This window comes from Streptomyces sp. ME02-8801-2C, from assembly GCF_033793965.1.
Lineage (GTDB): Bacteria > Actinomycetota > Actinomycetes > Streptomycetales > Streptomycetaceae > Streptomyces.
Map to the genome: position 1 here is coordinate 450284 of NZ_JARAXP010000007.1, position 115343 is coordinate 565626.

The window sequence follows — 115343 nt, forward strand, 5'->3', positions numbered from 1 at the left end:
TCCTTCGAGGCGACCGTCGACGTGAGGGGCATCGAGGGCGATCCTGTGGAGGGCGTCTTCATCCGTGCCCCCTGGGTCGAGTCCGTGGGCGCCGAGGCCGAGGTGCTCGCCGAGCACGCCGGCCACATCGTCGCCGTACGCCAGGGCAACGCGCTCGCCACGTCGTTCCACCCGGAACTGACCGGCGACCACCGCGTGCACTCGCTGTTCGTCGACATCGTGCGGGCGAACATCGCACGCACCACGCGCGCGGATCGTACAGCCGAGTCCTTGTAGGATCTCTGGGGTTCGTACAGAGATGGGTTACGCGAAGGAGACAGGCAGATGTCCGGCCACTCTAAATGGGCTACGACGAAGCACAAGAAGGCCGTGATCGACGCCAAGCGCGGCAAGCTCTTCGCGAAGATGATCAAGAATATCGAGGTTGCGGCGCGCACGGGCGGCGCCGACCCGGCCGGCAACCCGACGCTGTTCGACGCCATCCAGAAGGCCAAGAAGAGCTCGGTTCCGAACAAGAACATCGACTCGGCGGTCAAGCGCGGCGCCGGCCTCGAAGCCGGTGGCGCCGACTACGAGACGATCATGTACGAGGGTTACGGCCCCAACGGTGTCGCGGTGCTCATCGAGTGCCTCACCGACAACCGCAACCGCGCCGCCTCGGACGTCCGCGTCGCCATGACCCGCAACGGCGGCAGCATGGCCGACCCCGGCTCCGTCTCGTACCTCTTCAACCGCAAGGGCGTCATCGTCGTCCCCAAGGGTGAGCTGACCGAGGACGACGTCCTGGGTGCCGTGCTGGAAGCCGGCGCCGAGGAGGTCAACGACCTCGGTGAGTCCTTCGAGGTGATCTCCGAGGCGACCGACCTGGTCGCGGTGCGCACCGCGCTCCAGGAAGGCGGCATCGACTACGACTCCGCCGACGCCAACTTCGTCCCGACCATGCAGGTCGAGCTGGACGAGGACGGTGCCAGGAAGATCTTCAAGCTGATCGACGCGCTGGAGGACAGCGACGACGTGCAGAACGTCTTCGCCAACTTCGACGTCAGCGACGAGGTCATGGAGAAGGTCGACGCGTAGCGACCACCGCCGCGAGGCGAGCGGTTTCGGCGGGCCGGTGGGACACGTCCTACCGGCCCGCCGCTGTTGTCAGTGGCAGCGGATAGCCTGACGACAGTCAAAGATCACCGTCGACGGACCGCGACCGGACAAAGGGGTGGGGCGGGTGCGCGTACTCGGAGTTGACCCGGGACTGACCCGATGCGGGGTCGGTGTCGTCGAGGGCGTCCCCGGGCGGCCGTTGACGATGATCGACGTCGGCGTCGTACGCACGCACGCGGATGCCGAACTGGGCCTCCGCCTCGTCGCGATCGAGCAGGGCATCGAGCAGTGGCTCGACGAGCACCGGCCCGAATTCGTCGCCGTGGAGCGGGTGTTCAGCCAGCACAACGTCCGTACGGTGATGGGCACGGCCCAGGCAAGCGCCGTCGCGATGCTCTGCGCGGCGCGACGCGGCATCCCCGTCGCCCTGCACACCCCCAGCGAGGTCAAGGCCGCCGTCACCGGCAGCGGACGCGCGGACAAGGCCCAGGTCGGCGCGATGGTGACCCGGCTGCTACGGCTGGCCGCGCCCCCCAAACCGGCCGACGCCGCCGACGCCCTCGCGCTCGCCATCTGCCACATCTGGCGCGCACCCGCCCAGTCGCGCCTTCAGCAGGCCGTCGCGCAGAACCGGCTCCAGCAGGCGGTCGCTCTCCACGCAGCACGGACCGCAGCACCTGTATCGACCGCAGCACCCGCATCCACCACAGCACCCGCCCCGAAAGGCCGCCCCGCATGATCGCCTTCGTCAGCGGCCCGATCGCCGCCCTCGCCCCCGACTCCGCGGTGGTCGAGGTGGGCGGCATCGGCATCGCCGTCCAATGCGCACCCAACACCCTGTCCGGTCTGCGGATGGGACAGCAGGCCAGACTGGCCACGTCCCTGGTCGTCCGCGAGGACTCCCTCACCCTGTACGGCTTCGCGGACGACGACGAGCGACAGACCTTCGAACTGCTCCAGACCGCGAGCGGCGTCGGCCCCCGCCTCGCCCAGGCCATGCTGGCCGTCCACTCACCGGACGCCCTGCGTCGCGCGGTGTCCACGGCGGACGAGAAGGCACTGATCGCCGTACCCGGCATCGGCAAGAGGGGCGCGCAGAAACTCCTGCTGGAGCTGAAGGACCGACTCGGCGCACCCCTCGGCACCGGCCCCGCCATCGGCACCCCGGTCACCACCGGCTGGCGCGACCAGCTGCACGCGGCCCTGATCGGCCTCGGCTACGCGACCCGCGAGGCCGACGAGGCCGTGGCCGCCGTGACACCCCAGGCCGAGGCCGCCGAGGGCACGCCCCAGGTGGGCCAGTTGCTGAAGGCGGCCCTGCAGACCCTCAACAGAGCCCGCTGACCAGCACCACCCGACCGACCGCGACCGCGAGGCACACGCACGCTGTGCCGGCCCGGGGACGACCCCCGGGCCCCGGCCGACACCCGCGCCCGGCGCACCCAGCTAGGAGAACGCAGTGAACTGGGACGACACGACCGACGAGAGCACCGCCCCCGAGCGGCTCGTCGGTGCGTCCGCCGACGGTGAGGACCAGGCCGTCGAGGCCGCCCTGCGCCCCAAGGACCTGGACGAGTTCATCGGTCAGGAGAAGGTCCGCGAGCAGCTCGACCTCGTCCTGCGCGCCGCACGCGCGCGTGGCGCCACCGCCGACCACGTACTGCTCTCCGGCGCCCCCGGCCTCGGCAAGACCACGCTCTCGATGATCATCGCGGCCGAGATGGGCGCCCCCATCCGCATCACCAGCGGCCCCGCCATCCAGCACGCCGGTGACCTCGCGGCGATCCTCTCCTCCCTCCAGGAGGGCGAGGTCCTCTTCCTCGACGAGATCCACCGCATGTCCCGGCCCGCCGAGGAGATGCTCTACATGGCGATGGAGGACTTCCGCGTCGACGTGATCGTCGGCAAGGGCCCCGGCGCCACCGCCATCCCCCTCGAACTCCCCCCGTTCACGCTGGTCGGCGCCACCACGCGCGCGGGACTGCTGCCGCCCCCGCTGCGCGACCGCTTCGGCTTCACCGCGCACATGGAGTTCTACGAGCCCGCCGAGCTGCAACGCGTCATCCACCGCTCCGCGAACCTTCTCGACGTCGAGATCGGTGCCGAGGGCGCCGCCGAGATCGCCGGCCGCTCACGCGGCACCCCCCGCATCGCCAACCGTCTGCTGCGCCGCGTCCGGGACTACGCGCAGGTGAAGGCCGACGGCATCATCACACGCGACATCGCTGCAGCGGCCCTGAAGGTCTACGAGGTCGACGCCCGCGGTCTCGACCGCCTCGACAGGGGCGTCCTCGAAGCGCTGCTGAAGCTGTTCGGCGGCGGCCCGGTCGGGCTCTCCACGCTGGCCGTTGCGGTGGGCGAGGAGCGGGAGACCGTCGAGGAGGTCGCCGAGCCCTTCCTCGTACGGGAGGGACTGCTGGCCCGTACCCCGCGTGGACGAGTCGCGACGCCCGCGGCATGGGCGCATCTCGGCCTCACCCCACCGCGTTCCACAACGGGGGGAAGCGGACAACAGGACCTGTTCGGGGCGTGAGGGCGCGGCTGCTCGCGGGCTCAGGAACCGTGGTGCCATGCTGAGCGTTGTTCCTGGAGTGCGGACTCGCTTAGACTCCGCCGATGCCGCCCTTGTAGCTTTGTAGGTGGCGCCGCCCACACCCCCATCCACCAGGCCGCTCACCGACGCGGTAGTGCGAAGGAAATCCCGTCCCGTGAATATCGTGACCCTCCTCCCGTTCATCGTGCTCATCGGGGCCATGTTCCTGATGACCCGCTCCGCCAAGCGCAAGCAGCAGGCCGCCGCGCAGATGCGCGACGACATGCAGCCCGGCACCGGTGTCCGCACGATCGGCGGCATCTACGCGACGGTCAAGGAAGTCAACGAGGAGACGGTTCTCCTCGACGCGGGCCCGGGTGTGGAGCTTCTCTTCGCGAAGAACGCCATCGGCGCCGTCCTCGGCGACGACGAGTACAACCGCATCGTGCACGGCATCGAGCACGACCTGAAGACCGACGAATCCGTCGTCCCGGACGACGCCTCCTCTCTCACCGAGACCGACGAGCCCTCCGACGACGCTTCCGCCGCTTCCGACGACAAGCCCATCGACCTCGGCAAGAAGGACGCGGCCGACGAGCCGGCCGGCGAGACCGACGCCACCGAGGCGAAGACGGAAGAAGAGCCGAAGAAGACCGACGGCGAGTCCGACGCGAAGTAGCCGCGTTCCGGGGGAGGAGCGCGGCGCGATCCGCTCGCGTTACGTACCCCCGGCACGTTCGGTTCTCGCGGGGAGTCCCGACACCATGTCATGGCCGCCGGCCGCGCTGACCCGGCGCGAGGCGGCCCGAGAGGGAGTACGAGAAGGTGGCAGCACCTAAGAAGGGCCGGAGCGCAAGCTCCCAGAGCAAGCCAGGACGCTCGCTGGCCCTCATTCTGATCGCCATCGTGGCGCTCACCGGAGGCATGTTCCTCTCCGGGCACACGACTCCGCGTCTCGGCATCGACCTGGCCGGTGGCACGAGCATCACGCTCACGGCGAAGAACGAGCCGGGCCAGCCGAACGCGATCAACAAGACCAACATGGACACCGCGGTCGAGATCATGAACCGCCGTGTCAACGGTCTTGGTGTCTCCGAGGCAGAGGTGCAGACCCAGGGATCCGACAACATCATTGTCAACATCCCCAAGGGCACGAACTCCGAGCAGGCCCGGAAGCAGGTCGGCACCACCGCCAAGCTCTACTTCCGACCGGTCCTGGCCCTCGAGGCCCAGGGCGTCGCCGCGACGCCCACCCCCTCGCCCAGCGTGAGCACGTCCGGCAGCCCTTCGCCGTCGGCCTCCAAGACGGGCGACAAGGCGACCTCCTCGTCCTCCGCCTCGCCCACCCCGTCGGTCAGCGCCACCTCACAGGGCCGCCCGGTCACCGACGCCCTGAAGGCCGACGCGACCCCGACGCCGAGCGGCAAGCCTTCCGCGTCCGCCCCTGCGTCGCCCCCGGCGAGCGCTGCCCCGGACCCGGCGACCGCGGCCCTCCAGGCGAAGTACGCGGCGCTCGACTGCACCAAGAAGGCGGTCCGCGCCGTCACCGGTGACGACACCAAGCCCACCGAGCCCACCGTGGCCTGTGGCAAGGACTCCCAGGGCCAGTGGCAGAAGTTCATCCTCGGCCCGGCCGAGGTGGACGGCACCGAGGTCAAGAAGGCCCAGGCCGTCTTCGACACACAGGGTGCCGCCGGCTGGCAGGTCACCATGGACTTCACGTCCAAGGGCAGCAAGCAGTTCGGTGAGGTCACCGGTCGCCTCGCCCAGAACCAGCCGCCGCAGAACGAGTTCGGCATCGTCCTGGACGGCGAGGTCGTCTCCAACCCGTTCGTGAACACCGCGATCACCGGTGGCTCCGCGCAGATCTCCGGCAGCTTCGACCAGACCGAGGCGCAGGACCTGGCGAACATGCTGTCGTACGGCGCGCTCCCGCTCACCTTCCAGGAGTCGAGCGTCACCACGGTCACCGCCGCGCTCGGCGGCGAGCAGCTGCACGCCGGTCTGGTCGCCGGCGGCATCGGACTGGCCCTGGTCGTCATCTACCTGGTGGTCTACTACCGGGGTCTGTCGGTCATCGCCATCGCCTCCCTCCTCGTCTCCGCCGCCCTCACCTACGTGATCATGGCGCTGCTCGGTCCGGCGATCGGCTTCGCGCTGAACCTGCCGGCCGTCTGCGGTGCGATCGTCGCGATCGGTATCACCGCGGACTCGTTCATCGTGTTCTTCGAACGCATCCGGGACGAGATCCGCGAGGGCCGCTCGCTGCGACCCGCCGTCGAGCGGGCCTGGCCGCGTGCCCGGCGCACCATCCTGGTCTCCGACTTCGTGTCGTTCCTCGCCGCCGCAGTGCTCTTCATCGTCACCGTCGGCAAGGTCCAGGGCTTCGCGTTCACGCTCGGTCTGACCACCCTGCTCGACGTGGTCGTCGTCTTCTTCTTCACGAAGCCCCTGATGACGATCCTCGCCCGCAAGAAGTTCTTCGCGGAGGGCCACCGCTGGTCCGGCCTCGACCCGCAGCGCCTGGGCGCCCAACCGCCGCTCCGTCGCACCCGTCGCGCGTCCGCGCCCGTCGACATGAAGGAGGCGTGAGATGTCGAAACTCGGCACCCTCGGCGCCCGGCTCCACCGCGGCGAGATCGGCTACGACTTCGTCGGCAAGCGTTTCATCTGGTACGGCATCTCGATCCTGATCACCATCACGGCCATCCTCGGCCTGACGGTGCGCGGCCTGAACATGGGCATCGAGTTCGAGGGCGGCGCCGTCTTCACCACCGAGAAGACCAGTGTCTCGGTGAGCCAGGCGGAGAAGTACGCGGAAGACGCCTCCGGCCACGACGCGATCGTGCAGAAGCTCGGCAACGGCGGTCTGCGGATCCAGATCTCCGGCATCGACACCGGTAAATCGGACGAGATCAAGAAAGACCTCGCCCAGAACCTGAACGTCGACGCCGAGAAGATCAACGCCGACCTGGTCGGCCCCAGTTGGGGTGACCAGGTCGCGAACAAGGCCTGGCAGGGCCTGGTGATCTTCATGATCCTTGTCGTGATCTATCTGGCGATCGCCTTCGAATGGCGCATGGCCGTGGCCGCGCTGGTGGCGCTCATCCACGACATCACCATCACGGTCGGCATCTACGCCCTCGTCGGCTTCGAGGTGACGCCGGGCACGGTGATCGGTCTGCTGACCATCCTCGGTTACTCGCTCTACGACACCGTCGTCGTGTTCGACAGCCTCAAGGAGCAGACGAAGGACATCACCAAGCAGACCCGCTACACCTACAGCGAGATCGCCGACCGGTCGATCAACGGCACCCTGGTCCGCTCCATCAACACCACGGTGGTCGCACTCCTCCCGGTCGCCGGCCTGCTGTTCATCGGTGGCGGTGTGCTCGGCGCGGGCATGCTCAACGACATCTCGCTGTCGCTGTTCGTCGGCCTCGCGGCCGGTGCGTACTCCTCGATCTTCATCGCCACGCCGCTCGTCGCCGACCTCAAGGAGCGCGAGCCGCAGATGAAGGCCCTCAAGAAGCGGGTCCTGGCCAAGCGCGCCCAAGCCGCGACGCAGGGCGACGCCCCGGCGCCCCTGGCGGGCGACGAGCAGCCGTACGACGACGAGAACGACGACGCCGCTCCAGCGGTTGTCGGTCCGCGCAACCAGCCGGCCTCCCGCAACCGGGGTCGCGGCCGGCCCTCGGGCAAGCGCCGATGACCGCCGTCCAGGAGCTGCTGCTCAGCCGTATCCGTGATGTGGCGGACTACCCGGAGCCGGGGGTGATGTTCAAGGACATCACCCCGCTCCTGGCGGACCCGGAGGCGTTCACCGCGCTCACCGACGCGCTGGCGGACATCGCCGTCCGCAGTGGTGCCACGAAGATCGTCGGTCTGGAGGCGCGCGGCTTCATCCTGGGCGCCCCGGTCGCGGTCCGGGCGGGCCTCGGCTTCATCCCCGTACGCAAGGCGGGCAAGCTCCCCGGAGCCACCCTCAGCCAGGCGTACGACCTGGAGTACGGCTCCGCCGAGATCGAGGTGCACGCCGAGGACCTGAGCGCGGGCGACCGCGTCCTGGTGATCGACGACGTACTGGCCACCGGTGGCACTGCCGAGGCGTCCCTCCAGCTGATCCGGCGGGCCGGCGCTGAGGTCGCCGGCCTGGCGATACTCATGGAGCTCGGGTTCCTCGGGGGCCGGCAGCGGCTCGAGCCCGCTCTTTCGGGAGCGGTGCTGGAGGCACTGATCACCGTCTGAGGCACCCCACGAAGGCGGCCTCGGGCAGACAGCGCGACAGAGGCGGGTACTGGAGGAATCCGGCGCCCGCCTCTCGCGTTTCTCCAGTAGAGGGCCGTCTCAACGGCCTGGAGGCGATGCCGGAGCCCGGGATCGCTACCATGGGCACTCCGGAGCCTGACCGGGGGACCCGGATCGCGCACGAGGAGTCCTCTTGGCAGACGAGGCCCAGCACTTGACCGCCGCCAAGCCCGAGCCCGGCTCGGAGCCTGCGGCGACGCCCGCGCGGACCGCGAACAACGACGCGCACGGGCGGGTCGAGCACGCCCAGTCCGCCCCCGCCGACCGGGCGGCCGAGCCCTCGCGCCCCAAGCCGGTCACGCCCGAGCCCGCCCCCACTCCGGCACCCGCGCCCGCGCCGGCGGTACGCCCGGCCTCCGGCCAGCCCGCCCGCTCCGCCTCGCCGAACCGCGTACGCGCCCGGCTGGCCAGGCTCGGCGTCCAGCGCTCCAACCCGTACAACCCGGTCCTCGAGCCGCTGCTGCGGGCCGTACGCAGCAACGACCCGAAGATCGAGACGGCGACGCTCCGCCAGATCGAGAACGCCTACCAGGTCGCCGAGCGCTGGCACCGCGGCCAGAAGCGCAAGAGCGGCGACCCGTACATCACGCACCCGCTGGCCGTCACCACCATCCTCGCCGAACTCGGCATGGACCCGGCGACCCTGATGGCGGGCCTCCTGCACGACACGGTCGAGGACACCGAGTACGGACTCGACCAGCTCCGCCGCGACTTCGGCGACTCCGTCGCGCTGCTCGTGGACGGCGTCACCAAGCTCGACAAGGTCAAGTTCGGCGAGGCCGCGCAGGCCGAGACCGTACGCAAGATGGTCGTGGCCATGGCCAAGGACCCGCGCGTCCTGGTCATCAAGCTCGCCGACCGGCTGCACAACATGCGCACCATGCGCTATCTCAAGCGCGAGAAGCAGGAGAAGAAGGCGCGCGAGACGCTGGAGATCTACGCGCCGCTCGCCCATCGCCTGGGCATGAACACCATCAAGTGGGAACTGGAGGACCTCGCCTTCGCGATCCTCTACCCCAAGATGTACGACGAGATCGTCCGGCTGGTGGCCGAGAGGGCACCGAAGCGTGACGAGTACCTGGCCATAGTGACCGACGAGGTGCAGAGCGACCTGCGCGCGGCCCGTATCAAGGCCACCGTCACCGGGCGTCCGAAGCACTACTACAGCGTCTACCAGAAGATGATCGTACGAGGCCGCGACTTCGCGGAGATCTACGACCTGGTGGGCATCCGCGTCCTCGTCGACACCGTCCGGGACTGCTACGCCGCCCTCGGCACCGTGCACGCGCGCTGGAACCCGGTCCCCGGCCGGTTCAAGGACTACATCGCGATGCCCAAGTTCAACATGTACCAGTCGCTGCACACGACGGTCATCGGGCCCAACGGCAAGCCCGTCGAACTCCAGATCCGTACGTTCGACATGCACCGTCGCGCCGAGTACGGCATCGCCGCGCACTGGAAGTACAAGCAGGAGGCCGTCGCCGGCACCTCCAAGGTGCGATCCGACCAGCCGAGGACCACCGGCAAGGACGACCACCTCAACGACATGGCCTGGCTGCGGCAGCTGCTCGACTGGCAGAAGGAGACGGAGGACCCCAGCGAGTTCCTGGAGTCCCTGCGCTTCGACCTGTCCCGCAACGAGGTCTTCGTCTTCACGCCCAAGGGCGACGTGATAGCGCTTCCGGCAGGCGCGACCCCGGTCGACTTCTCGTACGCGGTGCACACCGAGGTCGGCCACCGGACGATAGGGGCACGGGTCAACGGCCGCCTCGTACCGCTCGAATCGACGCTCGACAACGGCGACCTCGTGGAGGTCTTCACCTCCAAGGCGGCCGGCGCCGGGCCCTCCCGCGACTGGCTCGGCTTCGTCAAGTCGCCGCGCGCCCGCAACAAGATCCGGGCCTGGTTCTCCAAGGAGCGCCGCGACGAGGCGATCGAACAGGGCAAGGACGCCATCGCGCGCGCGATGCGCAAGCAGAACCTGCCGATCCAGCGCATCCTCACCGGCGACTCCCTCGTCACCCTCGCCCACGAGATGCGCTACCCCGACATCTCGTCCCTGTACGCGGCGATCGGCGAGGGCCATGTGGCCGCGCAGAACGTCGTACAGAAGCTGGTGCAGGCGCTCGGCGGCGAGGAGGCGGCCACCGAGGAGATCGACGAGGCTGTCCCGCCCGCCAGCGGCCGGGGCCGCAAGCGGCGCAGCAACAACGACCCGGGTGTGGTGGTCAAGGGCGTCGACGACGTCTGGGTGAAGCTGGCCCGCTGCTGTACGCCCGTACCCGGCGACCCGATCATCGGTTTCGTCACGCGCGGTAGCGGCGTATCGGTTCACCGCAGCGACTGCGTGAACATCGAGTCACTGTCCCGGGAGCCCGAGCGCATCCTCGACGTCGAGTGGGCGCCCACCCAGTCCTCGGTCTTCCTGGTCGCCATCCAGGTCGAGGCGCTGGACCGCTCCCGTCTCCTCTCGGACGTGACCCGGGTCCTGTCCGACCAGCACGTCAACATCCTGTCGGCGGCCGTCCAGACGTCGCGGGACCGGGTGGCCACCTCCCGCTTCACCTTCGAGATGGGCGACCCCAAACACCTGGGACACGTCCTGAAGGCCGTGAGGGGCGTCGAAGGCGTGTACGACGTGTACCGGGTGACCTCGGCCCGCAGACCGTAACCACGAGCGTGACGCAGGAGGGGCTCCCGTACGAGATGTACGGGAGCCCCTCCTGCGTGACGGCCTGGGATTGAATCAGCCGCCGAACTCCTGCAGGCCCTTGAGGGCCTGGTCCAGCAGTGCCTGACGGCCGTCCAGCTCCTTCTGGAGCTTGTCGGCCCTGGCGTTGTTGCCCTGCGCCCGGGCGGTCTCGATCTGGCCGGCGAGCTTGTCCACGGCCGCCTGAAGCTGACCGGTCAGACCCTCGGCACGCGCGCGTGCCTCCGGGTTGGTCCGGCGCCACTCGGTCTCCTCGGACTCCTGAAGGGCCCGCTCGACCGTGTGCATCCGGCCCTCGACCTTCGGCCGCGCGTCGCGCGGGACGTGACCGATGGCCTCCCAGCGCTCGTTGATCGAACGGAAAGCGGCCCGCGCGGCCTTCAGATCCGTGATCGGCAGGAGCTTCTCGGCCTCACCAGCCAGCTCCTCCTTGAGCTTGAGGTTCTCGGTCTGCTCCGCGTCCCGCTCGGCGAAGACCGAGCTGCGCGCCGCGAAGAAGACGTCCTGGGCGCCGCGGAAACGGTTCCACAGGTCGTCCTCGTGCTCGCGCTGGGCACGGCCGGCGGCCTTCCAGTCCGTCATCAGCTCGCGGTAGCGAGCCGCCGTCGGACCCCAGTCGGTCGAGGACGACAGCGCCTCCGCCTCCGCGACCAGCTTCTCCTTGACCTTGCGGGCGTCCTCGCGCTGCGCGTCCAGGGACGCGAAGTGCGCCTTGCGACGCTTGGAGAACGCCGAACGGGCGTGCGAGAAGCGGTGCCACAGTTCGTCGTCGGACTTCCGGTCGAGCCGCGGCAGCCCCTTCCAGGTGTCCACCAGCGCGCGCAGCCGCTCACCTGCGGACCGCCACTGGTCGGACTGCGCCAGCTCCTCCGCCTCGACGACCAGCGCCTCCTTGGCGTGCCGCGCCTCGTCGGACTGCTTGGCCCGTTGCTGCTTCCGCTCCTCGCGGCGGGCCTCGACGGTCTCGACGAGCTTGTCGAGCCTGACCTTCAGCGCGGCCAGATCGCCGACCGCGTGGTGGGAGTCCACCTGCTCGCGGATGTGGTCGATCGCCACCTGCGCGTCCTTCGCGGACAGGTCGGTGGTCTTGACTCGCTTCTCGAGGAGGCCGATCTCGACAACCAGGCCCTCGTACTTGCGCTCGAAGTAGGCCAACGCCTCCTCGGGGGAGCCGGCCTGCCAGGAACCGACGACCTGCTCACCGTCGGCAGTACGCACGTACACGGTCCCCGTCTCGTCGACGCGGCCCCACGGGTCGCTGCTCACAGCGCCTCCTCCACATGATGCCTGCGGAGGGCTCTGCACCCCCGGGCATCGTCCACAGTTTCGTCACGGCCAACATAGGCGACCGGCAGGGATGCTGTCCGCATCCAGCGCGACCGAAGTTTCGCAGTTGACGGTCAGGATTTCGTTACGGTCGCCTTGTTGATCACGACGGTCGCATTCGGTGCGCCGTCGCCCTGGCCCGTGGCCTCACCGGCCGCGGCGATCTTCTTCAGGACCTTCATGCCCGACGCGGAGATCGTGCCGAACGGTGTGTAGCTGGGCGGAAGCTGACTGTCCTGGTAGACCAGGAAGAACTGGCTGCCGCCGGTGTGCGCCTGGCCGGTGTTGGCCATGGCGATCGTGCCCGCCGGGTAGGTGTTGTTCTTGAGGGATTTGTCCTTCAGGTTCTCGTCCGGGATGGTGTAGCCGGGGCCGCCCATACCGGTGCCCTTCGGGTCACCGCACTGCAGCACGTAGATGCCGTTCGTGGTGAGCCGGTGGCACTTGGTGTGATCGAAATAGCCCTTGCTCGCCAGGAAATCGAACGAGTTCACCGTGTGCGGGGCCGCGGACGTCTTCAGGGCGATGTCGATGTCGCCGCACGTCGTCGCGAGCTTCATGTCGTACTTCGCCGACGTGTCGATGGTCATCGCCGGCTCCTTCTTCCAGCTCAGCGTCTTCACCGCCCCCTCGGCCGGCTTCGCACAGGGGTCCGGGGCCTTGCTGGGCGAGGCGCTCGGAGTGACCTCGGCGCTCGCGTTCGTCTTCGACTTGCTGTCGTCGTTCTTGAAGACCCCGGTCGCATACGACACCACGCTGCCCACGACGATCACGCCGAGGATCGACGCGATCACCGAGTTGCGCACGTTCGCCTTGCGCCGCGCGGCCGTACGCCGCTGCTGCTGCCGCAAGAACTTCTCCCGGGCGAGCTGACGTCGCCGCTGTTCCTGGGTGACCACCGGGTTCTCTCCTCATGCGTCTCGTACGCCAACTGGGACGCGTGCGTCTTGTGTGCCGATCGCCTGCGTGTGCCCCGTACCGTATATGGGTTCGCTGAGGAAACGGCAGCGCCGGTAGGCTCTGCGGCACTGCCACCCACCCCGTACGACCACGTACGCCACAAATCGAAGGACGATCGTGCTCATTGCCGGGTTCCCGGCCGGCGCCTGGGGGACGAACTGTTATCTCGTCGCCCCCGCCGCCGGCGAGGAGTGCGTGATCATCGACCCGGGCCACCAGGCCGCCGAGGGAGTCGAGGAGACGCTCAGGAAGCATCGGCTCAAGCCCGTCGCCGTCGTCCTCACCCACGGCCACCTCGACCATGTCGCCTCGGTCGTCCCGGTCTGCGGCGCGCACGGCGTCCCGGCATGGATCCACCCCGACGACCGCTACATGATGAGCGACCCGGAGAAGGCGCTCGGCCGGTCCATCGGCATGCCGCTCATGGGCGAGCTGACCATCGGCGAACCGGACGACGTCAAGGAGCTGACCGACGGCGCGCGGCTGGAACTGGCGGGCCTGGAACTGGGCGTGGCGCACGCGCCGGGCCATACCAAGGGGTCGGTGACGTTCAGGATGCCCGAGAGCGCGGACATCCCGTCCGTGTTCTTCTCGGGCGACCTGCTCTTCGCCGGCTCCATCGGACGCACCGACCTGCCCGGCGGTGACATGGCCGAGATGCTCGACTCGCTGGCCCGCGTGTGCCTGCCGCTCGACGACTCGACCGTGGTGCTGTCCGGCCACGGCGCCCAGACGACCATCGGCCAGGAGCGCGCCACCAACCCGTATCTGCGGCAGGTGGCGGCAGGCCTTCAAGATCGCGGCGAGGGATCGAACCCCCCTCACCGACGAGGAATGTGACGAGAGACCTCCGTGAGCACCTTCAAGGCCCCCAAGGGCACGTACGACCTGATCCCGCCGGAGAGCGCGAAGTTCCTGGCGGTACGGGAAGCCATCGCGGCCCCGTTGCGCAACTCCGGCTACGGCTACATCGAGACGCCCGGCTTCGAGAACGTGGAGCTCTTCGCGCGCGGGGTCGGTGAGTCGACCGACATCGTCACCAAGGAGATGTACGCCTTCGAGACCAAGGGCGGCGACAGGCTGGCCCTGCGCCCCGAGGGCACCGCGTCCGTCCTGCGCGCGGCACTGGAGGCCAACCTCCACAAGCTCGGCAACCTCCCGGTCAAGCTCTGGTACTCGGGCTCATACTACCGATACGAGCGCCCCCAGAAGGGCCGCTACCGCCACTTCTCGCAGGTCGGCGCCGAGGCGATCGGCGCGGAGGATCCCGCGCTCGACGCCGAGCTGATCATCCTGGCGGACCAGGCGTACCGCACGCTGGGCCTCAGGAGCTTCCGCATCCTGCTGAACTCGCTGGGCGACAAGGAATGCCGTCCGGTCTACCGAGCGGCCCTCCAGGACTTCCTCCGGGGTCTCGACCTGGACGAGGAGACGCTGCGCAGGGCCGACATCAACCCGCTGCGGGTACTGGACGACAAGCGGGACGACGTCCAGAAGCAACTGGTGGGCGCGCCGCTGCTGCGCGACTACCTGTGTGACGCGTGCAAGGCGTACCACGAGGAGGTCCGCGACCTGATCAGCGCGGCGGACGTCGCCTTCGAGGACGACCCGAAGCTGGTCCGCGGCCTGGACTACTACACGCGTACGACGTTCGAGTTCGTCCACGACGGTCTGGGCTCCCAGTCCGCGGTGGGCGGCGGAGGGCGCTACGACGGCCTGTCCGAGATGCTCGGCGGTCCCGCGCTGCCGTCCGTCGGGTGGGCGCTCGGCGTCGACCGTACGGTGCTGGCGCTCGAGGCGGAGGGCGTCGAGCTCGAACTCCCGGCCGCGACGAGCGTGTTCGCGGTGCCGCTGGGGGAGGAGGCCCGCCGGGTGCTGTTCGCGAAGGTCACGGAGCTGCGCAAGGTGGGGATCGCGGCGGACTTCTCGTACGGGGCGAAGGGGTTGAAGGGGGCGATGAAGAACGCGAACCGGAGCGGGGCGCGGTTCACGATCGTCGCCGGTGAGCGGGATCTCGCGGAGGGTGTGGTTCAGCTGAAGGACATGGAGTCCGGGGAGCAGGCTGCGGTCGGTGTGAACGAGATCGTGGCGGAGCTGGAGTCGCGGCTGGGCTGAGGGGTTCTTCGCCCCCGCCGCCCCTACCCGTCCCTCCCCGGGGACCCCCACTGGGGGCTGTGCCCCCAGAGCCCCGCTTTCCGCCCTGAAGGGGCCTCGTCCTCAAACGCCGGACGGGCTGAAGATCAGCCCGTCCGTCAACCTGGCGGGGGTCGGTTCGTTCCGACGGGCGTTTCTCATTCTTGAACGCCCACTTATGTCCACCGAACGGTGGACACGCGCCCGCGTGCGGCACAATGTCCGTGCCCGCCAACCCCCCTCTCGAAGCAACGGAACGGCGTGATGACCAAGACGACAGTGATGAAGGACGGCGTCTCCATCGACCAGCCCGATCCCCCCGCCGAGGCCTCGCGTTCCGTGGGCGGCAGCCGTGCGTTCGCCGTGATGTTGTTGCTCACCGGCGCGGCAGGGCTGCTCGCGGCGTGGGTCATCACGATCGACAAGTTCAAGCTGCTGGAAGCCAAGGTCGCGGGCACGACGTTCACACCCGGCTGCAGCCTCAACCCCGTCGTTTCCTGCGGCAGCGTGATGGAGAGCAAGCAGGCGGCCGCCTTCGGGTTCCCGAACCCGATGCTCGGCCTCGTCGCCTACGGCATCGTCATCTGTGTCGGCATGAGCCTGCTCGGCCGGGCCCGCTTCCCGCGGTGGTACTGGCTCACCTTCAATGCGGGAACCCTCTTCGGGGTCGGATTCTGCACCTGGCTGCAGTTCCAGTCCCTGTACCGGATCAACGCGCTGTGCCTGTGGTGCTCCCTGGCCTGGGTCGCGACGATCATCATGTTCTGGTACGTGACCTCGTTCAACGTCAGGAACGGCTTCATTGCCGCGCCGAAGTGGCTCCGGAGCTTCTTCGGCGAGTTCACCTGGGTCGTGCCGGTCCTGCACATCGGCATCATCGGGATGCTGGTCCTGACCCGCTGGTGGGACTTCTGGACCAGCTGACAGGGCCCGAGGGCATTGTCAGTGCGGTGACATAGGGTTTTCAGCGTGGAGCCCGACCTGTTCACCGCCGCAGCAGAAGCACGCCAGGAGAAGGACCCGTCCAGCAGCCCCCTGGCCGTGCGGATGCGCCCCCGTGTCCTCGACGAGGTCGTGGGCCAGCAGCATCTGCTGAAGCCGGGCTCACCGCTGCGCAGACTCGTCGGCGAGAGCGCGGGCGGACCGGCCGGACCGTCCTCCGTGATCCTCTGGGGGCCGCCGGGCACCGGCAAGACCACACTGGCGTACGTCGTCTCCAAGGCCACCAACAAGCGCTTCGTCGAACTGTCGGCGATCACCGCGGGCGTCAAGGAGGTCCGCGCGGTCATCGACGGGGCCCGTCGCGCGACCGGCGGCTTCGGCAAGGAGACCGTCCTCTTCCTCGACGAGATCCACCGCTTCAGCAAGGCCCAGCAGGACTCCCTGCTCCCCGCCGTCGAGAACCGCTGGGTGACCCTCATCGCGGCGACCACCGAGAACCCGTACTTCTCGGTGATCTCCCCCCTCCTCTCCCGCTCCCTCCTCCTCACCCTCGAACCCCTCACGGACGACGACCTGCGCGGTCTGCTGCGCCGGGCGCTCACCGACGAGCGCGGCCTCAAGAACGCCGTCGCCCTGCCCGAGGACACCGAGGAACACCTGCTGCGGATCGCCGGCGGAGACGCCCGCCGGGCCCTGACCGCCCTGGAGGCCGCCGCCGGAGCCGCGCTCGACAAGGGCGACGCGGACATCACCCTCCAGACCCTGGAGGAGACCGTCGACCGGGCGGCCGTGAAGTACGACCGCGACGGCGACCAGCACTACGACGTTGCCAGCGCCCTCATCAAGTCCATCCGCGGGTCCGACGTCGACGCCGCCCTGCACTACCTCGCCCGCATGATCGAGGCCGGCGAGGACCCCCGTTTCATCGCCCGCCGTCTGATGATCTCCGCCAGCGAGGACATCGGCCTCGCCGATCCGAACGCCCTGCCGATAGCCGTCGCCGCCGCGCAGGCCGTCGCCATGATCGGCTTCCCGGAGGCCGCCCTCACCCTCAGCCACGCCACCATCGCGCTCGCCCTGGCCCCCAAGTCCAATGCCGCGACCATGGCCATCGGCGCCGCCATGGAGGACGTACGCAAGGGCCACGCGGGCCCCGTGCCGATGCATCTGCGCGACGGGCACTACAAGGGCGCCGCCAAACTCGGCCACGCGCAGGGGTACGTCTACCCGCACGACCTGCCCGAGGGAATCGCCGAGCAGCAGTACGCGCCGGAGGAGCTCAAGGACCGTACGTACTACGAACCGACCCGGCACGGAGCCGAGGCCCGGTACGCGGACGCGGTCGAGTGGACCAGGAAACACCTCGGTCGAAAGCGGTCCTGAGCAGCCTGTAGAATCCTGCCCAGTGCTGCGTCCCGTGTCCGACTCCGGTCGGCGCCTCAGGCGGGACATCCAGCCGGATCTTCTGATCCAGGAGCGTCGCGCACCTTCGTAGGTGTCGCGGGCAGCCCACCACCACCCCGGGTTCCGGGACCGGTCGGTGGGCCGTTCGTGTGCTGCACGTATGTGCCCAGCACAGGGGAACGGCTGCCTGGCGAGTCCCTCGTGGACCTGCCGGGAATCCCCGGCTGCGGATGCGACCTCCCGTAACCCTGAGGCAGCCGAAAAGGAAAAGGAAAAGAAGTGGCGAACCAGTCCCGCCCCAAGGTCAAGAAGTCGCGTGCCCTCGGCATCGCGCTGACCCCGAAGGCCGTCAAGTACTTCGAGGCCCGTCCCTACCCGCCGGGTGAGCACGGTCGTGGCCGCAAGCAGAACTCGGACTACAAGGTCCGTCTGCTGGAGAAGCAGCGTCTGCGCGCGCAGTACGACGTGTCCGAGCGCCAGCTCGTCCGCGCCTACGAGCGTGCCGCCAAGACGCAGGGCAAGACCGGTGAGGCCCTGGTCATCGAGCTGGAGCGCCGTCTCGACGCCCTGGTTCTGCGTTCGGGCATCGCCCGCACGATCTACCAGGCCCGCCAGATGGTCGTTCACGGCCACATCGAGGTCAACGGCGGCAAGGTCGACAAGCCGTCGTTCCGTGTCCGTCCCGACGACGTCGTGATGGTCCGCGAGCGCAGCCGCAACAAGACGCTGTTCGAGGTCGCCCGCGCCGGTGGCTTCGCCCCCGACGGTGAGACCCCGCGCTACCTGCAGGTGAACCTCGGCGCCCTGGCCTTCCGCCTGGACCGCGAGCCGAACCGCAAGGAGATCCCGGTGATCTGCGACGAGCAGCTCGTCGTCGAGTACTACGCCCGCTGATCCAGCGGTCGTCGTACCTGGTACCACCGGCTTCGCGCCTCGGCCCGTCGTCTTCCCCGCCCGCAACGGCGGGGGAGCGGCGGGTTTTCGCGTACGGCACCCCGCGTGCGACCACGGCCCCGGCAGGCTCCGTCCGGGTACGGAGAGCCGTCCCCGGCGCGATAGGGTCGGCAGCGACTGAAGTACCCCCAGAACTCAAGTGATCCACGAGCGCAGAGAGCGGTGCGGTGTGACCGGTGGAGAGGTTGCCGGGCTCCTGGTGGCCGTCTTCTGGGCGATCCTGGTCTCCTTCCTCGCCGTGGCGCTGGTGAGGCTGGCCCAGACGCTCAGGGCGACCACCAAGCTGGTCGCGGAGGTGACGGAACAGGCCGTGCCGCTGCTGGCCGACGCCTCCCAGGCCGTGCGTTCCGCACAGACCCAGATCAACCGGGTGGACGCCATCGCCACCGATGTCCAGGAAGTCACCTCCAACGCGTCGGCGCTCTCCACCACCGTCGCCTCGACCTTCGGCGGCCCGCTCGTCAAGGTCGCCGCGTTCGGATACGGCGTACGCCGGGCGATGAGCCGCACCAGGACCGACGACGCGCCCGCCCCCGAACGGGCCCGGCGCACGGTGGTCGTCGGCCGCACCGTACCGGCCCCGAAGGGGCAAAAGCGCCGCAGGCAGAAGGGCTGAACCCCGCCATGTTCCGCCGTACGTTCTGGTTCACCGCGGGTGCCGCGGCCGGTGTGTGGGCCACCACCAAGGTCAACCGCAAGATCAAGCAGCTGACCCCCGAGCACCTGGCCGCGCAGGCCGCCAACAAGGCGATCGAGGCCGGCCACCGCGTCAAGGACTTCGCCCTCGACGTACGGGCCGGGATGGCCCAGCGCGAGGCCGAGCTGGGTGAGGCCCTCGGGATCGCCGGGCCCCCCAGCCGCGCTCTGCCCCCGCAACGGCGGTTCGCCGCCCTCGACCGCGGGTCGGAAAACCTGAAGCACGATGAGAAGCACTACGGGATGCTGGACAACACCCACCCGTACAACCGGAATGAGGACCACTGATGGAGTCGGCTGAAATTCGTCGCCGCTGGCTGAGCTTCTACGAGGAGCGCGGTCACACCGTTGTCCCTTCGGCGTCGCTCATCGCGGACGACCCGACTCTCCTCCTGGTCCCCGCCGGCATGGTCCCCTTCAAGCCGTACTTCCTCGGCGAGGTCAAGCCACCGTGGTCGCGCGCCACCAGCGTGCAGAAGTGCGTCCGCACGCCCGACATCGAAGAGGTCGGCAAGACCACCCGGCACGGCACGTTCTTCCAGATGTGCGGCAACTTCTCCTTCGGCGACTACTTCAAGGAAGGCGCCATCACCTACGCCTGGGAGCTGCTCACCTCGCCCCAGGACAAGGGCGGTTACGGGCTCGACCCGGAGCGCCTGTGGATCACGGTCTACCTGGACGACGACGAGGCCGAGACGATCTGGCGCGACAAGATCGGTGTCCCCGCCGAGCGCATCCAGCGCCTCGGCAAGAAGGACAACTACTGGTCCATGGGCGTCCCCGGACCCTGCGGACCCTGCTCCGAGATCAACTACGACCGTGGCCCCGAGTTCGGCGTCGAGGGCGGCCCGGCCGTCAACGACGAGCGGTACGTGGAGATCTGGAACCTCGTCTTCATGCAGTACGAGCGGGGCGAGGGCACCTCGAAGGAGGACTTCGAGATCCTCGGCGACCTGCCGAGCAAGAACATCGACACGGGCCTGGGCCTCGAGCGCCTCGCCATGATTCTGCAGGGCGTGCAGAACATGTACGAGATCGACACCTCCATGGCCGTCATCAACAAGGCCACCGAGCTGACGGGCGTCCGCTACGGCGACGCCCACGCCTCGGACGTGTCCCTGCGCGTGGTCACCGACCACATGCGTACGTCCGTGATGCTCATCGGTGACGGCGTCTCGCCCGGCAACGAGGGCCGCGGCTACGTGTTGCGCCGCATCATGCGCCGCGCCATCCGCAACATGCGTCTGCTGGGCGCCACCGGCCTGGTGGTCCAGGACCTCATCGATGTCGTGATCGCGATGATGGGCCAGCAGTACCCGGAGCTGGTCACCGACCGCGAGCGCATCGAGAAGGTCGCCCTCGCCGAGGAGGCCGCCTTCCTCAAGACGCTGAAGGCCGGCACCAACATCCTCGACACCGCCGTCACCGAGACCAAGCAGTCCGGCGGCAGCGTTCTCGCCGGTGACAAGGCCTTCCTGCTCCACGACACCTGGGGCTTCCCGATCGACCTCACCCTCGAAATGGCCGCCGAACAGGGCCTTTCCGTGGACGAGGACGGCTTCCGGCGCCTGATGAAAGAGCAGCGGGAGCGCGCCAAGGCCGACGCCAAGGCCAAGAAGACCGGTCACGCCGACATGGGCGCCTACCGTGAGATCGCCGACGCCGCCGGTGAGACCGAGTTCGTCGGGTACGACCGTACCGAGGGCGAGTCCACGGTCGTCGGCATCCTTGTCGACGGCGTCTCCTCCCCGGCCGCCACCGAGGGCGACGAGGTCGAGATCGTCCTCGACCGCACCCCGTTCTACGCCGAGGGCGGCGGCCAGATCGGCGACACCGGCCGCATCAGGATCGACACCGGTGCCGTCATCGAGATCCGCGACTGCCAGAAGCCGGTTCCCGGTGTGTACGTCCACAAGGGCGTCGTCCAGGTCGGCGAGGTGACCGTCGGCGCCAAGGCCCAGGCCGCCATCGACGTGCGCCGACGCAAGGCCATCGCCCGCGCCCACTCGGCCACCCACCTCACCCACCAGGCCCTGCGTGACGCCCTCGGCCCGACGGCCGCCCAGGCCGGTTCCGAGAACCAGCCCGGCCGCTTCCGCTTCGACTTCGGTTCCCCGTCCGCCGTACCGACGGCCGTGATGACCGACGTCGAGCAGCAGATCAACGAGGTGCTCGCCCGCGACCTGGACGTGCACGCCGAGATCCTCAGCCTCGACGAGGCCAAGAAGCAGGGCGCCATCGCCGAGTTCGGCGAGAAGTACGGCGAGCGCGTGCGCGTCGTGACGATCGGCGACTTCTCCAAGGAGCTGTGCGGCGGTACCCACGTCCACAACACCGCCCAGCTCGGCCTGGTCAAGCTGCTCGGCGAATCGTCCATCGGTTCGGGTGTCCGGCGTATCGAGGCCCTGGTCGGTGTGGACGCCTACAACTTCCTGGCCCGGGAGCACACGGTCGTCGCCCAGCTCCAGGAGCTGGTCAAGGGCCGTCCCGAGGAGCTTCCGGAGAAGGTCTCCGCCATGCTCGGCAAGCTGAAGGACGCCGAGAAGGAGATCGAGAAGTTCCGCGCCGAGAAGGTTCTCCAGGCCGCCGCCGGTCTCGCCCAGGGCGCCAAGGACGTACGCGGTGTCGCTGTCGTCACCGGCCAGGTGCCGGACGGCACGACCCCGGACGACCTGCGCAGGCTGGTCCTTGACGTGCGGGGCCGTATCTCCGGTGACCGGGCCGCCGTCGTCGCCCTGTTCACCGTGGCGAACGGCAAGCCGCTGACGGTCATCGCCACCAACGAGGCCGCCCGCGAGCGCGGTCTCAAGGCGGGCGACCTGGTTCGTACGGCTGCCAAGACCCTCGGTGGTGGCGGTGGCGGCAAGCCGGACGTCGCCCAGGGCGGTGGCCAGAACCCGGCCGCCGTCGGCGAGGCCGTCGACGCCGTCGAGCGCCTTGTGGCGGAAACGGCCAAGTGAGCGGCGACGGAAACACCCTGCGCCGCGGCCGTCGACTCGCGATCGACGTCGGGGACGCCCGGATCGGGGTCGCCTCGTGCGACCCCGACGGGATCCTCGCCACCCCGGTGGAGACGGTCCCGGGCAGGGACGTTCCCGCAGCTCAGCGCCGGTTGAAGCAACTCGTCGACGAGTACGAACCCATCGAGGTCGTCGTCGGCCTCCCTCGCTCCCTCAAGGGGGGCGAGGGCCCCGCCGCCGTGAAGGTCCGCGGCTTCGCCCAGGAGCTGGCCCGCCTGATCGCACCCGTCCCGGTGCGCCTGGTGGACGAGCGCATGACGACGGTGACGGCCAGTCAGGGACTGCGCGCATCGGGCGTGAAATCGAAAAAGGGCAGATCGGTCATTGACCAGGTCGCAGCCGTGATCATCCTCCAACAGGCCCTGGAATCAGAACGAGTGTCAGGTAAAGCACCTGGCGAGGGCATCGAAGTGGTCATCTGATCGCGATACGGTAACGTTCCGCGCGATTGTGGCTCTGTTCGAACAGTAGCCGCACAGTAAGAGGCGGAACGGTAGCGGCGATGTGGGGGCCGCGTGATCGGCCGCCTCGCGGCTCTAGGGGATTGATGACTGAGTATGGCCGGGGCCAAGGCTCCGAACCGTGGCATCCGGAGGACCCGTTGTACGGGGACGGCGGATGGGAAGGACAGCAGGCCCAGGCCGGCCAGTCCTCCTACGACGGCCAGCCGCAGCACTACCCGCAGCAGCCGCAGCAGCAGTACGGCGAGTGGAGCGCCGACGGCCAGCAGGCCGCCTATGACCAGGCGCAGCAGCAGTACGCGCCCCAGCAGTATCCGCAGCAGTACCAGCAGCACCCCCAGCATCAGCAGCAGTACCCGCAGCAGTACGGCGAGCAGGCCCAGCAGCAGTACGTCGATCAGGGCCGGCAGCAGTACGCGAACGGAGGCTGGGGCAACGGCCAGCAGGCGCAGGTCCCGTACCCGGCCGATCCCACGGACCCGTACGCCCAGCAGGCTGCCGCCGCGTACGGCGGGCAGCAGCAGCCCGACTACTACGGCACCCCCGACGCGTATCCCCCGCCGGAGCCGCCGGCCAGGCGCCGTGCGGAGCCGGAACCCCAGCCGGAGCCGGACCCGGAGCCGCAGACAGGCTGGGACCCGGGTCCCGACCAGGGCGAGCACGCCTTCTTCGCGGGCGGCGACGATGGCGACGAGCCCGACGACGAGGCGGAGGGGCGCCGGGATCGTGGCTCGCGGAAGGGTCGGGACGGCGGCAAGGGCGACAAGAGCGAGAAAGGCGGTAAGGGCGGCAAGAGCAAGAAGGGCCGCAGCGGAACCGCCTGCCTGATCGTCGTCCTGGTGTTCGGCGGTGGCATCGCCGGAATCGGATATTTCGGGTACCAGTTCTACCAAAATCGTTTCGGCGCTCCTCCGGACTTCACCGGCGACGGCACGAGTGCGACGGTGACCGTCGAGATCGCCAAGGGCGCGGGCGGCTACGAGATCGCGCAGGCGCTGAAGGAGAAAGGTGTCATCGCGAGTGTCGACGCCTTCGTCACCGCGCAGGCGAACAATCCGGACGGGAAAAAGATTCAGGCCGGCGTCTATGTCCTGAACAAGGAGATGTCCGCCAAGAGTGCCGTCGCGCTGATGCTCAATCCCAAGAGCCAGGACAATATGATCGTCGCTCCCGGGCGGCGCAATGTTCAGGTCTACAAGGCCATCGACGAAAAACTCGGACTTCCCGCGGGTACCACCGCGAAGGTCGCCAAGAAGGACTACAAGAGTTTCGGCCTGCCGGACTGGGCGAACGACAACAAGGAAATCAAGGACCCGCTTGAAGGTTTCCTCTACCCGACGACCTATCCGGCAGCCAAGGGGATGAAACCCGCCGAAGTCCTGAAGGAAATGGTCGCGGCGGCCACCGCCAAGTACGCCTCGCTCGACCTCGAAGCGAAGGCCAAGGAGCTCAAGCTCGACGGCCCACTCCAGGTCATCACGGTTGCGAGCCTCGTGGAGGCGGAGGGCAAGACCAGTGACGACTACCGCAAGATGGCGGAAGTTGTCTACAACCGTATCGATTATTCGAACCCCGAAACCTATGGGGCCGTGCAATTCGACTCCACCTACAACTATGCGAAGAACCAGAGCAATATCGACATCAGTGAGTCGGAGATCAAGGGCAACAAGGACCCGTACAACACGTACACCAACAAGGGTCTGCCGCCCGGCCCGATCGGAAACCCGGGCGATGTGGCGATGAAGGCGGCGCTGAATCCGACCCACGACGGCTGGTACTACTTCGTGGCGACCGACGGCGTGAGCAAGACCGAGTTCGCCAAGACGCACGACGCATTCCTCAAGCTCAAGGACAAGTTCGATGCAAGAACGGGCCGCTGACTCCCGCCGGGCAGCCGTGCTCGGTTCCCCCATCGCCCACTCCCTTTCCCCGGTACTGCACCGAGCCGCCTACGACGCACTGGGGCTCACCGGCTGGACCTACGACCGCTTCGAGGTCGACGAGTCGGGGCTGGCGGAGTTCCTGGGCGGCCTCGGGCCCGAGTGGGCGGGACTCTCGCTCACGATGCCCCTGAAGCGGGCGGTCATCCCGCTGCTCGACGAGGTCAGCGAGACGGCCGCGTCGGTGGAGGCCGTCAACACGGTCGTGTTCGACGTGGACGGTCGGCGCGTCGGCGACAACACTGACATCCCCGGGATCGTGGGCGCCCTGCGCGAGCACGGCATCGAACAGGTCGACTCCGCCGCGATCCTCGGTGCCGGCGCCACCGCCTCCTCCGCTCTCGCCGCCCTTACCCGGATCTGCACCGGCGAGGTCGTCGTGTACGTCCGCAGCGAGGCGCGGGGCGCCGAGATGCGGCAGTGGGGCGAGCGGCTCGACATCGAGGTCCGTACGGCGGACTGGGCGGACGCGGCCCGAGCGCTGCACGCCCCGCTGGTGATCGCGACCACCCCGGCCGGTGCGACGGACGAGCTGTCCCACGCGGTCCCGGAACGGCCCGCGACCCTCTTCGACGTGCTCTACCACCCCTGGCCGACCGATCTGGCGGCCCGCTGGTCGGCGTACGGCGGCGCGGTCGTCAGCGGACTCGACCTGCTCGTGCACCAGGCGGTGCTCCAGGTGGAACAGATGACCGGCTGCGTCCAGGCCCCGCTGGGCGCCATGCGCAGGGCCGGCGAGAAGGCACTCGCCGACCGCTGACCCGACACCACGCCGCGTCCGGTTGCTGGACCGCCGATCGGGTATTCGGCCCGGACGTGGGAGGATCGGAAGGTGGCGGGCCTGGGCCGCGCACCCGGTCACGCCGACGCCGTACGCGAGGACGCGCGTACGCAGGCAGCACCAGGGCGCGAGTATGAGGAGCACCGTTGAGCAGGTTGCGCTGGTTGACCGCGGGGGAGTCCCACGGTCCCGCTCTTGTCGCGACGTTGGAGGGCCTTCCCGCCGGCGTGCCGATCACCACGGAGCTGGTGGCGGACCATCTGGCGCGGCGGCGGCTCGGCTATGGGCGCGGTGCCCGGATGAAGTTCGAGCAGGACGAGATCACGTTCCTCGGCGGTGTGCGGCACGGTCTGTCGATGGGTTCGCCGGTCGCGGTGATGGTCGGCAACACCGAGTGGCCCAAGTGGGAGCAGGTGATGGCGGCCGACCCGGTGGATCCGGAGATCCTGGCCGGACTCGCCCGCAACGCCCCGCTGACCCGCCCCCGTCCCGGCCACGCCGACCTCGCCGGGATGCAGAAGTACGGCTTCGAGGAGGCCCGCCCGATCCTGGAGCGCGCCTCCGCGCGTGAGACGGCCGCCCGGGTCGCGCTGGGCGCGGTGGCCCGCTCGTTCCTGAAGGCGGCCGTCGGCATCGAGATCGTCTCGCACGTCGTCGAACTGGCGGCGGCGAAGGCGCCCTACGGTGTCTACCCCAAGCCCTCCGACGTCGAGAAGCTGGACGCCGACCCCGTGCGCTGCCTCGACGCGGACGCCTCGAAGGCGATGGTTGCGGAGATCGACCAGGCCCACAAGGACGGCGACACCCTGGGCGGTGTGGTCGAGGTGCTGGCGTACGGCGTGCCCGTGGGCCTCGGCTCGCACGTGCACTGGGACCGGCGCCTCGACGCCCGGCTGGCCGCCGCGCTGATGGGTATCCAGGCCATCAAGGGCGTCGAGGTCGGTGACGGCTTCGACCTCGCGCGCGTGCCCGGCTCGAAGGCGCACGACGAGATCCTCGCCACCGACGACGGCATCCGCCGTGCCACCGGGCGTTCCGGTGGCACCGAGGGCGGTCTGTCCACGGGTGAGCTGCTGCGGGTGCGAGCGGCGATGAAGCCGATCGCGACCGTTCCGCGTGCCCTGAAGACCGTCGACGTCGTCACCGGAGAGGCGACGCAGGCCCATCACCAGCGCTCCGACGTGTGCGCGGTCCCGGCCGCCGGCATCGTCGCCGAAGCGATGGTGGCCCTCGTCCTGGCCGACGCGGTGGTGGAGAAGTTCGGCGGCGACAGCGTGCCCGAGACGCGCCGCAACGTGGAGTCCTACCTCGAACACCTGATCGTCCGGTGAGCGCGGTGCAGATTGTGCTGGTCGGGCCGATGGGTGTCGGCAAGTCCACCGTCGGACGGCTGCTGGCCGAACGCCTCGACAGCGCGTACCGGGACACGGACGACGACATCGTCGCCGAGCAGGGCCGCACGATCGCGGACATCTTCGTCGACGAGGGCGAGCCGGCCTTCCGGGCGATCGAGAAGCAGGCAGTCCAGCGGGCGCTGGCCGAGCACGACGGCGTACTCGCCCTCGGCGGCGGCTCGATCCTCGACGAGGACACCCGCGAGCTGCTGGCGGGACACCGGGTCGTGTACCTCTCGATGGACGTGGAGGAAGCGGTTCAGCGCACCGGCCTGAACGCGGCCCGACCACTGCTGGCGGTCAATCCGCGCCGGCAGTGGCGTGAGCTGATGGAGGCCCGCCGCCATCTGTACACGGAGGTCGCAGACGCGGTCGTCTCCACCGATGGCCGCACGCCCGAAGAGGTCACCCAAGCCGTCCTGGACGCACTGGAGTTGAAGTCAGCATGAGCAGCGAGTCAGTGACGCGGATCCAGGTCGGCGGCACGGCGGGCAGCGAGCCGTACGAGGTCCTGATCGGCCGCCAGCTCCTAGAGGAGCTGGGCGGGTTGATCGGGTCCAACGCACAGCGGGTGGCGGTGATCCACCCCGAGGCGCTGGCCGAGACGGGCGAGGCGTTGCGCGCGGACCTGGCGGGTCAGGGCTTCGAGACGGTGGCCATTCAGGTGCCGAACGCGGAGGAGGCCAAGACGGCGGAGGTGGCCGCGTACTGCTGGAAGGCGCTCGGGCAGTCCGGCTTCACGCGTACCGACGTCATCGTGGGTGTCGGGGGCGGGGCGACCACCGACCTGGCCGGCTTCGTCGCGGCGACCTGGCTGCGCGGGGTGCGCTGGATCGCGATCCCGACGACGGTGCTGGCGATGGTGGACGCGGCGGTCGGTGGCAAGACCGGCATCAACACGGCCGAGGGCAAGAACCTGGTCGGTGCCTTCCACCCGCCGGCCGGGGTGCTGTGCGACCTGGCCGCGCTGGACTCGCTCCCGGTCAACGACTACGTGTCGGGGCTCGCGGAGATCATCAAGGCCGGTTTCATCGCCGACCCGGTGATCCTGGAGCTGATCGAGTCCGACCCGCAGGCCGCCCGCACCCCGGCCGGTCCGCACACCGCCGAGCTGATCGAGCGGTCGATCAAGGTGAAGGCGGAGGTCGTCTCCTCGGACCTGAAGGAGTCGGGTCTGCGCGAGATCCTCAACTACGGGCACACGCTGGCCCACGCGATCGAGAAGAACGAGCGCTACCAGTGGCGGCACGGCGCGGCCGTCTCCGTCGGTATGCACTTCGCGGCCGAACTGGGGCGCCTGGCCGGGCGGTTGGACGACGCGACGGCCGACCGCCACCGTACGGTCCTGGAGTCCGTCGGCCTGCCGCTGCACTACCGCTACGACCAGTGGCCCAAGCTGCTGGAGACGATGAAGGTCGACAAGAAGTCGCGGGGCAATCTGCTGCGCTTCATCGTCCTGGACGGACTGGCCAAACCGACCGTCCTGGAGGGACCCGATCCGGCCGTTCTCCTCGCGGCCTACGGCGAAGTGGGGGAGTAGCTCCCCGCTCGGGCGCTTGGCCCGATTCGCCTGTGGCGACGGGCACTTCGGGCCGTCCCGGGCCGTTCACCAAACGACGGCCCGGGACGGTACCGTTCACTGGCGAGCGGGGTCCGTGCCCCGTCGGCCAGCGCGAATCGCCTGTACGAGATGGAGTGGCACCGGATGCAGCACGCAGTGGGGTCTCCGCTGCCGCCGCCCCACCAGCCGGGGCAAGGACCGGGCGCCGACTGGTCGTCGGCCGCCCCGCACGCGGGGCAGCAACACCCGGGCGCGCACCCGCCGGCACCGGTCTACACCGGGGGAGCACCATCCGGGCCGGGTCCGCAGGCGCCGCAGCATCCGCCTGTCCCACAGCACGCTCCCGTGCCGCAGCACGCCCCCGTCCCGCAGCACGTGCCGGTGCCGCCCGCGCACGACACGACCGGCCATGTGCAGCTGCCCCAGGGCGACTTCGTCCCCACGCCGGGACCGCCGCCCGCCACCGGGCCCGTCGACCCCGCCGCCGCGCCCCTCGCCGTGCTGCTGATCGGCCCCGCCGGTGCCGGGAAGACGAGCGTCGCGAAGTACTGGGCGGACCATCGCCGGGTGCCCACCGCGCACATCAGCCTCGACGACGTACGCGAATGGGTCCGCTCGGGGTTCGCCGACCCGCAGTCGGGATGGAACGACCACTCGGAGGCGCAGTACCGCCTCGCCCGACGCACCTGCGGCTTCGCCGCGCGGAACTTCCTGGCCAACGGCATCTCGTGCATCCTCGACGACGCGGTGTTCCCCGATCGTCCGGTTGTCGGCCTCGGCGGGTGGAAGCGGCACGTGGGGCCCGGTCTGCTCCCGGTGGTGCTGCTGCCCGGTCTGGAGGTCGTCCTCGAGCGCAACGCCGAGCGTTCCGGCAACCGGCGGCTCACGGACGAGGAGGTTGCCCGCATCCATGGGCGGATGGCGGGCTGGTACGGCTCCGGGCTTCCGATCATCGACAACTCGCAGCTCGATGTTCCCGCGACGGCTCGGGTGCTGGACGACGTCCTCGCGCGGCTGCTGGCCAGCCCGCCGAAGTGGTAGCGCAGGGTACGCGTGCTGCCAGGCCTGCGCCTGCGGGATCCTTCACGGGGCGGGGTGGGCCGAAGGAGTGGTCGCCCCCGCCGCCCTTACCCGTCCCATCCCTGGGGGCTGCGCCCCCAGACCCCCCTTTTCGCGCTGAACGCGCTCGTCCTCGAACGCCGGACGGGCTGGTTGGTCAGCCCCTCCGGCGTTTGAGGAGCGGTGCGGGGCGGAGCCCCCGTTCGGCCCTCCCCGACCGGCGCCAGCCCTGCTGCGCTCTTACGCTCGGGGCATGTCAGAGGTGTACGCGGCGCGCAGAGCGCGGCTTCGGGAGCGGTGTCACGCGGGCGGCAGTGCGGGAGCCTTGGTCTCCCGAGCCGCCAATGTGCGGTATCTCGCGGGCGCCGCCCCGCAGGGAGCCGTACTGCTGCTGGGAAAACGCGAGGACCTGCTCGTGTGCGCGGGGCCCGAGGGCAGCCGTCCCGACGGGGCGCTGCGCGTGCACGCGCTGTCCGCGCCCGGCGGCGATCCGGCCGTCGCCGCCGCCGATCTCGCCGCCGCGCAGGGCACCGAGTCCCTGGCCGTCGAGGAGCACCATCTGACCGTGACGCGGCACCGGGCCATCGGCTCGGTCGCCCCCCGGCTGCGTCTCGCCGACCTCGGTGGCGCGGTGGAGCAGCTCCGCGTGGTCAAGGACGAGGAGGAGATCGCCTGTCTGCGGATCGCCGCCGAGATCGCCGACCAGGCACTCGGCGAGCTGCTGGAGTCGATTCTCGTCGGGCGTACGGAAAGACACCTCGCCCTGGAACTCGAGCGGCGGCTCGTCGATCACGGCGCCGACGGCCCCGCCTTCGCGACCGCCGTCGCGACCGGGCCCCACTCCGGCCGCCGGGGGCACCGGCCCACGGATCGGCGGGTGGAAGAAGGAGACTTCCTCTCTGTCTGTCTCGGCGCCGTGTATCGCGGATACCGCTGTGAAATCGGCCGCACATTCGTCATCGGGACCTCGCCGGCCGACTGGCAGATCGAGCTCTACGACCTCGTCTTCGCAGCCCAGCGCGCCGGACGCGAGGCACTGGCACCCGGCGCCGCCTACCGCGACGTGGACCGCGCGGCACGCCAGGTTCTGGACTCCGCGGGGTACGTCGACCGCCTTTCGGAGCTCTCCGGACACGGTGTGGGCCTCGAAATCGAGGAGGAGCCGCAGCTCGCCCCCGCAGCCATGGGTAAACTGGACGCTTGCGTGCCGGTCACCGTCGAACCGGGGGTCCACCTCCCGGGCCGGGGCGGTGTCCGGATCGATGACACGCTCGTCGTACGCCCTGAGGCGGACGGCGGACCCGAGCTACTTACCATCACGACCAAGGAACTGCTCGCGCTCTAGCTTCGAGCTGTCGCGTCTGCCCCGGGGTCGTCCACGTCAGTCCAGGAGATTCCGCAACCGTGGCTTCCACGAACGACCTCAAGAACGGCCTGGTGCTCAAGCTCGACGGGGGCCAGCTCTGGTCCGTCGTCGAGTTCCAGCACGTCAAGCCCGGCAAGGGCCCGGCCTTCGTGCGCACCAAGCTCAAGAACGTGCTCTCCGGCAAGGTCGTCGACAAGACGTTCAACGCCGGCGTCAAGGTCGAGACGGCCACTGTCGACAAGCGTGACATGCAGTTCTCCTACATGGACGGCGAGTACTTCGTCTTCATGGACATGGAGACGTACGACCAGCTCATGGTGGACCGCAAGGCCGTCGCCGACGCCGCCAACTTCCTGATCGAGGGCTTCACGGCCACGGTCGCGCAGCACGAGGGCGAGGTGCTCTTCGTCGAGCTGCCGGCCGCCGTCGAGCTCGTGGTCCAGGAGACCGAGCCGGGTGTCCAGGGCGACCGCTCCACGGGCGGCACCAAGCCGGCCACGCTGGAGACGGGCCACCAGATCCAGGTCCCGCTCTTCATCACCACTGGTGAGAAGATCAAGGTCGACACGCGTACGAGTGACTACCTCGGCCGGGTGAACAGCTAACCGTGGCTGCCCGCAACACGGCCCGCAAGCGTGCCTTCCAGATCCTCTTCGAGGGCGACCAGCGCGGGGTCGATGTCCAGACGGTCCTCGGGGACTGGATCCGGCTGTCCCATGCCGATACCCGCCAGCCCCCGGTCAGCGAGTACACGATGCAGCTCGTCGAGGGGTACGCGCAGCACGCCAAGCGCATCGACGAGCTGATCGCGCAGTACTCGGTCGGCTGGACGCTCGACAGGATGCCGGTCGTCGACCGCAACATCCTGCGCCTCGGCGCCTACGAGCTGATCTGGGTCGACGAGACCCCGGACGCGGTCGTCCTCGACGAGATGGTGCAGCTGGCCAAGGAGTTCTCCACGGACGAGTCGCCCTCGTTCGTGAACGGCCTCCTCGGCCGGTTCAAGGACCTGAAGTCCTCGCTTCGCCGCGAATAGCTCCGCTGGATACGCCGGGGAACTGCGGTCGTATGTGATGTGCGGGCCGCCTGTGGCTGATCGCGCAGTTCCCCGCGCCCCTTCGGGCGCGGACTCGCCGGAGGGCCCACAGCGACACGCTGTGGGCCCTCCGCGTTCACCTGTGCCTCTGAGGCCCTCCAGGCCCGCGGAACGCCGCCGGGGTGGCCCGAACCCTTAGGTTCCGGCCACCCCGGCGGCACGTTTCTGCTCAACGGCTGAAAGCCGTCGGGCTCAGTTCTCCTCGTGGGAGACGGCGCGGCGCGCGTCCGCGTCCAGAACGCCCCAGCTGATCAGCTGCTCGGTCAGGACCGAGGGCGACTGGTCGTAGATGACGGCGAGGGTGCGCAGGTCGTCCTGGCGGATCGACAGCACCTTGCCGTTGTAGTCGCCGCGCTGGGACTGGATCGTCGCGGCATAGCGCTGCAGGGGGCCCGCCTTCTCGGCCGGCACATGGGCCAGCCGCTCAAGGTCGAGCACGAGCTTCGGCGGCGGCTCGGCGGCCCCGCCCGGCGTGGTGCCCGGCAGCAGCTCCTGCACGGGAACCCCGTAGAAATCCGCCAGCTCGGCGAGGCGCTGCACGGTCACGGCACGGTCGCCGCGCTCGTACGAACCGACCACGACCGCCTTCCAGCGTCCCTGGGACTTCTCCTCGACACCGTGGAGGGAAAGGCCCTGCTGGGTGCGGATCGCCCGGAGCTTGGCCCCGAGCTGTTTGGCGTATTCGCTGGACATATAGCTCCCGGACACAGTGTCGACGTGCGGACGAGCCGCGCGGCTGGTGACTCACTGTGAGGTTACGCAGCGTTACTCTTCCCCGTCAAGCCGAATGGTCCCGCCCGACCCTTCCGTACGGGACGACGTGCGGTTACGGCAGTCGGGTGACCTCTGACGCCCATGCGGTGATCAGGTGCGTTGCGCGGACTGGTACCGTGGATGGCGCAATTCCGACGTCCTTTAATGATCCGTCCCGTGAGGCGGAGAAGGAGGTCCGTTTCGTATGGACTCAGAGCAGGACAAGCAGCAGTACGAGGCCGACGCGCGGCCCGTGCTGGAAGCCCCCGACATCGCGCGGGTGCTGACCCGCATCGCCCACGAGATCGTCGAACGCGCCAAGGGCGCCGACGACGTGGTGCTCCTCGGCATTCCGACCCGGGGCGTCTTCCTCGCCCAGCGGCTCGCCGCCAAGCTGGCGGAGATCACCGACCGCAAGATCCCGGTCGGTTCGCTCGACATCACCATGTACCGCGACGACCTGCGCATGCACCCGCCGCGCGCGCTGGCCCGCACCGACATCCCCGGTGACGGCCTCGACGGCAGACTGGTCGTCCTCGTCGACGACGTGCTCTTCTCCGGCCGCACCATCCGTGCCGCCCTCGACGCCCTGAACGACCTCGGGCGCCCGCGCGCGGTGCAGCTGGCGGTCCTCGTCGACCGTGGACACCGCGAACTGCCCATCCGTGCCGACTACGTCGGCAAGAACCTCCCCACGTCGCTGCGGGAGACGGTCAAGGTCCAGCTCGCCGAGGAGGACGGTCGGGACACCGTGCTGCTCGGTGCGAAGCAGACCGCCCAGCAGTAGCACGCGCGCGTGCGGTCCCGCGCCGTACGCCACCCCGCGATGCCCCTGCCTGCCCGGAATCTCCTGAACTTCCTTACGGAGCCTGAAAGATGCAGCGTCATCTCATCTCGGCCGCCGACCTCACCCGCGACGACGCCGTCCTGATCCTCGACACCGCCGAGGAGATGGCCCGGGTCGCCGACCGGCCGATCAAGAAACTGCCGACCCTGCGCGGCCGTACTGTGGTCAACCTCTTCTTCGAGGACTCGACACGGACCCGGATCTCCTTCGAGGCCGCGGAGAAGCGTCTGTCCGCGGACGTCATCAACTTCACCGCCAAGGGATCGAGCGTCTCCAAGGGCGAGTCCCTGAAGGACACCGCCCAGACCCTCGAGGCCATGGGTGTCGACGCCGTCGTCATTCGGCACGGCGCCTCGGGCGCCCCCTACCGGCTCGCCACCTCCGGCTGGATCGACGCGGCCGTCATCAACGCCGGCGACGGCACCCACCAGCACCCCACGCAGGCCCTGCTCGACGCCTTCACCATGCGCCGCCGACTGGTCGGCCGGGACGCGGGCATCGGCCAGGACCTCGCCGGCAAGCGCATCACCCTGGTCGGCGACATCCTGCACAGCCGCGTCGCCCGCTCCAACGTCGACCTGCTGCACACCCTCGGCGCCGAGGTCACCCTGGTCGCCCCGCCGACCCTGGTGCCGGTCGGCGTCGAGAGCTGGCCCTGCGAGGTCTCGTACGACCTCGACAGCACGCTGCCCAAGTCCGACGCGGTGATGCTGCTGCGCGTGCAGCGGGAGCGCATGAACGCCGCGTTCTTCCCGACCGAGCGCGAGTACTCGCGGCGCTACGGCCTCGACGGCGACCGTATGGCGCGGATGCCGGAGCACGCCATCGTGATGCACCCCGGGCCGATGGTCCGGGGCATGGAGATCACCGCCGAGGTCGCCGACTCGGAGCGCTGCACGGCGATCGAGCAGGTCACCAACGGTGTCTCCATCCGCATGGCCGTGCTCTATCTGCTGCTCGGCGGCAACGAACCCGCCGTCACCCACCCGTCGCCCACCGCCACCCTTTCAACGAGGCGCCTCGCGCCCGCCTCTGAATTCCGTACCGAGGAGAAGTAAGACACATGGGCAAGATCCTTATTCGTGGTGCGCGGGTGCTCGGTGGCGAGCCGCAGGATGTGCTCGTCGACGGTGAGACCATCGCCGCTGTCGGTGCCGGGCTGTCCGCCGAGGGTGCCGAGGTCGTCGAGGCCGACGGGAAGGTGCTGCTGCCGGGGCTCGTCGACCTGCACACCCATCTGCGGGAGCCGGGGCGCGAGGACTCCGAGACGGTACTGACCGGGACCCGGGCCGCCGCGAGCGGCGGCTACACGGCCGTGTTCGCCATGGCCAACACCTTCCCGGTCGCCGACACCGCCGGTGTGGTCGAGCAGGTCTACCGGCTCGGGCAGGAGCACGGCTACTGCGACGTCCAGCCCATCGGCGCCGTCACCGTCGGCCTGGAGGGCAAGAAGCTCGCCGAGCTGGGCGCCATGCACGAGTCGGCCGCCGGTGTCACCGTCTTCTCCGACGACGGCAAGTGCGTGGACGACGCCGTGATCATGCGCCGGGCCCTGGAGTACGTGAAGGCCTTCGGCGGTGTTGTCGCCCAGCACGCGCAGGAGCCGCGGCTGACCGAGGGCGCCCAGATGAACGAGGGCGTCGTCTCCGCCGAGCTGGGGCTCGGAGGGTGGCCCGCCGTCGCCGAGGAGTCGGTCATCGCGCGCGATGTGCTGCTCGCCGAGCACGTCGGCTCCCGCGTCCACATCTGCCATCTGTCGACCGCCGGGTCCGTCGAGATCGTCCGCTGGGCCAAGTCCCGGGGCATCGACGTCACCGCCGAGGTCACCCCGCACCACCTCCTCCTCACCGACGAGCTGGTCCGGACGTACAACCCGGTCTACAAGGTGAACCCGCCGCTGCGCACCGAGCGCGACGTGCTGGCCCTGCGCGAGGCGCTCGCCGACGGCACGATCGACATCGTCGCCACCGACCACGCCCCGCACCCGCACGAGGACAAGGACTGCGAGTGGGCCGCCGCCGCCATGGGCATGGTCGGCCTGGAGACCGCGTTGTCAGTGGTCCAGGAGACGATGGTGGACACCGGACTCCTCGACTGGGCGACCGTCGCCGACCGCATGTCCTTCGCCCCCGCGCGCATCGGGCGGGCGACCGGTCACGGCCGCCCCGTCTCGGCAGGTGAGCCCGCCAACCTCACCCTCGTCGACACGGCATACCGTGGGTCGGTGGACCCCGCGGGCTTCGCCTCCCGCAGCCGCAACACCCCGTACGAGGGGCGTGAGCTGCCGGGCCGTGTCACGCACACGTGGCTCCGGGGCAAGGCCACGCTCGTCGACGGGAAGCTCGCGTGACATCACTGCCGCATTTGACCTACGTCGCCGCCGAACAGAAATCGGCGGAGGTGACCGACTGGGCCGCCCGGGTGGGCTGGCTGGTCGGGCTCGCGCTCTTCGTCGCGCTCATCTACTGGCTGATGCGCGAGGGCTGGAAGTGGCGCGGCACGCTCCAGGGCGACCTGCCCGAGCTGCCTGTCGCGCCGGACGAGCCCGGTGCGGCGACACTGACTGTGTTGTCGATGAGCGGCCGCTACCACGGCTCCACCACCGCGGGGCAGTGGCTGGACCGCATCGTGGCGCACGGCCTCGGCACCCGCAGCCGGGTCGAGCTGACACTCACGGACGCGGGACTGGACGTCGTACGCCCCGGCGCGACCGACTTCTACGTCCCCCTGGAGGCGCTGCGCGAGGCCCGGCTCGACAAGGGCATCGCCGGCAAGGTCCTCACCGAGGGCGGCCTGCTGGTCGTGACCTGGGAGCACGGCGGCAAGCTGCTCGACTCCGGGTTCCGCTCCGACCGCGCGGCCGAGCACGGCGAGTGGGTCCGGACCCTGAACCAGATGATCAACAAGACGACGGAAACGGAAGGCGCACGATGACGACCTCCACCCGGGGAGCCAGCAAAACTCCCGCCGTACTCGTCCTGGAGGACGGCCGGATCTTCCGCGGCCGTGCCTACGGGGCCGTGGGGGTGACCTTCGGAGAGGCCGTCTTCTCCACCGGCATGACCGGCTACCAGGAGACCCTCACCGACCCGTCGTACCACCGCCAGGTGGTCGTCATGACCGCCCCGCACGTCGGCAACACCGGCGTCAACGACGAGGACCCCGAGTCGCAGCGCATCTGGGTCGCGGGCTATGTCGTACGCGACCCCGCGCGCGTGCCCTCCAACTGGCGCTCCCGGCGCTCCCTCGACGAGGAACTGCGGGGGCAGGGCGTGGTCGGTATCTCCGGCGTCGACACGCGCGCGTTGACGCGTCATCTGCGCGAGCGCGGTGCCATGCGCGTCGGCATCTTCTCCGGCAACGCGCTGCCCGACGACGGCACCATGCTCGCCGAGGTGCGCCAGGCCCCGGAGATGACGGGCGCCGATCTCTCGGCCGAGGTCGCCACCAAGGAGACGTACGTCGTCCCCGCGATCGGTGAGAAGAAGTTCACCGTCGCCGCCGTCGACCTCGGCATCAAGGGCATGACCCCGCACCGGATGGCCGAACGCGGCATCGAGGTGCACGTGCTGCCCGCCACGGCGACCGTGGAGGACGTGTACGCCGTCGACCCCGACGGGGTGTTCTTCTCCAACGGCCCCGGCGACCCGGCCACCGCCGACCACCCCGTCTCCGTCATGCGGGCGGTCCTGGAGCGCGGCACGCCGCTCTTCGGGATCTGCTTCGGCAACCAGATCCTGGGCCGGGCCCTCGGCTTCGGCACGTACAAGCTGAAGTACGGCCACCGAGGCATCAACCAGCCCGTCCAGGACCGTACGACCGGCAAGGTCGAGGTCACCGCCCACAACCACGGCTTCGCCGTGGACGCGCCGCTCGACAAGGTCTCCGACACCCCCTACGGGCGCGCCGAGGTCTCGCACGTCTGTCTGAACGACCAGGTCGTGGAAGGGCTCCAGCTGCTCGACCGGCCCGCGTTCAGCGTCCAGTACCACCCCGAGGCAGCGGCGGGCCCGCACGACGCCGCCTACCTGTTCGACCGCTTCACCGCACTGATGGAGGGCCAGCGTGCCTAAGCGCACCGATATCCAGTCCGTCCTGGTCATCGGCTCCGGCCCGATCGTCATCGGCCAGGCCGCCGAGTTCGACTACTCCGGCACCCAGGCGTGCCGCATCCTGCGCGCCGAGGGCCTCAGGGTCATCCTCGTCAACTCCAACCCGGCGACGATCATGACCGACCCGGAGATCGCCGACGCGACCTACGTCGAGCCGATCACCCCCGAGTTCGTCGAGAAGATCATCGCCAAGGAGCGCCCGGACGCCCTCCTGCCCACCCTGGGCGGCCAGACGGCCCTGAACACCGCGATCTCCATGCACGAGCAGGGTGTGCTGGAGAAATACGGTGTCGAGCTGATCGGCGCCAACGTCGAAGCGATCAACAAGGGCGAGGACCGCGACCTCTTCAAGGGCGTCGTCGAGGCCGTCCGCGCGAAGATCGGGCACGGCGAGTCCGCCCGTTCGGTCATCTGCCACTCCATGGACGACGTCATCGCGGGCGTTGAGACGCTCGGCGGCTACCCCGTCGTCGTCCGCCCCTCCTTCACCATGGGCGGCGCCGGGTCCGGCTTCGCGCACGACGAGGAGGAGCTGCGCCGCATCGCCGGCCAGGGCCTGACCCTGTCGCCGACCACCGAGGTGCTCCTGGAGGAGTCCATCCTCGGCTGGAAGGAGTACGAGCTGGAGCTGATGCGCGACAAGCACGACAACGTGGTGGTCGTCTGTTCCATCGAGAACTTCGACCCCATGGGCGTGCACACCGGCGACTCCATCACCGTCGCGCCCTCGATGACGCTGACCGACCGCGAGTACCAGCGCCTGCGTGACATCGGCATCGCGATCATCCGCGAGGTCGGGGTCGACACCGGCGGCTGCAACATCCAGTTCGCGATCAACCCGGACGACGGCCGGATCATCGTCATCGAGATGAACCCGCGCGTGTCGCGCTCCTCGGCCCTCGCGTCGAAGGCGACCGGCTTCCCGATCGCCAAGATCGCCGCCAAGCTGGCCGTCGGCTACACCCTCGACGAGATCCCGAACGACATCACCGAGAAGACCCCGGCCTCCTTCGAACCGACGCTCGACTACGTCGTCGTGAAGGCGCCCCGGTTCGCCTTCGAGAAGTTCCCGTCGGCCGACTCCACCCTCACCACGACCATGAAGTCCGTCGGCGAGGCCATGGCCATCGGCCGCAACTTCACCGAGGCCCTGCAGAAGGCGCTGCGCTCGCTGGAGAAGAAGGGCAGCCAGTTCACCTTCGTCGGCGAGCCCGGCGACAAGGCCGAACTGCTGGCCGAGGCGGTACGGCCGACCGACGGACGTATCAACTCCGTCATGCAGGCCATCCGTGCGGGTGCCACCCCCGAGGAGGTCTTCGAGGCCACGAAGATCGACCCGTGGTTCGTCGACCAGCTGTTCCTGATCAAGGAGATCGCGGACGAGCTGGCCGAGGCGGAGCGCCTCGACCCCGACCTCCTGGCCGAGGCCAAGCGGCACGGGTTCTCCGACCAGCAGATCGCCGAGATCAGGGGCCTGCGCGAGGACGTCGTGCGCGAGGTGCGGCACGCGCTGGGCGTGCGCCCGGTGTACAAGACGGTCGACACGTGCGCCGCCGAGTTCGCGGCGAAGACGCCGTACTTCTACTCCTCGTACGACGAGGAGAGCGAGGTCGCGCCGCGCGAGAAGCCGGCCGTCATCATCCTCGGCTCCGGCCCCAACCGCATCGGCCAGGGCATCGAGTTCGACTACTCCTGTGTCCACGCCTCCTTCGCCCTGAGCGACGCCGGCTACGAGACCGTGATGGTCAACTGCAACCCCGAGACCGTCTCCACGGACTACGACACCTCCGACCGCCTGTACTTCGAGCCGCTGACCCTCGAGGACGTCCTGGAGATCGTCCACGCCGAGTCCCTCGCAGGTCCGATCGCGGGCGTGATCGTGCAGCTCGGCGGCCAGACGCCGCTGGGCCTCGCGCAGGCCCTCAAGGACAACGGCGTGCCGGTCGTGGGCACCTCGCCCGAGGCCATCCACGCCGCCGAGGACCGGGGCGCCTTCGGCCGCGTCCTCGCGGAGGCCGGCCTCCCGGCCCCCAAGCACGGCACGGCGACCACCTTCGCCGAGGCCAAGGCCATCGCCGACGAGATCGGCTACCCGGTCCTCGTCCGGCCGTCGTACGTCCTCGGCGGGCGCGGCATGGAGATCGTGTACGACGAGACCCGGCTGTCGTCCTACATCGCCGAGTCGACCGAGATCAGCCCCTCCCGCCCGGTCCTGGTCGACCGCTTCCTCGACGACGCGATCGAGATCGACGTCGACGCCCTGTACGACGGCGAGGAGCTGTACCTCGGCGGCGTCATGGAGCACATCGAGGAGGCCGGTATCCACTCCGGCGACTCGGCGTGCGCGCTGCCCCCGATCACACTGGGCGGCTTCGACATCAAGCGGCTGCGGACCTCCACGGAGGCCATCGCGCGCGGGGTCGGCGTCCGGGGCCTGATCAACATCCAGTTCGCGCTGGCCGGCGACATCCTCTACGTCCTGGAGGCCAACCCTCGCGCGTCCCGTACGGTCCCCTTCACCTCGAAGGCGACCGCGGTGCCCCTGGCGAAGGCCGCGGCCCGGATCTCGCTCGGCGCGACCGTCGCCGAACTGCGGGCCGAGGGACTGCTCCCGGCGCACGGCGACGGCGGTGAACTGCCGCTGGACGCGCCGATCTCCGTCAAGGAGGCCGTCATGCCCTGGAACCGCTTCCGCGACACCTCGGGCCGCGGCGTCGACACCGTGCTCGGCCCGGAGATGCGCTCCACCGGCGAGGTCATGGGCATCGACTCCGTCTTCGGCACGGCGTACGCCAAGTCGCAGGCGGGGGCGTACGGGCCGCTGCCGACGAAGGGGCGCGCGTTCATCTCGGTCGCCAACCGCGACAAGCGTTCGATGATCTTCCCGGCCCGGGAACTGGTCGCGCACGGCTTCGAACTGTTCGCCACCTCCGGCACGGCCGAGGTCCTCAGGCGCAATGGCCTCAACGCGAAGGTCGTCCGCAAGCAGAACGAGGGCACGGGTCCCAACGGTGAGAAGACCATCGTCCAGCTCATCCACGACGGCGAGGTCGACCTCATCGTCAACACCCCGTACGGCACCGGTGGCCGCCTCGACGGCTACGAGATCCGTACGGCGGCCGTGGCGCGCTCCGTGCCCTGCCTGACGACCGTCCAGGCGCTCGCCGCGGCGGTCCAGGGCATCGACGCCCTCAACCGCGGTGACGTGGGCGTGCGTTCCCTCCAGGAACACGCCGAACATCTGACCGCGGCCCGCGACTAGCAAGCCTTCAGGGGGACACCGGAAACGGTGTCCCCCTCCTTATGAGGCCTCGTCGTGAGGCCGTTTCGAGGACACCACCATGTACAAGCTGTTCTTCCGTCTCGTCTTTACACGGATGGACCCCGAAGAGGCCCACTATCTCGCCTTCCGCTGGATCCGCCTCGCCGCGCGCGTCCCTGTACTGCGGACGTTCGTCGCCGCCGCGCTGGCGCCCCGCTACGAGGAACTGCGCACTGAGGCGTTCGGACTGCGGATGCACGGGCCCTTCGGGCTCGCGGCCGGCTTCGACAAGAACGCCGTCGCGATCGACGGGATGTCGATGCTCGGCTTCGACCACGTCGAGATCGGCACGGTCACGGGCGAGCCGCAGTCCGGCAACCCCAGGAAGCGGCTGTTCCGCCTCGTGCCGGACCGGGCGCTCATCAACCGCATGGGATTCAACAACGAGGGTTCGCTGGCCGTGGCGGCCCGGCTGGCGAGCCGGGAGGCGGTCTTCAGGACCGTCATCGGCGTCAACATCGGCAAGACCAAGGTCGTCCCCGAGGACGAGGCCGTCGCCGACTACGTGAAATCGACCGAGCGGCTCGCCGAGTACGCCGACTACCTCGTCGTCAACGTCAGCTCGCCCAACACGCCCGGCCTGCGCAACCTCCAGGCCACCGAGGCGCTGCGCCCGCTGCTGACCGCCGTCCGCGAGGCCGCCGACCGTACGGTGACCTCGCGCCGTGTCCCACTGCTGGTGAAGATCGCGCCGGACCTCGCCGACGAGGACGTGGACGCCGTCGCCGACCTCGCCGTCGAACTCGGCCTGGACGGGATCATCGCCACGAACACCACCATCGCGCGTGAGGGACTCGGCCTGACCTCCGAGCCCACCCTGGTGAAGGAGACCGGCGGCCTCTCCGGCGCACCCCTCAAGGCGCGCTCCCTGGAGGTGCTGCGCCGCCTCTACGCGCGCGTGGGCGACCGGATCACCCTGGTGGGCGTCGGCGGCATCGAGAACGCCGAGGACGCCTGGCAGCGCATCCTGGCCGGCGCCACCCTCGTACAGGGCTACAGCGCCTTCGTCTACGAGGGTCCCTTCTGGGGACGCGGCATCCACAAGGGCCTCGCCGCCCGCCTCCGTACGAGCCCGTACGCCACCCTCGCCGACGCGGTCGGCGCCGACGTGAGGAAGACCGCATGACAGTCCTGGAACCCTTCGGCGCCCGGCTGCGCCGCGCCATGGACGAGCGCGGCCCCCTCTGTGTCGGCATCGACCCGCACGCCTCGCTGCTGCTCGACTGGGGGCTGAACGACGACATCGCCGGCCTGGAGCGGTTCAGCCGCACCGTCGTCGAGGCGCTGGCCGGGCGGGTCGCGGTGCTGAAGCCGCAGAGCGCGTTCTTCGAGCGGTTCGGCTCGCGCGGGGTCGCGGTACTGGAGACGACGGTCCAGGAGGCGCGGGACGCCGGCACGCTGGTGGTGATGGACGCCAAGCGCGGCGACATCGGATCCACCATGGCCGCGTACGCCGCCGCGTTCCTCGAGAAGGGCGCCCCGCTGTTCTCGGACGCGCTCACCGTCTCGCCCTACCTCGGCTACGGCTCGCTGCAGCCGGCGGTCGACCTCGCGCGGGAGAGCGGCGCGGGCCTGTTCGTCCTGGCGCTGACCTCGAACCCCGAGGGCGGTCAGGTGCAGCACGCGGTTCGCGAGGACGGGCTGAACGTCGGCGCGACCATGCTGGCGTACCTCGCCGCGGAGAACGCGGGGGAGCGGCCCATGGGTTCCTTCGGAGCGGTCGTCGGAGCCACACTCGGCGACCTCTCGTCCTACGACCTCGACATCAACGGACCTCTCCTGGCACCCGGAGTCGGCGCCCAGGGAGCAACCCCGGCCGACCTTCCCGGGGTGTTCGGCGCCGCGCTGCGCAACGTGGTTCCGAACGTCAGCCGAGGTGTTCTGCGTCACGGTCCCGATCTCGTCGCTCTTCGGGACGCATCGGACCGCTTCGCGGACGAGATCCGAGCCGCCATGGCCGCCACCTGAGGATTCGCGCGGAGCGGTGCAGTCCTCCGATGAGTGACTTCAGGACGCCTTGAGACTGAATACATTCTCAAATCCAGGGCAATATGACCGAAATATCCGACCTGGCAAAGGCTGACCAGGACTTTTCCGCTGTTCTCGCTGACTCTGGCGGACTTGGCCGCTAGTCTCCGACGAGAGTCAACGAGCGAGCACGTTGTTCGTAGCTCACCAGGTGAGGGGTTACTGGCTTCCTCACCGGTCCGTATCCGACAGTTCGACATCCGAGGTGACGTAGGCGTGGCTCTTCCGCCCCTTACCCCTGAACAGCGCGCAGCCGCGCTCGAAAAGGCCGCCGCGGCTCGCCGGGAGCGGGCCGAGGTCAAGAATCGACTCAAGCACTCCGGCGCCTCCCTTCACGAGGTCATCAAGCAGGGCCAGGAGAACGACGTCATCGGCAAGATGAAGGTCTCCGCCCTGCTCGAATCGCTTCCGGGCGTGGGCAAGGTCCGCGCCAAGCAGATCATGGAGCGACTCGGTATCTCCGAGAGCCGCCGGGTGCGTGGCCTCGGCTCCAACCAGATCGCCTCCCTGGAGCGCGAGTTCGGCAGCACCGGCTCCTGAGTCCTGGCACCCCGGGATTCCTGGAATAATCGCCGTATGGCTGCAACATTCCGGGGGACGACCCCCGAGCCCCCGGACGTACGTCCGCGGCTGACCGTGCTCTCCGGCCCTTCGGGCGTCGGCAAGAGCACGGTCGTCGTCCATATGCGCAAGGAACATCCCGAGGTCTGGCTCTCGGTGTCGGCGACGACCCGTAAGCCGCGCCCCGGTGAACAGCACGGCGTCCACTACTTCTTCGTCACAGACGAGGAGATGGACAAGCTGATCGCCAACGGCGAGCTCCTCGAATGGGCCGAGTTCGCCGGCAACCGCTACGGCACGCCGCGTGCGGCAGTGCTGGAGCGACTGGAGTCCGGCGAGCCGGTCCTCCTGGAGATCGACCTCCAGGGTGCCCGGCAGGTCCGTGAGTCCATGTCGGACGCGCTGCTGGTGTTCCTGGCTCCTCCCTCCTGGGAGGAGCTGGTGCGCAGACTGACCGGGCGGGGCACCGAACCGCCCGAGGTGATCGAACGCCGCCTGGAGGCGGCCAAGGTCGAACTGGCCGCCGAGCCCGAGTTCGACGAGACCCTGGTCAACACCTCCGTCGAGGACGTGGCGCGCGAGCTGCTAGCCTTGATGGAAGTTGTGTGATCGTTTCGATCCCATCCCACCTTTCGGAAGGCAGAGCGTGTCCTCTTCCATCACCGCGCCCGAGGGCATCATCAACCCTCCGATCGACGAGCTTCTCGAGGCCACCGACTCGAAGTACAGCCTGGTGATCTACGCGGCCAAGCGTGCCCGCCAGATCAACGCGTACTACTCGCAGCTCGGCGAGGGCCTCCTCGAGTACGTCGGTCCGCTCGTCGACACCCACGTCCACGAGAAGCCGCTCTCGATCGCGCTGCGCGAGATCAACGCGGGTCTGCTGACGTCCGAGGCCGTCGAGGGCCCCGCGCAGTAGTATTTTCAACTTTTGGTGCACTTATCCACAGGCCCGACAGCCCGACTGTCGGGCCTGTGGTGTGTCATGGACGAGTACCGAGTCAGGTGCCGAGTCAGATGTCGAGTCGCGTATCGAGTCAGGGGAGGCCCGGTGGGCAAGCCGAAGGTCGTACTGGGGGTCAGTGGCGGCATCGCCGCGTACAAGGCCTGCGAGCTGCTGCGGAGACTGACGGAGTCGGGCCATGACGTCCGCGTGGTCCCCACTGCCTCGGCGCTGCACTTCGTCGGCGCCGCGACCTGGTCGGCGCTCTCCGGCCACCCCGTCTCCACGGAGGTCTGGGACGACGTCCAGGAGGTCCCGCACGTCCGCATCGGCCAGCAGGCGGACCTGGTCGTCGTGGCCCCCGCGACGGCCGACATGCTCGCGAAAGCCGCCCACGGCCTGGCCGACGACCTGCTCACCAACACCCTCCTCACCGCCCGGTGTCCCGTCGTCTTCGCCCCCGCCATGCATACGGAGATGTGGGAGCACCCGGCCACCCAGGAGAACGTGGCGACACTGCGCCGCCGTGGCGCTCTCGTCATCGAACCGGCCGTCGGACGCCTCACCGGCGTCGACACCGGCAAGGGGCGCCTGCCCGACCCGGCCGAGATCTTCGAGGTCTGCCGCCGGGTGCTCGCCCGGGGTGTGACGGCGCCCGACCTGGCCGGCCGGCACGTCGTCGTCAGCGCCGGCGGCACCCGTGAACCCCTCGACCCGGTCCGCTTCCTCGGCAACCGCTCCTCCGGCAAGCAGGGATACGCGCTCGCCCGGACGGCCGCCGCGCGAGGCGCCCGGGTCACCCTGATCGCCGCGAACACCGGTCTGCCGGACCCCGCGGGAGTGGACGTCGTGCCGGTGGGGACGGCCGTCCAGCTGCGGGAGGCCGTACTGAAGGCGGCTCCGGACGCCGACGCCGTGGTGATGGCCGCGGCGGTCGCGGACTTCCGCCCGGCGGCCTACGCGGCCGGAAAGATCAAGAAGAAGGACGGAGCGGACCCCGAACCCGTCGTCCTGGTCCGGAATCCGGACATTCTCGCGGAGATTTCGGCCGACCGCGCCCGAGCGGGCCAGGTGGTCGTCGGCTTCGCCGCCGAGACGGACGACGTCCTCGCCAACGGCCGTACGAAGTTGCGGCGCAAGGGGTGCGACCTGCTGGTCGTCAACGAGGTGGGGGAGCGCAGGACCTTCGGTTCCGAGGAGAACGAGGCCGTCGTGCTGGGCGCCGACGGCAGCGAGACCCCGGTGCCGTACGGGCCCAAGGAGGCGCTGGCCGAGATCGTGTGGGACCTGGTTGCCGACCGGTTCGACTGAATGGTTCATTCGCCCCGAGAGATTTCTGACACCCCTCCCACCTCGTGCCTTCGGGGTGACCGGCCCCTGGCGCACACGCCTCGTGATTGGGCAGAATGCCCGTGCCGCAGGTCACGGTGGATCCGAGAGGCGAGACGGAGGGGCCGATGAACGAGCGCGACCGATAAACTGTCCACGGACGACACCGGGCGCAGCTCCCGAGCCGTCCGCCAATGATCAGCCAGCAGCCGCTGCAACCACAGGGAGCGTTGTGTCCCGTCGCCTTTTCACCTCGGAGTCCGTGACCGAAGGTCACCCCGACAAGATCGCTGACCAGATCAGCGACACCATTCTCGACGCGCTTCTGCGCGAAGACCCCACGTCCCGAGTCGCCGTCGAGACGCTGATCACCACCGGCCTGGTCCATGTGGCCGGCGAGGTCACCACCAAGGCCTACGCGCCCATCCCGCAGCTGGTGCGCGACAAGATCCTGGAGATCGGCTACGACTCCTCGAAGAAGGGCTTCGACGGCGCCTCGTGCGGCGTGTCGGTGTCGATCGGTTCGCAGTCGCCGGACATCGCGCAGGGCGTGGACACGGCGTACGAGCAGCGGGTCGAGGGCGACGAGGACGAGCTCGACAAGCAGGGCGCCGGCGACCAGGGCCTGATGTTCGGCTACGCGACGGACGAGACCCCGGAGCTGATGCCGCTCCCGATCCACCTCGCGCACCGTCTCTCGCGCCGTCTGTCCGAGGTCCGCAAGAACGGGACGATCCCGTACCTGCGTCCCGACGGCAAGACCCAGGTCACCATCGAGTACGACGGTGACAAGCCGGTCCGGCTGGACACGGTCGTCGTCTCCTCGCAGCACGCGAGCGACATCGACCTGGACTCCCTCCTCGCTCCCGACATCCGCGAGTTCGTGGTGGAGGCCGAGCTGAAGGCGCTCCTGGACGACGGCATCAAGCTGGAGACCGAGGGCTACCGCCTGCTGGTCAACCCCACCGGCCGCTTCGAGATCGGCGGCCCGATGGGTGACGCGGGCCTGACCGGCCGCAAGATCATCATCGACACGTACGGCGGCATGGCCCGCCACGGTGGCGGCGCCTTCTCGGGCAAGGACCCGTCCAAGGTCGACCGTTCCGCGGCGTACGCGATGCGCTGGGTCGCCAAGAACGTCGTGGCCGCAGGTCTTGCCGCGCGCTGCGAGGTCCAGGTCGCGTACGCGATCGGTAAGGCCGAGCCGGTGGGCCTGTTCGTGGAGACCTTCGGTACGGCCAAGGTCGACGCCGAGAAGATCGAGGCCGCGATCACCACGGTCTTCGACCTCCGCCCGGCCGCGATCATCCGCGACCTCGACCTGCTCCGCCCGATCTACGCCCAGACGGCGGCGTACGGCCACTTCGGCCGCGAGCTGCCCGACTTCACATGGGAGCGCACGGACCGCGTGGACGCGCTGCGCGCGGCGGTGGGTCTGTAAGGCCCGCCGCGGACCGACCGCTCGGTTCCTTCGAAGCCCGGTGCCCTGACGGGGGTGCCGGGCTTCGGCATGTCGGAAATGGCTGGCGGTGCGGCGCCGCGGGTTCCTACTGTGGTGGTCTTCTCCCGGTGCGCTGGCCGCGGTTACTTCGGTGGAGTGCGTCCTTCGGGCGTGCGGTGAATCTGGAAACTCGTGCCGCTGCCGACTTGATCTCGGGAGTGAGGGCGCCGCCCGTTGTCAGTGGCGTTTGGTAAGAATGCAGGCGTGAGCAGCGAGAACGGGCAGGGGAGCGGCGGGGCCCGAGGGGCCGACGGGACGGCGCCGCCCGAGCAGCTTGCGCTGATCCGGGAGAGTGTGCGGCAGGCCAAGGCGCCGAGGGCCAAGCCCCGGACCTGGCGGGGGGCCGCACTCGCCGGGCGACTGCCCGTCGCACGTGTACTGGTCGACAAGGGTGTACTGCACCTCGACCGGTACTTCGACTATGCCGTGCCCGAGGAACTGGACGCCGACGCACAGCCCGGGGTGCGGGTGCGGGTCAGGTTCGGGGCCGGGCGGCACCGGGTGCGGGACGGGCGCCGTGAGGGCGGCGGGCTCATCGACGGGTTCCTTGTCGCGCGGCTCGCCGAATCCGACTACTCCGGGCCGCTGGCCGCGCTGGCCCAGGTCGTGTCACCCGAGGTCGTACTGAGTGAGGAACTGCTCTCGCTGGCCCGGGCGGTTGCCGACCGGTACGCGGGAAGCCTCGCCGATGTGCTGCAACTGGCCGTACCGCCGCGCAACGCCCGCGCCGAGAAAGCGGCCTCCCCGGCAGCCCTGCCCGTGGCCGGGGCGCCGGATGCGGGGTCCTGGACGCGGTACGAGCAGGGGGGCGCGTTTCTTGAGGCGCTCGCTTCCGGGAGTGCGCCGCGCGCGGTGTGGAACGCCCTGCCCGGGCCGGAGTGGAGCGACGAACTGGCACGGGCCGTCGGCGCGACGCTCGCCTCGGGGCGCGGAGCGCTCGTCGTCCTGCCGGACGGACGTGCCGTGGCGCGGGTCGACGCCGCCCTGACCGCCCTTCTCGGGGCGGGGCGGCACGCCGTGCTCACCGCCGACGCCGGTCCGGAGAAAAGGTACCGGGAGTGGCTCGCCGTACGACGGGGGGCCGTACGGGCCGTGATCGGGACCCGGGCCGCCATGTTCGCGCCCGTCCGGGACCTGGGGCTCGTCGCCCTCTGGGACGACGGGGACGACAGCCACAGCGAGCAGCACGCCCCGCAGCCGCATGCCCGTGAGGTGCTGTTGCTGCGTGCCGCGCAGGACAAGTGCGCGTTTCTGCTGGGGAGTTGGAGCTGCACGGTGGAGGCCGCGCAGCTCGTCGAGAGCGGGTGGGCCCGGCCGCTGGTCGCCGGCCGGGAACAGGTGCGGGCCGCCGCGCCGCTCGTACGGACCGTAGGGGATGGGGATCTCGCCCGGGACGAGGCCGCCCGGGCCGCACGACTGCCGAGCCTCGCCTGGCAGGCGGTGCGCGACGGGCTGAAGCAGGGGCCGGTACTGGTGCAGGTGCCCCGGCGGGGATACGTACCGAGGCTGGCCTGCGCCCGATGCCGGGAACCCGCTCGGTGCCGGCACTGCGCCGGGCCGATGGAGGCGCGGGACGCCGGGGCGCCGTGGTGCGCGTGGTGCGGGCGGGAGGAGACCGGCTGGCACTGTCCGGAGTGCGGCGGGTTCCGGCTGCGGGCGCAGGTCGTGGGTGCGCGGCGGACCGCCGAGGAGCTGGGGCGGGCGTTTCCGGCCGTGCCGGTGCGGACGTCCGGCCGCGAGCATGTGCTGGACACGGTGCCGGGGACGCCCGCGCTCGTCGTGAGCACGCCCGGTGCCGAGCCCGTCGCCGAGGGCGGCTACGCGGCCGCCCTGCTGCTCGACGGCTGGGCCATGCTCGGGCGTCCCGACCTGCGGGCCGGGGAGGACGCGCTGCGCCGGTGGATGGCGGCCGCGGCGCTCGTCCGCGGACAGGGTGCGTCACGGGGGACGGTCGTCGTGGTCGCCGAGCCCACCTTGCGGCCGGTGCAGGCGCTGGTGCGGTGGGACCCCGTCGGGCACGCCGTTCGGGAGCTGGCGGAGCGTGCCGAGCTGGGGTTTCCGCCAGTGTCCAGGATGGCGTCCGTGGCCGGACCCGCGACGGCTGTCGCCGGGTTCCTCGCTGCGGCCGAACTACCGGGCGACGCCGAGGTGCTGGGGCCGGTGCCGCTGCCGGTCACGACGCCGGGCCGCCCCCGGCGGACGGGGGCGCCGCCGCCCGGTGAGCAGTGGGAACGGGCGCTGATCAGGGTGCCCCCGGGAGGCGGCGCCGCACTCGCCACCGCGCTGAAGTCGGCGCAGGCCGCACGGATGGCCCGGGCGGGGCGTGGTGGTGAGGAGCCCGTGTGGGTGCGGATCGATCCGCCTGACATCGGGTGAGAGTGGGTGTGCCGAGTGGGGTTCGGTGCTGGGCGGGGGTGGGGGACGGGCGGGCGGCTGGGTTCTTGCATGAGGAGGGGGGCGGGCTTCGGGCGGCTGGTGGGCGGGTGGGGCTGGCCCGGGGCCTGTGGTGGGTCGGGGGTTGGGCGAGCCCGGCGGGGTTTCCCGTCGCACCCGACGGGGACTGGCCCGGGCCAGGACGGGCGAGGGCACGGGTGCCAGGACGGGCGAGGGCAGGGGTGCCAGGACGGGCGAGGGCACGGCTGCTGGGCCGGGACTGAGCAGAGGTGCGGGCGGCGTACTGGGCCGGGACTGAACAGAGGTGCGGGCGGCGTACTGGGCCTCGGGGGTGACGGGACAGAGGTGGACGTCCTCCCTCGGCGGCAGCCGGGGCCCCGCATGGCTCTGCCCTCCCGGTGGGGGCCGGGAGGGCAGAGGGGTGGGGTGGGTGTTGGCTTGGGGGTGGGTCAGCCGTTGCGGGGGCCGGGGAAAGCCGTGGGTCTCACTTCTTCGCGGAGGGTCGGGCTGCCTGCCGTCGGCTGAGTCGGCATGGAGCGGGCCGCGGGGACCGTGGGCATGGCGGTGCCGACGCCGCTGACCGTGCCCACGCCGATCGTGCGGGTGGTCGCCGTCTCCGTGGCGCGCTCGGCGTCGGCCGCGGCCTGGGCGGCGGCGCGACGGGCCCCGTAACGGCGGTGCACGGCCTGCTTGGTGACCCCGAGGGCGGAGCCCACCGCGTCCCACGAGAAACCGAGCGAGCGGTCGAAGTCCACGGCGGCCGTGACCAGCGTTTCGACGCTGTCCCGCAGTTCCTGTGCGAGGCGGACGGTCGGTGCGGGCGCCCGGCCGTAGACGACGAAGCCCGTGGAGGGGCCGGAGCGGCGCGGGCGGTAGACGTTGCCCAACTGGGCGGTGAGCGTGCGCAGTGCGTCCACCTGCCGGCGGACCCGCTCGATGTCCCGCACCAGCAAGTGCAGGCTGGCCCGAGCCTGGGCGTCGTGGGTTGCGTGGTCGGCCATGAACAAGCCTCTCGAACCGGCGTTGAAAAGGATCGGGCCGCGCGATGTGCGGCCCATCTGGTCAACCCTTGTGGTCAACTCTTTCTTGACCAACGCGTTTTTGCGTGTGTGGTCACGGTGCGGGGGCGTAGGGGCATGTGCGTACGCCCCCTGGAGTGCGGTCATAGACTGGTGCGCTGCCCGCAGAATCCCGTCCGAGAGGCCCACGCCCACCCATGAGGCTTGTCTTCGCTGGTACCCCTGAGGTCGCCGTTCCCGCTCTGGATGCCCTGATCGGGTCGGCACGGCATGAAGTGGTCGCCGTCGTCACACGGCCCGACGCGCCTGCCGGCCGGGGACGCAGGCTGGTCGCCAGTCCCGTGGCCCAACGGGCCGAGGAGGCCGGGATCGAGGTGCTGAAGCCCGCGAGGCCCAGGGACGAGGAGTTCCTCGCGCGGCTCCGGGAGATCGGGCCCGACTGCTGTCCCGTGGTCGCGTACGGGGCCCTGCTGCCCCGCGTCGCCCTCGACATCCCCGTCCACGGCTGGGTCAACCTGCACTTCTCGCTGCTGCCCGCCTGGCGTGGCGCCGCACCCGTGCAGCACTCCGTCATGGCCGGCGACGAGATCACCGGGGCCTCGACCTTCCTCATCGAGGAGGGCCTCGACTCGGGCCCCGTCTACGGCACGGTGACCGAGACGGTCCGGCCCACCGACACCAGCGGCGACCTGCTGACCCGCCTCGCCTTCGCCGGCTCCGGGCTGCTGGCCGCGACCATGGACGGCATCGAGGACGGCACCCTGAAGGCCGTACCGCAGCCCGCCGAAGGTGTCACCCTCGCGCCGAAGATCACCGTCGAGGACGCCCACGTCGACTGGTCCGTGCCCGCCCTGAGGGCCGACCGGATCGTGCGCGGGTGCACTCCCGCGCCCGGCGCCTGGACGGTGTTCCGGGGCGAGCGGCTCAAGCTCATCCACGTCGCACCCGTGCCCGACCGCACGGATCTCGCCCCCGGCGTGCTCTCCGTCGGCAAGAACAACGTGTACGTCGGCACCGGTTCGTACGCCGTCGAGCTGCTGTGGGTGCAGGCACAGGGGAAGAAGCCGATGCGTGCCGCCGACTGGGCACGGGGCGTGCGGATCGCCGACGGCGAGGTTCTCGGCGCCTGAGCCGCCGTTCTCGCGGTCCGCATCGCAGCGGCACCGCGAGGTCCGGGCCGGACTGTCACGACGTACGCTGGAAACCGCACCCCTTTTCCCATATCCGGAGCACCTTTTTCGTGAGCGAGCAGCCCCGTCGGCCCCAGAAGCCCGGCAAGCCCTACCGTCGGCCCCAGAAGGACCCCGTCCGCATCCTCGCCTTCGAGGCGCTGCGAGCCGTGGACGAGCGGGACGCGTACGCCAACCTGGTGCTGCCGCCGCTGCTCCGGGCGGCCCGCGCCAAGGGCGACTTCGACGGGCGGGACGCGGCTCTCGCGACCGAGCTGGTGTACGGGACGCTGCGCAGGCAGGGGACGTACGACGCGGTCATCGGTGAGTGTGTCGACCGGCCGTTGCGCGAGGTCGATCCGCCGGTGCTGGATGTCCTGAGCCTCGGGGTGCACCAGCTGCTCGGGACGCGGATTCCCACGCACGCCGCCGTGTCCGCCTCGGTCGAGCTGGCCCGGGTCGTGCTCGGCGACGGGCGGGCCAAGTTCGTGAACGCCGTGCTGCGCAAGGTCGCCCAGCACGATCTCGACGGCTGGATCGAGCGGGTCGCGCCGCCCTACGACGAGGACCCCGAGGACCACCTCGCCGTCGTGCACTCGCACCCCCGGTGGGTCGTCTCCGCGCTGTGGGATTCCTTGGGTGGTGGCCGCGCGGGTATCGAGGAACTGCTCGCCGCCGACAACGAGCGGCCCGAGGTCACCCTGGTCGCCCGGCCCGGACGGTCCACCACCGACGAGCTGCTCCGTGAGGAGGCGGCCGTACCGGGGCGCTGGTCGCCGTACGCCGTCCGGCTCGCCGAGGGCGGGGAACCCGGGGCCATCGACGCCGTACGGGACGGGCGTGCGGGTGTGCAGGACGAGGGCAGCCAGCTCGTCGCCCTCGCCCTGGCCAATGCTCCGATCGACGGGCCCGACAAGGCCTGGCTCGACGGGTGCGCCGGGCCCGGCGGCAAGGCCGCGCTGCTCGCCGCCCTGGCCGCCGAACGCGGGGCCGTGCTGCTCGCTTCCGAGAAGCAGCCGCACCGGGCCGGGCTGGTCGCCAAGGCGCTGGACGGCAACCCGGGGCCGTACCAGGTCGTCGTCGGGGACGGGACCCGGCCGCCGTGGCGGGCCGGCAGTTTCGACCGGGTGCTGATGGACGTGCCGTGCACCGGACTCGGCGCCCTGCGCAGGCGGCCCGAGGCGCGCTGGCGGCGACGCCCCGAGGACCTGGACGGCTTCGCGCCGCTCCAGCGCGCGCTGCTGGCCACCGCGCTGGAGTCGGTCCGCGTCGGCGGGATCGTCGGCTACGCCACCTGCTCGCCGCACCTCGCGGAGACCAGGGCCGTCGTCGGCGATCTGCTCAAGCAGCACCCGGACACCGAACTCGTCGACGCGCGGCCGCTGCTGGAGGGCGTCACCGATCTCGGCGACGGGCCCGACGTGCAGCTGTGGCCGCATCTGCACGGGACCGACGCCATGTATCTGGCCCTCATCCGACGGACCGGTTGATCTTCGAGGCGGCGTCCGGCTCCGGGGCCGTTCTCCCGCCGTCCTCCCGGGCGAGGCGATGCGGCCACCAGACCTTCGGACCCACGTCCAGGAACAGGGCCGGGACCAGCACGGACCGGACCACCAGGGTGTCCAGGATCACGCCCAGGGCCACCGCGAAGCCGATCTCCGCGAACGCCACCATGGGCAGCGTGCCCAGGGCCGCGAACGTGCCGGCCAGGACCAGGCCCGCCGAGGTGATGACCGAGCCGGTCGTCGACAAGCCCGTCACCACACCCTTGCGGGTGCCCTGGCGGGCCGCCTCCTCGCGGATACGCGTGGTCAGGAAGATGTTGTAGTCGATGCCCAGCGCCACCAGGAAGACGAAGACGAACAGCGGGAAGTCCGTCGACTCACCCGCGTAGTCGAACAGGTGGCGGAACGCGAGGGCGCTGATGCCCAGGGCCGCCGCGAAGGACAGCACCACCGTGCCGATCAGCAGCAGCGGGGCGATCAGTGCCCGGAGCAGGGCGCACAGGATCAGCAGGACCACTGCCAGGACCAGCGGGATGATCAGCAGGTTGTCGTGCGTCGTCGCTCTGTCCATGTCCAGCAGCGCCGCCGTACCGCCGCCCACCTGGGCGTCCGCGTCCGGCACCGCGTGCACGGCGTCCCTGACCCGCTCCACGGTCTGTTTCGCGGCCTCGCTGTCCGCGGGGGCCGTCATCGTGGCCTCGAACAGCACCTTGTCCTCGAAGGAGGGTTTCGTGCCCGGCGGCAGGCTGAGGGAGGTCGGCACCACACCGCGCGTTCCGGCCACCGCCCGTCGGACCTCCTGGGCCTGTGCCTGGTCGCTGATGACGACGAGCGGATCGCCGCTGCCCGCCGGGAAGTACCGCGCGGACACCTCCTGGCCGACGATCGAGTCCGGTCTGTCGGTGAAGGCGTCGGCGTTGCTCAGCCCCTCGGCGCGCAGCTGCATCAGGCCGAAGGAGCACGCGATCAGGGCTGCCGCCGTGACGCCCCAGATCATGCGCGGGCGGACGGAGATACGCCGGCCCATCCGGGCCCACAGGCCGCGCTCGGTCGGGTCGGGCGAGCCGTTGTGCGGGATCACCGGCCAGAAGATCCAGCGGCCGCAGATCACCAGCAGGGCGGGGAAGAGCGTCATCATGGCCAGCAGGGCCACCGCCACCCCGATCGCCGCAACCGGGCCGAGGCCGCTCGTCGAGTTCATCTCGGCGGCCAGCAGGACCAGCATGCTGAGGACGACCGTCGCGCCGGACGCGATGACGGCGGGGCCGGCGCGGTGCAGCGCCAAGGCCATCGCCTCGTGGCGGTCCTCGTGCCGGCGCAGCTCCTCCCGATAGCGGGCGACCAGCAGCAGGGCGTAGTCCGTCCCCGCTCCGAACACCAGTACGGTGAGAATGCCGGCACTCTGTCCGTTCACCGTCAGGCCCGCGTGTTCGGCGAGGAAGTAGATCAGCGCCTGAGCGGTGAAGAGGGCCACGACGACACCCAGCAGGGGCACCACCAGCAGGGTGGGGCTGCGATAGGTGAGCAGCAGCATGACGACGACCACGCCCATCGCGGCGAGCAGAAGTGTCGAGTCGATGCCGTTGAAGGCCTCCGAGAAGTCCGCCGACGTACCCCCGGGACCCGTGATGTGCACGGTCAGCCCCGCCGCACCGGTAGCGGCGGCGGCCCGGATGGAGTCGACGGCGGGCGCGATCCGCTCCCAGCCCTTCTCGTCCATCGTGATGGGTACGAAGATCTGCGCGGCCCGCGGATCGGCGGCACGGTCGTACACCGGCCCCCGGGTCTCCGCACCCCGGATGCCATGGTCCCGCAACTTCCTGAGCTGCGCCGCGTCCTCACTGATCCGCCCCCGGTCCGCCGCGGTGAGCCCGCCCTCACGCGCGTAGACCACGATCGCGGGAATCTGCTCGGGCCTGAAGTCCTCGGACAGATGGAGAACCTGAGTGGACTCCGCAGACCCAGGCAGCCACGAGGCCGCGTCATTGTCCTGGGCATCGGTGAGCTTCTGCGCAAAGGGCGCAGTCAAGAAAAGCACCACCAGCCACAACACCAACACCAGCCACTTGGCACGCCGCCCACAAACGAGATAGGCAATCCCACGGTTCCCGCTCATACCAACCTCGAGTGGTCCTGGCAAGGGGCGCGGGGAACTGCGCGAACAACCACAACGGACCCGCGCCTTGCACACAACCCTTGCCAGATCGGCCCCGCCCGCACAACCCCCGGAGGGCATGGCAGGCTTGGGGCATGGCCGCGCAGATCAACCCCAGTATCCTGTCCGCCGACTTCGCCCGACTCGCCGAGGAGGCGAAGGCGGTCGAAGGGGCCGACTGGCTTCACGTCGACGTGATGGACAACCATTTCGTACCGAACCTCACCCTCGGTGTGCCGGTCGTAGAGTCCCTCGCACGGGCGACGGAGACCCCGCTGGACTGTCATCTGATGATCGAGGACCCCGATCGATGGGCGCCGCAGTACGTGGAAGCGGGTGCCGGTTCCGTCACCTTCCATGTGGAGGCTGCCGCCGCGCCTGTGCGGCTCGCCCGCGAGATCCGGGCGCAGGGCGCCCGGGCCTCCATGGCCCTCAAGCCCGCGACCCCGATCGAGCCGTACGAGGACCTGCTGCCCGAACTCGACATGTTGCTGATCATGACGGTCGAGCCGGGTTTCGGCGGCCAGGCGTTTCTCGACATCATGCTCCCCAAGATTCGCCGCACCCGCGAGTTGATCAGCAAGCACGGCCTTGAGCTGTGGCTTCAGGTCGACGGGGGAGTGGCCGCCTCCACCATCGAGCGCTGCGCCGAGGCCGGCGCGGACGTCTTCGTCGCCGGCTCGGCGGTGTACGGCGCCGCGGACCCGGCCGAGGCGGTACGCGCACTGCGCGCCCAGGCCGACGCGGCGACCGCCGGTGCGAGCTGGGCGTGCGACCACTGAGCCAAGGGAACGTGAACGACGTACTTCTGGGCAGATCAAGTACTCGGGATCTGACAGGATGAACGGCGAATCCAGAATGTGAACAGCAGCGAGTGAAGAGCAGTGAGGAGATCGCCGTGTCGGGTATGTCGGCGGGCCGGTCAGCCATGCGGATGGGACCCGCTGAGCTGGTGCAGGCGGCGGCCATGGCCCGCCGCTTCTACCTCGAGGGCAAGTCCAAGATCCAGATCGCCGAGGAGTTCGGCGTCAGCCGCTTCAAGGTGGCCCGGGTGCTGGAAACCGCTCTCGAACGGGATCTGGTGCGGATCGAGATCCGTGTTCCGGCCGAACTGGACGCCGAGCGCTCGGACGCGCTGCGGGCCCGGTACGGCCTCAGGCACGCGGTCGTGGTCGAGTCCCCGGCGGAGGCGGAGGAGTCGCCCGATCCCGAGAACCTCGGTGAGGTGGCCGCCGATCTGCTCGGCGAACTGGTGAACGAAGGGGATGTGCTGGGCCTCGCCTGGGGCCGCTCCACCATCCACATGGCGGCGGCCCTCGACCGGCTGCCGCCCTGCACGGTGGTCCAGCTGACGGGCGTGTACGACGCCGGAACCGCCGAACGCGGCTCCGTCGAGGCGGTTCGCCGCGCGGCGCAGGTGTCCGGCGGCGACGCCCACCCCATCTACGCCCCGATGCTGCTGCCCGACGCGGCCACCGCCGCCGCGCTGCGCAGCCAGACCGGGATCGCGCGGGCCTTCGAGTACTTCGACAAGGTCACGGTCGCCTGTGTCTCCATCGGCTCCTGGGAGGCCGGCATCTCGACGGTGCACGACATGCTCAGCGACGAGGAACGCGGTCACTACGCGTCCCTCGGAGTCGCCGCCGAGATGTCCGCGCACCTCTTCGACGCGGACGGGCGTCGGGTCGGCCGGGACCTCGGGGAGCGGTGCATCACCGTCAAGGCGGACCAGCTCCGCCGGGTCCCCGAGGTCGTCGCGATCGCGGGCGGACAGCGCAAGGCGCCGGCGATCGACGCGGTACTGCGTTCCGGGCTGGTCACCAGCCTGGTGACGGACACCTCGGCCGCGGACTATCTGCTGACGGCGGGTCCGACGCCCAAGCCGGCGCTCAACAGGGCGGATCCCGACGGGATCTGACGGGATCCAACGGGATGTAAAGGTGCGGGCGATGCCCGGGTCCGCTCCAGGGCCCGGGCATCGCTCTGTTCGGCGGGGGCAGCCCTCCTCAGTCGTCCTCGCCGCCCTCCGGGTCCACGTGCGGCAGCAGCCGGTCCAGCCATGCGGGCGTCCACCAGGCATGCGCGCCCAGCAGCGTCATGACCGCCGGCACCAGCAGCAGCCGTACGACCGTCGCGTCGATGAGGACGCTCACGGCGAGCCCCAGGCCGAGCATCTTCACCACCACGTTGTCGCTCACGACGAACGCGGCGAAGACGCTCACCATGATCAGGGCCGCGCAGGTGATCACCCGGGCGGTGATCTCCAGCGCGTGGGCCACGGACGCGCGCGCGTCGCCCGTACGCAGCCAGGCCTCGTGGACGCGGGAGAGCAGGAAGATCTCGTAGTCCATGCTGAGCCCGAAGATGATCGCGAACATCATCATCGGCACATAGCTCTCGATGGGCACCTTGCCCTCCACCCCGAGCGCGGGCCCGCCCCAGCCCCACTGGAAGACGGCCACGACGACGCCGTACGAGGCCGCGATCGACAGGACGTTGAGCACGGCAGCCTTCAGCGCCACCAGCAGGCCACGGAAGACCGCCAGGATGATCAGGAAGGCCAGGGCGACGACCACGCCGATGATCAGCGGGAGGCGGCTCGCGACGATGTCGCGGAAGTCGACCTGGGCGGCGGTCGTGCCGGTCACATAGCCGTGTGCCGCCGTCTTGGAGACGGCGTCGGGCAGGGTGTCGTCCACCAGGCGGTTCGTCAGGTCGGTGGTCGTCTCGCTCTGCGGCGCCTCCTTGGAGTAGACCGTCCCGACCAGGACGTCCCCGTCCTTCGTCGCGGTGAGCGGGGTGACGGTGGCTGCGCCCGGTACGTCCGTCAGCGCCTTCGACGCCTGCGAGGCGAGGGCCGAACGCTGGTCGGAGGGCACCTTCGACTGGTCGATGACCACGGTCAGCGGGCCGTTGGAACCGGGCCCGAACGACTGCGCCATGATGTCGTACGCCCGCCTGTCCGTGAACGACTTCGGATCGGCGCCGTCCCCGATGTGGCCGAGCTGGATGGACAGCACCGGGATCGCCAGCACCAGTACGGTCACCACCCCGCCGGCCAGGAACCACCAGGGGCGCCGCTCGACACGCTGTGCGTAGCGGTGCCAGGTGCCGTGTTCCGCGGCCTCGTCGGCGTCGGCGCCGGACGCGGTCTCGGCGATCGGACGGCGCACCCGGTAACGGTCGATACGGCGGCCGATGAGCCCCAGCAGCGCCGGGACCAGGGTGAGGGCGCCCACGACCGCGGAGACCACCGTCACGGCGGCGGCCACGCCCAGCTTGCCGATGAAGCCGACCCCGGAGACGAACAGCCCGGCCAGCGCGACGATCACCGTGCACCCGGAGACCAGGACCGCGCGCCCGCTGGTGGCGGTGGCGCGCCCGGCGGCTCGTACCGGATCGTCGCCGTTCATCAGGTTCTGCCGGTGCCGGGTGATCAGGAACAGCGCGTAGTCGATGCCCACGCCGAGGCCGATCATGGTGGCCAGCGTGGGGGAGACCGTGGCGAAGGTGAACGCTGTCGCGAGCAGCCCGAGGCAGGCCAGCCCGCCGATCACGCTGATCAGCGCGGTCAGCAGGGGGATGCCCGCGGCGAGCACGCTGCCGAAGCCGACCAGCAGGACGACGATCGCCACGGCGAACCCGATCAGCTCGCTGATCCGGTCGTCGGCGTCCGGCCGCGCCAGCTCGCCCAGCGGACCGCCGTACTCGACCTGTACGCCGGCCGACCGCAGCGGCTTCACCGAGTCGTCGACGCCGTGGAGGTAGTCGTCGCCGAGGGTGGAGGGCTGGATGTCGAAGCGGACGGTGATGCAGCCGGTCTTCGCGTCGCTGGACAGCGGTCCGACCGACTGTGTGCCCGTGGGCTGTGAGCCCGGCGGTGGCAGCGGATTCTGCACGGACAGGACATGCGGGAGTTTCTGCAGGTCGGAGACTGTCTGGGACATCTGGGTGGACATGTCGGTCAGTGGTTTGGCCGAGTCCCGCAGCACGATCTGGCTGCCGTAGCCGCCGGCCGCCGGATCGTGCTTCTTCAGGACATCCAGGCCCTGCTCCGACTGGACTCCGGGCAGGGAGAAGTTGTCGGAGTACTCGCCGCCGAAGGAACGGTTGAGGACCTGGAGCGCGGCGAGCGCGATCAGCCAGGCCACGATGACGATCACGAAGTGCCGGGCACACCACTCGCCCAGTCGGCGCAGTCTCCCACGCCGGTCCTTGCGTCCCCCCGCTGCTGGTGCTGGCATTGCTGTCTGCGATGACATGCGCGGCTCCCGCCGGAGACTGGCCGATCATCCTCATTGAACGACTCGCCGATCAACATGTCCTGTTGAGAGGCGGTCACACAGGTCCTCGCACAGGTGCTCGCCCCGTTTTCCGCCCGGGTCCTCGTTGTCATGGGGCGGGCGGTGGGATCTACTACGACGATGATCACTTCGACTTCTCGCGACTCCTCACGGCGGTACTGAGATGACCGACCACCCGCTCGCACCGGTGTTCGCGGGCCGCACGCCCGCCGGTGTCCTGTCCTGGCCCGCCGACCTGCCGGCAGAGCGCGCGCTCGAAGCCGCCCGCGAGGCCGGCTGGGAGGCCGCCGACCTCGACCTCACGGACGTCTCGGACAGGGCGGGGCTGATGACGGCCTGTGCCACCGTGATGCGGTTCCCGGACTACTTCGGCGCGAACTGGGACGCCCTGGCGGACTGTCTCGGCGACCTGGGCGGGTGGCCCGCGAGCCGCGGCAGGCTCCTTCTCGTCCGCAACTGGCAGGAGTACGCGGCGGCCCGGCCCGAGGAGTGGAACACGCTCCAGGAGATCTTCGCCGACGCCGCCGCGAGCTGGCGGGAGACGGACACGGGGCTCGCGGTGGTGATGGTGCTCGCCGCGACTCCGTAGCGGTGGTGCGCCGGGCGTTGCCGGTCGGAGGATGGCACGAGCGGGCCGGTGGGCCGTCTGGACGATCCGACCAGGCGGTTTCAGGTCACCGGCATGGGACAATGAGGTACGTGCTCTTCCCCCTGGCTGTCCTGTCCGGGGGCAACCTCTGATCCACCGGGATGTGCAGCACGTGCGTTTCCTCAACGACATCCAGCCCCCGTACGACCTGACGTACGACGACGTCTTCATGGTCCCCAGCCGTTCCTCCGTCGGCTCCCGGCAGGGCGTGGACCTCAGCTCCCCCGACGGCACCGGTACGACGATCCCGCTGGTCGTCGCCAACATGACCGCCATCGCGGGCCGCCGGATGGCCGAGACGGTCGCGCGGCGCGGCGGGCTCGTCGTGATCCCGCAGGACATCCCGATCGAGGTCGTCACCGACGTCATCTCCTGGGTGAAGAGCCGTCATCTCGTCCTCGACACACCGATCGTCCTCGCGCCCCACCAGACCGTCGCCGACGCCCTGGCCCTGCTGCCCAAGCGGGCGCACAACGCGGGTGTCGTCGTCGACGCCGAGCAGCGGCCGGTCGGTGTGGTCACCGACGCCGACCTGTCCGGGGTGGACCGCTTCACACAGCTCTCCGAGGTCATGTCGAAGGACCTCCTGCTCCTCGACGCCGACATCGACCCGCGCGAGGCCTTCAACCGCCTCGACGGCGCCAACCGCCGGTACGCGCCCGCCGTCGACGCCGACGGCAGGCTCGCCGGCATCCTCACCCGCAAGGGCGCGTTGCGTGCAACCCTCTACACACCGGCCACGGATGCGAACGGCCGGTTGCGGATCGCCGCCGCCGTCGGCATCAACGGCGATGTGGCCGGCAAGGCGCAGCAACTGCTCGACGCGGGCGTCGACACGCTCGTCATCGACACCGCGCACGGCCACCAGGAGTCGATGCTCAGCGCCATCAAGCTGGTCCGCGACCTCGACCCGCACGTTCCGATCGCCGCGGGCAACATCGTCGCCGCCGAGGGCGTCAGGGACCTGATCGAGGCAGGCGCCGACATCATCAAGGTCGGCGTCGGACCGGGCGCCATGTGCACCACCCGCATGATGACGGGCGTGGGCCGGCCGCAGTTCTCGGCGGTCCTGGAGTGCGCGGCCGAGGCGAAGAAGTACGGCAAGCACGTGTGGGCGGACGGCGGGGTACGCCACCCCCGCGACGTCGCGATGGCGCTGGCCGCCGGTGCGTCCAACGTCATGGTCGGCTCGTGGTTCGCCGGGACGTACGAGTCCCCGGGCGACCTTCAGCAGGACGCCTCCGGGCACCTCTACAAGGAGTCCTTCGGCATGGCGTCGGCGCGTGCGGTGCGCAACCGTACGTCGGAGGAGTCGGCGTACGACCGGGCCCGCAAGGCGCTGTTCGAGGAGGGCATCTCGACCTCCCGGATGTTCCTCGACCCGGCCCGGCCGGGCGTCGAGGACCTGATCGACTCGATCATCGCGGGCGTCCGCTCCTCCTGCACCTACGCCGGGGCCAACTCCCTCGAGGAGTTCGCCCAGAAGGCCGTCGTGGGCGTCCAGAGCGCGGCCGGGTACGCAGAGGGCAAGCCGCTCCACGCCAGCTGGAGCTGACGCGGCGTGCTGAACGATCTCGACGAACGGATTGTGCACGCCCTCGCCGAGGACGCGCGTCGTTCCTACGCGGACATCGGGCAGTTGGTCGGACTGTCCGCGCCCGCCGTGAAGCGACGCGTGGACCGGCTGCGGGAGAGCGGGGCGATCACCGGGTTCACCGTGCGGGTGGATCCGGCGGCGCTGGGGTGGGAGACGGAGGGGTTCGTCGAGATCTACTGCCGGCGGAACACCTCGCCGGAGACGATCCGGCGGGGGCTCGAGCGATATCAGGAGGTGGTGGCCGCGTCGACCGTCACCGGGGAGGCGGATGCGATGGTGCAGGTTTTCGCCTCTGATATGCGGCACTTCGAGCGGGTGCTTGAGCGGATCGCGGGGGAGCCGTTCGTTGAGCGGACGAAGTCCGTGTTGGTGTTGTCGCCGTTGTTGCGGAGGTTTTCTTCTGGGTCGCCCACGTAGATGGCGATGCGGATACGTGGGCGGGTGCGGGTCCGCTGTGGCTGTTCGCGCAGTTCCCCGCGCCCCTTTATCGTCCCGCTGGTTTTCTTGACAGGGCGTTGTTGGCGATCGAGTTGTGGACGCTGAAGCTCACCGCGTCGCCTCTGTAGCGGTCGTCGGACCATTCGACCGGGCGGCCCTCTCTGGTGGTTGTCACCCGGCGGACGCGTAGCAGGGGGCTGGTGCGGCGGATGTCGAGGAGTTCGGCGTCCTGGGCGCCGGCCGCCACCGCGTCGATGACGTGTTCGCCGTATGCGAAGACCAACCCGGTGTCCTCGAAGAGGCGTTGGGTGACCGAGGGGCAGTCCGGCTCGATGGGTTCCACGGACGGGGCGATCCAGTCGGCGTAGACCGTGCGTTCCAGCAGGACCGGTTCGCCATCCAGGCCGCGTACCCGCAGGACGTGCAACACCCTTGTCTTCTCGCGGAGTTGGAGGCGGAGCGCGTCCTCCGTCGTCGCCCGGCGGTACTCCTGGTGCACCACCTGGCCCGTCGCTTCGCGGCCCATCGCGCGCGCCCACTGGGCGAAGCTGCGCAGTTCCTCGAAGGTCTGGCTGCGGCGGCTGGCCAGGACCACCCGGCGGGCGCCCTGGCGGGAGCCGATCAGCCCCTCGGCCGTCAGGGCCGCCACCGCCTGGCGGATCGTGCCGCGCGCCACGCCGTAGTGGCTCGCGAGCTCCGTCTCCGGAGGCAGACGGCTGCCGACGGTGTACTGCTCGCGGTCGATCGCCCGGCGCAGCTCGTCGGCGATCTCCTCGTGTCGCGCCGTCATGCTTCCCCTCTGGGTTCGTCGCTGTGCACAGCGTGACCAGCCTAATCGACGTCCGTGAACTGTCCCCGCGCAGCGGAAAAGTGCAGGGAATCAGGGGTCAGTGTTTCGCCAGTGTTTACGGGCGTGATACCAGCGGAAGTCCTACTGAAGCCAACTTGTTCAGACAAGTTCTCCGCACCACCTCAACCCTCGTGCGCACCCCTGGAGAGACCGTGATCGTGACCCTGCCGAGAACAGCCGTCCGCGGCGGCGCCCTCGCCGTCGTCGCCGCGCTCGCCCTGAGCGCCTGCGGCGCGGCCCCCGACGACACGTCGACCACCGCGAACGGCAAGAGCGCGGCCACCGCGACCTCGGCCGCCGACTTCGGCGGCATGGACAAACTGGTCGCCGCGGCCAAGAAGGAGGGCACGCTGCACGCCATCGCGCTGCCCCGCGACTGGGCCAACTACGGCGCCCTGATCGACGGTTTCCAGAAGAAGTACGGCATCAAGATCGAGGTCGAGAACCCGGACGGGGCAAGTCAGGACGAGATCAACGCAGTTACCTCCCGCAAGGGCCAGGACCGGGCGCCCGACGTTCTCGACCTCGGCAGCTCGTTCGCGCTGAGCGCCGCCCAGCAGGGGCTGCTCGCGCCGTACAAGGTCGCCTCCTTCGCCGACATACCCGAGGGGCAGAAGGACCCGGAGGGCCGGTGGTTCAACGACTACGGCGGCTACATCTCCATCGGGTGCGACGCCAAGCGCGTGAAGGCCTGCCCCACCACCTTCGCCGACCTGCTGAAGCCCCAGTACAAGGGCCAGGTCGCCCTCAACGGCAATCCCACCAAGTCCGGTTCGGCGTTCGCCGGCGTCTGGGCGGCCTCGCTCGCCAGCGGCGGCTCCTTCGACGACATCCAGCCCGGCCTCGACTTCTTCGCCAAGCTGAAGAAGAACGGCAACTACACGCCCGTCGAGTCGACCCCGGCCACCGTCGAGAAGGGCGAGACGCCGATCAGCATCGACTGGGACTACCTCAACGCCGGTTACGCCGACGAGTTCAAGTCCAAGGGCGTCGACTGGACGGTGACCGTCCCCAGCGACGGCGAGTTCTCCCAGTACTACTCCCAGGCCGTCAACAAGGACGCCCCGCACCCGGCCGCCGCCCGGCTGTGGCAGGAGTACCTCTACAGCGCCGAGGGCCAGAACCTGTGGCTCAAGGGGTACGCCCGCCCGGCCCTGATGCCCGCCATGGAGAAGGCCGGCACGCTCGACACGGCCGCCGCCGCCAAGCTGCCCAAGGTCTCCGGCACGCCGTCCTTCCCGACCGAGGCCCAGCAGGCCAAGGCCAAGACCGTGCTGGCCCAGGGCTGGGGCAAGGCCGTCTCCGGATGACCGCCACCCTCACCCGGGTCGACGCGATGCCCGCCGCTTCCGTGAAGCGGCGGCGTCGCGCCCCCGGCTGGCTCGCCGTACTCCCGCTGCTCGCCTTCGTGGCGGTCGCCTTCGGAGTGCCCGCCCTGGCCATGCTGAACGGTGCCTTCACCGTCAAGAACCAGACCACCGGCGCCACTTCGTACACCACTGCCAATCTGACCGACTCCCTCCAGGGCGCGTATCTCACCGCCCTGCTCGGCAGCGTCAAGCTGTCCGCCGTGTCGGCGCTCATCGCGACCGTCCTCGGACTGCCGCTCGCCCAGGCCGTGGTGACCTCCCGCTTCCGCGCGCTGCGCGAGGCCGTACTCACCGCCTCCGGAGTCCTCGCCAACTTCGGCGGGGTGCCGCTGGCCTTCGCCTTCGTCGCCACCCTCGGCAACTCCGGTGTGCTGACCAGGCACCTGGGACTCACGGACAAGGGCTGGAGCCTCTACAGCTTCTGGGGACTGGTGATCGTCTACCTCTACTTCCTGATCCCGCTGATGGTCCTCACGATCACCCCCGCGCTCGACGGACTCAGGTCCCAGTGGCGTGAGGCCGCCCGGAACAACGGCGCCACCAACGTCCAGTACTGGCAGCACGTCGCCCTGCCCGTGCTGCTGCCCTCGCTGCTCGGCGGGTTCGTGCTGCTCTTCGGCAGCGCCTTCGCCGCGTACGCCACCGCCGCGGCCATGGTGGGCAGTTCGATCCCGCTGGTCACCCTCCAGATCGCCGACGCCATCTCCGGCAACGTGCTCGTCGGCCAGGAGAACGTGGCGCTCGCCCTCAGTCTCGACATGGTCCTGATCGCGGGCCTGGTCATGGCCGTCTACCTGCCCCTGCAACGGAGGAGCGCGCGATGGCTCGCCTGAACCTGTGGCGCTGGGTGGTCCTGACCGGCGCAGCGGTCTACTTCCTCGTCCCGCTCGCCGCCTCCGTGATCTTCACGGTCGACGTACCCGGCGAGGGCGTCACCTTCGACGCGTACAGCCAGATCGTCGGTGCCGACGGCTTCCTGCCCGGCCTGACGCTCTCCCTCGAACTGGCCGCCGCCACCATCGCCGTGGTCCTCCTGCTCATGGTTCCCGCGATGGTCGCCCTGCGGCTCGGCGCACCCCGGCTGCGGCCGGTCGTCGAGGTGATCTGCTCGCTGCCGCTGGTCGTCCCGCCGATCGCGTTCGTCGCCGGGATCTCGACCGTCCTCAAGTGGGGCCCCGAACACCTCTCCCGTACGCCCCTGTTCCAGACCTTCGTCGCCATCCAGAACCCGGACTTCCCCGTCGTCCTCGTGCTCGCGTACGTCGTGATGGCGTTGCCCTTCGTCCATCGGTCGCTGGACGCCGGGCTGCGCGCGATCGACGTCCGCACGCTGGTGGAGGCCGCCCGCAGTTGCGGTGCGAGCCCGGTCCAGGCGCTGGTGACGGCCGTGCTGCCCAACCTGCGCGGGGCGCTGCTCAACGCCTCCTTCCTCACCCTGGCCCTGGTGCTCGGCGAGTTCACGGTGGCCCAGCTGCTCGGGTTCCAGCCGTTCGCCGTGTGGATCTACAGCGTCGGCGGTTCGCAGGCCCAGTTGTCCGTCGCCGTGTCCGTGCTCAGCCTGCTCGTCACCTGGGCCCTCCTCCTCGCGCTCGCCGGGCTCGGCGGGCGTTCCCGAACCGCCGCCGCCAAGGGATGAACCACATGACGCTCGACAAGGCAGCAACCGTCGAATTCCGGGGACTGCGCCGGGAGTTCGGCCCGACCGTCGCCCTCGACGGACTCGACCTCGATGTGCGGCCGGGGGAGCTGCTCGCGCTGCTCGGCCCGTCCGGCTGCGGCAAGACCACCGCCCTGCGCATGCTCGCCGGTTTCGAACACCCCGACTCCGGCGAGGTGTTGGTCGACGGCGCGGACGTCACCCAGGTGCCGGCCCACCGCCGGGACGCCGGCATGGTCTTCCAGTCGTACAGCCTCTTCCCGCACCTCAGCGCCCTCGACAACGTGGCCTTCGGACTGCGCATGCGCAAGGTGCGTACGTCCGAACGGCGAGCCCGGGCAGCCGAGTTGCTCGACCTCGTGGGCCTCGCCGACAAGGGGGAGCAGTTTCCGCACCAGCTCTCCGGCGGCCAGCAGCAGCGCGTCGCACTCGCCCGCGCACTCGCGCTGCGTCCACGCGTACTGCTCCTCGACGAACCGCTGTCGGCGCTCGACGCCAAGGTACGGCTCACGCTCCGCGAGGAGATACGCCGCCTGCAACAGGAACTCGGCATCACCACCCTGTTCGTGACGCACGATCAGGAGGAGGCCCTGTCGATGGCCGACCGGGTCGCCGTGATGCGCTCCGGGCGACTCGAACAGTGCGCTGCGCCCGCCGAGTTGTACGGCAGGCCCGCCACCGCGTTCGTCGCCGAGTTCGTCGGCACGATGAGCCGGATCCCGGGGCGCCTGTCCGGCGGCTCGGTCGAGGTGCTCGGGCAGCGGCTCCCGGTCGACGGCGGGGCGCCGGACGCCGTCGAGGTCGACGTGCTGGTGCGGCCCGAGGCGGTCCGGGTCGTCGCCGAGGCGGCCGGTGACGCACGCGTCGTCGCCACGGCGTTCCTCGGCGCGGTCACCCGGATCACCGTACGACTCGGCGACGGCACCGAGGTGAAGGCCGACCTGCCCGCGCACGAGGCCGCCACGCTGGGCGCGGGAGCCGCCGTGCACGTGTCGCTGCCGGAGCGGCCGGTGCTGGTGGCCGAGCGCGCGAACCGTCCGTGAATCCGTGAGAGAGAGAAACGTGTCCCCCCACATCCCCCACACCTCCGACACCCGCCATGAACCGCAACTCCCGCTCCAGGCAGTCTTGTTCGACATGGACGGCACCCTCGTCGACACCGAGCGGCTGTGGTGGGAGGCGGTGGAGCAGGTCGCCGGGAGGCCGCTGACCGAGGCGGACCAGCCGGAGGTGCTCGGCCGGCCCGTCGAGCACACCGCCGACTGGCTGGCCGCCGCCACGGGCGCGGAGACCGGGAGCCTCGCCGCCGAACTGCACCGGGAGTTCGCGGACCGCGTCCGCACCGGCATCGTGCCCCGCCCCGGTGCCCTCGCCCTGCTCGACGCGCTCGCCGAGGCCGCCGTCCCCACCGCCCTGGTGACCGCCTCTCCCCGGGCCGTCGCCGACACGGTCATCGAGGTGCTCGGCGTCTCCCGCTTCGCGGTCTCCGTCACCGCCGACGACACCGAACACACCAAGCCCGCCCCCGACCCCTACCTCGCCGCCTGCCACGCCCTGGGCGTCGACCCCGCAGCCTGTGTGGCCGTCGAGGACACCGAGACCGGCGTCACCTCGGCGGAGGCAGCGGGCTGCGCGGTCCTCGCCGTCCCGTCGCTCGCCCCGATCGAGCCGGCGCCCGGCCGCACGGTCCTGCCCACCCTGTCCGGCGTCACCGTGGCGGCTCTCGCCGCCATGGTCGCCCCCGAGCAGCAGCTCCGGGTGATGACCTGGAACCTGTGGCTGGGCGGCACGAAGATCGACGATCACCGTGCGAAGCAGCTCAAGGTGATCGCCGAGACGGGCGCGGACGTCGTCGGCCTTCAGGAGACCGACGGCACCTCCGCCCGCGAACTGGCCGACGCGCTCGGCTGGCACCACCACCAGGCGGGCCCGAACCTGGGCGTCATCAGCCGGTATCCGATCACCGCGCGCCACGGTGACCCGGACGTCGGCTTCTACGGGGCGACCGGGGTACGCGTCCGGCTGGACGCGGGGCAGGAGGTCGACGTCTGGAGCGCCCACCTCGACTGCGCGCCGTACGGGCCCTACGAGGTCCACTTCAACGGGCTTGCGGCGGGGGAGGTGATCGCGAAGGAGGCGGGGCGGCTGGAGCGGATGCGGGAGATCCTGCGGCGGATCGGGGATTCCGCCGCAGGCGACGACTCCGGTGTACCCGGTGTACCCGTCGTGCTCGTCGGGGACTTCAACACGCCGTCGCATCTGGACTGGCCGGGGGTGGAGTGGCCGGTGACGAAGGTGGCGGAGGAGGCGGGATTGCGGGACTCCTACCGGGAGGTGCATCCGGATGCGGTCCTTGAGCCCGGTCATACGTGGTCGCCGGTTCATGTCGAGCACGAGGACGGGAGTGGGAGGGTGGAGCCGCAGGATCGCATCGACTTCGTGCTGTCTGGGGGGAGGGGGCTGAGGGTGCTGGATTCTCGGGTGGTGGTGAGTGGGGTGGCGCGTGTGTGGCCCGAGGTGGCCGGCAACGCCTGGCCCTCGGACCACGCGGCGGTACTGACGACGTTCGGGGTGCGCTAGAGGGTTTTCGCCCCCGCCGCCCCTACCCGTCCCATCCGTCCTCGGGGGCGCTGCCCCCGAACCCCCGCTCCTCAAACGCCGGAGGGGCTGGTTATCAGCCCGTCCGGCGTTTGAGGACGAGCGCGTTCAGCGCGAAAGGGGGGTCTGGGGGCGCAGCCCCCAGGGATGGGACGGGTAGGGGCGGCGGGGGCGAGAACAATGAATCGCCACCCCGGTGGCATTTCGCGCAACGATTCGTTCGCCGGTGCGCAACGGCTGCTCCTTGTCGTCCCGCCCCACCCCGCCGTACCGTCTATCTGGCCCCCAACCCCCCTTAAGCCCCTGCAAGGACCCCGCATGCGCACCGCCCTCCTCCAGAGCTCCGGCCGCCCCGGATCGCTCGTAGGGAACCTCAAGGTGCTCGACGAGGCCGCGGAACGCGCCGCCGCCGCGGGCGCCGAACTGCTGGCCGCACCGGAGATGTTCCTCACGGGGTACGCGATCGGCGACGGCGTCCGCCGCCTCGCCGAGCCCGCCGACGGCGAGTCCGCCGACGCGGTCGCCGAGATCGCCACGCGGCACGGCCTGGCCATCGCCTACGGCTACCCCGAGCGGTCCGGCGAGCAGGTCTACAACTCCGCGCAGCTCATCTCCGCCGACGGCGACCGTCTCGCCAACTACCGCAAGACCCACCTCTTCGGCTGCTTCGAGCGCGATCACTTCACGCCGGGCGAGCAGCCCGTCGTACAGGCAGAACTGGGCGGTCTGCGGGTCGGCCTGATGATCTGTTACGACGTCGAGTTCCCGGAGAACGTCCGCGCCCACGCCCTCGCCGGCACCGACCTCCTCCTCGTCCCGACGGCTCAGATGCATCCGTTCCAGTTCGTGGCCGAATCCGTCGTACCGGTGCGGGCGTTCGAGAACCAGCTGTATGTCGCCTACGTCAACCGGGTCGGCCAGGAAGGGGAGTTCGAGTTCGTCGGGCTCTCCACGCTCGCCGGCCCCGACGGAGTCGCCCGTACCCGGGCCGGCCGCGGTGAGGAACTCCTTCTCGCCGACGTCGACCCCGTTCTCCTCGCCGCCTCCCGAGAGGCGAACCCGTATCTCCAGGACCGCCGTCCCGGCCTCTACGGCTCCCTCGGCCGAGTCACCTGAGTCACCCTTCTTCTCCCCTCGCTCACCTCACCTGTTTCGCCCGCAAGGAGTCCGTACCCCATGACGTCCACGGTGCCCACCGCCGTCCAGCACGCCGACGCGCAGCAGCCGCCGATCACCATGTTCGGGCCGGACTTCCCCTACGCCTACGACGACTTCCTCGCCCACCCGGCCGGCCTCGGGCAGATTCCCGCGACCGAGCACGGCACGGAGGTCGCCGTCATCGGTGGCGGGCTGTCGGGGATCGTCGCCGCGTACGAGCTGATGAAGATGGGCCTCAAGCCCGTCGTGTACGAGGCCGACCGGATCGGTGGGCGGCTGCGGACCGTCGGGTTCGACGGCTGCGACCCCTCCCTCACCGCGGAGATGGGCGCGATGCGCTTCCCGCCCTCCTCCACCGCCCTCCAGCACTACATCGACCTGGTGGACCTGGAGACCCGGCCGTTCCCCAACCCCCTTGCCCAGTGCACCCCTTCGACCGTCGTCGACCTCAAGGGCGAGTCGCACTACGCGGAGACGGTCGACGACCTGCCGCAGGTCTACCGTGATGTCGCCGAGGCCTGGAGCAAGTGCCTCGAAGAAGGTGCCGACTTCTCCGACATGAACCGGGCCCTGCGTGAGCGTGACGTCCCGCGCATCCGCGAGATCTGGGCGCGGCTCGTCGAGAAGCTCGACAACCAGACCTTCTACGGCTTCCTCTGCGACTCCGAGGCCTTCAAGTCCTTCCGGCACCGTGAGATCTTCGGCCAGGTCGGCTTCGGCACGGGTGGCTGGGACACCGACTTCCCCAACTCGATCCTGGAGATCCTGCGGGTCGTCTACACCGAGGCGGACGACCATCACCGGGGCATCGTGGGCGGCAGCCAGCAACTGCCGCTGCGGCTCTGGGAACGCGAGCCCGGGAAGATCGTCCACTGGCCGTACGGGACCTCCCTCGCCGCCCTGCACGTGAACGGCGTACCGCGCCCGGCCGTGACCCGTCTCCACCGCACCGCCGGCAACCGGATCACCGTGACGGACGCGGGCGGCGACATCCGTACGTACCCGGCGGCGATCTTCACCGCCCAGTCCTGGATGCTGCTCTCGAAGATCGCCTGCGACGACTCGCTCTTCCCGATCGACCACTGGACCGCCATCGAGCGCACCCACTACATGGAGTCCAGCAAGCTCTTCGTCCCCGTCGACCGGCCCTTCTGGCTCGACAAGGACGAGGTCACGGGGCGGGACGTGATGTCCATGACCCTCACCGACCGTATGACGCGCGGGACTTACCTCCTTGACGACGGTCCGGACCGGCCCGCCGTCATCTGTCTCTCGTACACCTGGTGCGACGACAGCCTCAAGTGGCTGCCGCTGTCCGCGAACGAGCGGATGGAGGTCATGCTGAAGTCGCTCGGCGAGATCTATCCGAAGGTCGACATCCGGAAGCACGTCATAGGTAGCCCGGTCACCGTGTCCTGGGAGAACGAGCCCTACTTCATGGGCGCGTTCAAGGCCAACCTGCCCGGTCACTACCGTTACCAGCGGCGCCTGTTCACGCACTTCATGCAGGACCGGCTGCCCGCCGACAAGCGTGGACTGTTCCTTGCCGGTGACGACATCTCGTGGACGGCGGGCTGGGCCGAGGGCGCGGTCCAGACCGCGCTGAACGCGGTCTGGGGCGTCATGCACCAGTTCGGCGGGACCACCGATCCGACCAACCCCGGCCCCGGCGACGTCTACGACGAGATCGCCCCCGTCGAACTCCCCGAGGACTGAGTGCGGTTCGGGCTGAGAGGATCAGATTCCGGCCGCCCGTGCGGTCTCGTACAACTCGGCGCCCAGGTCCTTGAGTTCGGCCGCGTTCCGCGGGGCGTCGCCGAACTCGAAGAAGAACGCGGCCAGGCCGACCTCGGCGTGGGCGGCGAGGTCCGTCACGATCTGGTCGACGCTGCCCTGGAAGGGCCGGCGGTCGGCGCCGTCGTACGCCTTCGCCGTGTGGGCGAGGTTCACCCGCACCACCGTCTCCATCGGCCTGGTGCGGCCCTTCTCGGCGGCGAAGTCCCGCACCTGCCGCCACGTTCGACGAGGCGCGTCAGGGACGTCTTGCTGAAGGCGGGCAGGAATATCGGGATCGGCCGGGCGGGCTTCGGGCCGACCACGGCCGAGGCTGTCTTCGTCAGGCGGCCGTCGAAGCTGACCGGGTCCGGGCCCCAGACCGCCCGGCACACGTCGAGGACCTCGTCAAGGACCTGGCCGCGCTCGGCGAACGGGGCCACCCCGGCGGCGGCGTACTCGTCGAGGGACCAGCCCGTGCCGAAGCCCGCCACCACCCGGCCGCCGCTCGCCGCATCCAACGTGCCGAGCATGCGCGCCAGTCGGAAGGGGCCGTGCAACGGGGCGACCAGCACGCTGGTGCCGAGGCGGGCGCGCTCGGTGGCCGGCGGCCGGCGTCAGCGTCACCAGCGGCTCGGCGACATTGCGGTACGTGTCGGGCCAGGGGACGCCCGCCATGCCGTACAGGCCCTGGGTCGCGGGCTGACCAGGCGGACGGCCGTGCTCGCGCTCCTTCGCGAGAGATCTCCTGGAGATCGCAAGAGGTGCTGTCGCCGTCGAACGAACAACGTTCATCCAGTTGTGGCGGAGACCCTGCGCGGGAGTGGCCGGATCAGTCCGGCAACGGAGTGAGGAGCATGCGGCTCGCGAAGCCGACCGCCGCGTCGAGTCGGTCGGTGAACTCCTCGGCCACATCGGGCAGTCGGCGCAGCGCCCAGAGTGCGCGGGCGGCGGTCCAGGTGGCGGCTCGGGCCCGTTCCATGCTCCACGCGCCGAGCAGGTGGGTGAGCGGATCGGCGATCTGGAGCAGGTCGGGACCCGGCATCAGCTCTTCGCGGAGGCGCTCCTCCAGCGAGACGAGTAGATCACCCACCTGCTCGAACTCGTCCTCCAGATCGGCCGGTTCGCAGTCGAGCGTACGACAGGAGTCCACGACGGCGAGCGCCAGATCGTGCCCGATGTGCGCATTGATGCCCGCGAGTGCGAACTGCACCGGCCGTACGCCCGGATGACGGCGGAACTGCAGCAGCGGGCGCCAGCACGCGGGCGCGTGGCCGTCCTCGGCGACCCGCAGATACAGCTCGGCGAACCGCACGTCCAGGGTGATCGCGGCCTCCGGGTCGGGGAACGCGCCGGCCTCCAGGCGCCGGTCGAAGGCCTCCGTCACCGCGAGGTAGACACGGTTGAAGACCGCCAGCCCGTCGCGCGGCGGCAGTTGGGCATCCAGCGCGCTCATCCGGGAGACGACACGGTCGACGGGAGTGGTGAACTGTTCCAATTGCACCATGAAGGCAGGGTCCCAGTCCTAGGCTGGCGCACGTGCCGCCGGGCCGGACGCTTACCCAGAACGGGGGAACGCGCCCGCCGCGGCAGAGAAGGGGGAACAGTACGTGTCAGGCTCGCGCGCCCAGCGCCTGGCCGCGCGCCGGGCCGAACGCAGGCGCGCAGCCCGGCGTTCGCTCATGGTCGCCGCCGCCTCGATGGTGGTCGCCCTCGGCACCGCCACCGGGCTGCTCTCCGCACTCGACGACAACGGCGGCGCCGGACTCGACGCGGCCGAACTCGAGGTGACCAGCTCACCCCTGCTCGCCCCGCTGCCGGCCGTGTCGTCGGCATCCCCGGCGCCGAGCGCCACCAAGTCGCCGTCCCCGTCCGCCCGTTCGACGGAGGCGAGAAGGCCGAGCCGTACGCCGGCGCCCCCGCCCACGAGGACGGAGCCCGCGCCGGAGCCGAAGCGGGCGCCCGTCCCCGTGTCCCCCCGCCTCTACCGCAACCCCGACTCCCAGGTCCTCGACTGGGTCCGCGCCAACCGTGACGATCCGCGCCGCCCTGTCATCGAGGCGGAGATCGCCGACCGTCCGGCGGCGGTCTGGTTCGCCGACTTCTCGCCCGCGACGATCGCCTCCCGGGTCCGCGCGGTCACCGCCGGCGCGGCGGGCGCCGGCCGGGTCCCCGTCCTCGTGCCGTACGCCGTGCCGGACCGCGACTGCGGCGGCGCCTCCCAGGGCGGCGCACCCGACCTCGGCGCGTACGACGGCTGGATCGACGCGTTCGCGGCGGGACTGGGCTCCGACGAGGTCATCGTGATCCTCGAGCCGGACTCGGTCGCCCTGTCCGACTGTCTCTCCCCGGCGCAGCGAGCCGCCCGGTTCGCCTCGCTGGCCCGCGCGGGCCGCGCCCTCAAGGCCGCCAACCCCAACGCCCGCGTCTACTACGACGCGGGCCACTCCGGATGGAACGCCCCCGTCAAGCAGGCGGCCCTGCTCCGTCAGGCGGGCGCCGCCTCGGCCGCGTCCTCCGACGGCGTCTTCAGCAACGTCTCCAACTTCCACCGCACCGACGACGAGATCGCCTACGACCGACAGATCCTCGACGCTCTCGGCGGCCCCGCAAGCCTGGGCGCCGTGATCGACACCAGCCGCAACGGCAACGGCGCCCCGGCCGACGGCGAGTGGTGCGACCCGGCCGGCCGGAAACTCGGCCGTGCGCCGACGGCGAGCACCGGCGAGGCGCGGATCGACGCCTATCTGTGGGTCAAACTGCCGGGGGAGTCGGACGGCTGCAAGGGCGCGCCGGGCACGTTCACCGCGTCATACGCCTACGACCTGGCGCGCTGAGCGGGCCGGGGGATGAACCTGAGCGTGCGCTTAGGATGCGGGTGCGCAAGTAGCTGCACTCACCACTCACCCCGTACGCCCCAGGAGTCCCGCCTGTGACCGCCGAAGCCCCGACAGCCCCCGCCGTCCCCGACGGCTCGTACGGGCGTCTGATACCCGTCACCGTCCACTTCGACGACCTCGACTCCCTCGGCATGCTCCACAACGCGCGCTACCCGCTGCTGGTGGAGCGGGCCTGGAACGAGCTGTGGCACGGGTACGGCTTCACCTTCGAGGGCGACTGGGCGGCGGCGGAGGATTTCTGCAACGTGGTCAGGGAACTGGTCATCGGCTACGAGGCACCGATCGAGCGGCCCGGCGCCTACGCCGTGCACCTGTGGCTGGAACGCCTCGGCACGACAGGTCTCACCTACGGCTTCCGGTTCTGCTCGGCCGACGGGGAGACGACGTACGCCCGGGGTACCCGCGTCCTTGTCCGGCTCGACGCGGGCACCCTTCGGCCCACTTCGTGGAGCGACCGGTTCAGGGCCTGCGCTCAGGAACTGCTGCGCTCGGCGGACTGATCTTCGCCCGGTCCCTGTCGGCGGTACGCAGCACCCCCGCGAACCCGGCCAGCCCGCCCGCCAGCACCGTGACCAGCCCGAACGACACCACCAGGCTGGTCGCCTGGGCCAGCGTCCCGATCGCGCTCGGCGCGACGAGGCCCGAGGTGTACGTGATGGTGGCGACTCCCGCTATGGCCTGACTGGGGTTGGGGCCGCTGCGGCCCGCCGCCGCGAAGCACAGTGGGACGACCACGGCGATGCCCAGACCGAGCAGTGCGAAGCCCGTCATCGCCACGGCGGGCTGTTCGGCGACCACGATGAGCACCCCGCCGAGCACGGCGAGCACGCCGCTCGCTCGGACCGTGCGCACCGCGCCGAAACGGTTCACCACGGCGTCCCCGATGAGCCGCGCCACCGCCATCGTCAGCATGAAACCGGTCGTGGAAGCCGCCGCCAGACCGTCCGAGGTGCCCAACTCGTCCCGCAGATACACCGCCGACCAGTCCAGGCTCGCGCCCTCCGCGAACACCGCGCAGAACCCGATGGCGCCGATCAGCAGCGCGGACCTGGGCGGCAGCGCGAACCTCGGGGGCGGCTCCTCGTCCTCGGTGGGGCGTATGTCGAGCACCCAGCGACAGGCGGCCACCCCGAGGACCGTGAGGGTCGCCGCCGCGAGTGCGTGATGGAGGCGCGCGTCCGAACCCAGATGCGCGGCGAGGGTGCCGCCCGCCGCACCGATCAGGGCACCCGCACTCCACATGCCGTGCAGGCCCGACATGATCGATTTGCCCAGCAGGTTCTCGATCTCCACGCCCAGTGCGTTCATCCCGACGTCCGCCATACCCGCCGAGGCGCCGTATATGAACAGGGCGAGGCAGAGTGTGGGCAGGTTCGGGGCCAGGGCCGGCAGGACCAGTGCCAGGGTCCAGAACGCGATCAGCCCGCGCAGCGCCGTACGGGCGCCGAAGCGGTGGCTGACGCGGCCCGCGAGGGGCATCGCGAGTGACGCGCCGAGCGCGGGGAACGCCAGCGCGAGCCCCAGCTGACCCGCGCTGACCGAGGCGTGGTCCTGGATCCAGGGCACCCGGGTCGCGAACGAGCCGGTGACGGCGCCGTGCACGGCGAAGACCGCGGCCACGGCGTACCGGGCCCGCTTCACCTCGCCTCGTTCGTACAGCACTGCACTCATTCTGCGGGCCCCTCCCCGGGTCTGCTCCTCGCTGGGTCGCGGAGCCTGTGCCGCGCGCCGCCGTAAACTATCAGGAACCCTGCCTGATAGATAGCGGGATATCGGCCGTCCCATGGCGGGAGCGGCTCCGCCGATCTGGAAGGATCTCGCCATGCCCGCATCCCCGAGCACCGCCCGGGCCATCAACGACCGGCTCGCCCTGCGTCTGCTCCAGCAGGAAGGCCCGTTGGCGGCCGGGCAGTTGAAGCAGCTGACCGGCCTGTCCCGCCCGACGGTCGCCGACCTCGTCGAGCGCCTCACCGCCGCCGGACTGATCGCGGTCGTGGGGGAGTCGGGGGAGCAGCGGCGAGGCCCGAACGCGAAGGTGTACGGGATCGTCGCCGGCCTCGCGTACCTGGCCGCCGTCGATGTCCGTACCGAGGGCGTCTCCGTGGCCGTGACCGACGTGGTGGGCGAGGTGCTGGCCGAGGCGTCCGTGCCCATCGGCGACGACACCGGCACCGGTCCCGCCGTGGAACAGGCGGTCGCCCTCGTCGAGCGGGTCGCCAAGGAGGCCGGGGCCGAACAACTGCACACCGTCGGGATCGGTGCCCCCGGTCTGATCGACCCGGCGACCGGTGAGCTCCGGGACACCGGAGGACTGCCCGTGTGGCACCGCAGGCTGGTGTCGGCCGTCCAGGAACGGCTCCCCGAGACCCGCGTGATCGTCGAGAACGAGACCAACCTCGCCGCCCTCGCCGAGCAACGCGAGGGCGCCGCCCGCGACCGGGACACCTTCGTGCTGCTGTGGCTCGGCCATGGCACCGGCGCGGCCGTGGTCCTCGACGGCGCCCTGCGCCGGGGGGCCTCCGGCGGTACCGGCGAGATCGGCTTCCTGCCGGTGCCCGGGACGAGACGGCTTCCCTCGGCCACGGAGTGCGAGGGAGGCTTCCACTCCCTCGCCGCGGCGTCGCCCCTCGCCCAACTGGCGGGCGCGCAGGGCCTGGTGGTCACCCCCGAGGCCCACGAGCCCTATGCGGCCACCCTCGTCCGCGCGGCCGTGGCGACGCCCGACACCCCGGCCCACGCCCGGTTCCTCGACATCGTCGCCGACCGCGTCGTCATCGGCGCCGCGTCCGTCGTCGCCGTCCTGGATCCGGGGTGCGTGGTGCTGGGAGGTGAGGTCGGCCGGGCCGGCGGCGATGTGCTCGCCGCCCGCGTCGAGGAACGGCTCGCCCGGCTGTCCCCCCTCCCGGCGGAGGTGCGCGCGAGCACGCTGGGCGGCGGAGGGGTGTTGCGCGGGGCTTTGCTGACGGCCCGGGAACGCGCCCAGGAGGTGCTGTTCGGGGGCACCTCGGCCACCTGAGCGGACGGGCGGGCGAGGGCCCGGCGGCGGGCAAGGGCCGTCGTCACCGCCGCCGGTCCGGCACAGACGCTAGGAGGTCCGGAGTGTGACGGTCAATAGGTATGGACCAATCGCATGGCCGGATCGTCCACCGCTGACCGGGACTTGTGAGCGAGTCCACACAACTCACCCGCATGGAGTACGACCCGGCGTGGCACACTGGCCTTTAACAGAAGCAGCGCACTCCGGGGTCGGTGAAAGTCCGAACCGGCGGTTATAGTCCGCGACCCGTCCGCTTGTTTTTCGGCGGCCGGTTGACCAGGTGGAATTCCTGGACCGACGGTTAAAGTCCGGATGGGAGGCAGTGCGCGGCGGGCGGGCATTCGTGCGCGCCGCCGTACCGCTCGGCCATGGGCCGAGCTCCGTCCGGCGTCGCTCCCGGTGTTCCTGCCCGTTCACAGCTGTCGTCATCGACAGGCCCCGGAGTCCGTGCCCGAAGAGGCAGGGAGGACCCGGGAAGTGTTCACCGGAATCGTCGAAGAGCTGGGCGAAGTCACGGCCGTCGAAAACCTCGGCGATGCCTCCCGCTTCCGGCTCCGTGGCCCCGTGGTCACCGAAGGCGCCCGCCACGGCGACTCCATCGCCGTCAACGGTGTGTGTCTCACGGTCGTCGAACACGAGGGCGACGAATTCACCGCCGACGTCATGGCGGAGACCCTCGACCGCTCCAGCCTGGGCGTCCTCGCCGTCGGCTCGCGGGTCAACCTCGAACGCCCCATGGCCCTGGGCGCCCGCCTCGGCGGCCACATCGTGCAGGGCCACGTCGACGGCACGGGCACGGTCCTCGAGCGCAAGCCGTCCGAGAACTGGGAGATCGTCAAGATCTCGCTCCCCGCCGACCTCACCCGCTACGTCGTCGAGAAGGGGTCCATCACCGTCGACGGCATCAGCCTCACCGTCGTCGACGCGGGCCCGGACTACTTCTCCGTCAGCCTCATCCCCACCACCCTCGACCTGACCACGCTCGGCCGCAAGCAGCCCGGCGACCCGGTCAACCTCGAGGTCGACGTCATCGCCAAGTACGTCGAGCGACTGCTCGGCGCGCAGGCGACACCGGGAGCACAGGGGACACAGGGCACGCAGGGGGCCGCGAAGTGAACTGGCTGAACACCGAGGCGTTCACGCTCCTCGACCAGCACATCCTCTGGTCGGACATGATCGGCAACGTCCTCGGCCTGATCGCCCTCGCCCTCGGCTGGCGGCGCTCCATCCTGAGCTGGCCCGTGCAGTTCCTGTCCGGTCTCGTCCTCTTCGGTGCCTTCTACGGCCACCTCACCGGCAGCGCCGGCAAGCAGGTCGTCGTCATGCTCGTGGCCGGTTACGGCTGGTGGCAGTGGAACCGGAACAAGGGCCAGGGCAAGGACGGCCACATCACCCCGCGCTTCGCCACCTGGCGTGAACGTGCCGCCATGATCGGCGCCGCCGCCGTCGGCACGGTCGCCGTGGCCCTGCTCTTCAAGGCCTACCCGAGCCTGTCCTGGGACCCTTGGCCCGACGCCTACATCTTCGTCGGCACCATCGTCGCCATGTACGCCCAGGCGCGCGGCATGGTCGAGTTCTGGTTCGCCTGGCTCCTCGTCGACCTCGTCGGCGTCCCCCTCAACTTCGCCAACGGCTACGCCTTCTCCGGCTTCGTCTACGTCATCTACGGCGCGCTCGTCCTGTGGGGCATGCGCGACTGGTGGCTGCGCTCCCGCAAGGAGACGCGGCCCGTCCTGGAAGGAGCGCCCGCATGACCACGGCACCGATCCTGTACAGCACCGACAACATCGAGGACTGGTCCCTCGACCCGATCGAGCAGGCCATCGCGGACATCGCCGCCGGGCGTCCGGTCGTGGTCGTCGACGACGAGGACCGGGAGAACGAGGGCGACCTCGTCATCGCCGCCGAGAAGGCGACCCCCGAGATCGTCGCCTTCATGATGAGCGAGTGCCGTGGGCTCATCTGCGCCCCCATGGAGAGCGACGAGCTCGACAGGCTCCGGCTGCCGCAGATGGTCGACGACAACACCGAGTCGATGAAAACCGCGTTCACAGTCTCGGTCGACGCCTCGGCCGCTCACGGTGTGAGCACCGGTATCTCCGCCTCCGACCGGGCCACCACGCTTCAGCTCCTCGCGGGCGGCGTCGCCGGTGCCGACGACTTCGTCCGCCCCGGCCACATCTTCCCGCTGCGCGCCAGGCCCGGCGGCGTCCTGGTCCGCAACGGCCACACCGAGGCCGCCGTCGACCTCGCCCGCCTCGCGGGGCTGCGCCCGGCCGGCGCCATCGTGGAGATCGCCGGCGAGGACGGCCGGATGCTGCGCCTGCCCGAGCTGATCCCCTTCGCCCGCAAGCACGGTCTGACGATCATCTCCATCGAGGACCTGGTCGCCTACCGCAAGAGCGCCGAACCCACCGTCCGGCGGGAGGCCCGGACCAGGCTCCCCACCGCCTTCGGCACGTTCACGGCGTACGGCTACCGCTCCACCGTGGACGGCGTCGAGCACGTCGCCCTCGTCCACGGCGAGATCGGCGCCGACGACGGCGAGGACGTCCTGGTACGCGTCCACTCCGAATGCCTCACCGGCGACGTCTTCCACTCCCTGCGCTGCGACTGCGGCCCCCAGCTGGAGACCTCCCTCGAACGCATCCGGGACGAGGGCAGGGGAGTGGTCGTCTACCTGCGCGGCCACGAGGGACGCGGCATCGGACTGCTGTCCAAGCTCCGGGCGTACGAACTCCAGGAGCAGGGCCGCGACACCCTCGACGCCAACCTGGAGCTCGGCCTGCCCGCCGACGCCCGGGACTACGGCGCCGGCGCGCAGATACTCCAGGACCTCGGTGTCCGCAGCGTGCGCCTGATGACGAACAACCCCGACAAGACCGACGCGCTCGTCCGCCACGGCCTCAAGGTCACCGGCCGCGAGCCGATGCCCGTACAGGCGGGCGAGCACAACCTCCGCTACCTGCGCACCAAGCGGGACCGGATGGGACACGACCTGCCCTGGCTGGACACGGCCCCCGTGTCCCCGTGCGGCAACCAGTAACCAGCGATCACAGAGGAGAGACGAGAACGTGAGCGGCAAGGGCGCACCCGAACTGTCCGTACGCAACTGCGCCGACCTGCGGGTCGCGGTCATCGCGGCGCAGTGGCACGAGAAGGTGATGGACGGTCTGGTGGACGGCGCCCTGCGCGCCCTGCACGACCTGGGCATCGACGAGCCGACCCTGCTGAGGGTCCCCGGCAGCTGGGAACTCCCGGTTGTCGCCAAGGTCCTGGCCGGGCGGGGCTACGACGCGATCGTCGCGCTCGGCGTCGTCATCCGGGGCGGCACCCCCCACTTCGAGTACGTGTGCCAGGGCGTCACCCAGGGTCTCACCCAGGTCTCGGTCGACACCGGCGTTCCCGTCGGAATGGGCGTGCTGACCTGCGACACGGAGGAACAGGCCCTCGACCGCGCGGGCATCGAGGGCTCCAACGAGGACAAGGGGCACGAGGCGGTGACGGCCGCGGTGGCTACGGCGGCCACCCTCCGTTCAGTATCTGAACCGTGGAGGTAGGTCGGCCGACACAACGCGTAAAGTGAACGTCACCATGTCCAATAAGACGTTCGAGGAGCTCTTCACCGAGCTCCAGCACAAGGCCGCCACGGGCGACCCCGCCACTTCCCGCACCGCAGAACTGGTCGGCAAGGGCGTCCATGCCATCGGCAAGAAGGTCGTAGAAGAGGCCGCCGAAGTATGGATGGCCGCCGAGTACGAGGGGAAGGAAGCAGCCGCCGAGGAGATCTCGCAGCTGCTCTACCACGTCCAGGTGATGATGGTCGCCCGCGGAATCTCGCTGTACGACGTGTACGCCCACCTGTAGGTCCCGCCCCACCGTCACGTCTCGCACACCCACACACCCACACACAAAGGAAGCCGACCTCATGCTGCGCATCGCCGTCCCCAACAAGGGTTCCCTGTCAGGCCCCGCGTCGGCGATGCTGCATGAGGCCGGCTACCAGCAGCGCCGCGAGTCCAAGGAGCTGCGGATCGTCGACCCGGAGAACGAGGTCGAGTTCTTCTACCTCCGCCCCCGCGACATCGCGATCTACGTCTCCTCCGGTCGCCTCGACATCGGCATCACCGGCCGCGACCTGCTCATCGACTCCGGCGCCAACGCCGAGGAGATCCTCCCGCTCGGCTTCGCCCGCTCCACCTTCCGCTTCGCCGGCAAGCCCGGCACCGCGACCGGTATCGAGGACCTGGCCGGTCTGACCGTCGCCACCTCGTACGAGGGGATCGTCGCCAAGCACCTTGCCGACCACGGCGTGGACGCCTCCGTCGTCCACCTCGACGGCGCCGTCGAGACCGCGATCGAACTCGGTGTCGCCGAGGTCATCGCGGATGTCGTCGAGACGGGCACCTCACTGCGCAACGCGGGCCTCGAGGTGTTCGGCGAGCCCATCACGAAGTCCGAGGCGATCGTCATCCGCCGCGTCGGAGCGGAGGCCGAGGAGACTGCTGAGTCGAAAGTTCAGCAGTTCCTGCGCCGCCTCCAGGGCGTCCTGGTGGCCCGCACGTACGTGATGATGGACTACGACTGCCGCGTGGAGCAGCTGGAGAAGGCCGTCGCCCTGACCCCGGGTCTGGAGTCGCCGACCGTGTCGCCGCTGCACAACGAGGGCTGGGTCGCCGTCCGTGCGATGGTTCCCGCCAAGGAGGCCCAGCGGATCATGGACGACCTGTACGACCTCGGCGCGCGCGCCATCCTGACCACGGCCATCCACGCCTGCCGCCTCTGAGACACCGGAAGCGACCGAGACACGGGAAGCGACCGACACCGTGAGCGACAGGGACCGTACGCCGATGCAGGACCAGCCCACCGCACCTGTTCCACCGGCGCTGCCCGCGCTGCCCGTCACCTTCCGGCCGGGCCGGACCCGGGCCGTGCTGGGCACCGCGAGCGTCGCGATCTTCGTCGTCATCACGACGATCGCACTGCTCCTGGAGAAGCTCAGCCCGGGGGAGCGCCTCAGCTTCGTCTTCACAGGCGCGCTGCTGTCCTCCGTGCTCCTGCTGCTGTCCCGGCCGAAGGTGGTCGCCGACGAGGCCGGGGTCACCGTCGTCAACATCGCGAGCAAACGGCGCCTGGACTGGGCGGAGATCCTCCGGGTGAACCTCCGTCCGGGCGACCCGTGGGTCTTCCTCGACCTCAGCGACGGTACGAGTCTGCCCGCGCTCGGCATCCAGCCCGGCATCGCCAAACAGCGCGCCATCGAGGACGCGCGCACCCTGCGGGCGCTCACCGAGGCGCGGTCCGCGGGCGACCCCGAACAAGATCAGGGCTGACTCAGGGCCGTCCACCCTGCCGCACAGGGCCATGTCTTGATTAATCTGTTGGCGGAGGCGTTTCCACGCGCCTCCGCCACTGATGCTCCCCCCGGTCTTCAGAGGCCCCCTGCTACCCGAGGAGTGACTCCCTCCAGCGATGGACGGATCGTCCTGTAGTACCTGCGCCGCCCCCTTCCGACATATCGAGGCGGCGGCATCATGACCACCCCCTTGCTGCTCCTCGGAGCCGCATTCCTGCTGATCCTGGCCAACGGCTTCTTCGTCGCCGCCGAGTTCGGCCTCGTCACGGTCGAGCGTCCGGACGCCGAGAAGGCCGCCGCCGAGGGAGACAGACGAGCCCGTACGGTCGTCGACTCCCTCAAGGAGCTGTCCTTCCAGCTCTCCGGCACCCAGCTCGGGATCACCATCACCTCCCTCGTCGTGGGCATGCTCGCCGAGCCGGCGCTCGCGGAGCTGCTGCACGGCCCGGTCACCGCGATCGGCATTCCCGAGGGCGCCGCCTCCGGTGTCGCCGTCGTCGTCGGCATGCTGCTGGCGGCCGCCGTCCAGATGGTGATCGGCGAACTCGTGCCCAAGAACTGGGCGGTCTCCAAGCCGATGCAGGTCGCCCGCTTCGTGGCCGGCCCCCAGCACGCCTTCTCCCGGCTCTTCCGCCCGGTGATCGCCGGTCTCAACGCCGTGGCCAACCGACTGGTCCGCGCCCTGGGCGTGGAACCCGCCGAGGAGCTGGCCTCGGCCCGCACCCCCGGCGAACTCGTCTCCCTGGCCCGGCACTCGGCACAGGCCGGCGCCCTGGAACAGGACACCGCGGACCTTTTCGTCCGGACGCTGTCGCTGGGCGAGCTGACCGCGCAGCACATCATGACCCCGCGCGTGCGGGTCAGCTCGCTGCAGTCGTCGGCCACCGCCGAGGACGTCGTCAACCTGACCCGGGCCACCGGCCTGTCCCGCTTCCCCGTCTACCGGGAGCGGATCGACGAGATCGTCGGCATGGTCCACCTCAAGGACGCCCTCGCAGTGCCCGCGGCCGACCGGCTGCGCACACCCGCGGGCCGGATCGCCAAGCCGCCGCTGCTGGTCCCGGAGACACTCCCCGTGCAGCCACTGCTCGAACTGCTGCGCAGCCAGCAGCCCATCGCCGTCGTCGTCGACGAGTACGGCGGTACGGCGGGCGTGGTCACCCTGGAGGACATCGTCGAGGAACTCGTCGGCGAGGTCCACGACGAGCACGACGACGTGCTCAACGAACCGACCGAACTCGCCGCCGCCCCGGCCGAGGACGGCCGCCCCGCCTGGGACGCCGACGGCAGCTGCCGCGTCGACATCCTCCAGCGCATAGGCCTCGACGTGCCCGAGGGCCCGTACGAGACGGTCGCCGGCCTCGTCGCCGACCTGCTGGGCCGCATCCCGGTCCCCGGTGACCGGGCCGAACTGCCGGGCTGGCGCCTCTCGGTCCGCCAGGTCGGCCACTACCGCGCCGAACGGGTACGACTGATCAGGACCCCGGACAGCACAGAGAACAGCGCGGACACCGGCACGGACACCGGCGCCGACAGCGCTGACGACGCGAAGACGCCGGATCTCGCGGTGGAGGCGGCCAGATGAGCGTGCTCCAACTCCTCTTCGCCCTCCTCCTCGTGCTCGCCAACGGCTTCTTCGTGGGCGCCGAGTTCGCCCTCGTCTCCGTCCGCCGCAGCCAGATCGAACCGCTCGGCACCGCGCGGGCCCGCCAGGTGCTGTACGGCCTGGAACGGCTGCCGCAGATGATGGCCGCCGCCCAGTTCGGCATCACCGTCTGCTCGCTGACCCTGGGCGCGGTCGCCGAACCGACCGTGGCCCACCTGCTGGAACCGGTCTTCGAGGCGGCCCACCTGCCCGAGGGCATGATCCACCCGCTGGGCTATGTCATCGCCCTCGCACTGGTGGTCTTCCTCCATCTGGTCATCGGGGAGATGCTCCCGAAGAACCTGGCGATGGCGGCGCCCGAGAAGACGGCGCTGTGGCTGAGCCCGGGCCTGGTGGCCTTCGCCCGCCTGTGCGGGCCGGTCACGGTGGGGCTCGGTGCCTGTGCCCGGCTCGTCCTGAAGCTCTTCCGCGTCGAGCCCAAGGACGAGGTCGAGGCGGTCTTCACCAGCGAACAGCTCAACCGCCTGGTGGAGGACGCCGGCCAGGCCGGACTGCTCGACCCCGGCGAGCAGGAACGCCTCGAGGACGCGCTGGAACTGGGTTCCCGCCCGGTCACCGACGTCCTCCTCGACCGCGAGTCCCTGGTGACGGTGGGCCCTTCGGTCACCCCGGGCCAGGTCGTCGCCCTCACCGCCCGCACCGGCTACTCCCGTTTCCCGGTGGTCGCGGACAACGGCGCCTTCATGGGCTACCTGCACGTGAAGGACGTACTGGACCTGGAGGACTCGGAACGGGCGGTGCCGCAGCACATCTGGCGCTCCATGACGACCCTGCGCTCCGAACTCCCGCTGGACGACGCGCTGACGGTGATGCGCCGGGCGGCGACGCATCTCGCCCAGGTGGCGGACGGCTCGGGCCGGGTGATCGGCCTGGTCGCCATGGAGGACGTACTGGAACTCCTGGTGGGCGAGGTCCGGGACCCGGCACACCGCCAGCAGGTACCTCCGGTGGTTCAGGTGGGGGAACCTCGGGCGGAGGCGCAGTCGGAGGTGTTGGCGAGCTGATGCTTTGTGGGGCGCGGGGGGTTCGCTTTTGACTGCGGCCCCGATGGGGGCTGATCGCGCAGTTCCCCGCGCCCCTGAAAGACCCGGCCGTCCCGCCCGCCCGGTCTGCGGGCATGCGTGCCGCCTGGGGCGGCACGGGTGGGCGCAGGCGGCACCCCGTCAGCGCCGGGCTGCGCGAACCCGCCCACACCTGCGCTCACCTCCGCTCACAGGGCTGACGGGTCCTGGGGGCCCCGGCCCGACAGCACCTCCCCGTACGCCTGCATGAGGTCCGGCAGCCGCAACGTCGACAGGTCGTCCCGCGTCAACATCCCCGGATACACCGACAGCCGCAGATCCCGGTACGCACAGCTCTTCTCGTACAACGTCCGCAGGAACCGCCCGTTGCCCAGCTCGTCGATCCACCCCTGGTCCACCACGTGCCCGGCGATCGAGCGCAGCTCGTCCAGCGCCTCCTCGTCCCACACATCACCGTTCTCGGCGGCCAGCACCTCGCCGATGGAGGTGAGTTCGAGCGGCCGGTACGAGGGGAAGTCGACGCGGGTCGTGAAACGGGACGACAGCCCGGGGTTGGCGGCGAGGAGCCGGTCCATGCCCTCCGGGTAGCCGGCCAGGATCACCACCAGGTGGTCCCGGTTGTCCTCGGCCCGCTTCAGCAGCACCTGAAGGGCCTCGTCGCCGTACGCGTCGCCCTTGCCGTAACCGGAGTTGGAGAGCGAGTACGCCTCGTCGACGAACAGGACGCCCCCGATCGCCGAGTCGATCAGCTCGTTGGCCTTCACCGCGGTCTGGCCCAGATACTCGCCGACCAGGTCGGCCCGCTGCGCCTCGACCAGATGATCGCCGCCGAGCAGCCCCAGCGCGTAGAACACCCGACCGAGGATGCGTGCCACCGTTGTCTTGCCCGTGCCCGACGGACCGGAGAAGACGAAGTGCCGCTTCGGCGGCTGGACCGGCAGCCCCTGCCCCGCCCGCAGCCGCGCCATGTTCAACTGGGCCGAGAGCGCCTTCACCTGGCGCTTGACCGGTTCCAGGCCCACCATGCGCTCCAGCTCGGCCAGCGCCTCCTCGAGCAGCCCGGGGTCGGTCGGACCGGTCGGCGGCGGCTGGACCGGGAGCGCCGCCTTCTCGCGCACCGAGTCGGTCGCGGACGGCAACGGGCCTCCGGTCGACGGGAGTTCGGGCTCCGAGAGCTTGAGATCGCGGCCTTCGCCGCCGAACAGGGGGTCGATGCCGTCCGGGCTCTCCAGCAGTTCCTGTCCGATCCCGGAGAGGGTGATCGCCGCGAGGTCGGCCGCCTCGTCGTACCCGTCGCCCTCGGAGATCGCGGCGAGCCGCGCCGAGGTGTCCATGAACGCGGCGTCCACACGATGCACCGCCCGGTACAGGGGCAGGGCCGCCGCCGAGCGGCCCGTGCCCTCATGGGCCCGCGCCAGCCAGTACCGGAGTTCCTTGCGCTGCGGCTGCTCGCTGCGACAGCGCATCAGCGCCGCCGACAGCAGCGGCTCCGCCTGCCCGTACATCTCCAGGCGCACCCGGGCCATGCCGCCGAACAGACCCGCCTCGATGCCCAGCATCGCGTCGTTGATCAACGGGTCGGTGTTGCGGACCAGTTGCTCCCAGTCCTTGACGAGATAGGCGCGGCACGCGTGCAGGAACCGGACCTGCGGGTCCGTGTCCACCGGCGGCAGACCGGCCAACGCCCGGTCCAGTTCCGGCACATGGCGGCCGTCCAGCCAGTGCGAGGCGTGTGCGAGCAGCAGGTCGCGCGGGCTTTCGAGTACGGGCTGCACCCACCAGCCCAGCCAGTACCAGGAGTTGAGTGTCCGGCGATGGCGGGCGCGCTGCTCCCCGAAGCGCTCCCGGTGCCGGAACATCCGTAGCAGCGCGGTCGTCGTGTCGACGCGCAGCGCGTGCAGTCCGAGCCAGCCGTCGGCCATCCCGGGATCCATCCGCACCGCGGTGCGGAACTCCTCCTCCGCCTGCGGATAGGCGCCCATCGTGTAGGCGTCCACACCTCGCAGCCAGGCGAGGTCGGCCGGGGCCTCGGGGCCCTGCGTGCCGAAGTCCATCACGTCCCCCACAAACCGTGCCCCCGATTTGCCTCTCCGACGGGCCGGTGCCCGTCGGCAGCTTGGTCGAACCGCTGTGCCGCGGACGGGAGTTGCAACGGTGCGCAGAGCAGCCGTCCGAGTCGCACCGAGGGCATCGTACCTGCGCCGGAGGTGCCCGCAGGAGGGTGCCGCACAGGCCGTTTTGACGAGGTGGGAGCATATGGGGCGCACACGGCGCGGTCACCCAGGGTGAACGAATCGCGCCTCGCGGCGGCCGGAAACCGGAATGTGGGCAGAACGAAGCCCCCGATCACGGGGGAACAACCGGGGGCTTCGCGACTGCGGGCGGCTCCGAATGGCCGCACATTGAGAACGTAAGTCCTGTACGGCTCACCGGTCAAGCCGAGTTGAAGCACTCGGACAAGTTGCGTGACAAGGGGCTTCACAAGTTCACCACACAGCGGATGGCCCGTCACCGTGAGTGAGATCCTGGTCTGATCCAACGGTCCCGTCGGGCCCCGGCAGCACCTCGTACCCCTCGCCGCACTGTCGCACCAGCAGGTCGGCGAACGGACGCGAGGGGTCCGCGGCGAAGTGCCGTCGTTCCGCGGCGACCCACCCGGCCCAGAACTCGCTCTGTTCCGCCCCGTCCCGCGACCGCCCTCGCGCCCAGGCCTCCTCGTCGGGCAGCTCCATCCACAACAGCCGCGCCAGGAACGGCCGTAGCGCGCGCCGGCCGGCTCCGACCCCCTCCATCAGTACCACCGGGGCCGCCGGCAGTGTCCGGGGCGGTCCGAAGAGCCGGGAGGTCCAGTCGTAGCGGGCGTAGGAGGCGTTCTCGCCGCGCCGAAGCGGTTCGATCACCTGGCTGACCAGGCGGGGTGTCCACTCGAACAGTTCGTCGTGGCTGGCGATGTCGTCGAGGTGCAGTACGGGTGCCCCGCCGAGGGAAGCGGCCAGTCGGCCGGCGAACGTGGTCTTCCCGGACCCCGCGTGGCCGTCGACGGCGATCAGGCGGACGGGGCCGCAGGACGGCGGCAGTCTGCGCAGGGTGCGTGCGAGGTCGTGGATGTCGGTTCCCGGGGGCGATGGAATTCGGACATATTGCCGGGGGTCATTCTAGGGACCACTCGCGCGCCCACAGTCCGCGTCCCAGGTCACACCAATGGTCGAGACCAATATTGCTGGGCGCGGCACGGCCCGAAGTGCTGGCATGAGCCGGACACCGGCGGCCATAGTTGGCGAAAGTCCGTGCACTGTCCCGCCCGTCCAGGACACAGGGGGTCCCTCGCCCATGAGCAGAGTCGAAGAGCCGTCCCGCAGAACCGTCCTCGCCGCGGCGGTCGTCGCCGCCGTCGCGGGCGGCGCGGGCCCGGCCACCGCCGACACCCCGGCGGCGACCGGCCGCGAGGCGGCCGCGGATACCGCTCGCCATGTCGACAACCGCGCGTGGACCGCGTACACGGACTGGTGTGCCGGCACGGCCAAGGGTGCCCGTGCCGTCGCCGGTGTGCGGCCCGGGCTGGTGATCGGTGTCCCGGTCGGCACGGTCGACTACACCGATCCGCACACCGGTGCGACGGCGGCCTGGGAGTACGCGACCTGGACCTCCCCGGTGCACCGCCTCTCGGTGCCCTCCACCGAGGTCATCGCCTCCTGGAACGCGCGCACCCCGGCCGGGACCTGGCTCCAGGTCGAACTGACCGGCACGTACTCCGACGGCACCGCCGCCCCCTGGTACGTGATGGGTCGCTGGGCCTCCGGCGACCAGGACATCAGACGGACCTCCGTCGACGACCAGACCGACGGCAAGAGCACCGTCTGGACCGACACCTTCGCCATCGACGACCCGGCCACGGGCCTGCGCCTGGTCTCGTACCGGCTGCGGCTGACCCTCTACCGCAAGCCCGGCAGCACGGCCACCCCCACGGTCTGGCGGCTCGGCGCGATGGGCTCCGACGTCCCGGACCGCTTCACCGTCCCCGCCTCGGCACCCGGCCCGGCCGGGGAACTGATCGTCCCCCGGTACTCGCAGGAGATCCACACCGGCCAGTACCCCGAGTACGACAACGGCGGCGAGGCCTGGTGCAGCCCCACCTCCTCGCAGATGATCGTCGAATACTGGGGCCGGAAGCCCACGGCGCAGCAGTTGTCCTGGGTCGACCCGGCCTACGCCGACCCACAGGTGTGCCACGCGGCCCGCTTCACCTACGACTTCCAGTACGGCGGCTGCGGCAACTGGCCCTTCAACGCGGCCTACGCGGCGACCTACTCGGACCTCCAGGGCGTGGTCACCCGCCTCGAGTCGCTCACCCAGCTGGAGACGCTGATCGCGGCCGGCATCCCGGCCATAACGTCCCAGTCGTTCCTCAAGACCGAGCTGACCGGGGCCGGTTACGGCACCTCCGGGCATCTGATGACCGTGATCGGCTTCACCGCCGACGGCGACGTGATCGCCAACGACCCCTTCTCGGCGACCAACGAGGCCGTGCGACGGGTCTATGCGAGGCGCGAGTGGGAAAATATCTGGCTGCGGACCAAGCGCTACAACGCGGTCGGCAAGGTCGTTTCCGGCACCGGCGGCGTCTGCTATCTGTACTTCCCGGCACGGCCGACCGCGGCCCAGCTCGCGGCCCTCGCCGCGGTGGGCGTGCGCTGAGCCGAGAAATCCAAGACGTGTGAGCGGCCCCCGGGAGACCGGGGGCCGTCCGCTTTCAGGGCGATGTGACCAACGTCTCCGCAGCGAAAGCCCCGATGAATGGCAAGGTGGACAGAACGGTGGGGGGAGTCCATCGCACATCGACCACAGCGAGATGCCATGACCGCGAGCACTGCCGCAGCCCCCGCGCGCACCCGTACCGGCGGCCCCCAAGAGGACGGCCCGAAGATCTTCGAGCACGTCATGGGCTGGACGTTCGTGATGGTGCTCGCCATGTTCGTCGTTCAGCTGGGCCTGCTCTGACCCGGTGCGATCTGCCGCGAACCGGGCTCCGTCCCTGTCGATCAGAGTCGAACGTGCAGGTGGCTCCGGTCTGCCATACTTCGGATGTCCCGCCCGCAGTTGGAGACCAGGGCCCCAAATTGAACAGTAGTAGACAGCAGGCCGCCGAACGCCCGCGGGCGCGCAATACCGACCGCTCCCTGGCGCGTCGCGCCGAACTCATCGCCATCGGTCGGAAGTTGTTCGCCGACAGGTCGTACGACGCCCTGTCGATGGACGACATCGCACGTCAGGCACAGGTCGCCAAGGGGCTCATCTACTACTACTTCCAGTCGAAGCGCGGCTACTACCTCGCCATCGTCGAGGACTCGGTCGCCGACCTGGTCAGCTTCGCGTCCAGCGGTCTCACCCACGCCCCCGTGGACCGGGTGCACCGCACCATGGACGCCTACCTGCGCTTCGCCGAGCACAACCAGGCCGCCTACCGCACGATCGTCAGCGGCGGCGTCGGCTTCGACGCCGAGGTGCAGGCCATCCGGGACGGGGTGCGCGAGGCGATCGTCGCGACCATCGCCGAAGGCGCCTACGGCAGAGGGGACATCGGCCCGCTGGCCCGCATGGGTCTGTTCGGTTGGGTGTGCAGCGTGGAGGGCGCCACCCTCGACTGGATCGACCGCCCCGAACTCTCCCGCGACATCATGCGCGAACTCCTCGTGAAGATGCTGGGCGGCGCCATGCGCGCCATCGAGGAACTCGACCCGACGTACGTGACACCGGAGCCCGCCCGCCGGGACAACTGACGGCGCGGGGGCGAAGGCGCTCGGCCTCCGCCCCCCAACTGCTCTCCGGGTGCGCCTACTTGATCGCCCTGATCAGCTCACCGTTCGAGGTGTCGCCGCTCAGCTCCCAGAAGAACGTGCCGCCAAGACCCTGCTGGTCCTTGTACGCCATCTTCGTGCCGATGGTCGCCGGGGTGTCGTAACTCCACCAGTCGCTCCCGCACTTGGCGTACGCGGTCCCGCCGACGGTGCCGGTCGCGGGGCACTTGGTCCTCAGCACCTTGTAGTCCTCGAAACCCGCCTCGTACGTACCCGCCGCCGGACCGGTCGCCGTGCCGCCGGGCGCCGACTGTGTGACACCGGTCCAGCCACGCCCGTAGAAGCCGATACCGAGCAGCAGCTTCGAGGCCGGAATACCGAGTCCCCTGAGCTTCGCGATGGTCGCCGAGGTGTGGTTGCCGGCCTGCGGGATGCCGGGGTACGAGTTCAGCGCCGAGTGCGGTGCCGTCGGACCGGTCGCCGCCCAGGCGCCGAAGTAGTCGTACGTCATCGGGTTGTACCAGTCGACGTACCTGGCCGCACCCGCGTAGTCCGCCGCGTCGATCTTGCCGCCGGGCGCGGCGTCGGCGGTGATGGCCGCCGTGACCAGGTTGCGGGATCCGAACTTCGCGCGCAGCGCCGCCATCACGTTCTTGAAGGCCGCCCTGCCGCTGGTGTCGCAGGTGTTGCCGCAGGCGTTCGGGTACTCCCAGTCGATGTCGATGCCGTCGAACACATCGGCCCACTGGGAGTTCTCGACCAGGTCGTAGCAGGACTTGGCGAACGCGGCCGGGTTCTGCGAGGCCTCGCCGAAACCGCTCGACCAGGTCCAACCACCGAACGACCAGAGGACCTTGAGCTTCGGGTGCTTCTTCTTCAGCTCGCGCAGCTGGTTGAAGTTGCCGCGCAACGGCTGGCTCGCGGTGTCGGCGACCCCGTCCACCGACTCGGCGGCGGTGTAGGCCCGGCCGGTCGCCGCGTCGGCGTCGCCCATCACGCACTTGCCGCCGGTGACGTTGCCGAAGGCGTAGTTGATGTGCGTCAGGCGGGCCGCCGAACCGGAGGTCTCGATGTTCTTGACGTAGTACTTGCGGTCGTATGTGCCCCAATCGGTGAAGTAGCCGACGACCTTCGAACCGGCGGCTTTCGGAACGGGATTCGCCGTGGCCTTCAACGCCGTCTGCGCGGCGGTCGCGGTACCCGCGCCGGCCAGCAGTCCGGCGCCGAGAACGGCACAACACGCGGCGGACACAAGCGCCTTGAAGTGGACGCGGGGGAGATGCGGTCGGTGCATCGAGCTGTCTCCTCGGAGGGGAGGGGAGCGTGGGGGAGATGGTGTCAGGAACTGCGGGCACAGTAAGAGGACTAGACCACTTCGGTCAATGGTTCGTACCAATTCCGTGGCTCGGCCGGTGCCCCGGGATGTGATCGAATAAAGGCTCGTTAACCGGTGACGCGGTGCCGCCGATCGGGCATACTCGCAGCTCCACAGCCATTCGCCGACCGCTTCCGTGACCCGGAAGGTCCAGCATCGGCCGTGACCAGTGACACCGGTGGACGCCGCCCTACTCAGGCGCGCGTGTGCCGTCGCGCCCGACAGGGAGGAGAGCGTCGACATGCCCGAACACGCCCCGCAGCCGGTGGACCGGCAACTGCCCACGGACGAGGCCCGGGACCTGATCTCGCTCGTCCGTGACATCGCCGAGCGCGAGATCGCCCCCAAGACGGCCGAGGAGGAGGAAGCCGGACGCTTCCCGCGCGAAGTGTTCGCCCTCCTCTCGGAGTCGGGGCTGCTGGGCCTCCCGTACTCCTCCGACCACGGCGGTGGCGATCAGCCCTACGAGGTCTATCTCCAGGTCGTCGAAGAACTCGCCGCCGCCCGCCTCACCGTCGGACTCGGCGTCAGTGTGCACACGTTGTCCTGTCACGCCCTCGCCGGGTACGGCACCAAGGAGCAGCAGGCCGAACACCTGCCCGCGATGCTCGGCGGCGGCCTCCTCGGCGCGTACTGCCTCTCCGAACCCGCGTCCGGTTCCGACGCCGCCTCCCTGCGCACCAAAGCCGTCCGGGACGGCGACGACTGGGTGCTCACCGGCACCAAGGCCTGGATCACGCACGGCGGCATCGCCGACTTCTACACGGTCCTGGCACGCACCGGCGAGGACGGCCCGCGCGGCATCACGGCGTTTCTGGCCCCCGCCGACGCGGCGGGACTGAGCGCCGCGGCGCCGGAACGGAAGATGGGCCTCAAGGGCTCACCCACCGCGCAGGTCAACTTCGACGGGGTCCGGCTGGACGGCGGTAGGCGCATCGGCGAGGAGGGGCAGGGCTTCGCGATCGCACTGGCCGCGCTCGACTCGGGGCGCCTCGGCATCGCCGCCTGTGCGATCGGCCTGGCCCAGGCGGCACTTGACGAGGCGGTGTCCTACGCGACCGGGCGCAGGCAGTTCGGGCGGCCGATCTCCGACTTCCAGGGACTGCGCTTCCTGCTCGCCGACATGGCCACCCAGATCGAGGCGGGGCGCGCGCTGTATCTCGCCGCGGCACGGCTGCGCGACGCCGGCCGGCCGTTCGCCAAGCAGGCCGCCATGGCCAAACTCCTGTGCACCGACACGGCGATGAAGGTCACCACGGACGCCGTCCAGGTGCTCGGCGGCTACGGCTACACCGCGGACTTCCCGGTCGAGCGCTATATGCGCGAGGCCAAGGTCCTGCAGATCGTCGAGGGCACCAACCAGATCCAGCGGATGGTCATCGCCCGTCATCTCGTGGGCCCGGAGACGCGCTGAACGGGTCGGTCACGATCCCGAGCCCGACCGGCGGCGCCGCGAGCCGGACCCACTCCGGGTCGTAGCGCCCCGGCAGGGTGCGGCCACCGTCGGCCCAAGTGCGCAGCAGGGCACGGTAGATGGGCGGGTCGGACGGTGGCGCGGGCGGGGTCGGCCGACCTTGCTCGAACCGCCTCTGGGGAACCGATTCTGCCGGACCGGAGTCATAGAACCGACGCGGACGTCCCGGCGTCGCCGCGTACCTGGGGGTCGTCATGCCAGAGCAACGCGGTGACCCTCGGTCAGGTCACCGCGCGCGGGATTCGGCCCTGCGTTCGCGACGGCACACGCGCGCACCGGAACCGCACCACGGCGGCGTGCGAGCCGTGGTGAGAGGCGGTCGGAGTGTGCGAGCGGATGCGCTCAGGCGGCGTGACGCCGCATTACGGGGACCCGCATCGGGCGCGAGCCCGGGCCGCCGACGTGCGAGAAGGGCTGGGTCCGCCAGTCGAGTCCCTGAGGGAGCGTCAACAACAGGGCGGTGTGCTGCTCCTGGGTCTCCGCGGTCTCGTCCGCGGACCGCGCCTCGGCCGCCGCGCGGCCCGTACCGGGGCAGACCGTGAGCCCGAACGGGTTCCACGGTGACGCGCACAGCGCGTGCTCCGGCAGGCTCTCCTCGTCCGCGAGCAGCGCGATGGGCTGCGCGCAGTCCGGGCAGATCACCCGGACCATCTCGAAGGTGTCGTAGTCGTCGAGTTCCTCACCGTCGAGCGCGTCGGGTTCGACGCCCTCCGGCTCGGGTTCGACCACCAACTGGGGCCTCTTGGGCGCGGTGCGACCAGGGCGCTTAAGACTCTGCATGGGTTACTCCCCCTCGGGCTGGGCCGACAAGGCAACTGCGGCCTCGGCCACAGCAAGCACTTCCCGCCCGGTATCGGCGGTAATCACGAGACCATCACGGAGCATGTTCGAGAGCTGTGGTGTTCGTCACATGCCATTCGCAGGTGCCGGTGGCGATGCTTTTGTCCCTCGTCCGGCCCACAGGTCACCCCCGGCACATCACGAACAGGGCATGACCTGCACCGCTCAGGTATCGGAGGAGATCAACCGCACTGTAGGTTCTGCGCCATGGAGGAGCTGGACCGACAGATCGTGCAGCTGCTCGTCAAGGACGGGCGGATGAGTTACACCGACCTGGGCAAGGCCACGGGCCTGTCCACGTCTGCCGTGCATCAGCGCGTGCGCCGGCTGGAACAGCGAGGCGTCATCCGCGGCTACGCGGCGGTCGTCGACCCGGAGGCCGTCGGGCTGCCCATGACGGCCTTCATCTCGGTGAAGCCCTTCGACCCCAGCGCCCCCGACGACATCGCGGAACGCCTCCGGGACGTCCCGGAGATCGAGGCGTGCCACAGCGTGGCGGGGGAGGAGAACTACATCCTCAAGGTCCGCGTCGCGACCCCCCACGAGCTGGAGGAGCTGCTGGCCAGGGTGCGCACCCTCGCGGGCGTCTCGACCCGCACGACGGTGGTCCTGTCGACGCCGTACGAGGCGAGGCCACCGAAGATCTGAAACACGCCCCACGTGCGGCTCCGGCGACGGCGCACGGGAAACTGTCCTCATGAGTGAACGCCCGGCACCCCCCGCCACCGTCCTCCTGCGAGGCGGCGAAGTCCACAGTCCCGCCGACCCCTTCGCCACCGCGATGCTCGTCGAGGGCGGCCACATCGCCTGGGTCGGCTCGGAAGGCGCCGCGGACGCCGTCGTGGGCGCGGCGGACGAGGTGATCGACCTCGACGGCGCCCTTGTCACCCCGGCGTTCACCGACGCACACGTTCACACCACCGCCACCGGGCTCGCGCTCACCGGACTCGACCTGTCCGACGCGCCCTCCCTGGACGCGGCCCTCACCCTCGTACGCGCGTTCGCCGCCGCCCGCCCCGCCGACCGTGTCCTCCTCGGCCACGGCTGGGACGCCGCCCGCTGGCCCGGCGGACGCCCGCCGACCCGCGCCGAGCTGGACGAGGCCACCGGCGGACGCCCGCTCTACCTCAGCCGGATCGACGTCCACTCGGCGGTCGTGACGACGGCCCTGCTCGACCTGGTCCAGGGCGACACCGGCCGCCCCGACGCCCCGCTCACCGGCGACGCCCACCACAAGGTCCGGGCCGCCGCCCTCGGAGCGGTGACTCCGGCCCAGCGCACCGAGGCCCAGCGGGCCGCCCTCGCGCGCGCCGCCTCGCTCGGCATCGGCTCCGTCCACGAGTGCGGGGGACCGGAGATCTCCTCGGAGGACGATTTCACCGGGCTGCTCCGCCTCGCCGCCGGGGAACCGGGCCCGAGGGTGGTCGGCTACTGGGCGGAGCAGGGCGAGCAAGGGGTCGCCAGGGCCCGCGCCCTGGGCGCTGTCGGCGCCGCCGGGGACCTGTTCGTCGACGGGGCCCTCGGCTCGCACACCGCCTGCCTGCACGAGCCGTACAGCGACGAGACCGGCCACACCGGCACCGCCTACCTGGACACCGCCGCCGTCGCCGCGCATGTCGTCGCCTGCACCGAGGCGGGCCTCCAGGCCGGCTTCCACGCCATCGGGGACGCCGCGGTGACCTCCGTGGTCGAGGGCGTGCGCGCCGCCGCCGAGAAGGTCGGCCTGGCCCGGGTCCGGGCGGCCCGGCACCGCGTCGAGCACGCCGAGATGCTCACCCCAGAAACCATCGCCGCCTTCGCCGAACTGGGCCTCACCGCGTCCGTGCAGCCCGCCTTCGACGCCCTGTGGGGAGGCGGGGAGGGCATGTACGCCCAGCGTCTGGGCGCCGAGCGCGCCCGCGCCCTGAACCCTTTCGCGGCCCTTCTGAAGGCAGGCGTCCCGCTCGCCCTGGGGTCCGACAGTCCCGTCACCCCGCTAGACCCCTGGGGCACCGTCCGCGCCGCGGCCTTCCACCGCACCCCGGAGCACCGCATCTCGGTTCGCGCCGCGTTCACGGCCCACACCCGCGGCGGCTGGCGGGCCGTCGGCCGCGATGACGCGGGCGTCCTGGTGCCGGGCGCGCCCGCGGACTACGCCGTGTGGCGCACCGACGCCCTGGTGGTCCAGGCTCCCGACGACCGGGTCGCCCGCTGGTCCACCGACCCCCGCTCCGGTACTCCGGGACTGCCCGACCTCACCCCGGGCACCGACCTCCCCGGCTGCCTGCGCACGGTGGTCGGCGGCCGGACGGTGTTCGTACGGCCGAGCGAGTGATCTCCCGGGGCGGCGGGGGCACGGATCGGCGGCGGCAGGCCGTCTCGCGACCTGCGTTTCCTCGGCGCCGACCAGGCGATCGTGGAAAGAACCGCAGGCCAAGCCACTGTTGACAGCCGACGGCAGACGGCCGGTAGGTTCTGCCGGGTCCACCACCGGACGCCCGACCGGGGAACCTCCGCGCAGTCGCCGCAGCGCCGCTGGGTCAGGGATGGGTGTGCCGCACCGGCGCTCCGTCACTGGCTGCCAGGCTCAGCGCCCGCGCCACGGCGACGGAACGTGCCACCCGGCCGGCAAGGTGTGATCCGGGTGGGGCCCGGACGTCCAGTAGACAACGGCTTTCGGTCGCCCCGCAGCCAGCGGGTCCCAGGTCGGCCCGAAGGGCGCCGGGCCCCGATCCGCACCGCCCACGGGTGACGAAGCGGACTCCTTTACCCGGCTCTTGTCGAATCGACACCCCAGTACGCACGTGCCGACGCGTCGGTGCAGGCGGAGGCCACTATGGTGGACGTCTGCGTACGGACTTGAAGGGGCAGCAGTGAACGACGGCGACGGGACCCTCGCGGCAGAGGCCCAGCAGCGGCGGTTCGGCCCGCTCGGCACGGCACTGGTGATCATTCCGACCTACAACGAGGCGGAGAACATCAAGAAGATCGTCGGCCGGGTGCGTGAGGCGGTTCCCGATGCCCACGTTCTCGTGGCGGACGACAACAGCCCCGACGGCACCGGCAAGCTCGCCGACGAACTGGCCGCCGAGGACGAGCAGGTCCAGGTACTGCACCGCAAGGGCAAGGAAGGCCTCGGCGCCGCCTACCTCGCGGGCTTCGCGTGGGGCATGGACAACGGCTACGGCGTCCTGATCGAGATGGACGCCGACGGCTCCCACCAGCCCGAGGAACTGCCCCGTCTGCTCACCGCCCTCAAGGGCGCCGACCTGGTCCTCGGCTCTCGCTGGGTGCCCGGCGGCCGGGTGGTCAACTGGCCCAAGTCCCGCGAGTTCATCTCCCGCGGCGGCAGCCTCTACTCCCGCGTCCTGCTCGACGTACCCATCCGGGACGTCACCGGCGGCTACCGCGCCTTCCGCCGCGAGACCCTCGAAGGCCTCGGTCTCGCCGAGGTCGCCTCCCAGGGCTACTGCTTCCAGGTCGACCTGGCCCGCCGTGCGATCAGAGCCGGCTATCACGTGGTCGAGGTGCCCATCACCTTCGTCGAGCGCGAGCACGGCGATTCCAAGATGAGCCGAGACATCCTGGTCGAGGCGCTGTGGCGGGTCACGACCTGGGGTGTGGGCGAGCGGGTGAACAGGGCCCGCGGCAAGACCTGGAAGCCGTAGCCGCCCCGGCCCCGGGCATCCCGTACGGCTCACCAGCCCTGTCGATCATCCTCTTATCCTGTGCTGAGCACGGCCCAGGCACACTGGACGCATGACGACTGGCGCTCCGACCCCCACCTACCCCGCCCGGCCGCGGCGTTCCCGGCTGCGCACGTTCCTGCCGCTGGGCATCGCCGCCTGGCTGGTGCTGGAGATCTGGCTGCTGACCGTGGTCGCCGGCGCGGCGAGCGGCTACCTGGTCTTCGTGCTCCTGGTCGCCGGTTTCGTGCTCGGCTCCGTGGTCATCAAGCGGGCCGGCCGCCGAGCCTTCCGCAAACTCACCGAGACGCTGCAACAGCAGCAGGGCGGCATGCCCGTGGCGGACTCGGCACGCCCCGGCGGCAGTGAGGGCAACGGGCTGCTGATGCTCGGCGGCCTGCTGCTGATGCTGCCCGGACTGATCTCGGACGCGGTGGGCCTGCTTCTGCTGGTCCCCCCGATCCAGCGGGCGATCAGCCGCTACGCGGAACGCACCTTCGAGCGCAAACTGCGGGAGGCGACCCCCGGCACTCTGGGCGACGCCTTCCAGCGGGCGAGGATCCACCGCCCGGACGGCAAGGTGGTCCAGGGCGAGGTCATCCGGGAGGACGGCACGGCCACGCCGGAGGACCGACGCCCGCCGCTGAGCAGTTGATCACCCGAGGGGTGGGTGCCGAGCTCTCCTGGTCGGCGCCCACCCCTCACCGCATGCACCACCGCATTCACCGTGAAAAACGCAAAACCGCGGGCGCCGTACGCAGACATCACGTACGGCGCCCGCGGTGTCACGCGTGCGTGTATGCCGCCCAGCCCCCTGAAGGGACTACGCGGACTTGCGGCTGTCCCGCGGATGTACCGCGATGTTCATCGCTCCGGAGCGGAGAACGGCCAGTCGCTCCTCGAGGACCTCTTCGAGTTCCTCTCGGGTGCGCCGCTCCATCAGCATGTCCCAATGCGTACGCGCGGGCTTGGCCTTCTTCTCCTCAGGGCCGTCACCGTCCACGAGGAGTGCCTGGGCCCCGCAGACCTTGCACTCCCACTCCGGCGGAATTTCGGCCTCCACCGAGAAGGGCATCTCAAACCGGTGCCCCTTCTCGCATGCGTACTCCACGGCCTGGCGCGGAGCCAGGTCGATGCCGCGGTCCGTCTCATAGCTGGTCACTACAAGGCGTGTGCCGCGAAGAGCTCGCTCACTCATGAATCGTGCCTCCCGGGCTTGTCGCCCACAGGACAGGTGTCGCTGTCGTCGTCATCCGGTCAACGTCCGGTCGGCGGTAAAGATTCCCGTCCCGTGTCCCGTTTCGGGTCATGCGTCGCCGTCGTAGCCGCCCCTTGTTGTACCCACCAGCGCCCGGTTTGTCACATCTGCAAGCAGGTATCACCCAGCGTTCGTCATCTTTGACGCGCAGTAACGGTCCGCCTGGCAGGCCAACGGCGTACACTACCGCTCTTTGGCCACGGATGCTAAATCCTTTCGGGAACTGGATTGCCGGCGTCGCGGATCGCCCGCCGTACCGGGACACGTGCCAGCAGCGCGAAGCCGATGACGAAGAAGGCCACCAGCGAGATGATCGCGTCCCGGTAGCTTCCGGTCAGCTGGTAGGTGATCCCGAACAGCAGCGGGCCGAGCCAGCTCATGCCGCGGTCGCTCATCTCGTACGCCGAGAAGTACTCGGCCTCCTTGCCGGGCGGCACCAGGTGGGAGAACAGCGACCGCGACAGCGCCTGGCTGCCGCCGAGGACCAGGCCGATCCCGGCGGCCAGCACGAAGAACCAGACGGGCGCGTTGGCCGGCAGGAAGTACCCCGCCGCCAGTGTCACCGTCCACGCCACCAGTGATCCGAGAATCGTCCGCTTGGCTCCGTACACACGGGCCAGCCGGCCCATGCCCAGTGCGCCCGCCACCGCCAGCACCTGCACCAGCAGGACCGCCCCGATGAGGGTGGACTGGCCGAGCCCGAGCTCCTCCGAGCCGTACACCGACGCCTGGGAGATCACGGTCTGGATGCCGTCGTTGTAGACGAGGTAGGCGAGGAGGAAGGCGAGGGTGAGCGGATGGCGGCGCATGTCGCGGACCGTCGCCGCGAGCTGACGCAGCCCCGGGGAGGTGGCCTCCTTCGCGGCGCCTTCCTCGGCGGCTGCCCGGCGGTCGCGGAGTCTGCGCAACGGTATGAGAGTGAAGGCGCCCCACCACAGTCCCGCCGAGGCCAGACAGATGCGGACGGCCATGCCCTCCGAGAGGCCGAAGGAGTCGTGCGCCGTGTACAGCACCAGGTTGACGACGAGGACCAGTGAGCCCGCCGCGTAACCGAACGCCCAGCCGCGCGAGGAGACCGCGTCGCGTTCCTCGACCGTGGCGATCTGGGGGAGGTAGGAGTTGTAGAGCATCATCGACACGGACAGGGCCGCGTTGGCGACGATCAGCAGCAGCCCGCCGAGCAGATAGCGGTCGCCGCCGAGGAAGAACAGGCCAGTAGTCGCCGCGGCTCCCACATAGGCGGCGGCTCCCAGAAGGGGCTTCTTGCGGCCGGTGCGGTCCGCCGCCGCACCCACGACAGGCATGACGAGCACGGCCACGATGATCGACAGGGACACCGAGTACGCGAAGAACGAACCGGCGCGGACCGGTATGCCCAGCGGATGCACGAACCCGTCCGCGTCGGCCGCCTCCTCGGCGACCGACGTCAGATAGGGGCCCAGGAACACGGTGAGCACGCTCGTCGAGTAGACGGAGCACGCCCAGTCGTAGAAGTACCAGCCGCGCTGTTCGCGCCGGCGCCCGGCGGCCTCGTCGGCCGCCTCGTTTCGCACGGTGTCGGTGCCCACCCGTGCCCCTCGCTTTCCCCGTGGAGATGGTGCGCGCGGGGAGTCAGAACCAGGTGCCCCGGTCCTCCAGAACCTTGCGCAACGTGTCGATGTGATCGGTCATGATGCCATCGACCCCGAGATCCAGGAGCCGGTGCATGCGTTCGGGATCGTTCACCGTCCACACATGGACGTGCAGCCCGCGCGCGTGGGCGGTGCGCACGAAGCCGCGGTCGACCACCGGGATGCCCGACTGCTGCTGAGGGACCTGCGCCGCGACCGCTGAACGGCGTACCCCCACCGGCACGCCCCAGGAGCGCAGCCGCAGGCTGAGAACACCCCGCGTGCCGTACGAGGTCGCCAGGCGCGGACCGGCGAGCCGCTGGGCCCGCACCACCCGGGCCTCGGAGAAGGACCCGACGCAGATCCGGTCCCAGCAGCCGGTGCGCTCGATCAGGTCCAGGAGCGGGCGCAGCGCGGGCTCGGCCTTGACGTCGACGTTCCAGCGCGCCTCGGGGAAGGCCTCGAGCAGGTCCTCGAAGAGAGGTATCGGTTCACTGCCCGCCACGCGCGCGTGCCGTACCTCGGACCACGGGAGATCCGCGATCCGGCCGCCGCCGTCCGTCACCCGGTCCAGCGTCGAGTCGTGGAAGGCGACGAGTTTTCCGTCCGCCGTGCGGTGCACGTCGGTCTCCAGATAGCGGTAGCCCGCCTCGACCGCCCGCCGGAACTGGAACATCGTGTTCTCGAGCCCGTCCGCCGCCCCGCCCCGATGGGCGAAGGGGATGGGGCCGGGATGGTCGAGGTAGGGATGGCGTATCCGCGTGGTCACGGTCGCAGTATCGCCCCCGCCGGTTGACCGGCGGCAACGACCGGGCTGCCGTCCGATGCCGCCGGAACGGCGAACACGCGCAGGAAGAGCTGGGCCAGCGGTCCGATCGCCACCGCGTACAGCACCGTGCCGATGCCCACCGTGCCGCCCAGGGCGAAGCCCGTGGCCACCACCGCCAGCTCGATCGCCGTACGGGCGAGCCGGATCGAGCGGCCGGTGCGCCGGTGCAGGCCGGTCATCAGGCCGTCGCGGGGGCCCGGGCCGAAGCTCGCCGCGATGTACAGGCCGGTGGCCACGCCGTTGAGGACGATGCCCGCCACCAGGAGCGGGACGCGCGCGGCGAGGCCGTGCGCGTCGGGGACCAGGGCGAGCGTGCCGTCCATGGCCAGGCCGACGACGAAGACGTTCGAGACCGTGCCGAGTCCCGGGCGCTGGCGCAGCGGAATCCACAGCAGCAGTACGGCGGCGCCCACGAAGATCGACACGACCCCGATCGTCAGCCCGGTCAGTTCGGCCAGTCCCTGGTGGAGCACGCCCCACGGCTCGAGGCCGAGGCCCGACTCGACGAGCAGGGCCGAGCTGGCGCCGTACAGCGCGAGCCCGGTGTAGAGCTGGACCAGCCGTCTGCCGAGACGAGCCGGCGCTGACAACGAACTCACGAGCTGCCCCCTGTGGTGGTAGTGGCCTGGCACATGACACCCTGTGGCTTGGGATCGGACCGTATCCATGGCCAATTCGGGGAAGGTGGACTGATCTACATGGTGCAGTGGACTTCGGCGGTGGGTACCGCGCAGCTCGCCAGGCTGCTCACCTCCCAGCAGGACCGCCCCGCGGGTCCCGGTACCCGCCGACCGGCCGCCTACCGTTCCCTCGCCGACGGCATCCGGCTGCTGGTGCTGGAGGGCCGGGTCCCGGTCGCCGCCCGCCTGCCCGCCGAGCGCGAACTGGCACTCTCCCTCTCGGTCAGCCGTACGACGGTCGCCGCCGCCTACGAGGCGCTGCGCGCCGAGGGCTTCCTGGAGTCCCGGCGCGGCGCGGGCAGCTGGACCGCCGTACCCGCGGGCAACCCGCTTCCCGCGCGCGGGCTCGAACCGCTGCCCCCCGAGGCACTCGGCTCGGTGATCGACCTCGGGACGGCTGCCCTGCCCGCGCCCGAGCCATGGCTCACCCGCGCCGTCCAAGGTGCCCTGGAGGAACTGCCCCCGTACGCGCACACGCACGGCGACTACCCGGCCGGGCTGCCCGCGCTGCGCGCGATGATCGCCGAGCGGTACACCGCGCGCGGGATCCCCACCATGCCCGAACAGATCATGGTGACCACCGGCGCCATGGGCGCCATCGACGCGATCTGTCATCTGTTCTCCGGCCGGGGCGAGCGCATCGCCGTGGAGTCGCCCTCGTACGCCAACATCCTGCAGCTGATGCGGGAGGCGGGCGCCCGGCTCGTGCCCGTCGCGATGGCCGAGGGGCTCGCCGGCTGGGACCTGGACCGCTGGCGCCAGGTGCTGCGTGAGGCCGCGCCCCGGATCGCGTACGTCGTCGCCGACTTCCACAACCCCACCGGCGCACTCGCCGACGAGGACCAGCGGCGGCAACTCGTGGAGGCGGCCCGGTCGGCCGGCACGGTGCTCGTCGCCGACGAGACCATGACCGAGCTGTGGCTGGACCCGGATGTCGAGATGCCCCGCCAGGTGTGCGGCTTCGACCCCGCCGGGTCGACGGTCATCACCGTGGGGTCGGCCAGCAAGGCCTTCTGGGCCGGGATGCGCATCGGCTGGGTACGGGCGGCTCCGGACGTGATCCGCAGCCTGGTCGCCGCGCGGGCCTACGCGGACCTGGGCACGCCCGTGCTCGAACAACTGGCCATCAACTGGTTGCTGAGCGGCGGTGGTTGGGAGCAGGCGGTCGCGATGCGGCGCGAACAGGCCAGGGGCAACCGGGACGCGTTGGTCGCGGCGGTCCGACGGGAGCTGCCGGACTGGGAGTTCACGGTGCCCAGGGGCGGGCTCACCCTGTGGGTCCGTACGGGTGGGCTGTCGGGGTCACGGCTCGCCGAGGTGGGGGAACGGGTGGGGGTGCGGGTGCCCTCGGGGCCGAGGTTCGGGGTCGACGGCGCGTTCGAGGGGTATGTACGGCTGCCGTTCACCGTCGGGGGAGCGGTGGCCGACGAGGCGGCTGTTCGCCTGGCCGCCGCCGCGCGGATCGTGGCGAGCGGGGGGTCGGGGGGCGCCGAGTCGCCTCGTACCTTTGTGGCCTGAGTGGTGGGCGCGGCTCAGGCCACCGGTTCCTGTGCCTGCTCCTGTTCCTGTTCCTGCGCCCGTTCCTGTTCTTGCTCCTGCTCCTGTTTGACGAGTGTCTGAGCCGACCGTGGCGGCAGCAGCTCCAGCACCGCCTGGCGCTGTGCGTCGCTCGTCGCGTCGTCGTGGGGGTCCGGGGTGGCCGGAACCTGAAGGCGGTGGACCGGGCCGGTGCCCAGCCGGGCGTAGCCGCGGCCCGGGGGCATGACGGCAACCGGTGTCGTGTGCGGGCGGGCACCCAGGACCGCCTCGACCTGAGCGGGGGCGGCGGGACCGAGGACGACGCGCGCGCGCGTGTGCTGGCGTACGGCGTCGCTCAGGATGTCCGCGCTGTCGAACTGTTCCGCCACCACGACCGTGACGTTCGCCGCCCGGCCGTGCCGCAGGGGGACCTGGAGCGCGGACTGGGGATCGGCGTGACCGTCGGCGGCGGCCAGGTGGGCGAGGGTGCCGGGGCGGTCGAGGAACAGCCAGAGCGGGCGGCGGGTGTCGTCGGGGAGCGGCTGACCGGCCTGGCGGGCGCGGTTGGCCGCGATCAGCCGCCGTTCCGTCTCCTGGGCGGCCCATTCGAGGCTGGCGAGGGCTCCGGCCGGTGCGCACTCGATGGCCAGGACGCCGTCCCGGCCGGTCAGGCACTCGTACTCGCCGGTGCCGCTGCCGTCGACGATCACGATGTCGCCGTACTGGAGCGCCTGGAGGGCGATCGAGCGCAGGAGTGTCGTGGTGCCGGTGCCGGGTTCGCCCAGCACCAGAAGGTGCGGTTCGGTGGAGCGTGGTCCGGTGCGCCAGACGACCGGCGGGACGTCGCGCTGTTCCTCGCCGTGGCTGAGGGGGAGCGTGCGCTGTACCTGGGTGGGGTCGGTGAAGCCGAGGACCGTCTCGCCGGGCGACGTGACGAAGCGCTGCGCGGCGATGTCGGTCGGGAGGGGCGGCAGGGCGGTGACCGCCAGCTGGTTGCCCTCCTCGTCCCATGCGAAGTGGTACTCGCGGCCCCGGCCCGCCTTGGCGTGCAGGAGCTGCTCGATCCGCGCGCGGGAGGCGGCCTCGCCGTCGGTGAAGTACGCCGGGTAGCGCACGGTCAGGTGCGAGAGGCGGCCGGTGTCGTCGAACTCGTATGCGGGAAACGTCTTCTCCCAGTCGCCCCCGTGGGCGTAGAGGGGATCGGGGTCGTCCGGGGTCGAGAAGTAGGGGACGAGCGCCTCGTACAGGGACTGGAGGCGCTCGGTCTGGGACTCGTCGGGGCCTTCCGGCTCGGAGGGCGCGCGGTCCCGCCCGTGCCAGGCCGCTGCCGCCATCACCGAGATGACGGAGAGCAGCGGCCCGTAGGGCAGGAGGGCCACGACGAGGACCATCGAGGCCGTCATGAACAGCAGGGGCCCGCGCTTGTCCTTGGGCGTCTCGGCCCACCTGCGCCGTCCGGCCGCGGCCAGTCGGCGAAGCCCCCGGCTGATCGTGATCAGCGGGTGCAGAACGTCGGTCGCACTGTCGGCCGCGGTCCGGGCCAGCTCCCGGCTCCGGGCGATCTGTGCGCTGCCGTTGCTCAGGATGCGGGGGAGGGGGCGCCGGGCCACTGCTGTCTCCTGGAGTGTGCGTGCGGGCGGGGGGACGTCAGAACTTGATTCCGCCGAGCAGGCTGGCCAGGCTCTCGCCGCCGGCCTTGATGCTCGGTGCGATGCCGGTGCTCGCGAGGTAGAAGCCGAACAGCGCCGCGATGAAGGCGTGCGAGCCCTTGAGGCCGTCCTTCTTGAAGAAGAGGAAGACGATGATGCCGAGCAGAACGACGCCTGAGATGGAGAGGATCATGAGGATCTCCTGGTGTGGTGGGGACAGTCACCATGAGTTCTTCCAGGATCACTGCATGTATCCATACGATAAAAGGTGCAATCGGGTGTATTTCGGCGGATTTCACTCGAGCGGTGGACTTGTTTGGGACCATTCGACGCCATTTGGGTGTGCTGATCTTTGCCGCTGACGTGTCGGGTCATGTGCCCGTCGAACCAGTACGCTTTCGATTCACCCGTACGGTTGTAACGAGAGGTGGTCCCGCCGATGAGCGAAGCCCCCGACCCCGAGGTCGTGGAGCTGGCGACCAAGATCTTCGATCTGGCCCGGAAGGGACAGACCGAGGCACTCGTGGCGTACGTCGACGCCGGCGTCCCGGCCGACCTCACCAACGACCGCGGTGACTCCCTGGTGATGCTCGCCGCCTACCACGGCCACGCGGACGCGGTCCGGGCGCTGCTCGCGCGCGGTGCCGACGGGGACCGGGTGAACGACCGGGGGCAGACGCCCCTCGCCGGGGCCGTTTTCAAGGGTGCGCAGGACGTCATCCAGGCTCTCCTGGAGAGCGGCGCCAACCCGGCCGCGGGCATGCCCTCGGCCGTCGACACCGCCAGGATGTTCGGCAAGACGGAACTGTTGGAGCTGTTCGGCGTGCACTGAGCCGTACGCACCGACCAGCAAGGACACGGAAAACGGGGGAGGCGGAACGGGGCCGCCGGAAATACGGTCGCGGCAGCTTGAACAGCCGGGTCATCATGACGTCGTGATTCACGGACGCGATGGCTGGGCAGATGTTGCCGCACCGCGCGGGCCGTGAGGCGGTCCGCATGGGCCCACCTACGAGAGGCAGAGGAAGATGGTCTACAGCAAGCAGGAAACGGCGGGCGCCCCGACGTGTTGTCACGCGGCCAGGTAAAGCAAGATCCCGGTTGCGTCGACGCTTGATGTGAGGCTGTTTCCCATGTTCGATCCGGTCATAGCGCCCAGCGGTACGCTGCTCGGCCTGCTCCAGAGGGGCCGCGGCGACGGCACGCTGCACGCGCTCACCGCACCGCGGGCCGACGCGCTCGCGGCGCTGAACCAGTGCGTGCTCCGCGACCCCCGCCACGACTGGCAGGTGGAGAACCGCTCCCTTTACTACGCCCGTCTCTATGTCGACCTCCACGGCGAGCTCGACGAGATCGAGGCCCATCTCTTCGACGCCGAGGACGTCCTCGACACCGACGAGTCACGCACCGGGCTCGCCCTCGCGGTCCTCGGGCACCTCGCCTCCTACGGCAGGCGGGACGCGCTCGAACTGCTGCGCAGGTACGCCGCCACCGGCACCGGCTGGGCCTGGGCGCTGGACGAACTGGCGCTCAGGGACGACGACGCGGGGCTGCGCGCCCTCGCCGCCCCGGTCCTGGCACGCTTCGCCACGGACGCGGAGGGCGAGGCCGAACTGGCCGCCGCCGTGCGGGACGCCTTCGAGCCCCGGCCCTGGCGACTGTGGGCCGACGACCCGCGCGAATCGATCTCCACGCGGGTGCGTGCCGCTCAGGAGACCGGCTGTTTCGACCGCTGGCAACGCCAGATGCGGCCGACCGGGCCCCGTCCGGGCTGGAGTGTGCAGGCCGTCTTCGAGTGGGCCCAGCAGGGCATCGACCGCGGCGCCGTGCTGCACGTGCCCGCCGCTCGCTGCCTGACGGCTGTGGCGGGTCCGGAGGACCGGCCACAGATCGTGGAGGCGGCCCGCAGTGGTGGTGACGGCGCCCGATGTACGGCCCTGCGCTATCTCGCGGACGGCAATGATCCCGAGGCCCTCGAGCTGATCGAGGGCGCGGTCGCCGACGGCTCGACAGCCGTCGTGGAGGCCGCCGTCGACGCGTTCGAACGTATGCGCAGTATTGCCGCCGTCGACCGCGCACGCGGGTGGGTCCACCGGCCCGACCCCCTGGGCGCCGCCGCCGGCCGGATGCTCGCCTGCCTCGGGGGCACCCGGGACAGCGACCTCGTCCTCGGCGCGATCAGGGAGGCCGTACGGGGCGAAGGGCCGGACGCGCCGACCCTGTGGACCCTCGTGGACGGCGCGGGACGGCTCGGCATCGTCTGCGCGGCCCCCGTACTGCGCCACATCTACCGCGAGACCGCCTCGTCCCATCTGCGCGGCCGGGCCGCCCGGGCCCTCGCCGCCACCGACCCCTCCTTCGCCGCGGGCTTCGCCGTCGAATGCCTGTGGGACTGCGAGGAGACCACCCGCGAGGTCGCCGCCCGGCACGCCGAGACCGGGGACGCCAGGGTCGTCGACCAGTTGCGCCGACTCGCCGCCGACCCGGCCGAGGAGGCCGAGGTCCAGACAGCCGTACGAAGCCGGATCGGCCCCGACAGCACCGCCGTATGAACGGGGGATGACCCGCGCATCAGGAGCGTGTGGACGCGCGCCGACCTGCGAGGGGGCGGTGCGCAACGCTCATGGGACGTTCTCCGACCGGAAAGATCGACGTTGACGCGGGCACGTCCAGCACGGCGACAACACCCTTATGCGTGTCGTCATCGTGACCGAATCCTTTCCCCCCGATGTGAACGGCGTGGCCCACTGCGCGCTCCAGACCGCCCGGCACCTCGTCGATCGCGGTCACGTTCCCCTCGTCGTCGCCCCGGCCACCGCCGCCGGGAACGGGCCCGACGCCTCGGCGCCGTGCCCCGTCGTCCGTGTCCCCTCCCTACCGCTCCCCGGCTACCCCCAGGTCCGCGTCGCCCTCCCCAGCCGCCGCGTCGCAGCCGCGATCACCGAGCACCGCGCGGACATCGTCCACCTGGCCAGCCCCTTCGTCCTCGGCGTACGCGGCATGGCCGCCGCCGCCCGGCTCGGTATCCCCGCCGTGGCCGTTTACCAGACCGACCTGGCCGGATACGCCCGCACGTACGTCCACGCGGGTGAGGCCGCCGCCTGGCGGCGCATCCGCTCCGTCCACGCCGCCGCCGACCTCACCCTCGCTCCGTCCAGCGCCGCCCTGCACGACCTGGAGTCGCACGGCGTGCCCCGGGTGAAGCTGTGGCAGCGCGGAGTGGACACCGTCCGTTTCCGCCCCGAACTCCGGGACGAGGCCATCCGCCGCGAACTCGCCCCGAACGGTGAACTGATCGTCGGCTACGTCGGCCGGCTCGCCCCCGAGAAGCAGGTCGAACTCCTCGCCGGGGTCTGCGCCCTGGACGGCGTACGCGTCGTCGTCGTGGGTGACGGACCCAGCGAGCCGGGCCTCCGCGAACAGCTGCAGGGCGCGGTCTTCCTGGGCCGCCGTACCGGCGACGAACTCGCCCGGATCTTCGCCTCGCTGGACGTCTTCGCGCACACCGGCCCGTTCGAGACCTTCTGCCAGACCGTGCAGGAGGCCATGGCGAGCGGTGTCCCGGTCGTCGCACCCGCCGCCGGCGGACCGCTGGACCTGGTCGCCCACGGGCGCACCGGTCTGCTCGTCCCGCCGCGTGACGCGGCCGCCGTCCGGGACGCGGTGTGGTCCCTGGCGCGCGACCCGGGCCTGCGGTCCGCGTACGGCGCCGCCGCCCGGGCCGTGGTCGAGAACCGCACCTGGGCGGCCGTCGGAGACCAGCTCGTCGGGCACTACGCGGACATTCTCACCGCACGGACGGCGGTGGCCGCGTGAACGGCGAGGGCCGGGCCGCACCCGGCACGAGCGGACCGCTGCGCATCGTCCGGCTGGCGAACTTCGTCGCCCCCGCCTCGGGCGGACTGCGTACCGCGCTGCGCGAACTGGGCGCCGGCTACCGCGCCGCCGGACACGAACCCGTCCTGATCGTCCCCGGTGAACGGGAGAGCGACCGCGACACCGAACAGGGGCGTGTGATCACCCTGCCGGGCCCGCTGCTGCTCGGCACCGGCGGCTACCGCGTCCTCACCGACAAGCGGCGCGTCGCCGCCGTACTGGAGGAACTCGCGCCGGACCGCTTGGAGGTGTCCGACCGGACGACCCTGCGCTGGACCGGCAGATGGGCGCGCCGGGCCCGCGTCCCCGCCGTGATGGTCTCCCACGAGACCGCCGACGGCGTTCTGCGTACCTGGGGCCTGCCGGAGAACCTCTCCCGGCGCGCCGCCGACGCCCTCAACGTCCGTACGGCACACACCTACGCGCGCGTGGTGTGCACCACCGAGTTCGCCGAGCGGGAGTTCGTGCGGATCGGCGCGCGCAATGTCGTACGGGCCCCGCTGGGCGTCGACCTGGTCCGGCGGAACCCGTCGCTGCGGGACCCGGCGCTGCGGGCCCTGCACGCGCGCGGGGACGAGATGCTCCTCGTGATGTGCTCCCGGCTGTCCGTCGAGAAGCGGCCCGGAACGGCCCTGGACGCCCTGGACGCGCTGCTGCGGCGCGGACAGCGGGCCCGGCTGGTGGTGGCCGGGGACGGGCCGCTGCGGGCCCGTATGGAGCAGCGGGCGCGCGAGCGGGGACTGCCGGTCGTCTTCCTCGGGCACGTCGCCGACCGGGCACTGCTGGGCGGACTCCAGGCGTCCGCCGACGTGTGCCTTGCGCCCGGGCCGGCCGAGACGTTCGGTCTCGCCGCGCTGGAGGCGATGGCCTGCGGGACCCCCGTGGTCGTCAGCGCGTCCTCCGCGCTGCCCGAGGTGATCGGCTCCGCCGGGGCCGTCGCGGCCGACGACGGCGAGGCCTTCGCGGACGCCGTACGCCTGCTGCTTGAGCGGCCCGAGCGGGAGCGCCGGGAGCACGCACGCACGCGTGCGGAGTGCTTCGGCTGGCCCGCCGCCGTCGAGGCGTTCCTCGCGGTACACGACGCGACGGTGCTGTCCGCCGGTGATGCGCCCGGGCAACCCGTGCGGCCCGTCGTGCCGGAGGGCGTCGGATGAGACCGCTGCGGTTCGTGGCGCTCGGCGACTCGCTGACCGAGGGCGTCGGTGATCCCGTGGACGGCGGGTGGCGCGGCTGGGCCGCGCTGCTCGCCGGCGGGTTCGGCGACACACCGGTGGAGTTCGTCAACCTCGCGGTCAGCGGGGCGCAGACACGCGAGGTGCTGGAACTGCAGACGCCGGTCGGGCTCGACCTGGAACCGGACGTCGTTTCGGTCGTCATCGGCGTGAACGACACCCTGCGCCGCACCTTCGACATCCACGCGGTGGCCGCCCGGCTGGACGAGATGTACGCGGGCTTCACCGGGCGGGGCGCCCTCCTGCTCACGGCGTGCCTGCCCGACCCCGGCGCGATGCTGGGGCTCCCCGGTGTCCTGGCGAACCCGCTGGCCCGGCGGCAGCGGGCGGTCAACACGGTCGTCCACGCGCTGTCCGAGCGGTACGGGGCCGTGCATCTGCATGCCGCCGAGGGCGAGTGGCTCAGCGGGCGCGAGATGTGGAGCGCGGACCGGCTGCACCCCGGCGAGCGGGGACACCGCCAGCTCGCGATCCGCTTCCACGCGCTCCTCGCGGAGGCGGGCGTCACGGCCGGGCCGGCTCCGTCGGCCGCACCGGAACGACCCGCGCCCGGCCGGTCGGCGAGCCTGTGCCGGCTGGCCACCGGCTGGGTGGCGCGGCGGTGCACCGACCTGCTGCCGCAGCTCCTCCGGCTCGCCGCCCAGGAGGTCCGCCACCGCGCGCGGGGCACCAGCGCCCGCCTCGACCTTGGGGCGACTCACGCCGTGGCGGCCGCCCTGGCCGCCCTGTCGGTGGCGGAGCACCGGGCGGAGCCGGACGTGGCGTAGGGAGGGTCCGGTGGAGTGAGCCGTGTCATGGTCGTGGCCCACTTGTCGAGCCCACCAGGGCCTGGGATCAGTGGCGCCGTACGGGCACGAACCTCACCGGGGTGCCCGGTGTCGCCTGGGCGGCGGCGCGCAGGTCGGGGGTGCGTACGACGGCGATCACCGGATAGCCCCCGGTGGTCGGATGGTCGGCCAGGAAGACCACCGGCCTGCCGTCCGGGGGCACCTGGACCGCGCCCAGGACCATGCCCTCACTGGGGAGTTCGCCGGAAACGGCCCGCTCCAGGGAGGAGCCCTCCGTGCGCAGCCCGATGCGGTTGCTCGCGGAGGACACCCGGTACGTGGACGTGGTGAAGACGCGGAGCGCCGCGTCGGTGAACCAGCCGTCGCGCGGCCCCATGGTCACCCGGAGCACGAGTTCGGCCGGAGGCGCGGGCTGCGGAACGACGTCCACGCGTGCGTGCCCGCCGATCACGTGCCCCAGGGGCAGCACCGTGCCGTCCGTCAGGGGCGGCGGCCCCAGGCCGGACAGCAGGTCGGTGGAGCGGCTGCCGAGCACCGGCTCGACGGCGAGTCCGCCGGACACGGCCACGTAACCGCGTACGCCGGACAGGGCCGTCCCGATGTCCAGCAGCGCGCCGGCGGGCACCCGCACGGCGGCGCCCCAGGGCGCGGGGCGGCCGTCGACCGTGACGGGGCAGGGAGCGCCCCCGACCGCGACGGTGACCGCGCAACGGGGGCGCAGGGTGCAGCCGTTGAGGGTGGTCTCCAGGACGGCCGCCTTGGCGGGGTTGCCGACCAGCCGGTTGACGAGCGCGGCCGTGGGCGCGTCCAGGGCCCCGGAACGGGGCACCCCGAGATGGGCGTACCCGGGACGCCCCATGTCCTGCACGGTGGTCAGCGCCCCCGCCCGTACGACGAAGAGCGCGCGGTCGGTCATCGGTGGCCCACCGCGACGAAACGGACCCGGGTGCCCGGTGACAGCAGCGCGGCCGGCACGCGCGCGTGGTCCCACAGAACCGCGTCCGTCGTACCGATCAGCTGCCAGCCGCCCGGCGACGAACGCGGATACACGCCCGTGTACGGACCCGCCAGCCCCACCGCACCGGCCGGGACGGATGTCCGCGGCGTGGCCCGGCGCGGCACGTCGTAGCGCGCCGGGAGACCGGTGAGGTAGCCGAAGCCGGGCGCGAAACCGCAGAAGGCGACCCGGAACTCGGTGTCCGCGTGGATGCGCGCCACCGCCTCCTCGGACACGCCCCACAGGGCGGCGACGTCGGCGAGGTCCGGGCCGTCGTAGCGGACGCGGAGTTCGATGACCTCCTGGGGGAGGGGGAGCGCCGGGGGCACCTCGGCGGCGGTCAGTTCGGACGCCAGCCGGACGGGGTCGGCGAGGCCGTCGAGCAGGACCGTACGGGCGGCGGGGACGATCTCCCGTACGGTCAGGGTGCCCTCCGCGCGGCGGCGCAGCAGTTCCGCGTGCAGGGCCTGGGCCTGCTCGCCGGAGTCCACCTCGACCAGCAGCGCGTCGTCGCCGACGGGCAGTGCTCGCATGCCGCCCGTGTTGCCCGTCGCGTCCGTTTCACTCATACGAAGGCCTCCACGGCGACGCCCGACGCCTCGAGCGCCTGGCGGACCCGGCGGGCCAGGTCCACCGCGCCGGGCGTGTCGCCGTGGACGCACAGCGAGCGGGCGTGGATCGCGAGGGGGGTCCCGGAGCGCGCGGCGACCACACCGGTCCGGGCGAGGGTCACGGAACGTGCCACGACGGCCTCCGGGTCGGTCACCAGCGCCCCGGCCTGGCCACGTGGCACGAGGGTGCCCTCCTCGGTGTACGCGCGGTCCGCGAACGCCTCGGGGACGGCCGGGAGGCCCGCCGCGCCGGCCAGCTCCAGCAGGCGCGAACCGGGCAGCCCGAGCACCGGCAGGCCCTTGTCGGCCAGCAGTACGCCGTCGATCACCGCCGCCGCCTGCTGCGCGTCGTGCACGACGCGGTTGTAGAGCGCGCCGTGCGGCTTGACGTACGACACGCGCGTGCCCGCCGCGCGCGCGAAGACCTCCAGGGCGCCGATCTGGTAGGCCACCTCGGCCGCCAGTTCGTCGGACGGCACGTCCATCGCGCGCCGCCCGAACCCCGCGAGGTCGCGGTAGGAGACCTGGGCGCCGATCCGTACGCCGCGTGCGGCTGCCAGTTCGCACACCCGGCGCATGGTGGCCGGGTCCCCGGCGTGGAAGCCGCAGGCCACGTTGGCGCTGGTGACGACGGACAGCAGTTGCTCGTCGTCGGTCAGCCGCCAACGGCCGAAGCCCTCGCCGAGGTCGGCGTTCAGGTCGATCATCTTCCGGACTCCTGTCACGCTCCGGTCAGGCGACGCGGTACTGCTCGTCGCGGGTGTCGGTGAGGAACATCTGGCCCGGCGCGTGCGTGATGGCGAAAGGTGGGCGGGATGCCATCACCGCGGCCTGCGGGGTCACTCCGCAGGCCCAGAACACCGGGATGTCGTCCGGCGCGAGGTCCACCGCGTCGCCGAAGTCCGGGCGGCCGAGATCGTCGATGCCCAGCCCCGACGGATCGCCGCAGTGTACGGGGCTGCCGTGCACCGCCGGGAGCAGGCTGCTCTCCCGGATCGCGGCCGCCAGATGCCGCGGCGGCACCGGACGCATGGACACCACCATGGGGCCGTGCAGCCGCCCGGCGGGACGGCACTTGCGGTCGGTCACGTACATCGGGACGTTGCGGCCCTGCTCGATGTGCCGGATCGGCACGCCCGCCTCGGCGAGCGCCCACTCGAAGGTGAAGCTGCACCCGATGAGGAACGTCACCAGGTCGTCGCGCCAGTGGGCGAGCACGTCCGTGGGCTCCTCCACCAGCTCGCCGTCCCGCCAGACCCGGTAGCGCGGCAGGTCGGTGCGCAGGTCGGTGCCCTCGGCGAGGGCGGTGGTCCACGAACCGGCGTCCGTGACGTCGAGGACCGGGCAGGGCTTCGGGTTGCGCTGGCAGAACAGCAGCATGTCGTACGCCC

The 115343-nt window shown here is 70.6% G+C and carries 105 protein-coding genes, 1 pseudogene and 1 riboswitch (2 of these 107 running past the window's edge); of the genes and pseudogenes, 82 read left to right on the forward strand and 24 right to left on the reverse strand.

Annotation, left to right across the window (positions count from 1 at the left end; translation table 11 throughout):
* From pdxT to PV396_RS25175, 10 genes are all read left to right on the forward strand, one after another.
* A protein-coding gene (gene pdxT / locus PV396_RS25130) for a pyridoxal 5'-phosphate synthase glutaminase subunit PdxT (protein WP_319208176.1) crosses the window boundary here: on the forward strand, positions 1-276 show its 3' portion. The gene continues 357 nt to the left of window position 1, outside the view; 276 of the gene's 633 nt are visible here — the last part of the coding sequence; the start codon falls outside the window, past its left edge; the stop codon is at positions 274-276.
* Positions 277-324: 48 nt separating this feature from the next.
* Positions 325-1077, forward strand: coding sequence for a YebC/PmpR family DNA-binding transcriptional regulator (locus tag PV396_RS25135; RefSeq protein ID WP_055534214.1), 753 nt, complete (start codon positions 325-327; stop codon positions 1075-1077).
* Between the two features lie 145 nt (positions 1078-1222).
* Positions 1223-1837, forward strand: coding sequence for a crossover junction endodeoxyribonuclease RuvC (gene ruvC / locus PV396_RS25140; RefSeq protein ID WP_319208180.1), 615 nt, complete (start codon positions 1223-1225; stop codon positions 1835-1837).
* Positions 1834-2442 carry a Holliday junction branch migration protein RuvA gene (ruvA, locus tag PV396_RS25145; protein WP_319208181.1) on the forward strand — a complete coding sequence of 203 codons (609 nt, stop codon included), beginning with the start codon at positions 1834-1836 and terminating at the stop codon, positions 2440-2442. Before ruvC ends, ruvA begins: the two co-directional genes overlap by 4 nt.
* Before the next feature lie 115 nt (positions 2443-2557).
* Positions 2558-3631 (forward strand): Holliday junction branch migration DNA helicase RuvB, encoded by a 1074-nt coding sequence (gene ruvB, locus PV396_RS25150; protein ID WP_319208183.1) that lies wholly within the window; start codon positions 2558-2560, stop codon positions 3629-3631.
* 175 nt (positions 3632-3806) lie between these two features.
* Positions 3807-4310 carry a preprotein translocase subunit YajC gene (gene yajC, locus PV396_RS25155; RefSeq protein ID WP_319208186.1) on the forward strand — a complete coding sequence of 168 codons (504 nt, stop codon included), beginning with the start codon at positions 3807-3809 and terminating at the stop codon, positions 4308-4310.
* Positions 4311-4456: 146 nt separating this feature from the next.
* Positions 4457-6223 carry a protein translocase subunit SecD gene (gene secD, locus PV396_RS25160; RefSeq protein ID WP_319208189.1) on the forward strand — a complete coding sequence of 589 codons (1767 nt, stop codon included), beginning with the start codon at positions 4457-4459 and terminating at the stop codon, positions 6221-6223.
* A gap of 1 nt (position 6224) precedes the next feature.
* Positions 6225-7343: a protein translocase subunit SecF gene (gene secF / locus PV396_RS25165; RefSeq protein ID WP_319208191.1), complete on the forward strand. Its 1119-nt coding sequence runs from the start codon at positions 6225-6227 to the stop codon at positions 7341-7343.
* On the forward strand, positions 7340-7879 hold the full coding sequence (locus tag PV396_RS25170; protein WP_319208193.1) for an adenine phosphoribosyltransferase: 540 nt from the start codon (positions 7340-7342) through the stop codon (positions 7877-7879). Before secF ends, PV396_RS25170 begins: the two co-directional genes overlap by 4 nt.
* A 193-nt stretch (positions 7880-8072) precedes the next feature.
* Positions 8073-10610, forward strand: coding sequence for a bifunctional (p)ppGpp synthetase/guanosine-3',5'-bis(diphosphate) 3'-pyrophosphohydrolase (locus PV396_RS25175; protein WP_319208196.1), 2538 nt, complete (start codon positions 8073-8075; stop codon positions 10608-10610).
* 75 nt (positions 10611-10685) lie between these two features.
* Here the strand turns inward: PV396_RS25175 and PV396_RS25180 are convergent, their stop codons facing one another.
* Together PV396_RS25180 and PV396_RS25185 are read right to left on the reverse strand one after the other, a co-directional pair.
* Complete coding sequence (locus PV396_RS25180; RefSeq protein WP_319208198.1) at positions 10686-11915, reverse strand: DUF349 domain-containing protein; 1230 nt, start codon at positions 11913-11915, stop codon at positions 10686-10688.
* 134 nt (positions 11916-12049) lie between these two features.
* Complete coding sequence (locus PV396_RS25185) at positions 12050-12874, reverse strand: peptidylprolyl isomerase (protein ID WP_319208200.1); 825 nt, start codon at positions 12872-12874, stop codon at positions 12050-12052.
* A 178-nt stretch (positions 12875-13052) separates the two neighbouring features.
* Here PV396_RS25185 and PV396_RS25190 point away from each other — a divergent pair, with 178 nt between their 5' ends.
* The 18 genes from PV396_RS25190 to nusB all read left to right on the forward strand — a co-directional run bounded on the left by PV396_RS25190 (position 13053) and on the right by nusB (position 31682).
* Positions 13053-13775, forward strand: coding sequence for an MBL fold metallo-hydrolase (locus PV396_RS25190; RefSeq protein ID WP_319208202.1), 723 nt, complete (start codon positions 13053-13055; stop codon positions 13773-13775).
* 12 nt (positions 13776-13787) lie between these two features.
* The gene (hisS, locus tag PV396_RS25195; RefSeq protein ID WP_319208204.1) at positions 13788-15050 is read left to right on the forward strand and encodes a histidine--tRNA ligase; all 1263 of its coding nucleotides are present in this window, start codon (positions 13788-13790) and stop codon (positions 15048-15050) included.
* A 282-nt stretch (positions 15051-15332) separates the two neighbouring features.
* Positions 15333-15992 carry a vitamin K epoxide reductase family protein gene (locus PV396_RS25200; protein ID WP_319208206.1) on the forward strand — a complete coding sequence of 220 codons (660 nt, stop codon included), beginning with the start codon at positions 15333-15335 and terminating at the stop codon, positions 15990-15992.
* 45 nt (positions 15993-16037) lie between these two features.
* On the forward strand, positions 16038-17393 hold the full coding sequence (locus PV396_RS25205; protein WP_319208208.1) for a replication-associated recombination protein A: 1356 nt from the start codon (positions 16038-16040) through the stop codon (positions 17391-17393).
* Between the two features lie 300 nt (positions 17394-17693).
* Positions 17694-18308 (forward strand): 30S ribosomal protein S4, encoded by a 615-nt coding sequence (gene rpsD, locus PV396_RS25210; protein ID WP_319208211.1) that lies wholly within the window; start codon positions 17694-17696, stop codon positions 18306-18308.
* 229 nt (positions 18309-18537) lie between these two features.
* Positions 18538-18984 (forward strand): DUF948 domain-containing protein, encoded by a 447-nt coding sequence (locus PV396_RS25215; protein ID WP_319208213.1) that lies wholly within the window; start codon positions 18538-18540, stop codon positions 18982-18984.
* An 8-nt stretch (positions 18985-18992) separates the two neighbouring features.
* Complete coding sequence (locus PV396_RS25220; protein ID WP_319208215.1) at positions 18993-19352, forward strand: DUF6167 family protein; 360 nt, start codon at positions 18993-18995, stop codon at positions 19350-19352.
* Positions 19352-22024 (forward strand): alanine--tRNA ligase, encoded by a 2673-nt coding sequence (gene alaS, locus PV396_RS25225; protein WP_319208217.1) that lies wholly within the window; start codon positions 19352-19354, stop codon positions 22022-22024. The genes PV396_RS25220 and alaS overlap by 1 nt, the downstream gene beginning before the upstream one ends.
* A 17-nt stretch (positions 22025-22041) precedes the next feature.
* Positions 22042-22506 carry a Holliday junction resolvase RuvX gene (ruvX, locus tag PV396_RS25230; protein ID WP_319208442.1) on the forward strand — a complete coding sequence of 155 codons (465 nt, stop codon included), beginning with the start codon at positions 22042-22044 and terminating at the stop codon, positions 22504-22506.
* 125 nt (positions 22507-22631) lie between these two features.
* Complete coding sequence (mltG, locus tag PV396_RS25235; protein WP_319208445.1) at positions 22632-24425, forward strand: endolytic transglycosylase MltG; 1794 nt, start codon at positions 22632-22634, stop codon at positions 24423-24425.
* Entirely contained in the window at positions 24406-25245 is an 840-nt protein-coding gene (locus PV396_RS25240; protein ID WP_319208219.1) for a shikimate dehydrogenase, read from the forward strand. Before mltG ends, PV396_RS25240 begins: the two co-directional genes overlap by 20 nt.
* A gap of 167 nt (positions 25246-25412) precedes the next feature.
* Positions 25413-26597, forward strand: a complete 1185-nt coding sequence (gene aroC, locus PV396_RS25245; protein WP_319208221.1) for a chorismate synthase — start codon at positions 25413-25415, stop codon at positions 26595-26597.
* Positions 26598-26626: 29 nt separating this feature from the next.
* The gene (locus PV396_RS25250) at positions 26627-27109 is read left to right on the forward strand and encodes a shikimate kinase (RefSeq protein ID WP_319208447.1); all 483 of its coding nucleotides are present in this window, start codon (positions 26627-26629) and stop codon (positions 27107-27109) included.
* Positions 27106-28200, forward strand: coding sequence for a 3-dehydroquinate synthase (gene aroB / locus PV396_RS25255; RefSeq protein ID WP_319208223.1), 1095 nt, complete (start codon positions 27106-27108; stop codon positions 28198-28200). Before PV396_RS25250 ends, aroB begins: the two co-directional genes overlap by 4 nt.
* A 165-nt stretch (positions 28201-28365) precedes the next feature.
* A complete protein-coding gene (locus PV396_RS25260; protein ID WP_319208224.1) occupies positions 28366-29262 on the forward strand; it encodes a Pro-rich N-terminal domain-containing protein in 897 nt (298 codons plus the stop codon).
* 271 nt (positions 29263-29533) lie between these two features.
* Positions 29534-30625: a M24 family metallopeptidase gene (locus PV396_RS25265; protein ID WP_319208226.1), complete on the forward strand. Its 1092-nt coding sequence runs from the start codon at positions 29534-29536 to the stop codon at positions 30623-30625.
* 59 nt (positions 30626-30684) lie between these two features.
* Complete coding sequence (efp, locus tag PV396_RS25270) at positions 30685-31251, forward strand: elongation factor P (protein WP_053744664.1); 567 nt, start codon at positions 30685-30687, stop codon at positions 31249-31251.
* A 2-nt stretch (positions 31252-31253) separates the two neighbouring features.
* On the forward strand, positions 31254-31682 hold the full coding sequence (gene nusB / locus PV396_RS25275) for a transcription antitermination factor NusB (RefSeq protein WP_319208228.1): 429 nt from the start codon (positions 31254-31256) through the stop codon (positions 31680-31682).
* 252 nt (positions 31683-31934) lie between these two features.
* On the opposite strand, the gene bldD is transcribed toward nusB, so the two are convergent.
* A complete protein-coding gene (gene bldD / locus PV396_RS25280; protein ID WP_019059743.1) occupies positions 31935-32435 on the reverse strand; it encodes a transcriptional regulator BldD in 501 nt (166 codons plus the stop codon).
* Positions 32436-32700: 265 nt separating this feature from the next.
* Between bldD and pyrR the strand changes: the two genes are divergently transcribed.
* The 14 genes from pyrR to PV396_RS25350 all read left to right on the forward strand — a co-directional run bounded on the left by pyrR (position 32701) and on the right by PV396_RS25350 (position 49514).
* Entirely contained in the window at positions 32701-33282 is a 582-nt protein-coding gene (pyrR, locus tag PV396_RS25285) for a bifunctional pyr operon transcriptional regulator/uracil phosphoribosyltransferase PyrR (RefSeq protein ID WP_319208229.1), read from the forward strand.
* A gap of 89 nt (positions 33283-33371) precedes the next feature.
* Complete coding sequence (locus PV396_RS25290) at positions 33372-34400, forward strand: aspartate carbamoyltransferase catalytic subunit (protein ID WP_319208231.1); 1029 nt, start codon at positions 33372-33374, stop codon at positions 34398-34400.
* Positions 34401-34405: 5 nt separating this feature from the next.
* Complete coding sequence (locus tag PV396_RS25295; protein WP_319208233.1) at positions 34406-35692, forward strand: dihydroorotase; 1287 nt, start codon at positions 34406-34408, stop codon at positions 35690-35692.
* Positions 35689-36276, forward strand: coding sequence for a hypothetical protein (locus PV396_RS25300; protein WP_319208235.1), 588 nt, complete (start codon positions 35689-35691; stop codon positions 36274-36276). Before PV396_RS25295 ends, PV396_RS25300 begins: the two co-directional genes overlap by 4 nt.
* Entirely contained in the window at positions 36273-37415 is a 1143-nt protein-coding gene (gene carA / locus PV396_RS25305) for a glutamine-hydrolyzing carbamoyl-phosphate synthase small subunit (RefSeq protein WP_319208236.1), read from the forward strand. Before PV396_RS25300 ends, carA begins: the two co-directional genes overlap by 4 nt.
* Positions 37408-40716 carry a carbamoyl-phosphate synthase large subunit gene (gene carB, locus PV396_RS25310; protein WP_319208238.1) on the forward strand — a complete coding sequence of 1103 codons (3309 nt, stop codon included), beginning with the start codon at positions 37408-37410 and terminating at the stop codon, positions 40714-40716. The genes carA and carB overlap by 8 nt, the downstream gene beginning before the upstream one ends.
* 79 nt (positions 40717-40795) lie before the next feature.
* Positions 40796-41902 carry a quinone-dependent dihydroorotate dehydrogenase gene (locus PV396_RS25315; RefSeq protein ID WP_319208239.1) on the forward strand — a complete coding sequence of 369 codons (1107 nt, stop codon included), beginning with the start codon at positions 40796-40798 and terminating at the stop codon, positions 41900-41902.
* Positions 41899-42744: an orotidine-5'-phosphate decarboxylase gene (pyrF, locus tag PV396_RS25320; RefSeq protein WP_319208242.1), complete on the forward strand. Its 846-nt coding sequence runs from the start codon at positions 41899-41901 to the stop codon at positions 42742-42744. The genes PV396_RS25315 and pyrF overlap by 4 nt, the downstream gene beginning before the upstream one ends.
* Positions 42745-43020: 276 nt before the next feature.
* Positions 43021-43344, forward strand: a complete 324-nt coding sequence (locus PV396_RS25325) for an integration host factor (RefSeq protein WP_003977346.1) — start codon at positions 43021-43023, stop codon at positions 43342-43344.
* A 36-nt stretch (positions 43345-43380) separates the two neighbouring features.
* Positions 43381-43974: a guanylate kinase gene (gene gmk, locus PV396_RS25330; protein WP_319208244.1), complete on the forward strand. Its 594-nt coding sequence runs from the start codon at positions 43381-43383 to the stop codon at positions 43972-43974.
* A 37-nt stretch (positions 43975-44011) separates the two neighbouring features.
* Entirely contained in the window at positions 44012-44284 is a 273-nt protein-coding gene (gene rpoZ, locus PV396_RS25335; RefSeq protein WP_003982715.1) for a DNA-directed RNA polymerase subunit omega, read from the forward strand.
* A 132-nt stretch (positions 44285-44416) separates the two neighbouring features.
* Entirely contained in the window at positions 44417-45619 is a 1203-nt protein-coding gene (gene coaBC / locus PV396_RS25340; protein WP_319208246.1) for a bifunctional phosphopantothenoylcysteine decarboxylase/phosphopantothenate--cysteine ligase CoaBC, read from the forward strand.
* Positions 45620-45869: 250 nt separating this feature from the next.
* The gene (metK, locus tag PV396_RS25345; protein WP_319208248.1) at positions 45870-47078 is read left to right on the forward strand and encodes a methionine adenosyltransferase; all 1209 of its coding nucleotides are present in this window, start codon (positions 45870-45872) and stop codon (positions 47076-47078) included.
* A gap of 264 nt (positions 47079-47342) precedes the next feature.
* On the forward strand, positions 47343-49514 hold the full coding sequence (locus PV396_RS25350; protein ID WP_319208249.1) for a primosomal protein N': 2172 nt from the start codon (positions 47343-47345) through the stop codon (positions 49512-49514).
* A 467-nt stretch (positions 49515-49981) separates the two neighbouring features.
* Here PV396_RS25350 and PV396_RS25355 read toward each other — a convergent pair whose 3' ends face one another.
* A complete protein-coding gene (locus PV396_RS25355; protein ID WP_319208252.1) occupies positions 49982-50533 on the reverse strand; it encodes a hypothetical protein in 552 nt (183 codons plus the stop codon).
* 215 nt (positions 50534-50748) lie between these two features.
* On the opposite strand from PV396_RS25355, the gene fmt reads away from it, so the two are divergent.
* Together fmt and PV396_RS25365 are read left to right on the forward strand one after the other, a co-directional pair.
* On the forward strand, positions 50749-51681 hold the full coding sequence (fmt, locus tag PV396_RS25360; RefSeq protein WP_319208254.1) for a methionyl-tRNA formyltransferase: 933 nt from the start codon (positions 50749-50751) through the stop codon (positions 51679-51681).
* Between the two features lie 110 nt (positions 51682-51791).
* Positions 51792-53210: an RsmB/NOP family class I SAM-dependent RNA methyltransferase gene (locus PV396_RS25365; RefSeq protein ID WP_319208256.1), complete on the forward strand. Its 1419-nt coding sequence runs from the start codon at positions 51792-51794 to the stop codon at positions 53208-53210.
* Here PV396_RS25365 and PV396_RS25370 read toward each other — a convergent pair.
* Complete coding sequence (locus tag PV396_RS25370; protein WP_319208258.1) at positions 53191-55341, reverse strand: MMPL family transporter; 2151 nt, start codon at positions 55339-55341, stop codon at positions 53191-53193. The genes PV396_RS25365 and PV396_RS25370 overlap by 20 nt on opposite strands.
* A gap of 134 nt (positions 55342-55475) precedes the next feature.
* Here PV396_RS25370 and rpe point away from each other — a divergent pair, with 134 nt between their 5' ends.
* Positions 55476-56162, forward strand: a complete 687-nt coding sequence (gene rpe, locus PV396_RS25375) for a ribulose-phosphate 3-epimerase (protein WP_319208260.1) — start codon at positions 55476-55478, stop codon at positions 56160-56162.
* Between the two features lie 92 nt (positions 56163-56254).
* A complete protein-coding gene (locus PV396_RS25380) occupies positions 56255-57298 on the forward strand; it encodes a sugar-binding domain-containing protein (protein ID WP_319208262.1) in 1044 nt (347 codons plus the stop codon).
* Positions 57299-57386: 88 nt separating this feature from the next.
* On the opposite strand, the gene PV396_RS25385 is transcribed toward PV396_RS25380, so the two are convergent.
* Positions 57387-59624, reverse strand: a complete 2238-nt coding sequence (locus PV396_RS25385) for an MMPL family transporter (protein ID WP_319208264.1) — start codon at positions 59622-59624, stop codon at positions 57387-57389.
* A 223-nt stretch (positions 59625-59847) separates the two neighbouring features.
* Between PV396_RS25385 and PV396_RS25390 the strand changes: the two genes are divergently transcribed.
* The 3 genes from PV396_RS25390 to PV396_RS25400 all read left to right on the forward strand — a co-directional run bounded on the left by PV396_RS25390 (position 59848) and on the right by PV396_RS25400 (position 62347).
* On the forward strand, positions 59848-60273 hold the full coding sequence (locus PV396_RS25390) for a barstar family protein (RefSeq protein WP_319208267.1): 426 nt from the start codon (positions 59848-59850) through the stop codon (positions 60271-60273).
* Between the two features lie 172 nt (positions 60274-60445).
* Positions 60446-61888, forward strand: a complete 1443-nt coding sequence (locus PV396_RS25395) for a GuaB1 family IMP dehydrogenase-related protein (RefSeq protein ID WP_319208449.1) — start codon at positions 60446-60448, stop codon at positions 61886-61888.
* 6 nt (positions 61889-61894) lie between these two features.
* Entirely contained in the window at positions 61895-62347 is a 453-nt protein-coding gene (locus PV396_RS25400; protein ID WP_319208269.1) for an Lrp/AsnC family transcriptional regulator, read from the forward strand.
* Positions 62348-62414: 67 nt separating this feature from the next.
* Here PV396_RS25400 and PV396_RS25405 read toward each other — a convergent pair whose 3' ends face one another.
* Positions 62415-63158 carry a GntR family transcriptional regulator gene (locus tag PV396_RS25405; protein WP_319208272.1) on the reverse strand — a complete coding sequence of 248 codons (744 nt, stop codon included), beginning with the start codon at positions 63156-63158 and terminating at the stop codon, positions 62415-62417.
* A 212-nt stretch (positions 63159-63370) separates the two neighbouring features.
* Between PV396_RS25405 and PV396_RS25410 the strand changes: the two genes are divergently transcribed.
* From PV396_RS25410 to PV396_RS25440, 7 genes are all read left to right on the forward strand, one after another.
* Positions 63371-64528, forward strand: coding sequence for an ABC transporter substrate-binding protein (locus PV396_RS25410; protein WP_319208274.1), 1158 nt, complete (start codon positions 63371-63373; stop codon positions 64526-64528).
* The gene (locus PV396_RS25415) at positions 64525-65421 is read left to right on the forward strand and encodes an ABC transporter permease (protein WP_319208276.1); all 897 of its coding nucleotides are present in this window, start codon (positions 64525-64527) and stop codon (positions 65419-65421) included. The genes PV396_RS25410 and PV396_RS25415 overlap by 4 nt, the downstream gene beginning before the upstream one ends.
* Positions 65409-66224 (forward strand): ABC transporter permease, encoded by an 816-nt coding sequence (locus tag PV396_RS25420; RefSeq protein WP_319208278.1) that lies wholly within the window; start codon positions 65409-65411, stop codon positions 66222-66224. The genes PV396_RS25415 and PV396_RS25420 overlap by 13 nt, the downstream gene beginning before the upstream one ends.
* Before the next feature lie 5 nt (positions 66225-66229).
* Positions 66230-67288: an ABC transporter ATP-binding protein gene (locus PV396_RS25425; RefSeq protein WP_319208279.1), complete on the forward strand. Its 1059-nt coding sequence runs from the start codon at positions 66230-66232 to the stop codon at positions 67286-67288.
* 19 nt (positions 67289-67307) lie between these two features.
* A complete protein-coding gene (locus PV396_RS25430) occupies positions 67308-68825 on the forward strand; it encodes an HAD-IA family hydrolase (RefSeq protein WP_319208281.1) in 1518 nt (505 codons plus the stop codon).
* Between the two features lie 336 nt (positions 68826-69161).
* Positions 69162-69959, forward strand: a complete 798-nt coding sequence (locus PV396_RS25435; RefSeq protein ID WP_319208282.1) for a carbon-nitrogen hydrolase family protein — start codon at positions 69162-69164, stop codon at positions 69957-69959.
* Positions 69960-70019: 60 nt separating this feature from the next.
* Complete coding sequence (locus PV396_RS25440) at positions 70020-71717, forward strand: NAD(P)/FAD-dependent oxidoreductase (protein ID WP_319208283.1); 1698 nt, start codon at positions 70020-70022, stop codon at positions 71715-71717.
* Between the two features lie 21 nt (positions 71718-71738).
* Here PV396_RS25440 and PV396_RS25445 read toward each other — a convergent pair.
* A pseudogene (locus tag PV396_RS25445) lies at positions 71739-72479 on the reverse strand (LLM class flavin-dependent oxidoreductase); the annotation flags it as partial.
* 127 nt (positions 72480-72606) lie between these two features.
* Positions 72607-73281, reverse strand: a complete 675-nt coding sequence (locus PV396_RS25450) for a DUF5995 family protein (RefSeq protein WP_319208285.1) — start codon at positions 73279-73281, stop codon at positions 72607-72609.
* 175 nt (positions 73282-73456) lie between these two features.
* On the opposite strand from PV396_RS25450, the gene PV396_RS25455 reads away from it, so the two are divergent.
* Both PV396_RS25455 and PV396_RS25460 read left to right on the forward strand, forming a co-directional pair.
* Positions 73457-74611, forward strand: coding sequence for a glycoside hydrolase family 6 protein (locus tag PV396_RS25455; RefSeq protein WP_319208451.1), 1155 nt, complete (start codon positions 73457-73459; stop codon positions 74609-74611).
* A gap of 95 nt (positions 74612-74706) precedes the next feature.
* Complete coding sequence (locus PV396_RS25460) at positions 74707-75174, forward strand: acyl-CoA thioesterase (protein WP_319208287.1); 468 nt, start codon at positions 74707-74709, stop codon at positions 75172-75174.
* Here the strand turns inward: PV396_RS25460 and PV396_RS25465 are convergent.
* Entirely contained in the window at positions 75134-76345 is a 1212-nt protein-coding gene (locus PV396_RS25465; protein ID WP_319208289.1) for an MFS transporter, read from the reverse strand. The genes PV396_RS25460 and PV396_RS25465 overlap by 41 nt on opposite strands.
* A 151-nt stretch (positions 76346-76496) precedes the next feature.
* Between PV396_RS25465 and PV396_RS25470 the strand changes: the two genes are divergently transcribed.
* From PV396_RS25470 to PV396_RS25515, 10 genes are all read left to right on the forward strand, one after another.
* Positions 76497-77690 (forward strand): ROK family transcriptional regulator, encoded by a 1194-nt coding sequence (locus tag PV396_RS25470; RefSeq protein ID WP_319208292.1) that lies wholly within the window; start codon positions 76497-76499, stop codon positions 77688-77690.
* Between the two features lie 215 nt (positions 77691-77905).
* Positions 77906-78041: riboswitch (FMN riboswitch) on the forward strand.
* 147 nt (positions 78042-78188) lie between these two features.
* On the forward strand, positions 78189-78827 hold the full coding sequence (locus tag PV396_RS25475) for a riboflavin synthase (RefSeq protein ID WP_319208295.1): 639 nt from the start codon (positions 78189-78191) through the stop codon (positions 78825-78827).
* Complete coding sequence (pnuC, locus tag PV396_RS25480; RefSeq protein WP_319208299.1) at positions 78824-79465, forward strand: nicotinamide riboside transporter PnuC; 642 nt, start codon at positions 78824-78826, stop codon at positions 79463-79465. The genes PV396_RS25475 and pnuC overlap by 4 nt, the downstream gene beginning before the upstream one ends.
* Positions 79462-80757 carry a bifunctional 3,4-dihydroxy-2-butanone-4-phosphate synthase/GTP cyclohydrolase II gene (locus PV396_RS25485; RefSeq protein WP_319208301.1) on the forward strand — a complete coding sequence of 432 codons (1296 nt, stop codon included), beginning with the start codon at positions 79462-79464 and terminating at the stop codon, positions 80755-80757. Before pnuC ends, PV396_RS25485 begins: the two co-directional genes overlap by 4 nt.
* Before the next feature lie 28 nt (positions 80758-80785).
* Complete coding sequence (gene ribH / locus PV396_RS25490) at positions 80786-81271, forward strand: 6,7-dimethyl-8-ribityllumazine synthase (protein ID WP_319208303.1); 486 nt, start codon at positions 80786-80788, stop codon at positions 81269-81271.
* A 34-nt stretch (positions 81272-81305) separates the two neighbouring features.
* Positions 81306-81578 carry a phosphoribosyl-ATP diphosphatase gene (locus PV396_RS25495; protein ID WP_319208306.1) on the forward strand — a complete coding sequence of 91 codons (273 nt, stop codon included), beginning with the start codon at positions 81306-81308 and terminating at the stop codon, positions 81576-81578.
* 61 nt (positions 81579-81639) lie between these two features.
* A complete protein-coding gene (gene hisG, locus PV396_RS25500) occupies positions 81640-82497 on the forward strand; it encodes an ATP phosphoribosyltransferase (protein WP_319208308.1) in 858 nt (285 codons plus the stop codon).
* A 64-nt stretch (positions 82498-82561) separates the two neighbouring features.
* Positions 82562-83044 (forward strand): PH domain-containing protein, encoded by a 483-nt coding sequence (locus PV396_RS25505; RefSeq protein WP_319208453.1) that lies wholly within the window; start codon positions 82562-82564, stop codon positions 83042-83044.
* Positions 83045-83245: 201 nt separating this feature from the next.
* A complete protein-coding gene (locus PV396_RS25510) occupies positions 83246-84652 on the forward strand; it encodes a hemolysin family protein (protein WP_319208311.1) in 1407 nt (468 codons plus the stop codon).
* Positions 84649-85737, forward strand: coding sequence for a hemolysin family protein (locus tag PV396_RS25515; protein ID WP_319208313.1), 1089 nt, complete (start codon positions 84649-84651; stop codon positions 85735-85737). Before PV396_RS25510 ends, PV396_RS25515 begins: the two co-directional genes overlap by 4 nt.
* A 206-nt stretch (positions 85738-85943) precedes the next feature.
* Here PV396_RS25515 and PV396_RS25520 read toward each other — a convergent pair whose 3' ends face one another.
* Together PV396_RS25520 and PV396_RS25525 are read right to left on the reverse strand one after the other, a co-directional pair.
* Positions 85944-87809, reverse strand: coding sequence for an AAA family ATPase (locus tag PV396_RS25520; RefSeq protein WP_319208315.1), 1866 nt, complete (start codon positions 87807-87809; stop codon positions 85944-85946).
* A gap of 432 nt (positions 87810-88241) precedes the next feature.
* On the reverse strand, positions 88242-88862 hold the full coding sequence (locus PV396_RS25525; protein ID WP_319208455.1) for a hypothetical protein: 621 nt from the start codon (positions 88860-88862) through the stop codon (positions 88242-88244).
* Positions 88863-89085: 223 nt separating this feature from the next.
* Between PV396_RS25525 and PV396_RS25530 the strand changes: the two genes are divergently transcribed.
* The 3 genes from PV396_RS25530 (at position 89086) to PV396_RS25540 (ending at position 91532) form a co-directional block, all read left to right on the forward strand.
* A complete protein-coding gene (locus PV396_RS25530) occupies positions 89086-90450 on the forward strand; it encodes a peptidase C39 family protein (RefSeq protein ID WP_319208318.1) in 1365 nt (454 codons plus the stop codon).
* Between the two features lie 159 nt (positions 90451-90609).
* Positions 90610-90753 carry an SCO1431 family membrane protein gene (locus PV396_RS25535; protein WP_319208321.1) on the forward strand — a complete coding sequence of 48 codons (144 nt, stop codon included), beginning with the start codon at positions 90610-90612 and terminating at the stop codon, positions 90751-90753.
* 119 nt (positions 90754-90872) lie between these two features.
* Positions 90873-91532, forward strand: a complete 660-nt coding sequence (locus PV396_RS25540; protein ID WP_319208323.1) for a TetR/AcrR family transcriptional regulator — start codon at positions 90873-90875, stop codon at positions 91530-91532.
* 55 nt (positions 91533-91587) lie between these two features.
* Here PV396_RS25540 and PV396_RS25545 read toward each other — a convergent pair whose 3' ends face one another.
* The gene (locus tag PV396_RS25545; protein ID WP_319208325.1) at positions 91588-92844 is read right to left on the reverse strand and encodes a glycoside hydrolase family 18 protein; all 1257 of its coding nucleotides are present in this window, start codon (positions 92842-92844) and stop codon (positions 91588-91590) included.
* A gap of 322 nt (positions 92845-93166) precedes the next feature.
* Here PV396_RS25545 and PV396_RS25550 point away from each other — a divergent pair, with 322 nt between their 5' ends.
* Positions 93167-94339: an acyl-CoA dehydrogenase family protein gene (locus PV396_RS25550; protein ID WP_319208328.1), complete on the forward strand. Its 1173-nt coding sequence runs from the start codon at positions 93167-93169 to the stop codon at positions 94337-94339.
* Between the two features lie 402 nt (positions 94340-94741).
* Here the strand turns inward: PV396_RS25550 and PV396_RS25555 are convergent, their stop codons facing one another.
* Positions 94742-95179, reverse strand: coding sequence for a hypothetical protein (locus tag PV396_RS25555; RefSeq protein WP_319208330.1), 438 nt, complete (start codon positions 95177-95179; stop codon positions 94742-94744).
* A 267-nt stretch (positions 95180-95446) separates the two neighbouring features.
* Between PV396_RS25555 and PV396_RS25560 the strand changes: the two genes are divergently transcribed.
* The 4 genes from PV396_RS25560 to fxsA all read left to right on the forward strand — a co-directional run bounded on the left by PV396_RS25560 (position 95447) and on the right by fxsA (position 99559).
* Positions 95447-95887, forward strand: a complete 441-nt coding sequence (locus PV396_RS25560) for an Lrp/AsnC family transcriptional regulator (protein ID WP_319208332.1) — start codon at positions 95447-95449, stop codon at positions 95885-95887.
* A 49-nt stretch (positions 95888-95936) separates the two neighbouring features.
* Complete coding sequence (locus PV396_RS25565) at positions 95937-97553, forward strand: amidohydrolase (RefSeq protein ID WP_319208335.1); 1617 nt, start codon at positions 95937-95939, stop codon at positions 97551-97553.
* Between the two features lie 538 nt (positions 97554-98091).
* On the forward strand, positions 98092-98886 hold the full coding sequence (locus tag PV396_RS25570; protein ID WP_319208337.1) for a polyprenol monophosphomannose synthase: 795 nt from the start codon (positions 98092-98094) through the stop codon (positions 98884-98886).
* Positions 98887-98977: 91 nt separating this feature from the next.
* Positions 98978-99559, forward strand: coding sequence for an FxsA family membrane protein (fxsA, locus tag PV396_RS25575; RefSeq protein WP_319208339.1), 582 nt, complete (start codon positions 98978-98980; stop codon positions 99557-99559).
* Positions 99560-99727: 168 nt separating this feature from the next.
* On the opposite strand, the gene PV396_RS25580 is transcribed toward fxsA, so the two are convergent.
* From PV396_RS25580 to PV396_RS25595, 4 genes are all read right to left on the reverse strand, one after another.
* Complete coding sequence (locus tag PV396_RS25580) at positions 99728-100102, reverse strand: RNA polymerase-binding protein RbpA (protein WP_003977404.1); 375 nt, start codon at positions 100100-100102, stop codon at positions 99728-99730.
* Between the two features lie 266 nt (positions 100103-100368).
* Positions 100369-101730, reverse strand: a complete 1362-nt coding sequence (locus tag PV396_RS25585; RefSeq protein ID WP_319208340.1) for an MFS transporter — start codon at positions 101728-101730, stop codon at positions 100369-100371.
* 43 nt (positions 101731-101773) lie between these two features.
* Complete coding sequence (locus PV396_RS25590) at positions 101774-102541, reverse strand: glycerophosphodiester phosphodiesterase (protein ID WP_319208341.1); 768 nt, start codon at positions 102539-102541, stop codon at positions 101774-101776.
* Positions 102538-103191 (reverse strand): hypothetical protein, encoded by a 654-nt coding sequence (locus PV396_RS25595; protein WP_319208457.1) that lies wholly within the window; start codon positions 103189-103191, stop codon positions 102538-102540. The genes PV396_RS25590 and PV396_RS25595 overlap by 4 nt, the downstream gene beginning before the upstream one ends.
* Before the next feature lie 108 nt (positions 103192-103299).
* Here PV396_RS25595 and PV396_RS25600 point away from each other — a divergent pair, with 108 nt between their 5' ends.
* Complete coding sequence (locus tag PV396_RS25600) at positions 103300-104799, forward strand: PLP-dependent aminotransferase family protein (RefSeq protein ID WP_319208343.1); 1500 nt, start codon at positions 103300-103302, stop codon at positions 104797-104799.
* A 14-nt stretch (positions 104800-104813) separates the two neighbouring features.
* Here the strand turns inward: PV396_RS25600 and PV396_RS25605 are convergent, their stop codons facing one another.
* Entirely contained in the window at positions 104814-106409 is a 1596-nt protein-coding gene (locus PV396_RS25605) for an ATP-binding protein (RefSeq protein ID WP_319208346.1), read from the reverse strand.
* Positions 106410-106446: 37 nt separating this feature from the next.
* Complete coding sequence (locus PV396_RS25610; RefSeq protein WP_319208348.1) at positions 106447-106641, reverse strand: hypothetical protein; 195 nt, start codon at positions 106639-106641, stop codon at positions 106447-106449.
* Positions 106642-106887: 246 nt separating this feature from the next.
* Between PV396_RS25610 and PV396_RS25615 the strand changes: the two genes are divergently transcribed.
* The 5 genes from PV396_RS25615 to PV396_RS25635 all read left to right on the forward strand — a co-directional run bounded on the left by PV396_RS25615 (position 106888) and on the right by PV396_RS25635 (position 112323).
* Positions 106888-107280: an ankyrin repeat domain-containing protein gene (locus tag PV396_RS25615; protein WP_319208349.1), complete on the forward strand. Its 393-nt coding sequence runs from the start codon at positions 106888-106890 to the stop codon at positions 107278-107280.
* Positions 107281-107581: 301 nt separating this feature from the next.
* Positions 107582-109000: a HEAT repeat domain-containing protein gene (locus PV396_RS25620; protein WP_319208350.1), complete on the forward strand. Its 1419-nt coding sequence runs from the start codon at positions 107582-107584 to the stop codon at positions 108998-109000.
* Positions 109001-109139: 139 nt separating this feature from the next.
* Complete coding sequence (locus tag PV396_RS25625) at positions 109140-110264, forward strand: glycosyltransferase family 1 protein (protein ID WP_319208351.1); 1125 nt, start codon at positions 109140-109142, stop codon at positions 110262-110264.
* The gene (locus tag PV396_RS25630; RefSeq protein ID WP_319208352.1) at positions 110261-111478 is read left to right on the forward strand and encodes a glycosyltransferase; all 1218 of its coding nucleotides are present in this window, start codon (positions 110261-110263) and stop codon (positions 111476-111478) included. Before PV396_RS25625 ends, PV396_RS25630 begins: the two co-directional genes overlap by 4 nt.
* Positions 111475-112323, forward strand: coding sequence for an SGNH/GDSL hydrolase family protein (locus tag PV396_RS25635; RefSeq protein ID WP_319208355.1), 849 nt, complete (start codon positions 111475-111477; stop codon positions 112321-112323). The genes PV396_RS25630 and PV396_RS25635 overlap by 4 nt, the downstream gene beginning before the upstream one ends.
* 67 nt (positions 112324-112390) lie before the next feature.
* Here the strand turns inward: PV396_RS25635 and PV396_RS25640 are convergent, their stop codons facing one another.
* The 4 genes in view from PV396_RS25640 to PV396_RS25655 are tightly spaced (at most 32 nt apart) and all read right to left on the reverse strand, a layout consistent with a single transcriptional unit that may run on beyond the window.
* Complete coding sequence (locus PV396_RS25640; RefSeq protein ID WP_319208358.1) at positions 112391-113260, reverse strand: biotin-dependent carboxyltransferase family protein; 870 nt, start codon at positions 113258-113260, stop codon at positions 112391-112393.
* On the reverse strand, positions 113257-113874 hold the full coding sequence (locus tag PV396_RS25645) for an allophanate hydrolase subunit 1 (protein ID WP_319208459.1): 618 nt from the start codon (positions 113872-113874) through the stop codon (positions 113257-113259). The genes PV396_RS25640 and PV396_RS25645 overlap by 4 nt, the downstream gene beginning before the upstream one ends.
* A 32-nt stretch (positions 113875-113906) precedes the next feature.
* Entirely contained in the window at positions 113907-114659 is a 753-nt protein-coding gene (locus PV396_RS25650; protein ID WP_319208360.1) for a 5-oxoprolinase subunit PxpA, read from the reverse strand.
* Between the two features lie 25 nt (positions 114660-114684).
* Positions 114685-115343, reverse strand: partial view of a putative hydro-lyase gene (locus tag PV396_RS25655; protein ID WP_319208363.1) — the 3' portion only. It continues 163 nt past the right edge of the window; 659 of the gene's 822 nt are visible here — the last part of the coding sequence; the start codon falls outside the window, past its right edge — the gene reads right to left on this strand; the stop codon is at positions 114685-114687.

Excerpts from the sequence above, each read along its gene's own strand:
- PV396_RS25135 (WP_055534214.1), top strand. The coding sequence starts at position 325 with ATGTCCGGCCACTCTAAATGGGCTACGACGAAGCACAAGAAGGCCGTG.
- ruvA (WP_319208181.1), top strand. The coding sequence starts at position 1,834 with ATGATCGCCTTCGTCAGCGGCCCGATCGCCGCCCTCGCCCCCGACTCC.
- secF (WP_319208191.1), top strand. The coding sequence starts at position 6,225 with ATGTCGAAACTCGGCACCCTCGGCGCCCGGCTCCACCGCGGCGAGATC.
- PV396_RS25170 (WP_319208193.1), top strand. The coding sequence starts at position 7,340 with ATGACCGCCGTCCAGGAGCTGCTGCTCAGCCGTATCCGTGATGTGGCG.
- PV396_RS25200 (WP_319208206.1), top strand. The coding sequence starts at position 15,333 with ATGACCAAGACGACAGTGATGAAGGACGGCGTCTCCATCGACCAGCCC.
- PV396_RS25220 (WP_319208215.1), top strand. The coding sequence starts at position 18,993 with ATGTTCCGCCGTACGTTCTGGTTCACCGCGGGTGCCGCGGCCGGTGTG.
- alaS (WP_319208217.1), top strand. The coding sequence starts at position 19,352 with ATGGAGTCGGCTGAAATTCGTCGCCGCTGGCTGAGCTTCTACGAGGAG.
- mltG (WP_319208445.1), top strand. The coding sequence starts at position 22,632 with ATGACTGAGTATGGCCGGGGCCAAGGCTCCGAACCGTGGCATCCGGAG.
- PV396_RS25240 (WP_319208219.1), top strand. The coding sequence starts at position 24,406 with ATGCAAGAACGGGCCGCTGACTCCCGCCGGGCAGCCGTGCTCGGTTCC.
- PV396_RS25250 (WP_319208447.1), top strand. The coding sequence starts at position 26,627 with ATGGGTGTCGGCAAGTCCACCGTCGGACGGCTGCTGGCCGAACGCCTC.
- aroB (WP_319208223.1), top strand. The coding sequence starts at position 27,106 with ATGAGCAGCGAGTCAGTGACGCGGATCCAGGTCGGCGGCACGGCGGGC.
- PV396_RS25260 (WP_319208224.1), top strand. The coding sequence starts at position 28,366 with ATGCAGCACGCAGTGGGGTCTCCGCTGCCGCCGCCCCACCAGCCGGGG.
- PV396_RS25265 (WP_319208226.1), top strand. The coding sequence starts at position 29,534 with ATGTCAGAGGTGTACGCGGCGCGCAGAGCGCGGCTTCGGGAGCGGTGT.
- bldD (WP_019059743.1), bottom strand. The coding sequence starts at position 32,435 with ATGTCCAGCGAATACGCCAAACAGCTCGGGGCCAAGCTCCGGGCGATC.
- pyrR (WP_319208229.1), top strand. The coding sequence starts at position 32,701 with ATGGACTCAGAGCAGGACAAGCAGCAGTACGAGGCCGACGCGCGGCCC.
- PV396_RS25290 (WP_319208231.1), top strand. The coding sequence starts at position 33,372 with ATGCAGCGTCATCTCATCTCGGCCGCCGACCTCACCCGCGACGACGCC.
- PV396_RS25295 (WP_319208233.1), top strand. The coding sequence starts at position 34,406 with ATGGGCAAGATCCTTATTCGTGGTGCGCGGGTGCTCGGTGGCGAGCCG.
- carA (WP_319208236.1), top strand. The coding sequence starts at position 36,273 with ATGACGACCTCCACCCGGGGAGCCAGCAAAACTCCCGCCGTACTCGTC.
- PV396_RS25315 (WP_319208239.1), top strand. The coding sequence starts at position 40,796 with ATGTACAAGCTGTTCTTCCGTCTCGTCTTTACACGGATGGACCCCGAA.
- pyrF (WP_319208242.1), top strand. The coding sequence starts at position 41,899 with ATGACAGTCCTGGAACCCTTCGGCGCCCGGCTGCGCCGCGCCATGGAC.
- gmk (WP_319208244.1), top strand. The coding sequence starts at position 43,381 with ATGGCTGCAACATTCCGGGGGACGACCCCCGAGCCCCCGGACGTACGT.
- PV396_RS25355 (WP_319208252.1), bottom strand. The coding sequence starts at position 50,533 with ATGGCCGACCACGCAACCCACGACGCCCAGGCTCGGGCCAGCCTGCAC.
- fmt (WP_319208254.1), top strand. The coding sequence starts at position 50,749 with ATGAGGCTTGTCTTCGCTGGTACCCCTGAGGTCGCCGTTCCCGCTCTG.
- PV396_RS25370 (WP_319208258.1), bottom strand. The coding sequence starts at position 55,341 with ATGAGCGGGAACCGTGGGATTGCCTATCTCGTTTGTGGGCGGCGTGCC.
- rpe (WP_319208260.1), top strand. The coding sequence starts at position 55,476 with ATGGCCGCGCAGATCAACCCCAGTATCCTGTCCGCCGACTTCGCCCGA.
- PV396_RS25385 (WP_319208264.1), bottom strand. The coding sequence starts at position 59,624 with ATGCCAGCACCAGCAGCGGGGGGACGCAAGGACCGGCGTGGGAGACTG.
- PV396_RS25390 (WP_319208267.1), top strand. The coding sequence starts at position 59,848 with ATGACCGACCACCCGCTCGCACCGGTGTTCGCGGGCCGCACGCCCGCC.
- PV396_RS25405 (WP_319208272.1), bottom strand. The coding sequence starts at position 63,158 with ATGACGGCGCGACACGAGGAGATCGCCGACGAGCTGCGCCGGGCGATC.
- PV396_RS25415 (WP_319208276.1), top strand. The coding sequence starts at position 64,525 with ATGACCGCCACCCTCACCCGGGTCGACGCGATGCCCGCCGCTTCCGTG.
- PV396_RS25420 (WP_319208278.1), top strand. The coding sequence starts at position 65,409 with ATGGCTCGCCTGAACCTGTGGCGCTGGGTGGTCCTGACCGGCGCAGCG.
- PV396_RS25425 (WP_319208279.1), top strand. The coding sequence starts at position 66,230 with ATGACGCTCGACAAGGCAGCAACCGTCGAATTCCGGGGACTGCGCCGG.
- PV396_RS25435 (WP_319208282.1), top strand. The coding sequence starts at position 69,162 with ATGCGCACCGCCCTCCTCCAGAGCTCCGGCCGCCCCGGATCGCTCGTA.
- PV396_RS25440 (WP_319208283.1), top strand. The coding sequence starts at position 70,020 with ATGACGTCCACGGTGCCCACCGCCGTCCAGCACGCCGACGCGCAGCAG.
- PV396_RS25450 (WP_319208285.1), bottom strand. The coding sequence starts at position 73,281 with ATGGTGCAATTGGAACAGTTCACCACTCCCGTCGACCGTGTCGTCTCC.
- PV396_RS25455 (WP_319208451.1), top strand. The coding sequence starts at position 73,457 with ATGGTCGCCGCCGCCTCGATGGTGGTCGCCCTCGGCACCGCCACCGGG.
- PV396_RS25465 (WP_319208289.1), bottom strand. The coding sequence starts at position 76,345 with ATGAGTGCAGTGCTGTACGAACGAGGCGAGGTGAAGCGGGCCCGGTAC.
- PV396_RS25470 (WP_319208292.1), top strand. The coding sequence starts at position 76,497 with ATGCCCGCATCCCCGAGCACCGCCCGGGCCATCAACGACCGGCTCGCC.
- PV396_RS25485 (WP_319208301.1), top strand. The coding sequence starts at position 79,462 with ATGACCACGGCACCGATCCTGTACAGCACCGACAACATCGAGGACTGG.
- PV396_RS25495 (WP_319208306.1), top strand. The coding sequence starts at position 81,306 with ATGTCCAATAAGACGTTCGAGGAGCTCTTCACCGAGCTCCAGCACAAG.
- hisG (WP_319208308.1), top strand. The coding sequence starts at position 81,640 with ATGCTGCGCATCGCCGTCCCCAACAAGGGTTCCCTGTCAGGCCCCGCG.
- PV396_RS25505 (WP_319208453.1), top strand. The coding sequence starts at position 82,562 with ATGCAGGACCAGCCCACCGCACCTGTTCCACCGGCGCTGCCCGCGCTG.
- PV396_RS25510 (WP_319208311.1), top strand. The coding sequence starts at position 83,246 with ATGACCACCCCCTTGCTGCTCCTCGGAGCCGCATTCCTGCTGATCCTG.
- PV396_RS25515 (WP_319208313.1), top strand. The coding sequence starts at position 84,649 with ATGAGCGTGCTCCAACTCCTCTTCGCCCTCCTCCTCGTGCTCGCCAAC.
- PV396_RS25520 (WP_319208315.1), bottom strand. The coding sequence starts at position 87,809 with ATGGACTTCGGCACGCAGGGCCCCGAGGCCCCGGCCGACCTCGCCTGG.
- PV396_RS25530 (WP_319208318.1), top strand. The coding sequence starts at position 89,086 with ATGAGCAGAGTCGAAGAGCCGTCCCGCAGAACCGTCCTCGCCGCGGCG.
- PV396_RS25535 (WP_319208321.1), top strand. The coding sequence starts at position 90,610 with ATGACCGCGAGCACTGCCGCAGCCCCCGCGCGCACCCGTACCGGCGGC.
- PV396_RS25545 (WP_319208325.1), bottom strand. The coding sequence starts at position 92,844 with ATGCACCGACCGCATCTCCCCCGCGTCCACTTCAAGGCGCTTGTGTCC.
- PV396_RS25550 (WP_319208328.1), top strand. The coding sequence starts at position 93,167 with ATGCCCGAACACGCCCCGCAGCCGGTGGACCGGCAACTGCCCACGGAC.
- PV396_RS25555 (WP_319208330.1), bottom strand. The coding sequence starts at position 95,179 with ATGCAGAGTCTTAAGCGCCCTGGTCGCACCGCGCCCAAGAGGCCCCAG.
- PV396_RS25560 (WP_319208332.1), top strand. The coding sequence starts at position 95,447 with ATGGAGGAGCTGGACCGACAGATCGTGCAGCTGCTCGTCAAGGACGGG.
- PV396_RS25565 (WP_319208335.1), top strand. The coding sequence starts at position 95,937 with ATGAGTGAACGCCCGGCACCCCCCGCCACCGTCCTCCTGCGAGGCGGC.
- fxsA (WP_319208339.1), top strand. The coding sequence starts at position 98,978 with ATGACGACTGGCGCTCCGACCCCCACCTACCCCGCCCGGCCGCGGCGT.
- PV396_RS25580 (WP_003977404.1), bottom strand. The coding sequence starts at position 100,102 with ATGAGTGAGCGAGCTCTTCGCGGCACACGCCTTGTAGTGACCAGCTAT.
- PV396_RS25600 (WP_319208343.1), top strand. The coding sequence starts at position 103,300 with ATGGTGCAGTGGACTTCGGCGGTGGGTACCGCGCAGCTCGCCAGGCTG.
- PV396_RS25610 (WP_319208348.1), bottom strand. The coding sequence starts at position 106,641 with ATGATCCTCTCCATCTCAGGCGTCGTTCTGCTCGGCATCATCGTCTTC.
- PV396_RS25615 (WP_319208349.1), top strand. The coding sequence starts at position 106,888 with ATGAGCGAAGCCCCCGACCCCGAGGTCGTGGAGCTGGCGACCAAGATC.
- PV396_RS25620 (WP_319208350.1), top strand. The coding sequence starts at position 107,582 with ATGTTCGATCCGGTCATAGCGCCCAGCGGTACGCTGCTCGGCCTGCTC.
- PV396_RS25625 (WP_319208351.1), top strand. The coding sequence starts at position 109,140 with ATGCGTGTCGTCATCGTGACCGAATCCTTTCCCCCCGATGTGAACGGC.
- PV396_RS25635 (WP_319208355.1), top strand. The coding sequence starts at position 111,475 with ATGAGACCGCTGCGGTTCGTGGCGCTCGGCGACTCGCTGACCGAGGGC.
- PV396_RS25640 (WP_319208358.1), bottom strand. The coding sequence starts at position 113,260 with ATGACCGACCGCGCGCTCTTCGTCGTACGGGCGGGGGCGCTGACCACC.
- PV396_RS25645 (WP_319208459.1), bottom strand. The coding sequence starts at position 113,874 with ATGCGAGCACTGCCCGTCGGCGACGACGCGCTGCTGGTCGAGGTGGAC.
- PV396_RS25650 (WP_319208360.1), bottom strand. The coding sequence starts at position 114,659 with ATGATCGACCTGAACGCCGACCTCGGCGAGGGCTTCGGCCGTTGGCGG.